Raw genomic sequence first — 109,475 nt, 5'->3', positions numbered from 1 at the left:
GTCCTCCTCGTTCCGCAACAAGGCTTCCAGTGCGGCGAGCGCGAAGGTTTCGGCGGCGGCCTGATCGGCGAATTCGAACACCGGCGAGGCGAGCGAACAGGTCTGGTACGCGCCGAGATCCGCTTCCTGGTGGCCGAGGAAGCTGTAGCGGCCGGACGGGAAGTCCCAGTCCTGGCTGTCGCCGACGCCGATCGCGCGAAAGCGCGTGCCCTCGCCCGGCAGCAGCACCAGGCTGATCGCCCACGGCGTGACCAGCGCGCCCAGCCACTCGCCCTGGAAAGGCAGCAGCGCCGGCACTGCAACGCCGAGCGCCGGGTTGCAGATCGGCAGGCCTGCCATGCGTGTGCTCGCGATGTGCTGAAAACACGCGCGCAGGCGGGCGGCGTGCGCTGCCGCCGCGTCGGCAGGCTCCGCGGTGGCAGGGAAGGTGCGCGCGACGGCGGTCATCAGTCGTCCGCGATGACCATGAACTTGTGGCGCGGCGCTTCGCAGTTGGGGCAGCACCAGTGCGCCGGCAGCGCGGCGAAGGGCGTGCCCGCCGGCACCTGGGCAAGCGCGTCGCCCTCGGCCGGGTCGTACACCCACCAGCAGATGCCGCATTCCAGCCGCGCGGCGGGGTCGAGGCGGGCGTCGTTGCCCAGGTAGCTGCCTTCGAACATGGCGTGGCGCTGCTCCGTTTATATCTTTAAGAATAGCGCGCGACTCAGGCGTCGCACAGGGTCGCGATCCATTCCTCGAGCCGCGCGATGCTGTCGCCGAAATCGTCCGCCGCGGCGGGCGCGACGTCGGGCAGTTCGGTCACTTCGAGGGTGTTGAGGATCAGCGTGTCGGCGCTGTTGAAGTACTGCACCCACCAGGTACGGGCGAGCGCGGTGGCGGTGATCCGGCAATTGCCGTAGCCGCGCGACAGGATCACCGTCGGGCCGACGCCGAGCACCTCCACCAGCCACGCCAGGTCGGCCGGGTTCATCGGCAGCAGGGTCAGGTTGACGATGTGGGCCGCCGCGCCCGGGCGGCGCGTGGCGACCGCGTGCAGCAGTTCGTTGAGCACCGCGGGCGCGTTCATCACCCCCTGCGGCGGCGTGGGGGCGGCAATCGCCGCTTGGGCGGCTTCGAGGCTGCGGGTGATGACCTCGGCCGGCATCGCGCAGGCCTCGATGCGGTCGTTGAGGCGACGGCCGCCGCGGTCGGTCTCGACCACGCGCCAGATGCCGGCGAACACGGTTTCCTGGATGCGCAGCTCGGTCTCGCCGAGCACGCGGGCGCTGACCTCGCCCTGACCGAGCGCATCGTTGATCAGCGCGAGGCTGGCGCCGTCGAGCGGCGCGAGATCGACCACCGGGTGGCCGGGCGTGCCGAAGGTCCACGCGCGCATCGCGGCGAGCAGGCCCTGCAGCGTGGCGACGGCGGTGGCGCGCGAGGCGGGGTCGATGTGGTCGGGCAGGCGGGGCGGGGCGAAGGTGTCCATGCCGCTGGGCAGCGGCAGGTAGTCGAGCGCTTCGTCTTCTTCCGGCTGCGAACCGGGGCCGGCGGCGACGACGGGAATCGGGAAGGCGTTGGCGGACCAGGCTTTCATGCGGAGGGTTCCGGGTCAGTGGCAGGAAGAGGGGCCGGCGCCGAGCACCGGAATGCCGATGCCGGGGCGGCGGCCGGCGGGTGCGGCGGCCAGCGTGGCGAGCGACTGCACCAGCACCTGCCAGTCGCGCATGCCTTCGAGGGCGCCGACGTAGTCGTGGCCGGGCTCGGTGCCTTCGCCGCGCAGCACGAGCAGCGCCGGATAGCGGGTGATGCCGAAGCCGGCAGCGATCGCGCGGCTGGCCTCGGGCGCCGCGACCGCCGGACGCAGCCCGGGCACCGCCTTCAGCGCTTCCGGCAGCACCACCACCATGTCCCAGGCTTCCGGGCAGCGCACCGGGTCGTCGGTCAAGAGCAGCACCGCGGTGCCCGGGGCGGCGGCGAAGGCGGGCAGATCGGAGGCTTCCAGGCGTTGGAATCCGTCGTGCTGGGCAAGGCGCTGAAGGGCGTTTTCGAGGGCGTCGGGGCTGGTCATGTGGTTTGCGGTTTGAGGAAATCGGGCAGTTCGGGTTCGCGGTTCACCAGGTCGGCGAAGGCCGCGTCGAGGTCGGCGTCGCCGCCGGCCAGCAGGGTGTCGAGTGCCGCGAGCGCGGCGAGCGTGCGTTGTGCGGTGTCGGCGTCGATCACCTCGCGCGCCGCGCCGAGAAAGCACATCAGCCAGGTGCCGGGTGGCTGCTCGCCCACCAGCAGCAGATCCACCCACACTTCGCTGCCGTCGCGGTCACGGCACAGCGCGCGCGTTTCCTCGCTGCGCAGCACCTGCACGGGGATGCCGACGCACATCTCAGCGCTCCGGCATGAAGCGGATGTCGCCGATGCGGCAGGCGAGGTCCTCGGGCGGGCGGCCGGCCTCGTAGCGCTGCATCTGCAGCGCGGCGTCGGCGAGCGGCGCGGCCTCGTCCTGACGCGCTTGCAGCGGGAAGCCCCACTCGCGCAGCCGGGCCGCGGCAATCGCCACCGCTTCGTCCACGCGGGCGCGCACCGCGGGCCGCAGGCTGCCGCCGAAGTCTTCCAGTTCCACCGGCTGCACGCCGATCAGCAGCATCGACTGTGGGCACTGGCCGAGCAGCGCGGCCGAGGCGATCACTTCCTGGAAGCCGGTCTGGTGCAGGCTCATCTTCTTGGCACCCATGAAGCGCGGCACCTCGTCGTCTTCCACCAGCCGCAGCGTGCCGGGTTCCAGACCGTAATCGACGGCGTCGAACACGATCAGCCGGCGCGCGGCGGTAACGTAGGGCAGCAGGTAGAGGCCCTGGGTGCCGCCGTCCATCACGGTGACGCTGTCGGGCGCCTGCCAGGCGGCGTTGAAAGCTTCCACGCAGCGCACGCCGAAACCTTCGTCGGCCCACAGCAGGTTGCCGATGCCAAGGATCAGGGCGGAGTCAGGGGAGGGCGCAGTCATGGTGGGATCAGGTGTTACGGGACGCGTAACAGCAGCAGGGAGCGTGCCAGCCTGTGCGCCCATCGCGGCGTGCCCCCGCAGGCCGCGCGCGGCACGCGATCCGGGCCTCCCGCCCCCTAGCCGAAAGCAATAGCGCTGGGTGAGGCATGGCGGATTTGGATGCGGAAGTGGAAAGCCGGTTATCAGTGGGCGGCGGCGTGTCCAGAGGCCGGCCGTTTGACGCGAATCGTCCACGCACGCTGTGCGGCTTGCGACAAGCGCATCGTCATTTTCGCGCCGCCTTGTTCCAAGGTATTGATTGAAAAGGCGCTTCAGGCCGGTTCGGTGACTGGCACCAATTCTGCTGCAGTGCCGCGGTACGCGCCGCGACGGCGCTCCCGGCGATCTGGAGGAAGCGGTGAAGCTGCAAATCGAACGCAATCACGTCGAGGCCATGGTCAAGGCCTTTCCGCGCCTGGCCTATCTGCAGGACCAACTGAAGCTGGGCAGCCGGGCCGAAGTGCCCTTTGCCCAACTCGAACACGCCGAGGTGCGCTTCCTCGGCGATCTGTACGGTGCCGGCGGACCTACCCAGCGCGCCCGAGCCGCCCAGCTGGAAACCCTGCAACAGGCTTTCAACGACGAAGGTTTCCGCTTCGAGGATGACGACCTCGAAAAGGTGGTGCCGGAAATCATCCGCTACCTCGCCGCCGGGGCCATCCGCGGCTGGCTGTTCACCGCCGCGCTGACCGGCAAGCCGCTGGCCTGGGCGGTGACGCGCATCGATTACACCCCGCCGGGCGGAGAAGAAAGCGCCAAGGTGCTGGTGGAACTCAAGTCCAACGCCAAGGCCAAGCTCGCCACCGCCAACATCCGCATCAACCCGAGCGACATCCCGGGGCGCACGATCTCCGAAGTCTTCGCCACCAAGGGCTATGTGCGCGAGACGCCGGCGCTGATTGCCGCCTACGACGAAGGCGCGACGCGCTATTTCGACTGGCGGGCGCGCAACGGCGAGCAGTTTTCCGGCACCGGCGTGGGCTATTACGCCGAAAACCCCACCGCGACGCACCGCGACACCGATTGGTCGCGCAAGGACGTGATCGTGCTGTCCTCGGGCGGTGGCAAGGCGCGCCTGGTGAACGACGAGAGCATCCTCGCCGACCGGGCGCTGACGCTGGATGCGCCCGGCGACATCCTGGAACGCTACCTGCGGCGCGCCTCCAAGAACGGCGACTTCAAGGTCGAGGCCGAGGTGCAGGCGATCCAGGAAACCCTGCCCAAGGGCGTGTTCACCCAGCTACCGGTGCATTTCTACATCCTGATGTTCCATCTGGACCTGCACCACTACGTATGGGTGCATGTGGATGACCTCGAGCCCTATGCCTACGCCCCGGCGCTGAAGGAAAAGCTGATCCTGCCGGAGGAGCAGACCGACCTGATCGACATCCTGACGGCCGAGATGGACGTGCTGATGGACGACATCGTCGCCGGCAAGTCGGGCGGCACCACGGTGCTGTGCGCCGGCCCTCCGGGGGTGGGCAAGACGCTGACCGCCGAGGTGTATTCGGAAATCATCCGCCGACCGCTGTACCGGGTGCATTCCGGCCAGCTCGGCCTCAACGTCGCGGCGATGGAAACGGCGTTGAAGGAAGTGCTGACGCGCGCGCAGCGCTGGGGCGCGGTGATGCTGATCGACGAAGCCGATGTGTACATCAAGCGCCGCGACGACAACATCTCGATGAACGCGGTGGTCGGGGTGTTCCTGCGCGTGCTGGAGTACTTCAACGGCCTGCTGTTCCTCACCACCAACCGGGTCGATGACATCGACGAGGCCATCGTCTCGCGCTGCATCGCGCTGATCCGCTACGAGCAGCCGGACGCCGAGGCGCGCGCGCGGATCTGGCAGGTGATGGCCGAGCAGTTCGGGCTCGCGCTCGACGACGCGCTCGTCGCCCGCCTGGTGGCGCGCTACCCGCAGGCCTCGGGGCGCGACATCAAGGGCCTGGCCAAGCTGGTGGCGAAGTACTGCGGGCGCAAGGCGGTGCCGCCGGATATGGCGGCCTTCGACCGCTGCGCGATGTTCCGTGCGCTGACGCCAGCCGAAGCCTGAACGGTGGCGAAGCCGGCGCTCAGCGAGCGCCGGCAATCGCGCGTTCGAGCGCGGCGACTACCTCGGGGGCGTCCGGCTTGACCGCGCTCTCGAAGCTGGCCACCACCTTGCCCTGGCGGTCGACCACGTACTTATAGAAATTCCAGCGCGGCGCCTGCGACTGGCGCGCGAGTTCGCGGAACAGCGGATGCGCGTCGCCGCCGCGCACGTGGATGGGCGCGAACATGTCGAAGGTGACGCCGAAGTTCACGAAGCAGACGTTGGCGGCCTTGGCTTCGTTGTCGGCTTCCTGGTTGAAGTCATCCGACGAGAAGCCGAGCACCTTCAGCCCCTGCGCACGGTAGCGCTGGTGGATGGCTTCCAGTTCCTTGAACTGGCCGGTGTAGCCGCAATGGCTGGCGGTGTTGACGATGAGCAGCGGCTGGCCGGCATAGCGTTCGCGCAGGTTGAGCGTTTCGGCCCCGTGCAGGCGGCGGAAGCTGTGGTCGAGCAGCGGGCTGGCAGGTGCGGCGGCTTGCGTCGCGGCCGGTACGGGCGCCTCGCTGGCGGCGTACACAACGGCCGCGGTGGCGAGGGCGAGCAAGGTCAGGGCAAGGGCGGTAGTGCGCATTGCGGTTCTCCGGCACCGCCGCAGGGGCGGCGGTATGTGACGGAGACTGGCGGGGCGTGGCGGAAGTTCGTGCGGCGCGCTTCACCCGGCGCTGCGCATCGCCTCGAAGGTATCCCACTCGGCTTGCAGCGCGGTCCAGAAGCGCGGATCGGTGCCGAAGAAGCGGCCCAGCCGTACCGCGGTGTCGGGCGATATCGCGCGCCGGCCGCGGACCAGTTCGTTCACCCGGCGGCGCGAGATGCCCAGTGCGCGTGCCAGCGCATCCTGCGAAATCGCCGCCGGAATCAGGAAGCGGGTTTCGAGGAAGTGGCCGGGGTGGATCGGATGGCGGGTGCCGGCGGGCAGGGCGTGGGCGGCAGCCCGAAGCGACGCCGGCCGCCCTTCCGCGGTGGCGGAAGGTGCGGCCGGCGGATGCGGCGCGGTCATGCGCAGGCTCAGTCCTTGAACATCCGCCAGCCGCTGATCATGGTGCTGATCAGGCTCTGGCGGCTCATGATGTCCTCGCGGATCGCGGCATACACATGGACGATCACGAAGCACAGCGTGACCCACATGCCGAGCCGGTGCAGGCTGTGCACCTGCATGCTGTTGCTGCCGAGCACGCCGATCACCCAGCCGAACATCGTGTCCGCCCAGCTGCCGACGCCCAGGCCTTCGCCGTACAGCGCGAAGCCGGTGAGGATCATGTACACCGCGCCCACCGTGAAGAACAGGAACATCATCAGCTGCGCCAGCGGGTTGTGGCCGATGTACTTGTTGGGCTCCTTCACCATGAACAGATACCAGCGCAGTTCGTAGAACACCTCGCCCCACCATTTGCCGTCGAAAATCGGCAGCAGGAAGATCTGGCGGGCGTGGTGGTTGCCGACGATGGCCCAGTAGATGCGGCCGAGGAAGCCGATCGCGAACACATAGGCGGCGGAGAAGTGCAGGAAGCGGATCCAGCCCATCAGGTACTGCGCGCTGGTGTCGCCGGACAGTGCCGGCAGCGGTTTGCCGATGAAGTAGCCGGTGATCGCAAGCACGGTGATCGCGAGCGCGTTCACCCAGTGCCACAGGCGCAGCGGCGCTTCGTACACATACACCGCCTTCACCATGCGCGCACTGCGCTCGGCTTCGAATGCGTCTTGTTGAGCAAGCATTTGTCTTACCTCCGTAGCGGCGGAAGAAAACGGCTAAAAAAGGAGGCGAGGGGGCCGGGGGCCGCAGGCGGCCCATGAGGCTTGGGGAGGGAGGGTGCTCCGCCTGTCGTGAGGGGTGCGCCCGACCGGTCCTCGCCCCGTCAATCAGCGCACTTTCACCTGGGCCATCTCCTGTCCGTCGGGGCTCATCACGTGGGTGGAGCAGGCCAGGCACGGGTCGAACGAGTGCAGCGTGCGCAGGATCTCCAGCGGTTCGTCGGCCTTGGCCACCGGGGTGTTCATCAGGCTGGCCTCGAAGGCGCCGATCTGGCCCTTGTGGTCGCGCGGGCTGCCGTTCCAGGTGGTGGGCACCACGGCCTGGTAGTTGTCGATCTTGCCGTCCTTGATCTTGATCCAGTGGCCCAGCGCGCCGCGCGGCGCCTCGGTGAAGCCCACGCCCTTGACCTCCTTCGGCCAGGTGCTCGGATCCCACTTCTCGACGTTGGCGGTGGCGGTGTCGCCGGCCTTGATGTTGGCGATCAGCTTGTCGTAGAAATAGGCCATCTTGTGCGCCGCCCACGATGCCTCAAGGCCGCGCGCCGCGGTGCGGCCCAGCGTCGAGAAGATCGCCTGCAGCGGCAGGCCGAGGTCCTTCAGCAGCTTGTCGACCGGCTCCTTGAATTCCGGATTGCCCTGCACGTAGCCGATCACGTACCGCGCCAGCGGGCCGACTTCCATCGCGTGGCCGCGCCAGCGCGGCGACTTGATCCAGGAGTACTTGCCTTCCTCGTCGAAGGACTGGACGTTGGTCTTGGTGCCCTTGGTGTTCTTGCCGAGCACGAAGTTGGGTTCGGTGACGCCGTCCCAAGGGTGCAGGCCCTTGGTTTCGTCGGCGTACTTGTACCAGGAGTGGGAGACGAACTCCTGGATCTCCTCCGGATCGCGCAGGTCCACCTCGTGGATCTTGCTGAGGTCGCCGTTGATGATGGCGCCGCGCGGCAGCAGCAGGTTGCCGGCGCCGTAGTCGTTGGCGCGGTCCGGGATGTCACCGTAGGACAGCAGCGACAGCGACGAGATGCCGCCGCCGTAGGTCCAGTCCTTGTAGAAGCTGGCGATGGCGACGAGGTCGGGGATATAGACCTGGTCGATGAACTCGATCGAGCGGTCGATGATGCTCTTGACCAGGTTCAGCCGTTCCATGTTGACCGCGCCCACGGCGCCCACGCCGTCGAGGTTGATCGCGCACGGCATGCCGCCCACCAGCCAGTTCGGGTGCGGGTTCTTGCCGCCGAAGATGGTGTGGATCTTGACGATGTCCTTCTGGAAGTCGAGCGCTTCCAGGTAGTGCGTCACCGCCATCAGGTTGGCTTCGGGCGGCAGCTTGTAGGCGGGGTTGCCCCAGTAGCCGTTCATGAAGGGGCCGAGCTGGCCGGATTCGACGAACTTCTTCAGCCGGTTCTGGATGTCGCGGAAGTAACCGGGCGAAGAGTTCGGCCAGCTCGAGATGCTCTGCGCGAGTTCGGAGGTCTTCTTGGGGTCGGCCTTCAGCGCGCTGACCACGTCCACCCAGTCGAGCGCGTGCAGGTGGTAGAAGTGCACCAGGTGGTCATGCACCTGCAGCGTGAGCTGCATCAGGTTGCGGATGGAGTTGGCGTTTTCCGGGATGTCGATGCCGAGCGCGTCTTCCACCGCGCGCACGCTGGTCAGCGCATGGGTGCCGGTGCACACGCCGCAGATGCGTTCGGTGAAGGCCCAGGCGTCGCGCGGGTCGCGGCCCTTGAGGATGACTTCGAGGCCGCGCCACATGGTGCCGGTGGACACGGCGTTGCGGATCACGTTGTTGCTGTCGAGGTTCACCTCGACGCGCATGTGGCCTTCGATACGGGTGACCGGATCGACGACGACGCGCTTGCCGGTGTTGTCGAGCTTGAAGCCCTGAGTTTCGTACACGCCCATGTTCATTCTTCCCCTTGCTTCACGTCGATGCCGGTCTTGCTGCGCGCGCGTGCCAGCGCGGTGACCGCAGCATGCGCGGCCACGCTCGCGCCGACCACGCCGGCGGCGGTGGCGCCGACCTTGTCGGCGTTGGCTTCGATGCCGAATTGTTTGATGTCGGTGACGCGGTCGTAGAAGCTGCCCTTGTCCCAGAAGCCGTCTTCCGAGCAGCCGATGCAGCCGTGGCCGGACTGCACCGGCCAGGACACGCCTTCGTTCCAGCGCACGGTGGAGCAGGCGTTATAGGTGGTGGGGCCCTTGCAGCCCATCTTGTACAGGCAGTAGCCCTTGCGCGACCCCTCGTCGTCCCAGGCTTCGGCGAACTGGCCGGCGTCGAAGTGCGGGCGGCGGTAGCATTTGTCGTGGATGCGCTGGCCGTAGAACATCTTCGGCCGGCCCATGCGGTCCAGTTCGGGCAGCTTGTCGAAGGTCAGCATGTAGGTGACCACCGCGGTCATCACCTCGGCGATCGGCGGGCAGCCGGGCACCTTGACGATGGGCTTGTCGGTGATGACCTTGTGCACCGGCGTCGCGCGGGTCGGGTTGGGCTTGGCGGCCTGCACGCAACCCCAGGACGCACAGGAACCCCAGGAGATGATCGCCTTGCAGTCGGCGGCGGTCTCGCGCAGCTTTTCCACGAACGGGCGGCCGCCCTGGATCGCGAACATGCCATCTTCGTTGAGCGGCGGGTTGCCTTCCACCGCGAGGATGTAGTTGCCTTTGTACTTCTTGCGGATCTCGTCGAGGATCGCCTCGGCCTGGTGGCCGGCGGCGGCCATCAGGGTGTCGTCGTAGTCGAGCGACAGCATCGACAGCACCACGTCCTTGGTCAGCGGATGCGCCGAGCGGATGAAGGATTCCGAGCAGCAGGTGCATTCCAGCCCGTGCAGCCACAGCACCGGGGTGCGCGGCTTGGTTTCGAGCGCGTGGGCGATCTGCGGCGCGGCGGCGGAGCCCAGCCCGAGCGAGGTGGCGGTGAGGCTGCAGAATTTCAGGAAGCTGCGCCGCGTGATGCCCTGGCGGCGCAGTACGTCGTAAAAGGTTTCGGTCATTGTTTTGTACCCCCCTGCATTCGTAGGTCCGCCGCTTCGTTGCGGCGGGCGTGGTGGCGACAACAACAAGTTCCGTGCCAGCGGGTCGGAATGACCTAAGGCGATGTTTTCTATGACCTACAGCCTAGGGTGCGGCGCGCCGCTGCAAAGTCGATTTCCGCCTGTGCTGCGGAGTGGAAACATTGAAGCCGGTGCAGGCGCCGCACGCGGGGCGGCAAAGCCAAGGCTGAGCGGACTCTCGCGAGGCGTGAACTACACTTCATATGTGCCGTCGGCAATTGCGCGGCGCGCCGTTGCGACAGCCCGCGCTGAGGCGCGGGACGGACTGCGCAGCGGCTGTTGGAGACGGGTCGAGAAGGTCGCAGGGACGGGAGGCGGCTCCGGACGGAGCCGCGGCGGCGAGGCTGGTGCGTTCCGCGCCAGCCCGGTCTGCTGTAAGACCGCGGCCCAGTGCCCGTGATGCGGCGCGACGGCGGTTCTGCGTCGGGTCGCGATACCCCTTACAGGAGAGCGATGATGAAACGTCTAATTCAGCGAAGTCTGTCCCTGGCAGCCGCCGGTTTGCTGCTTGGCCTCGGCGCGCCGGCGATCGCCGGCCAGGACGGGATGCACGGCATGGATCGCACCGAGCGTTTGAACCGGACGACCGAGTTGTCGGGCGAATTGCGCTACAGCGTCTATGACCTCAACCGCCAGCATCAGGAAGCGGCGCGGATGACCGGTCAGATGGGGCAGGCGGGGCGCGCCGGTCCGGAAGAAATTCCCGGCGGGCGGCTCCATCAGCTCTATATGGGCGACACCCGCAACAGCATCTACGACGAGCAGCACGAGCGCAAAACCTGGTAAGGCGCAGCGCCCATCCGCCGCGATCAGCGCTGGGCCAGCGACGCGGCGGATGCGGCCAGCAGCGGTGCGGGCGCGGTGTTGAACAGGGCCATGATTTCGCTGACGGTAGCGCGGTGTTGCTCGGGGCAGTTGTCGCGCCACGACGTCAGATAGGCCGCGAAGCTCCGACCCTGCACATCATCGTCCAGGTTCAGGAAGCCGATCGCGCCGATGCCGCCGGGGGCGTGCTCGAACACCCGCAGCAGGCGGTTGGCGACCACCTCGTTCATGTCGCGCTGGTAAGGGTCCGATTCAAGCGCCGCACGGTGGGCCGAAAACCAGTCCGCCAGGCCGGTTCCATCCCCCAGCCGCCGGTGCGGTTCGTTCTGGAGATAATCCGACAGCGCGCGCAGCGTGTCGCCGTAGCCGGCAAAGCGGGGCGAAGGCGGCCGTTCGGTCCACTCCGCGGCCAGCGCGTTCAGCGTGTGGAGCGCCACGGCTTCGCACACGCTTTCCTCGAACCATTGATTACGGTGGTCGACAGCACCCACGGTATGGGTCTTTCTGTCGAAGTTCGAGTACACATGACAGAGTTCGTGGGAAAACTGATAGACGAATTGATGCCAGCGGCTGTGCCGGGCACTCAACTGGATGATGTAGGCGCCGTCCTCGCCGCGGTCGTACAGGGCGAGCGGGTTGCCCTCGCCCGGCACCACCTGCACGCTGGGCGGCTCACGGTCGGGGAAGTGCTTCCCCACCGAGCGCGCGACCGCGTCCAGCACCAGTCGAAGTTCGTCCACCGTGGTGCTGCCCCATCCGGCGCTGGCCAGCCGCAGTTGCGGCATGCGGCTGGGGCCGAGGTCGGCGTGCGCCCGCACCGGTTTCACGGCAAACACCAGCGCCGCCAGCGTGAGCATGTAGCAGAAGCGCAGCAGGGCAAGGCGCAAGCGGGTGTCGAGCGTGGCCACTTGGCCGCAGGACTTGAGAGGGTGCCGCATCATGGGGCTCCGCCGATGTGTTGGTGGGGCTGCCATACACGGATTCCGGACAGGCTGGGGTCCGGGAGGTCATACGGCAATAGTGATAGTTTTTACAGCGTCGGGACGTGGCTGTAAAGAGCAGGGGGTCACACCGCGGTAATCGTTGTGGAGCGGGCGAAGGGAGTCGAACCCTCGTCATCAGCTTGGGAAGCTGAGGTAATAGCCGTTATACGACGCCCGCTCGGGGCCGCGGCGGAACCGCCGCGCAGGAAGGACGCCATTCTAGTGGCGCGGCGATGCCGATGCAACGCCGTGCTAGCCGGCCAGGCGCTCCACCGCTTCACGCACGCGCGCCTGCTCGTCCATCTTCAGGATCCGCTGCACGCGCGGCGCCAGCTCCCCCAGGTCGGCCCGCAGCACCTGTTGCTTGATCTCGAGGATGTGGCCGGGGTGCATCGAGAAGTTGCGCAGCCCCATGCCCAGCAGCAGCAAGGTGTAGGCGGGGTCGCCCGCCATCTCGCCGCACACCGACACCGGCAGGCCGTAGCGGGCGCCGGCCTGGATGGTGGCGCCGATCAGCTTGAGCACGGCCGGATGGAGCGGGTCGTAGAGATGGACGACGGCCTCGTCCGAGCGGTCGATGGCGAGCGTGTACTGGATAAGGTCGTTGGTGCCGATCGACAGGAAGGACAGCCGGCGGATGAACATGCCGAGTGCGAGTGCCGCCGCCGGCACTTCGATCATGCCGCCGATCGGAACCTGCTCGTCGAACTTGATGCGCTCGGCGCGCAGCTCGGCCTTGGCCTTGTCGATCAGCGTCAGCGTCTGGTCGATCTCGTGCGCATGGGCGAGCATCGGCACCATGATCTGCAGCCGGCCGTGCACCGAGGCGCGCAGCAGGGCGCGCAGCTGGGTGAGGAACATCTTGGGCTCGGCAAGCGAGTAGCGCACCGCGCGCAGGCCGAGCGCCGGATTGGGTTCGAAGCGGGAGTGGGCGCCGTTGAGCGCCTTGTCCGCGCCGACGTCGAAGGTGCGGATGGTCACCGGCTTGCCGGGAACCGCCTTCAGCACGGTGCGGTAGGCCTCGTACTGCTCGTCTTCGTCGGGCAGCGTGTCGCGCCCGATGAAGAGGAATTCGGTGCGGTACAGCCCCACGCCGTCGGCGTTCGAGGCCTTGACCTGGGCGACGTCCTTCGGCCCTTCGATGTTGGCGAGCAGGTGGATGGTCTCGCCATCCAGCGTGGTGGCCGGGGTGTCGCGCAGGCGCTTGAGCTTGGAGCGTTCGAGTTCCAGCTCGGCGCGCCGCAGCCGGTATTCCTCGATGATGCTGTCGTCGGGCGCGACGATGATCACCCCGCGCGTGCCGTCGACGATCAGCAGTTCGTCGTCTTCGACCAGGTCGCGGATGTGGTGCAGGCCCACCACCGCGGGGATGGCGAGGCTGCGCGCGACGATCGCGGTGTGGCTGGTGGGGCCGCCGACGTCGGTGACGAAGCCGGCGATGTTGTGGTCGCGAAAGCCGATGGTGTCGGCGGGCGACAGGTCGTGCGCGACGACGATGGTGCCCAGTCCGTCGCGCCGGCGAGGCGGCAAGTGACCCGGATGGCCGAGCAGCACCTTGACGAGGCGTTCGACCACCTGCACGACGTCGGCCTGACGTTCGCGCAGATAGGGGTCCTCGATCTGGCGGAACTGTGCCACGACCAGCTCCATCTGCTGCACCAGCGCCCACTCGGCGTTGCAGCCGCGCGATTCGATCAGCGCGCGCGCGGCGTCGATCAGCATCGGGTCGGCCAGCATCATCAGCTGCAGGTCGACGAAGGCGCCGACCTCGCTGTGCGCCTGGCCGCCGGTGGCCGCTGCCTTGAGTCCGATCAGCTCGCCCTGGACGGTCGCGACCGCGTCGTCCAGGCGTGCGGTTTCATCGGCGAGATGGCGCTGCGCGACGTGGTAGTGGTTGACCTCGAGCAGCGCATGCGAGACCAGATGCACATGTCCGATCGCGATGCCCTGCGACACCGGCAGGCCGTGCAGCGTAAACGGCATGCCTCATTCCCCTTCGCCGAACTTGTCGGCGATCAGCGCCAGCAGCGCCTCCAAGGCCGCGTCGGCGTCGGAGCCGGCGGTTTCCACGGTGACCGTGGCGCCGCGCGCCGCGGCCAGCATCATCACCCCCATGATGCTTTTCGCATTGACCCGGCGGCCGTTGCGTTCCAGCCAGACTTCGGCCGGAAAGCTGCTGGCGAGCTGGGTGAGCTTGGCCGATGCGCGCGCGTGCAGGCCCAGCTTGTTGACGATTTGCGCTTCCGCTCTTGGCATTGCCGTAACTCTTATTTGATGTGGATGACCCCGTCGCAGCCACCCGATACCGCGCGCTGGACGAGCGTGTTCATGTCCTTCTCGCGGTAGGTCAGCACCCGCAGCAACATCGGGAGATTGACCCCTGCGATGACTTCGACCCTGCCGGGCTCGATCAGCTTGGCGGCGACGTTGGACGGGGTGGCTCCGAAGATGTCCGTGAGCACGACGACGCCCTCGCCCGAATCCGTCAACGCCAGCACGCGGCGCGCCACCGGAAGCAGGTCGAGCGGATCGTCCTGCGCGGTGACGCCCAGCTGCATGATCTGCGCCGGTCTTTTATTGAGCACGTGGCACGCACACTGGATGAGGGCCTCGCCCAGTGTGCCGTGCGTGATGAGGAATATGCCGATCATGCCCTGCCCCGTGCTTTCGGCCGATTGTAGCCGATGCAGCGCCGCTGCTTCAGCGCGGGGGCGGGGTTTGCGGGGTATGGGGCCGATGAACGGCCGGCGAAGACGGACGCGCAGCACGCGCGTTCGGGGGAAGAGGGGGGCGGGGCGCTGGACGCAGCCCCGCCGGGGGTTTATTCCAGACCCTGGCTGGCGAGGTATTCCTCGTAGGTGCCGCGGTAGTCGACGATGCGGCCGTCGAGCTTGATCTCGATGATGCGGGTGGCAAGCGAGGACACGAACTCGCGGTCGTGCGACACGAAGATCAGGGTGCCGCTGAACTTGTCGAGCCCGGTGTTGAGCGACTCGATCGATTCCATGTCGAGGTGGTTGGTCGGCTCGTCCATCAGCAGCACGTTGGGGCGCGACAGCATCAGCTTGCCGAACAGCATGCGGCCCTGTTCGCCGCCGGAAATCACCTTGACCGATTTCTTGACGTCGTCGCCGGAGAACAGCAACCGGCCCAGCGTGCCGCGCAGCAGGGTTTCGTTGTCCTCGCCGGTGGCGGCTGCGGTGATGCGCGAGTAGTCGGCGATCCATTCGGTCAGGCTGACATCTTCGGCAAAGTCGGCCGAGTGGTCCTGCGCGTAGTAGCCGGTCTTGGCCTTTTCCGCCCACTTCACCGCGCCCTTCTGCGGCGTCAGCTCGCCCACCAGCAGCTTCAGCAGCGTGGTCTTGCCGACGCCGTTCTCACCGATGATCGCCACCTTCTCGCCCGCTTCGATCGCGATCGAGAACTTGTTGATCAGCGGCTTTTCCATGCCCTCGTAGGCGAAGCTGATGGTGTCGACCTCGCACGCGAGGCGGTGCAGCTTGTCCTTCTCGTCGTAGTCGAAGCGGATCCACGGATACTGGCGGCTGGAGGGCTTCACGTCCTCGGGCTTGAGCTTGTCGATCAGCTTCAGGCGGCTGGTGGCCTGCTTGGCCTTGGACTTGTTGGCCGAGAAGCGGCGCACGAACTCCTGCAGCTCGGAGATCTTTTCCTTGGCCCGGGCGTTGGCGGCGGACTGGCGTTCGCGCGCCATCGTCGACGCTTCCATGTAGTCGTCGTAGTTGCCCGGGTAGATGGTGATGGTGCCGTAGTCCAGGTCGGCCATGTGGGTGCAGACCTGGTTCAGGAAGTGGCGGTCGTGGGAGATGATCACCATCGTGCAGTCGCGGTTGTTGAGCACGTCCTCCAGCCAGCGGATGGTGTTGATGTCGAGGTTGTTGGTCGGCTCGTCGAGCAGCAGGATGTCCGGATTCGCGAACAGCGCCTGGCACAGCAGCACCCGCAGCTTCCAGCCGGGGGCGACGTTCTTCATCGGGCCGTCGTGCAACTCGCTGCCGATGCCCACGCCCAGCAGCAGTTCGCCCGCGCGCGCCTCGGCGGTGTAGCCGTCGTATTCGCCGACCTTGCCTTCGAGTTCGGCCGCGTGCATGTAGTCGTCTTCGGTGGCTTCAGGATTGGCGTAGATCGCGTCGCGTTCCTTGATCGCCGCCCACAGTTCCTCGTGGCCCATCATCACCACGTCGAGCACGCGCATCTCTTCATACGCGAACTGGTCCTGGCGCAAGTAGGCCATGCGCTCGTGCGGATCCTTGGACACGTTGCCGGCGGACGATTCGAGGATCCCGCACAGGATCTTCATGAAGGTCGATTTGCCGGCGCCGTTGGCGCCGATCAGGCCATAGCGGTTGCCGTCGCCGAACTTGACGGAGACGTTCTCGAACAGGGGCTTGGCCCCGAACTGTTGGGTAATGTTGGCTGCGACGAGCACTGGAAATCCTGTTTTTCAGACAAAACAATGGCTTGCATTATAGCGCAATGCCCGGCGGGGTGTCCCCGCGGATTGCCGCAGGGTGGGCTACAGCCACTTCTGCAGGAACAGCGCCTGACCGGCGGCGGGGTCCAGCACGTAGGGGCGAAAGCCGGCGCGGTCGTAGGCGGCCAGCGCCGTGCGGTTGTTGGACAGCACTTCCAGCGTGAGCTTGCAGCAACCGCGCTGCCGCGCCGCGTCCTCCGCCGCCGCCAGCAGGGCCTGGCCCACGCCGCGGCCGCGCCAGTCGGCGTGGACGACGATGTCGTGCACATTGAGCAGCGGCTGCGCGGCGAAGGTGGAGAAGCCTTCGAAGCAGTTGATCAGCCCGCAGGCGCGCGCGCCGTCATAAGCGAGGAAACCGACGAAGCCCGGGCGCCCGCGCAGACGGTCGACCAGTTGGGCGCGAGGCTGCGCGGCGAGCGGCTTGCCGCCGCCCATCGGGTCGCACGCGTAGTGATCGAGCAGCGCCAGGAAGGCGTCGGCGTGGCCGGGGTCGTCAAGGCGCAGTGCTTCAATGCGGATGGATGGGGTGGGCATTGTTCAGGCGTCCGTGGCGAACTCGCAGCGGTTGCGGCCGCCGGTCTTGGCGCGGTAGAGCGCGTCGTCGGCCTGGTTGATCAGGCGCTGGTAGTCCGGGTGGCCGTCGTGCAGCGCCACGCCGACGCTGGCGGTGACCTGAAGCTGCCGGCTGTCGGGCAGCAGGAAGGTTTCCTGCTGCACCCGCTGGCGGATCTTCTCGGCGACGCGGGCCGCGTGCTGGCGGTCCACCTCGACCAGCAGCACGAGGAACTCCTCGCCACCGTAGCGGAACACGAAGTCGCCCGAACGCACGGTGTTGAGCAACAGGCTGGCGATCTGCTGCAGCACGCGGTCGCCGGCGTCGTGACCGTGGACGTCGTTGATCTGCTTGAAGTGGTCGACATCGACCAGCAGCAGTGCGAAGGACTTGTGCTGGTTGCGCGCAATCTCGGTCTCGCGCGTCAGGATCGCCGGCAGGAAGCGGCGGTTGAGCAGCTGGGTGAGCGCGTCCTTGCCCGACTCCAGATCGACGAAGCGTTCGAACATCGCGCCGATCAGGAACTTGAGCTGGCCGAGTTCGGACTGCACCGCCTTGATCAGCCGCCGGCTCTCGCCGCGCTCGTCCAGGCTTTCCATCTGCTGCCGGCACAGCGGGATCAGATCGCGGTCGAGCCGGCGCATGCCTTCGCGTATCGACGGCAGCTCGGCCGAGCCCTCGAACACCGCCACCGCCTTGTGTTGCAGCCACAGGCCGAATGCGGAATCGCTGATCAGCGGCAGTTCGTCGCCGCTCTGGCCGGCCATCATCGCCTGCAGGAAGCGGTTCTCCCAGTCGAGCAGCGAGGCGCGCTGGCGTTCGCGTTCCAGCGACATGTTCTGGCCGTAGGAGAACACCCGGTAGGCCTCGTCGATGCGCGTGGCGCGTTCATGCGAGGCGACATAGGCCGAACTCATGACCTCGAAGGCGAGGTCGATCAGGTTGTCCACGTACAGCACCGCCTGCACCAGCGCGGCGCGGTCGAGCCCGCTCGCCGGCAGCCGGGCGGCGATCTCGCCCTTCAGCACGCGGGCGCCGCGCGCGACGAGGTTCACCGGCAGATCGACGCGCGAATGCACTTCGCCGACATGGCGCTGGAGCGCCATCGCGGCGGCGAAGGCGGCGTGGTCCGCGCACGAGAACAGGGTTTCCATCCAGCGCTGCATCGAGAACCGCAGGCGCTGGTGCACCGCTTCGTGGGAAAGAAACGGCCGGGCGTCGCCGTCGGCCATCATGCGGGCGTAGAAGGCGTCCGCCATCGCCGCGCGATGTTCGAGCACGACGTCGCGGACCGCTTCGCGCAGCGAGGGGGAAACGGCGTCGAACAGCTTCAACCAGTCGGATTCGATGGTTTCGTGCGAGAAATGACCGGCGGAGGACATCGCGGAAAACCGTGCGGGAAAGAGGCGCATTGTGCCACGCGTCGCGACTTGTAACAGGGCGCCGGCTTCTCGGCCGGCTCCCGCTACGCATAGAATGGAAACAAACGTCCTGCAGGATTCGCGATGCGTGGCCCGTCACTCAGGCAGTACCTGCTCGAAGCGCTCCTGCGCGCCGCCGTGCCGCTGGTGGGCGTCAGCTTGCTGGTGGCCGGGGTGCTCGGGGTCGTCAGCTTCGGCGTGCTGCCGATGGTCGATGCGATGCGCAGCCGTCAGTGGCTGCCGGTGGAGGCCAGGCTGGAATGGGTCCGGGCCGAACCCGCCGCGCCCATGCGTATCCGTCCCTTGCCGGCGATCCGGGTCAGCTACCAGTACAGCTACGGCGGCGCCGATTACGTCGGTCGGCGCACCGATCTCCATCACGGTCTGAATACCCCGGCGGCGGTCGCGCGCCGGCTGAGCGAAGTACGGGAAAGCGAGCCGCTGGTCGCGTGGGTCAACCCGGCGGCACCCGAGCAGGCGATGCTCGACCGCTCCATCCATGTTGCCGTGGTGGTGCTGGCGCTGCCGTCGGCGCTGCTGGCGCTGGTGGGCGGACTGGCCGTGTTTCTCGGCATGGTGGCGTGGAACGACTGGCGCCTGCCGCGCACGCTGGCGCGGCCCGACAGCCTGCCACCGCCGGCCACGCAGCGCCCGCTGGAGCCGCCGCGTTACTAGATGAAGCGCGCGATGTAGCAGGGCGCGTCGGCGCGGGCAGCGGCCGGCAACGGCAGCCACACGCGCCGCCCGCTGCCCGGCACCCGCTCCACCGGGGTGCTGTCGGCCTGCTCGATGCGGGTCGCGACCGCCACGTGATTGCCGCCCGGCTGGATGAATTCGAGCCGGTCGCCGACGCCGAACGCGTTCTTCACCTCCACTTCAGCCAGTCCGCGGGCCGCGTCAAAGCCGATCACTTCCCCCACCAGCAGGCTGCGGCCGGATTCCGAATGGCCGCGCAGGTAGTTCTGATGCTCGGGCGTGTGATGGCGCTGGTAAAAGCCGTCGGTATAGCCCCGGTTGGCCAGCCCTTCCAGCTCACCGAGCAGCGCGAGGTCGAACGGGCGGCCGGCCGCCGCGTCGTCGATCGCGCGGCGGTAGCCCTGGCTGGTGCGGGCGACGTAGTAGGGGCTCTTGGTGCGGCCTTCGATCTTCAGCGAATCGACGCCGATCTCGACCAACCGCTGCACATGCTCGACCGCGCGCAAGTCGCGCGAGTTGAGGATGTAGGTGCCGTGCTCGTCTTCCTCGATCGGCATCAGTTCGCCCGGCCGCGTGCCTTCCTCCAGCAGCCACACCTTGCTGCCCTCGCCGTGGCGCGCGCCGCCGCCGAGCGCGGTGCCGACGGTGCCGAAATCGGTCGGGTTGCCGATGGGCGTCTGGCCGCAGGCGTGCACGTCGCCGGCGGCGTCTTCCGCGGTGGCGTGCAGCTTGTAGTCCCAGCGGCAGGAGTTGGTGCAGGTGCCCTGGTTGGGGTCGCGGTGGTTGAAGTAGCCGGACAGCAGGCAGCGGCCCGAATAGGCGATGCACAGCGCGCCGTGCACGAAGACTTCCAGCTCCATCTCGGGGCAAGCGTCGCGGATTTCCGCGACTTCGTCGAGCGACAGCTCGCGCGACAGGATGATGCGCTTGACCCCCACCGACTGCCAGAAGCGCACCGAGGCGTAGTTGGTGGTGTTGGCCTGCACCGACAGGTGGATGTCCATCTCCGGCCAGCGTTCGCGCACCATCATCATCAGCCCGGGGTCGGCCATGATCAGCGCGTCCGGCCGCATCGCGATCACCGGCGCCATGTCCTCGGCGAAGGTGCGGACCTTGGCGTTGTGCGGGTAGATGTTGGCGACCAAGTAGAAGGCCTTGCCGGCGGCGTGTGCCTCGTCGATGCCGGCGGCGAGCGCCTCCAGCTTGCCGAAGCTGTTGTTGCGCACCCGCAGCGAGTAGCGCGGCTGGCCGGCATACACCGCGTCGGCGCCGAAGGCGAACGCGGTGCGCATCATTTCGAGCGAGCCGGCCGGGGCGAGAAGCTCGGGCGGGCGGCGGACTGCGGCAGGAGGACGGGACATCATCGGCACGGCGGACAAAACCGCATTCTACGCGGGCGCAACGGTGCTTCACGGCAGCCCGGCCGGCCGTTACGCACGGCTGTCGGCGGTCGAGGCGGAAATTCGCCACGGTGACCATGACATTCGCAGGTCTCCCGGTGGTCAAGGCAGGGCAAATCCGCTATAAGTTGCCCGCTTGTGGCGGGCGCCCGGCGGGCGCATCCGATAAAGGCAGGGGAGCGGTTCGAGCCGGGCATGAAAGAGGTCATCGGTAACTTCAAGATACTCGCCAAGGTCGGCGAAGGCGGCATGGGCAACGTGTTCCGCGGTCGCGACCTGATGCTCGAGCGCGACGTGGCGATCAAGTCGCTGCGGCCCGAGCTGGCCTGCTACCCCGAGGTCGTCGAACGCTTCCGCACCGAGGCGATCGCGCTCGCGCGCCTGCAGCATCAGAACATCGCCAACGTCTTCAGCTTCTTTGCAGAAGACGGGCAGTACTACATGGTGATGGAGTTCGTCGATGGCGAGCCGCTCAACCGCCTGGCCCGCCGCCGCGGTGCGCTGCCGTGGCGCGAGGCGGTGGCGCTGGTGGTGCAAGCCCTGTACGGGCTGGAGCACGCCCACCACGCCGGTGTCGTGCACCGCGACATCAAGCCGTCGAACATGATCGTCACCGCCGACGGCACGCTCAAGCTGATGGACTTCGGCATCGCCCGCATCCTTGAGAAGGTCGGCCTGACGCGCACCGGCTGCGTGGTTGGCACGCTGCTCTATGTGTCGCCCGAGCAGGCGCGTGGCGGCGACATCGACGCGCGTTCCGATCTCTATTCGATGGCGGTGGTGCTGTACGAACTGCTGACCGGGCGCGCGCCCTTCGACAGCCCGAGCGAGTTCGAGCTGATGCGCGCCCACATCGAACTCCCGCCGCCGCCGCCGTCCGGCCTGGTGAGCGGGCTGCCGCCGGGCCTGGAGGCGGTGATCCTGCGTGCGCTCGCCAAGGATCCGGCCGACCGCTTCCAGCACGCGGAAGCCTTCCGCAGCGAACTGGAACACCTGCTTGCCGCCGGCGCCGACAGCGACCGCACCGTGCTGCTCGACCTGCCCAACCTGCCGCCCGCCGCGAAGGCCGCCGTGGCCGCCACGCTGGGCGGCACGCGCGCGGTCAGCCCTGCGCCGACGCCACCCGCGCCCGTGACCGCGCCGAAGCGCGCTCTGGCGCCGCTGCTGGCTGGCGCCGGTCTGGTGCTGGTGTTGATCGTCGGCGCGGTCGCGTGGCTGGCCCTCCGCCCCGCGGGCGAGCCCACCGCCCCGCAGCAGACCGCGGCCCCGGTTCCGCCGGCCCCGGTGCCTGCCTCCACTCCAGCCCCGGCGGTGCCGCCCGCTACCGACACCGTGGCCATCCCGGCGCCGCTCCCCGCAGCGCAGCCCGACGCGGCGCCCGCCGAGTCCGCCCCGGTCGTGGTGGAGCGCGCGCCGCCGCCTGCGCCGGTGGCGGCCGATGCCCCGGCGCCTGCCGCAGGGCCCAGCCCCGCGGTGGCGGCCCGGCCCGCGCCGGAGCGCGCGGTGCGCAGCGAGCCGGCCAAGCCGGTCCGCGCAGAACGCAGCACACCGGCCCCGGCCCCGCAGCCGGTGGCCAAGGCCGCGGCGCCTCGCCAAGACGGGCGCTGCGCACGACTGATCCAGCAACTGAGTCTCGGCGAACGTCTGGCCGAGGCGGACCTGAGCTACCTGAGGGCGAACTGTGGTGATTGAATCCTGGCGCAACTGGCGGGCAGTGCTGCTGCTCGCATCCTTCGTCGCGGTCCTGTCGGCGTGCAAGACCGCGCCGCCGCGCGAAGTGACGGAAGACCTCGATCTCGAATCGGCGGTCACGGTCGTGGTCGATGAACTCGTGCGCCAGGCCGGACCGTCCATCCTCGACCGCCTGGTTGCGCGCCAGGTCGCGATCGACCCCTTCCTCGACGGCGAGACCGGGCAGCAGACGGTGACCGCGAAGAAGGCCGAGGAACTGCTGCTGGCCCAGCTCAGCACGCGCAAGTCGCACCTGAAGGTGCTGCCCTTCCGCGGCGAGGAGGTCAGCAAGGCCGAATACCTGATCACCGGTTCGATCAAGCGCACCGCCAATCGCGGCTACGTGCTCACCTCCTCGCTGACCGACCGCCGCGTCGGCCTGGTGATCGCGCAATCGGCCGTGCCGGTGCAGCGCGCCGCGGTGGACCAGACGCCGACGCGCTTCTTCGCCGAAAGCCCGTCGATGGTGAAGGACCGTGTCACCGAGGGCTACCTGAAGACCGCCGAAACCCCGGCGGGCGGCAATGCCGACCCGGTCTACCTCGGCTCGGTGTCCACCGCCGCGGTGCTTGCCGAGGCGCTGGAGGCCTACAACGCGGAGCAATGGGAGAAGGCGCTGACCTACTACACCGAGGCCGCCAGCCGCCCGGACGGCGCGCAGCTGCGCGTGTTCAACGGCATCTACCTCGCCAACGTCCAGCTCGGCCGGCATGAAGCGGCGGAACAGGCCTTCGGGCGCATCGTCGCGCTCGGGCTGGCGACCGACAACCTCGCGGTGCGCATCCTGTTCAACCCGGGCAGCACGGATTTCTGGCGCGACCAGCGCGTGAGCGGGGCGTATCCGATGTGGATCCGCCAGATCGCGCGCGAAACCCAGGCCGGCGGCTACTGCCTCACCATCGTTGGCCATACCAGTCGCACCGGGGCGGAAAACGTCAACGCGCGGCTGTCGCTGGCGCGCGCGCGGGTGATGCGCGACCTGCTGCTGCGCGAAGTGCCGGCGCTGTCGACCGCGCTGCGCATCGACGGCAAGGGTTCGTCGCAGAACATCGTCGGGTCCGGCACCGACGACGTGCGCGACTCGCTCGACCGCCGGGTCGAATTCCGCGCGGTCAGCTGCAACGGCTGAAGCGGATTCAGGCGGGGGGGCGACGGTCCGCCAGCCAGGCTGCCGCGGCGTGGCCGGCGCGGTAGCCGGTGGCGAAGCAGGCGGTGAGCAGGTAGCCGCCGGTCGGCGCCTCCCAGTCCAGCATTTCCCCGGCGCAGAACACGCCGGGGTGTGATTTCAGCATCAGGCCGTCGTTGAGCGCGCCGAATTCCACCCCGCCGGCGACGCTGATCGCCTCGTCCAGCGGCCGCGTCGCCACCAGGCGCAGCGGCAGCGCCTTGATCGCCGCGGCGAGCCGCGCCGGATCGGCGAAGTCCTCCGCCGTCGCCAGCTCGCGCAGCAGCCCCGCCTTCAACCCCTTGATTCCCGCCTGGCCCTGCAGATGGCTCGCCATCGAGCGGTGGCCGCGCGGCCGCGCGAGTTCGGTGCGCAGCCGCTCCAGGCTGCGGCCGGGGGCGAGATCGAGATGGACTGTGGCCTCGCCGCGCGCGGCGATGGTGTCGCGCAGCGGAGCGGACAGCGCGTAGATCAGGCTGCCTTCGACCCCCTCGGCGCTGATGACGAATTCGCCCGCGCGCTCGTGGCGGCTGCCGTCGGCCGCGGTGAAGGCCAGGTGCACCGCTTTCAGCGGTTCGCCGGCATAACGTTCGCGGAAATGCGGGCTCCAGCCTTGGCCCTCGGCGCCGCGGGCGCCGACCTCGAAGCCGCAGTTGGCGGGGCGCAGCTCGGCCACGGCGACGCCCGCGTCGCGCAGCAGGCCGACCCAGGCGCCGTCGGCGCCGAACTTCGCCCAGCTGCCGCCGCCCAGCGCCAGCACCACCGCGTCGGCCTTCACACGGTGTTCGCCTTCGGGGTTGCGAAAGCGCAGCGCGCCGTCTTCCGCCCAGCCCAGCCAGCGCTCGCGCACCGCGAAGCGCACGCCGGCCGCGCGCAGCCGCGCCAGCCACGCGCGCAGCAGCGGCGCCGCCTTCATCTCGGCCGGAAAGACGCGGCCGGAGCTGCCGACGAAGGTCTGCGCGCCGAGCGCATCGGCCCATGCCCGCAGCGCGTCGGCGCCAAACTCGGCGAGCAGCGGCGCGAGCGTGTCGCGGCGCTGGCCGTAACGGCCGAGAAAGGCCTCGGTTGGCTCGGAATGGGTGAGGTTGAGTCCGCCGCGGCCGGCGAGCAGGAACTTGCGCCCGACCGAGGGCATGGCCTCATGGACGGTGACCTCGGCGCCGGCGGCGGCCAGCACCTCGGCGGCGATCAGGCCGGCGGGGCCGCCGCCGATGACGCTGACACGCGCGGCGGTCGGGCTCGGGTGATCGGCCATGGAAAGGTCATCCTGTCGGGCAATGCGGGAGGGGGCGGCATTGTACGGCGGCGCGGCCGCCGCGCGCCCGCTTAGCTGAAGCGGGCGCGAAAGGCCGCCGGCACCTCGGCGATCGCGCGCTTGCCGTAGTCGAAGAACACGATGCCGCTCTTGCCGCGCGCCACCTCGCGGCCACTGGCCTGGTCGCACATGCGCCAGATCAGGTCGCAGCCGTAGCGGTTGAAATCCTCCGCGGCCATGTCGACCACCATGGTTTCGCCATGGAAGGCTTCCGAGCGGTACTGCACGGCGGCGTCGGCGAGCACGATGCCCAGCCCTTCGACATCCAGCTCGGTGTAGCCGAGCGACTGGAAGTAGCGCGACCGCGCCTCGCTGACCAGCGTGAGCAGCAGCGCGTTGTCGAGGTGGCCGCCATAGTTGATCTGACTGAGGTAGATCGGCAGCGCGGTGGAAAAGGCGAAGTGGTCGGGCAGCTCGATCTTGATGCGGGCCATGGCGGGTCGGGGTGGGGTCGGGATGGGGTCGGGAAGGGGGTCAAGGTTAGCGCCCGCAACCGCGGCCTACAAGCCGCGATTCCCGCCGCATATGCGCAGGGGAATCGCGGCGCCGCGCCGTCAGGCCGCGGGCGGGATGCGCAACACCTGGCCCGGGTAGATCTTGTCCGGATGGGAGAGCATCGGCCGGTTGGCCTCGAAGATCTTCTGGTACTTGTTGGCATCGCCGTAGTGCTTCTTGGAGATCGCCGACAGCGTGTCGCCGCGTGCCACGGTGTAGAAGGTGGCCGCCGGCTCGCTCTGGCTGACGGTGAGCTTGTCGTCCACCTGGTTCACCCCCTGCACGTTGCCGGCCGCCAGCACGATGCGCTCTCGGCTGGCCTGGTCGGGCGCGGTGCCGGCCACGGTGACGGTGCCGGAGGCGCCGTCGAAGCTCACCGTCAGATCGGGCGGCGCCAGTTGCAGCGTCGAGATGTAGTGCTTGATCGCGTCGGCGGCCTTGGTATTGGCCGCGGCGACCTTGTCGCCGTCCGCCGGGCTGGCGTCCTGCGCCTTGGCTTCGCCGGTCCCGAAGAGCTTTTCACCGGCTTCCTTGATGAACGAGATGAGGCTCATGCGTTTCTCCCTGTGCGATGAAGGTCGGAGTCGGGCGCGCGCCCTGTCCCCGGTTCAGGTTAGTCCAGCACCGCGCCCGCTGCGGACAACGCGGCGCTGACGGAAGCGCAGCAAACCCGGCGCCCGCCTGCCGAGCCGGCAATCAAACTGGCGGCGCCGGGGTTTCCGCCCGCTCAATCGCTGCGTGGCGGCAGCTGCCAAGTGGTCGTCGACGGCCGCCCGGGCAGGTCCAGCGTGGCCACCGCCGCCGGCGTGCGTGCGACGACGCGCCCGCCGCGCACCACCGCCAGGCGGGTGGCGCGCAGCCGGATCGCCTCGATCGGGTCGCGCGCCTGCAGCAGTACCAGGTCGGCGCGGCAGCCCGGCGTCAGGCCGTAGCCTTCCAGGCCGAGGATGGCTGCAGGGGTTTCGGTGACGGCGCGGAAGCAGGCGTGCATCGCCGCCTGTCCGGTCATCTGCGCCACATGCAGGCCCATGTGCGCCACTTCCAGCATGTCGCCGCTGCCCAGGCTGTACCAGGGGTCCATCACGCAGTCGTGACCGAACGCGACCGGAATGCCGGCGGCGAGCAGTTCGGGCACCCGCGTCATGCCGCGGCGCTTGGGGTAGCTGTCGTGGCGGCCCTGCAGCGTGATGTTGATCAGCGGGTTGGCGACGGCGGCGACGCCGGCTTCCGCCATCAGCGGCAGCAGCTTGGAGACGTAGTAGTTGTCCATCGAGTGCATGGAGGTGAGGTGCGAGCCGGTGACGCGGCCCTGCAGCCCCAGGCGCTGGGCGTGAAAGGCCAGCGTCTCGATGTGGCGCGAGTGCGGGTCGTCGGATTCGTCGCAGTGCATGTCCACCCGCAGCCCGCGGCGGGCGGCGAGTTCGCACAGGATGCGCACCGATTCGGCGCCGTCGGCCATGGTGCGCTCGAAGTGCGGGATGCCGCCGACCACCTCCACGCCCATCTCCAGCGCGCGCTCCAGGTTGGCAAGCGCGCCGGGGCTGCGCAGCACGCCGTCCTGCGGGAAGGCGACCAGCTGCAGGTCCAGCCAGGGCTTCACCGTCTCCTTCACGTGCAGCAGCGCCTCCACCGCCAACAGCCGCGGATCGCACACGTCGACATGGCTGCGGATCGCCAGCAGGCCCTTGGCCACCGCCCAGTCGCAGTAGGCGAGCGCGCGCTCCACCAGCGCCTCCTGCGTGAGCTGGGGCTTGAGTTCGCCCCACAGCGCGATGCCTTCGAGCAGGGTGCCGGAGGCATTCACCCGCGGCAGGCCGTAGGACAGGGTGGCGTCCATGTGGAAGTGGGCGTCGACGAAGGGCGGGCTGACGAGCTGGCCTGCGGCGTCCAGGGTCTGGGCCGCATTGGCGGAGAGGGCCGGCTCGACGGCGACGATGCGGCCACCGGCGATGCCGATGTCGAGACCTTGGCGGCCGTCGGACAGGGTGCAGTTGCGTAGCACGAGATCGAGCATGGGAACTCCGGACAGGATGTGCAGCGCCTGGGGGTTTTTAACCCGCCGCGCGGCGGCGCGCAAACCGCTGTGCGACAGGAACACCGGTTGCAGGAGCGCCGCTTTGCGAGGCGCGCGCCAGGGCGCGGTGGCCACCGGACGACAGGAGACGGAGATGGGCAAACCCGGGAACGATGAAGAAGCACAGGGCCGTGCGCGGCTGCACGACGAAGAAGTGGGCCGTGGCCCGGGAGGCGAGACGCACCAGGTGGCGGGCGGCGAGGTGCCGGTGCTGACCACCCAGCAAGGGGTGCCGGTGGCCGACGACCAGAACTCGCTGAAGGCCGGTGCGCGCGGGCCGACGCTGCTGGAAGATTTTCACTTCCGCGAGAAACTTTTCCACTTCGACCACGAGCGCATCCCCGAGCGCGTGGTCCATGCGCGCGGCTATGGCGCGCACGGCTATTTCGAAACCTACGAGTCGCTTTCCGACCTCACCCGCGCGGATCTCTTCCAGCGCGCCGGGGAAAAGACGCCCGCCTTCGTGCGCTTTTCCACCGTCGCCGGCAACAAGGGCTCCGCCGACATGGTGCGCGACGTGCGCGGCTTCGCGGTGAAGCTCTACACCCGCGAAGGCAACTGGGACATCGTCGGCAACAACATCCCGGTGTTCTTCATCCAGGATGCGATCAAGTTTCCCGACGTGGTCCATGCGGTCAAGCAGGAGCCGGACCGCGACTTTCCGCAGGCGGCTTCCGCGCACGACAACTTCTGGGACTTCATCTCGCTGACGCCGGAATCCATGCACATGGTGATGTGGATCATGTCCGACCGCACCATCCCGCGCTCCTTCCGCTTCATGGAGGGCTTCGGGGTGCATACCTTCCGCCTGGTCGATGCCGAGGGCGGCTGGCGCTTCGTCAAGTTCCACTGGAAGCCCAAGCTCGGTCTGCAGTCGGTGGTGTGGAACGAGGCGGTGAAGATCAACGGCGCCGATCCCGACTTTCACCGCCGCGACCTGTGGAACGCGGTGCAGAGCGGCAACTTTCCGGAATGGGAGCTGGGCCTGCAGGTGTTCGACGAGGACTTCGCCAACAGCTTCGACTTCGACCTGCTCGACCCCACCAAGATCATCCCCGAGGAAGTCCTGCCGGTGCGCAAGGTGGGGCGGCTGGTGCTGGACCGCATGGTGGACAACTTCTTCGCGGAAACCGAACAGGTGGCGTTCTGCACCCAGAACATCGTGCCCGGCATCGACTTCAGCGAAGACCCGCTGCTGCAGGGGCGCAACTTCTCCTACCTCGACACCCAGCTGAAGCGGCTCGGCGGGCCCAACTTCACCCATCTGCCGATCAACGCGCCCAAGTGCCCCTTCCACCACTTCCAGCAGGACGGCCACATGGCCTTCTTCAATCCCAAGGGCCGGGCCAACTACGAGCCGAATTCCTGGGGCGGGGCCGAGGGCGGGCCGCGCGAGGCGCCGGACATCGGCTTCAAGAGCGCCCGCACCGACATCGCCGGCCCCAAGCTGCGCATCCGTTCCGATACCTTCGCCGACCACTACAGCCAGGCGCGCCAGTTCTACATCAGCCAGACCGAAGTGGAGCAGCGCCATCTCGCCGACGCGCTGGTCTTCGAGCTGAGCAAGGTCGAAACGCCGGTGATCCGCGAACGCATGGTGTCGCACCTGCTCAACATCGACGCCGCGCTCGCCGGCAAGGTCGCGGACGGCATCGGCCTCACCCAGATGCCGCAGGCCGCGACGCCGGCGCGCCCGCCGCGCACCGACCTGCCGCCTTCGCCGGCGCTCAGCATCCTGCAGAACGGTCCGCAGTCGTTCGCCGGGCGCAAGCTCGGCGTGCTGGTCACCGACGGTTGCGATGCGGCCCTGGTGGCCGCGTTGCGCAGCGCGGTGGAGGACGCCGGCGGCATGGTCGAGGTGGTGGCGCCGCGCGTCGGCGGCGTCACCGCGGACGACGGCCGCCTGCTGCCGGCCCACCACCAGCTCGACGGCGCCCCCTCGGTGCTGTTCGATGCGGTGGCGGTGCTGCCCTCGGCCGAAGGCGTCGCCGCGCTGGCCGACAAGCCGCAGGCGCGCGATTTCGTCGCCGATGCCTATGCGCACTACAAGTTCGTCGCCTACGTGTCGGCGGCGCGCAAGCTGTTCGACAAGGCCGGGCTGCCCGCCCAGCTGGACGGCGGCTTCGTTGCGCTGGACACCGGCTCGCCGCCCAGCGCCTTCCTGGCCGCGGCGGCGCCGCTGCGCTTCTGGGCCCGGCCGGGCGCCTGAGCGCGGCTCAACGGGTACCGAACAGGCGGTCGCCGGCATCGCCGAGGCCGGGCACGATGTAGCCGTGCTCGTCCAGGTGGCTGTCGACCGCCGCCACCGTCACCGGCACGTCGGGATGGTGGGCGGCGAGCGCCGCCAGCCCTTCCGGCGCCGCCAGCAGGCACACCAGGCGCAGGCTGGCGACGCCTTCCTCCTTCAGCCGCGACAGCGCCGCGGTGGCGGAATTGCCGGTGGCGAGCATCGGGTCGACGACGATCACCTCGCGCTCCTCGATGTCCTCCGGCAGCTTGAAGTAGTACTCCACCGGCTGCAGCGTGTGCGGGTCGCGGTAAAGGCCGATGTGGCCGACGCGCGCGCCCGGCAGCAGCTCGATCATGCCGTCCAGCATGCCGTTGCCGGCGCGCAGGATGGACACCAGGCAGAGCTTCTTGCCGGCAATCATCGGCGCCTTGCATTCCGCGATCGGCGTGGTGACGCTGACCCGTTCGGTGGGCAGGTCGCGGGTGACCTCGTAGGCCAGCATCGCCGCGATCTCGCGCACCAGGCGGCGGAAGTTGTCGGTGGTGGTGTCGGCGCTGCGTGCCACAGAGAGCTTGTGCTGCAGCAGCGGGTGGTCGATCACGCGCAGGGCAGGGTGCATGGCAGGTCTCCCGGGGGTCAGAACACGGTTCCATCGCTGAGGATGGCCAGCGGCGGCGCGCCGCCGGGCCGGCGGTCGGCGGCGATGCGGCGGCCGGCCGACCAGGTGCCGCCCTGCAGCACGCAGGGCAGCGGAAACGCGGCGGCCGACAGGCCCAGCTCGGCACGTACCGCGTCGGCCAGGCGATCCAGGCCGATCACCGTCAGCGCGCGCCATTCGATGATCGCCGGCGCATCGACGGTGAGGGGTTCTGCCAGCAGCGCCGGATCGCGCGGCGCGATCACGCCGAAATCGAGCAGCAGGCCGCCGTTGCGGTACTCCGGCAGGCCGCTCAGGCGGTCCACGCCGCTGATCGTGAAACCCGCCTGCTGCAACGGTTCCAGCAGCGAATAGGTGAGCCATTGGGTAAGCTTGTGGAAGGGCACGAGGCCGTCGCCGGGCAGTGCCGGGTGCGGCCAGCAGTCGCCCAGCGGCACGCCGTCCATCACCGTGCGGCCGGGCCACACCGGGCCGAGTGCGCGCAGCAGCACCGCCAGCACTTCGCCCGCATCCAGCGGCCGTCCGGCGGCGCGCGCGGCGAGGTAATCGACCAGATGGCCGAGCCGCGCCGGGCGGCCGAACACGGCCGGCGTGGCCTCCATCACCTCGCCCAGCCGGCGCAGTAGCGCGGCGCGGCCCTCCAGCCCCACCAGCGGATTGGCCGCGCTCGCCTGAAAGGCTTCTGCCAGCCGGGCGGGCGCCAGCCGCGCCAGCGCCGCGGCATCGCTGCGCAGCGGGCGCGTGGGGTCGGCCGAGAAGCCGCCGCCGGCAAACAGCGCGAAGCTCGCCACTCCCAGCCCTTCGGAGCGCCCCAGGCTCAGGCCGTTGGCGCCGTCGCGGTAGCGCCACGCAGTGCCGGCCCCAGCGTCGAGCAGCACGCTGGGGATGACCAGGTCGAACGCGACGCGCGCGCGCTCCAGCGGGGTGTCGTCCAGCCCGGCGCGCGCGGCGAGCGCCGCCCAGCGGTCCACGCCGCCGGCCTCGAAGTGGCGCCAGCGGCTGTGGTAGGGCACGGCCAGATCCGGGTAGTCGTGGCGGATGGTGTCGGCGACGTAGGCGGCGGTGGCGGGAAGATGCTGCGGCTGCCAGGTAAATAGTGCCGAGTTGCCCGCCTCGACATGGCGCATGACCGCGGCGCAGCGGCTGCGCACCGCTTCGGCGCACAGCAGCGCCGCGGCCGGGTGGTCGTCCGCCACCGGGGTATGCCAGCCGGCGCGGCTGATCGAGGTGGCGGCGGTGGCCGCGGCGATGGCGTCGATGAAGCTCATGGGCGGGCCTCCGTCAATGCGGGCGTGCCGGGCGGCGCGGCCGTCGGTTCATTCGTGCAGCCCGCGGCCCTTGGCGAGCGCGAGTTCGGCTTCGGCTGGCGGTGCCTCGACGCTGAAATAGCCGGCGGCGACCTTGGCGTCCATCTCGACGCGGGCGTCGGGTGGAATCAGCGCATCCGGAATCGCCACCCGTTCCACCACTTCGATGCCCGCCGCGGCGAGCGCGCCGTGCTTCATGTTGCTCATCGACGCCCAGCGGTCGATGCGGCGGATGCCGAGCCAGTGGAAGACATCGGGCATCAGCTGCTGGAAGCGCATGTCCTGCACGCCGGCGACGCATTCGGTGCGCTCGAAATAGGTTTCGGCGCGGTCGCCGCCGCGCTGGCGCTTGCGCGCGTTGTAGACCAGGAACTTGGTGACCTCGCCGAGGGCACGGCCTTCCTTGCGGTTATAGACCACCAAGCCGACCCCGCCCTGCTGCGCCATCTCGACGCAGACCTCGATGCCGTGGGCGAGGTAGGGCCGGCAGGTGCAGATGTCGGAGCCGAACACGTCGGAGCCGTTGCATTCGTCATGCACGCGGCAGGCGACCTTCGTTTCCGGGCGGCCGAGCTTGGCGACGTCGCCGAAGAAGTAGAGCGTCATGCCGCCGATCGGCGGCAGGAAGACCTTCAGGTCGGGCCGCGTGACCAGTTCGGGGAACATCCCCGCGGTCTGTTCGAAGAGCGCGCGGCGCAGCGCGGTCTCGCGGATGCCGAAGCGCTCGGCGATGCCGGGCAGGTACCACACGGGGTCGATCGCCGCCTTGGTCACGCGCACGTCGCCATTGGCGGCCAGCACCGTGCCGTCGGCGCGCAGCCGCCCGGCCGCGATTGCCGCCTGCAGCTCGGGCATGTTGATGTGGGCGGTGGTCACCGCGATCGTCGGCCGGATATCCATGCCGGCGGCGATCAGGTGGGCGAACTCCTCCGCGACGCGGTGGCCCCAGGGGTCGAGCGAGACGATTGCGCCCGGATCGCTCCACTGCGGGTGGGGGCCGATCGCGACCGCCGGGGCGGTGTCGGTGAGATCGGGGCGGTGGTCGCGCTGGAGCTGGCCGGAAGCTACCGCCAGCGCGCGGTATACCGAGTACGCCCCCGCATGCGTGCCGATGACGTTGCGCAGCCCGGGTTCGCCGAGGCTGGCGATCAGCGGCCCGCGGGCGCGGGCGCTGGTGGCGCCCCATTCCACCGCCGGCGCACGCCCGCTTCGGCCGCGGTTGTGGGAGGTGAGCATGATGTGCGATGCCATGACGAACTCCTCGAGAGGCCGCTGCGAACCCGCGTTCCACGCCACAGCTTGCCGTCGTGGAACCCACCTTGCACGATTGAGGCGAGCGAGATCCGTGCCACGCCCAAGGCCGCCGTAGCCGGGTTGCGGGCCTGCCGTGCGCACCGCGATGGGGCGCCGCGCCGCTTTGCGGCAGGCTGCATGGGCGCGGGTGGTGCGCTGCAATGTCGAGCGGGTAGGATGGGGGCGTGCGCCGGTCCTGGTCAGGATGGTCGCGGGTCGGGGCAGGAGGGCGTGCGTTGCTTCACGGCGGCCGTGCTTTTGGCGGCTGCCGATGCAGCGCCGGGCGGGCGCCGCTGTCCAAGCTCACGTGATCGCGGGGCCTGGGCATCACCCTTGCAGAGCGAAAGCCCGGGCGCATTTTTTTCAGCTCGGGACACACTTCAATCACAGAGAGCGAGCGAGACGATGGATACCAACAAGCTCAAGGTCCGCAATTTCCCTTCTGCCCATGAGGAAGCGGTGGCACCCAAGCCGGCCACGCCCTACGACGGCCCCGGCAGCGCATTCCGCATGGCCTTTACCGACAACGAGTTCCTGCTGCGCGACGAGCTGCGTCCGGTGCGGCTGCAGCTGGAGTTGATGAAGCCCGAGTTGATCCAGCAGGACCAGGGCGTGGCCTCCACCATCGTCGTGTTCGGCAGCGCGCGCTTCAAGTCGCGCGAGGTGGCCGAGCAGATGATGGCCGAGGCGCAGGCGAGCGGGGACGAGGGCCTGCTGGCGCGCGCCACGCAGATGCTGCGCATGTCGCATTACTACGAGGAGGCGCGCCGCTTCGGCGAGCTGGTGACGCGCGAGTCCGACGCGCTGGGCGAGCCGGTGATCATCTCCACCGGCGGCGGCCCCGGCATCATGGAAGCGGGCAACCGCGGCGCCTTTGAAGCGGGCGGGCGCAGCATGGGGATGAACATCTACCTGCCCTTCGAGGAAGCGCCCAATCCCTACATCACGCCGGAACTCTGCTTTCAGTTCCACTACTTCGCGATCCGCAAGATGCACTTCCTGATGCGGGCGGTGGCGCTGGTGAGCTTTCCGGGCGGCTTCGGCACGCTGGACGAGCTGTTCGAGGCGCTGACGCTGACGCAGACGCGCAAGATCCGGCGCCGGCCGATCATCCTGTTCGGGCGTGCGTTCTGGGAGCGGCTGATCGACTTCAACGTGCTGATCGAGGATGGCCTGATCAGCCCGGGCGATGTCGAGCTGTTCCAGTACGTGGAAACCGCGGAGGAGGCGTGGGAGGCGATCAAGCTCGCCTACCGCATCGACGACCCGCAATTCACCGCGCGGCAGATCCGCCAGCTCTAGCTGCGGCGTTCAGCGGGCGGCGCGCGCGGCGGCGACTTCCGCCTGCAGCCGGCACAGCGCGTCGCCCTGCTCCAGCCGCGTCGCCTGCATCCACTGCGGTACCGCGAGGGCGCGCGCTTCGGCATCCAGGCGCGCGGCGGTGGCTGCGTCGCCGAGGCCGAGCGCCGCTTCCCAGCGGATCGCCAGGCGCCAGTAGCGCGACGCGAGATCGCCGTCGCCGCGCTGGCGCTGGGCGTCGGTCAGACTTACCGCGTCGGCCGCCTCGGTGATGCGCAGCACTTCCTGCCGCATCCGGCGCGCCTGCACGCTGTCGGCCACCGCCTCGTCGGGGCGGTCGCCGTAGCGCAGGGCTTCGCGCGCACGCAGGTCGAGCAGGTAAGCGAGGTTGATGCCGTTGTAGCCGTCCTGGCGCAGGTGGAAGCCGCGTTCGTAGGCGTTGATCGCCCGGTCCAGGTCTTCGCGGCGGCGGTGCGCGTCCCATAGCCGCTTGTGGATCGCGCCCCACAGGCCGAGCGTTTCGGGGTCGTTGGTGGTGGCGGGGTCGAGCTGCAGCAGCACGTCGCGCGCGTCCTGCAGGGCCGCTTCGGCGCTCGGCAGGCGCGATTTGTAGATCGAGAACGCGAGCTGCTGCAGCACGAAGGGGTCGTTGGGGCGCAGCGCGCGCACCTGTTCCAGCAATACGCGCGCGCCGGCAAAGTCGCTCGGCTGGCCCGCGGGCGGGTTGATGCAGGCGCGTGCGGCTTCGAGCAGTTCCTTCGCGCTCGGGGTCGCCACGCTGTCGGCGGGCGGGCTCGGTGCCGGCGGGGGGGCAGGCGATGCGGCGGGTGGGGGCAGCGGCGCAGGCGCACCGGCTGGCGAAGCGCCGACGGCGGGGTCCGGCGGGCCGAAGGCGTCCACATCGAGCGCCGGTGGATGGGCGGCGTAGTGGACCACCGCGCCGTCCAGCCACAGGCCTGGCCGCCGCGGTGGGTGCAGCCCCGGCAGGAAGGTGTAGACCGGGCTGTCGGTGCTGTCGGCCGCGAGCAGCGCCTCGATCGCCTGCTGCAGCTCGGTGCGGAAGCGGCGCGCTTCCTTGTAGCCGATCTCCTCGCCCAGGTGGCGGTAGCGCCGGATGCTGATGTGGCTGACGTCGAAGGGGTTGCGGAACTGCTCCTCGGCCACGATCAGCGTCGCGCGCGGGCGCAGGCCGTAGCGCACGCCGAGTTCGAACGCGGCGTTGACGTTGTAGGTGGAGAGATCGGCGATGACCAGGTCGGCGTCGAGCAGCATTTCGTACATCGGCTTGTCGATGGTGCCGCTGTGCACGATCTCGTCGGCGCGGATGCACTCCAGCCCGGCTCCGACCACCGCCTCGCGGATGATCTCGTAGGACGCGTCGAGGTCGAGGATGCGGCCGTCCGTGTAGTCGGTCTTCTTGCCGAATCCCTGGATCACGAAGCAGGTGCCCTTCGCCATGCGCGCCGCCCCCTCAGACGAAGCCGTGCAGGTGCGCCAGCCGCACATTGGCTTCGGCGTAGCGGCGGCCCAGACGCTGGATCGCCGGCAGGCGGTCGATCGCGTCCAGCCGCTGCACGTCGGCCTCGGCGACATCGCTCAGGCCAAGCGCGTCCAGGCCGGCGCGGCTCACGTCCGGGTCGTAGCGCACGTAGCTGAAGAGCTTGGGCCCGCTCCAGTTCGGCGGCTCGCCGGGCGCCGACACCATGGTGCCGATCTCGCGGTCGAGGAGGCCGCCATGGCGGCATTCGCCCAGCATCCGGCAGGCCATGTCCCAGCCGGCCGAGGCGGCATTCATCAGCGCGCCCGGAATGTTCTTGGCGTGATCGAGCAGCCACAGGTCGTCGGCCTGCAGATCGGGGCGCAGGCGGGGCGCGGTGCCGGTGCCCACCGAGACGACAAGCAGCTGCCCGGTGCCGGTCGGCCAGTTGATCGCGTAGGGCCGCGCGGTGGCCATCTGGAAGGCGAGGAAGGCAGGGTTGTTGTAGGTGGTGACGCCGCCGTCGACGAACACGAAGCGGTAGGCCTGCGGCGTGCCCTCGGCAAAGCTCACGACCTCCGGCGGGAAGAAGGTGGGCGCCGCGGTGCTCGCGCGCACCAGCTGCCATAGCGGCAGGCGCAGATTGCAGTCGCGGCGCCCGCTGTCGTTGTAGCGCGCGTCCGGGTTGTTGCACACCGGCCAGGGCGAATCGGTGCTGTGGTTGCGCATCACCATCATCAGCAGCGTGCGCAGCGCCGGCGAGCCGAGCGTCGCATGGGGTTCCGCCGTGCTCGGCTGGTGCCCGAGCGCGGCGTCAAACTCGCTGCGCAGCTTCGCCGCCAGCGGTTCGTCGTCATAGCTGTAGCGCAGACGCTTGAACAGCGCGGCGCGGTCGAACATCTGGCCGCCGCTCTCGGTGTAGAAGCGGCCGATGCGCGCCATGCTCATGCCGGCGGCAATGCACGCGGCGATGATCGCGCCGGTGCTGGTGCCGCAGGTGAAGTCGAACCAGTCGCCCAGCACCAGCTCGGGCTGGTCCAGTTCGCGGCGCAGGTCGGTTTCGAGGCGGGTGAGGATTTCGACGCTGACCAGACCGAGGATGCCGCCGCCGTCGCAGGCGAGGATCTTCTTCGGACCGGGGCGCCGGATGCGTTCGGTCAGCTTGGGGTTCATGTCTGCCTCCACGTGGCCCGTTGCGCGGGCCTTATCGATCCGGATCGCGCTCAGGGCGGGATCACGATGACTTCGCCTGCGCGCTCGCGAACGGCTGCCACCATGTCGGCGGTTCCGCCGCCGCCGTCCCCGGCCTCGCCGTTCCACACGCACAGCAGCACCAGCCGGCGCGCCCCGCTCGCCGCCGCGCTGTCGAGCAGCCAGCGGTTGCAGCGCTCGAAGGGGCCGGTCGCGGCATCCTCCGGCGCGGGCGCCAGCACCTGCGGTGCCTGATCCAGCCGGGCGAGCACGGCGGCAAAACGCGCGCGCCACTGCACGCCGTGGGTGGCGGGCAGGATGGAGCGGCGGACGAATTCGTGCGGGGGAAAGGGCAAGCGCAGCTGGAGCCGCACACCGCGCTCGAGCGCGGCTTCGGCCAGCATCAGGTCGGCGCCGGCGGCACCCTGGGTGTAGGCCACGTCGGCCGGGCCGGCCTCCAGCGTGTCCAGCGCGGCGGCGATGCGGGCGCGCACCGCGGCTTCATGCTCGGCGGGAAAGCGCGGCGTGGTCCGTTCCGGCGCGTCCATGATGTGGCCGCTGAGGACCAGCGCGCAGCGCGGCGGGGTGGCCGCGCTCCGGGTGGCACTGGGCTGAGGGGTGACGGACATCGGCGCGGGCTCCGCTGGCCGGCCGGTCCGCGGGGGCCGCGGAAGGCGCCGGGTCTCGTCTGAGTGTAGAAGATGGCGGGCGATTATTGCAGGGCGGCCCGCCGCGCCCTCGTACGGCGGTTTACTCTTCGTCCGCCTCGAGTTCCTCGAGCATGGCCTCGTCGTCATGGTCCATGCCGCCGAGCGCGCCCATCGCCATCGGGTTGAACGGCTTGCCGTTGACGCTGAGCTGGCCCTGGCGGAACGCGACCGAGGACTTCAGCAGCCCGCCTTCCTGGCTGACGTAGCCCTGCGCGGCGACGGCGGCGAGCTGGCGGTTGAAGCGTTCGGCTTCGCTCGGCGTGTCCTGCCACTGCAGCAGCAGCGCGACCGGCACCACGGCCTCGCCGGACGCGTCGATCTTGCCGATCAGCGCCATCACGTTGGAGAACTCCTCGGGCTGGATGCCGGCCAGCTTGATCCGCGCCGCGACGCGCGCTTCGCCGTGCGGGCTGCTGAAGCTGATGCGGTCGAGACTGATTTCCGGCGCGTGCGACAGCAGCTCCAGCGCGGGCGTGCTCAGTGTGGCGAACGCAGCGGTGGGGTTGCCGCCGGCGGCAGCGGCCAGCGTCGGATCGCCATAGACCTTCATCATTTCCTTGTAGAGCTTGGAAAGCGTGCGCGCGTGCAGGTGCTTGAGCGAGAGGTCGTAGTGGGCCGGGCCGTAGTCCTGCTCGCCGACCTTGATCACTTCGGCGCCGATGCGCGCGGCGATGTCGATGAAGTCGCCGTTGGCCGGCGCGTCGATGTCGTAGGTGATGCGCTGCGCCAGCACCACCGGCTTGGGGTCGGACGGGTTCTTGCCCGGGGTGACGCGCAGCTCGGCGACCGCGAACTTCTGCGTGCCGGTGTAGAGCAGGGTGTCATCGTCGAACAGGCGCTGCTGGTCGCCTTCGAGCGTGAGGCCGCTCAGCACCAGGTGCACGTCGGCGTCCTCCACCTCGAGCTTGGGTGCGCCGCCGCGCATCGTGTAGTGCTTCATGCCGGCGGCGAAGTCCACGACCAGCTCCAGGCCATCCCACGCGAGGCGGGCCGTTTCGCCGGTTTCCGCATTGGGTACGGTGGTGGCGAAGGCCGGGCTGCTCAGCGTGGAGCGGCCGCTGCCGTTGAAGTTGTAGACGTTGTGCAGCGTGACCGGCGGCTTGTCGCCGAGCACCTTGGCGATTTCCTGGCGGGTCGATTCGTCGAGCACCAGCTGGCTGTCGGCCACGCCGGCGGCGACCGTGGTGAAGCCGGGCAGCGGGCCGTGCTTGATGTCGGTGCGCACCGTGAAGCGCAGCGGCTGTTGCGGTTCGTCGGCATCGGCCTGCAGCGGGGCGCCGATCTCGAAGGTGACGGTTTCGGTGGCGCTGAAGATGCCGCGCTCGTAGTTGCGTTCGGCCACGCGCAGGTAGGGCGTGGCGGCGAGCTGGGCGTACTGCTCGGCGTGGGCGCTTTCGATGCGTCCGCCCAGATACCAGGCGGTGGCGGGATAGGCGAGCGCGACGGCGGCGACCAGCGCGCCGAAGGTAAGCGGCTTGTTCATGCGGGTTTCCTGGCTGATGGCGCGAAATGCGCCGGCTGAGACGACATGCGAGTATGCCCAACGTAGGCGCCGGCGTCGATGGTCGGCAGGCCGCTGGCATGGTCCGACGCAAGCGGCATTGAACTTGCTACGCCGGGCTGGGGCCGGACCTCCCCTGCCGACCCCGCGATTGCACATTCAAACCCGGTCGCGGCGCCCGCCGGCGCCCTCGAACCGGCAGGACGCGAGGCTATCCGACATGCAGAAAAACACGACCCTGGTGACCTGGCAGGACAACTACGCCCTGGGCCTGGACGAAATCGACGACCAGCACAAAATGCTGTTCGACATCATGAACCGGCTGTGGGCGGCGATCCTGCGCAACGCCGAAGGTCAGGAGCTGGGCCGCATCCTCGAAGACCTGGAGCGCTACACGGTACTGCACTTCACCGAGGAAGAGACCTTCATGCGCTCGATTGCGTATCCCGACTTCGACGGCCACATCGCCTACCACCGCAAGTTCGTCAAGCAGATCAGCGACGAAAAGGCGGCGGCCCGCAGCGGGCGGCAGGTGAGCCTGGAACTGATCCATTTCCTGCGCGACTGGCTGGTCAACCACATCCTCGTCGAGGACAAGCGCTACGCGGCGCAATTCCGCACCGAAAAGCGCAGCTCGTCGCTGCTCGGGCGCTTCTTCGCCCGCCTCGGGTGAAGTCCGCGTCGGCCGTTTGTCGTACATCGCACACGGCCGGCGCCCGCCTGTTCAGCGGAAGAAGCGGCCCAGCGAGCGTGCCAGCCAGCCTTCCTTGCGCTGGTCGCTGACCAGCGCAACCATGCGCGGCCGCACCGCGCCCACGTAGTCGGCGTCGTCGCGCTTGATGTGGTTGATCAGCCAGGCGCTGAGCAGCGTGTGGATTTCCTCGGCGATCTCCTCGCCCCTGGAAAAACGCTCGCGGTATTCGTTGACCCGGCGCACGAAGAGTTCGTGCACCTTGCGGTGCGGCTTCAGGTAGGGGTAGCCGGCTTCTTCCTGCAGGCTTTCCTCGAAGGCGAAATGCGACAGGGTGTAATCGACCAGCTCGTCCAGCACGCGGCCGACCAGGCCGCGGTCCTGCTTCTGTTGCGCGTGTTCCATCTGGTTGATGTAGTCGACGATGCGCATGTGCTGCTGGTCGATCACGGCGATCCCGGTGTCGAGGTCGCTCGTCCAAGTGATGGGCACGGTGTTCTCCAGGGGTAGGCTGGTGGGCTGACGGAAGCCCATGATTATAGCGCGGTCATGTTTCACGATGCTTTTCAAATATTCATGCGCGCATAGAGACAGAATGCGGGCGAGGGGCCGTGCGCCCTTGCCTTGACCCCGGCAGGCACCCTCACGAGAATGCGCCCTTGCCTTACGCCGCGGTCCGTTTCCGATGTCCTTCCTGCTTGAACCCGCCTCCGCCCAGCTCCCGCTCGGCCTGCGCGACGTCGCCTCGCTCGGCCAGGTGTTCACACCGCCGGCCGCGGTGGCGGCGATGCTCGCGCTGCGGCGCAACGCCGGGCGCGTGCTGGAGCCTTCCTGCGGGGACGGTGCCTTCCTGCGCCATCTGCCGGGTGCGGTGGGCATCGAACTCGACCGCGAACACTGCCCGCCGGGCGCGCTCAACCTCGATTTCTTCGCCTATCCGGCGCACGAGCGTTTCGACACCATCATCGGCAACCCGCCCTATGTCCGCTTCCAGGACATTCCCGCCGCCACCCGGCGCCTGCTCGGGCCGGGCGCGCAATGCCTGGACGGGCGCTCCAACCTGTACCTGTTCTTCATCGAGAAGTGCGTGCGCCACCTCGCCCCCGGTGGCGAGCTGATCTTCATCACCCCGCGCGACTTCCTGAAGGCGACCTCGGCGGTGAAGCTCAACCGGCTGCTGTACGAAGCGGGCTCGATCACCGACGCGATCGAGCTGGGCGACGCCCGCGTGTTCGACGACGCGCTGCCCAACTGCCTGATCTGGCGCTTCGAACTCGGCCGCCGCGAGCGCAGCCTGCGCTATGCCGAAATCCGCAGCGGCGAGGACGCCGCGCTGGCGCTTGCCGAGCCGCGCTGGCAGCCGCGCCACCTGCTCGAATGCGGCGGCCACCTGATGTTTGCGCGTGGCGACTATCCGCTGCGGCTGGCCGACGTGGCCTACGTGAAGGTAGGCGCGGTGTCGGGCGCCGACCCGCTCTACGCCGAGCCGGCGCAGGGCGGGCGCGAGTTCGTCTGCTCGGCCACGGTGCGCAGCGGCGCCACCCGCCGCATGCTGTGGGTGGAGCCGGGCGACCCGCCGCCGCCCGCGCTGCTGGCGCACAAGACGCGCCTGCTCGGGCGCAAGGTCGCGCGGTTCGACGAATCCAACTGGTGGCACTGGGGGCGCGTGCATCACCGCAGCGCGCGGCCGCGGGTCTACGTCAATGGCAAGACGCGTGCGCCCCGGCCCTTCTTCATGCACGACTGCCGGGACTACGACGGCTCGGTGCTGGCGGTCTTTCCGCGCCGCGACGATGTCGACCTGCAGGCCTTCCGCGATGCGCTCAACGCGGTGGATTGGGCCGACCTCGGCTTCGTCTGCGACGGCCGTTTCCTGTTCACCCAGCGCAGCCTGGAACAGGCGCCGCTGCCGGCCGCGTTCGCGCGCTTCCTGCCGGACTGAGCGCGCCCGGGGCCCCGTCCGGACCCCCGCGGCCTTTGGTGTAACATTCGCCGCAAACCATTTCCTGCCGCGGCTAGTTCGGGCGGCTCCCCAACCGGGTTTCCTGCGAGACACGCTTCCATGGTTCCTCACCTCACCACCGCGCTGACCGGCCCGCTGCTGGAGCTGGAAAAGCAGTTCCTCGACCGCGCCAGCGAGATCGAGAAGTGGTTCCGCATCCAGTGGCAGGACCACCTGCCGCCGTTCTACGGCTCGACCGACCTGCGCAATTCGGGCTTCAAGCTGGCGCCGGTCGATCTCAACCTGTTCCCCGGCGGCTTCAACAACCTCAACGACGCCTTCATGCCGCTGTGCGTGCAGGCCGCCCAGGCGGCGATCGAGCGCATCTGCCCCGACGCCAGCAAGCTGCTGCTGGTGCCCGAGAACCACACCCGCAACCAGTTCTACCTGCAGAACGTCGCCAAGCTGGTCAGCATCCTGCGGCTCACCGGGCTGGACGTGCGCATCGGCAGCCTGCTGCCCGATGTCACCGCGCCCACCGTGCTGGAGCTGGACAACGGCGCCCGCCTGACGCTGGAGCCGCTGCGCCGCGAAGGCGGGCGGCTGGGGCTGGAGGGCTTCGACCCCTGCGCGGTGCTGCTCAACAACGACCTTTCCGGCGGCGTGCCGGCGGCCCTGCAGGGGCTGGACGAGCAGTGGGTGATCCCGCCGCTGCACGCGGGCTGGCATTTCCGCCGCAAGTCGCGCCACGCCGAGGCCTACGACCGCGTCGCACGCGAGTTTGCCGCCACCATCGGCATCGACCCCTGGCACATCAACCCGGAATTCGGCGTCTGCGGCCAGATCAACTTCCAGGAACGCACCGGCGAGGAATGCCTCGCCCACCAGGTCGATACGCTGCTCACCCGCATCCGCGCCAAGTACAAGGAATACGGCATCGCCGACGAGCCCTTCGTGGTGGTCAAGGCCGACGCCGGCACCTATGGCATGGGCGTGATGACGGTGAAGGACGCCTCCGAGGTGGTCGGCCTCAACCGCCGCCAGCGCAACAAGATGGCGGTGGTGAAGGAAGGCCTGGAGGTGCACGAGGTCATCATCCAGGAAGGCGTGCACACCTTCGAAACCGTGGATGGCGCGGTCGCCGAGCCGGTGGTCTACATGATGGACCACTACGTCGTGGGCGGTTTCTACCGCGTCCACACCGAGCGCGGCCGCGACGAGAACCTCAACGCGCCGGGCATGCTGTTCAAGCCGCTGGCGTTCGAAACCTGCTGCACGCTGCCGGATTCCGCGCAGGGGCCGGATGCGCCGCCCAACCGTTTCTACGCCTATGGCGTGGTTGCCCGCCTCGCACTGCTCGCCGCCTCGGTCGAAATCGAGGAGACCGAGCCCGCCGCCGACGCGCTCGCGGTCTGAGCCGGAGCCGCCATGACCCAGTCGCTCAAGCTTGCCTTCATCGTCGATCCGCTCGACGCGCTCAAGGCCTACAAGGATTCCAGCATCGCGATGATGCGTGCCGCCGCGGCCCGCGGCCACCAGGTGTGGGCACTGCAGCGCGAGGCGCTGGCGTGGCGCGACGGCGCGGTGTTCGCGCGCAGCGTGCCGCTCACGCTGCTGCCGGGCGACCACCCGTGGCACGAGGCGGGCGAGGCGCAGAGCCTGCCGCTGTCCGCGTTCGACGCGGTGGTGATGCGCCAGGACCCGCCCTTCGACTTCGAGTACGTCACCGCCACCTGGCTGCTGGAACGCGCGGTGCAGGCCGGGGTGCGCGTGTTCAACGACCCGCGCGCGATCCGCGACCATTCCGAAAAGATCGCAATCACCGAATTCCCGCAGTTCACCGCCACCACGCTGGTGGCGCGCGATCCGGCGGAAATCCACGCCTTCATCGACGAACTCGGCGACGTCATCCTGAAGCCGCTCGACGGCATGGGCGGCAGCCAGATCTTCCGCGTCACTGCCTCCGATCCCAACCGCAACGTCATCGTCGAGACGCTGACCCACGAAGGCGCGCGCACCATCATGGCGCAGCGCTACCTGCCGGCCATCGTGCACGGCGACAAGCGCGTGCTGATCGTGGGCGGCGAGGTCGTGCCCTATGCGCTCGCACGCATTCCCAAGGCGGGCGAGACGCGCGGCAACCTTGCCGCCGGCGGCCGCGGCGTGGCGATGCCGATCACCGCGCGCGAACGCGAGATCGCCGAGTACCTCGCGCCCATCCTGTGGGCGCGCGGCCTCCTGATCGTCGGCCTCGACGTGATCGGCGGCCATCTCACCGAGATCAACGTCACCAGCCCGACCTGCATGGTCGAGATCGCCACCCAGAGCGGCTTCGACGTCGCCGCACTGGTGGTCGATCGCCTCGAGGCGGCGTGCGCCGAGTGAGTCCGGCTCTGTCAGGCGGGTGGGCGCGTGCGCTGCTGCTCGCCTGCGCCGCGCTGGTGCTCGCGGCCTGTTCGCGCGCGCAGGTCTTCCATCAGGAATCCTATGTGTTCGGCACCCGCGTGGATGTCGCGGTGTACGGCACCGACGCGGGCCAGGCCGAGGCCGCGATGGCCGACGTGCTGCGCGAGTTCGACCGCCTGCATCGCGCCTACCACGCCTGGGAGCCGTCCGAGCTGACCACGCTGAACGCGGCGCTCGCGCGCGGCGAAACGGCCACGGTGTCCGACGAACTCGCGGCGATGCTGGCCGATGCCCAGCGCCTGGCCGCGCTCGGCGACGATCTGTTCGATCCCGCGCTCGGGCGCCTGATCGAGCTGTGGGGCTTTCACACCGACACCTTCGTGCCGCGCCGGCCCGACCCCGCGCAGGTGGCGGCGCTGCTCGCGGCCGCCCCGCGCATGGCCGACCTCGTCCTCGACGGCAACCGCGTCAGCAGCCGCAACCCGGCGGTGCAACTGGATCTCGGCGGCTATGCGAAGGGCTACGCGCTCGACCGCGCCGCGGCCATCCTGCACCAGCGCGGCGTTGCCAACGCGCTGATCAACATCGGCGGCAACGTCATGGCGCTCGGCAGGAAGGGCGACCAGCCCTGGCGCGTCGGCATCCAGAACCCGCGCGAGGCGGGCCCGCTCGCCACCCTGCCGCTGTACGACGGCGAGGCGATCGGCACCTCCGGCGACTACCAGCGCTATTTCGAACTCGACGGCGAACGCTACGCCCACCTGCTCGACCCGCGCACCGGCCAGCCCGCGCACGGCACCCGCTCGCTGACGGTGCTGATCACCCCCCGCACCGCCGCCGGCACGCTGTCCGACGCGGCCAGCAAGCCCGCCTACATCGCCGGCGACGGCTGGCGCGAGCAGACCCGCCGCTTCGGCATCGAGCACGCGCTGCGTGTCGCCGCCGACGGCCGCATCCAGGTCACGCGCGAGCTGCGGGCCCGCCTGCAACTGCCTTCCGGCACCACGGTCGAGGTCGTCGACTGAGCCGCGTACCGGCAGCCGGCGGGCTGTCGGCGGGCGCCGCGTAGCGCCTCGTCCGCGCGCTTTTCTCCTCCCTTCGCCAGGCTCCCGCTGCGGGTTTTCCCCAGCCGCCACGCGCTGCCGCGCGCCCTGCGCCGGTCTATGCTTGAAAAGACCGATTGCATGCCGGGTGCGGCGCGCGGGGAGGGCGGGTATGAGGTTTGACGCGGATGTTCCGGAAGCGCCTGGCGCGCTGCGCGCAGCGATCACCGCGGCGACGCGGCGTGACGAGGCGGACTGCGTGCACGCCCTGGTTGCCGAACTGCAGCAGCGGCGCGCCCGGCTGGGGCTGGACGACGCGGTGGTGGAGGCGCGCGCGGCGGCGCTGGTCGTCGACGTGCGCCGCCGCCGCCGCGGGGCCGGCGGCGTCGACCAGCTGATGCACGAGTTCTCGCTCTCCACCCAGGAGGGGGTGGCGCTGATGTGTCTCGCGGAGGCGCTGCTGCGCATTCCCGATCACGCCACCGCGGACCGCCTGATCCGCGACAAGATCGGCCAGGGCGACTGGCGCACCCACCTCGGCCACAGCGAATCCCTGTTCGTCAATGCCGCGACCTGGGGCCTGCTGATCAGCGGGCGGCTGGTCGCCACCCGCAGCGAACGCGCGCTCGGCAGCGCGCTGTCGCGGCTGCTGGCGCGCGGCGGCGAGCCGGTGGTGCGGCGCGGGGTCGATTTCGCGATGCGCCTGCTGGGCCAGCAGTTCGTGCTTGGTGAAACCATCGGCGCGGCGCTGCGCCGCAGCCGCGACAGCGAGTCGCGCGGCTACAGCCATTCCTTCGACATGCTGGGCGAGGCGGCGCTGACCGCGGCCGACGCCGAGCGCTACACCCGCGCCTACGAGGAGGCCATCCACGCTATCGGCGCCGCCGCCGCGGGGCACGGGCCGCGCGCCGGCCCCGGCATCTCGATCAAGCTGTCGGCGCTGCATCCGCGTTACTGCCGCGCGCAGCGCAGCCGCGTGCGCGCCGAACTGCTGCCGCGGCTCGCCGCGCTGATGCGGCTCGCGCGCGGCTACGACATCGGCGTCAACATCGACGCCGAGGAGGCCGACCGCCTCGAACTCTCGCTCGACCTGTTCGAGGCTCTGGTCGCCGATCCGCTGCTGGCGGGCTGGGACGGCCTCGGCTTCGTCGTGCAGGCCTACCAGAAGCGCGCGCCCTTCGTGATCGACTATCTGGTAGACCTCGCCCACCGCAGCGGCCGCCGCCTGATGATCCGGCTGGTCAAGGGCGCCTACTGGGACAGCGAGATCAAGCGCGCCCAGGTCGAGGGCCAGGCCGGCTACCCGGTCTACACCCGCAAGGCCCACACCGACCTTGCCTACCTTGTGTGCGCGGCGCGCCTGCTCGCCGAGGCCGGCGCGGTCTATCCGCAGTTCGCCACCCACAATGCGCGCACCGTCGCCGAGGTGCACGAGATGGCGCAGTGCGTCGGTGCCGGGGGCACGCTGCCCGCGTATGAATTCCAGTGCCTGCACGGCATGGGCGAAAGTCTGTACGACAGCGTGGTGGGCGGCGCGCGGCTGGGGGTGCCGTGCCGCATCTACGCGCCGGTGGGCAGCCACCGCACGCTGCTGCCCTACCTGGTGCGCCGCCTGCTGGAGAACGGCGCCAACAGCTCCTTCGTCAATCGCATCGTCGACGACAGCGTGCCGGTCGCCGCGCTGGCGGCCGACCCGCTGCAGGCGGTGCTCGCCGGTGACGTGACGCCGCATCCCGCGATCCCCTTGCCGGCCGGGCTTTACGGCCCCGAGCGGCGCAACTCGGCCGGGCTGGATCTCGCCAGCGACGCCGTGCTGGCGGCGCTGGAAGAGGCACTCGTGGCGCGTGCCGGCGAGCCGCGGCAGGCGCAACCGCTGCTCGGCAGCGGCGAGTTGGACGAGGCCGCCGCGCGCCAGCGCGCCCGGCCGGTGTGCAACCCGGCGGACCACGCCGACATCGTCGGCAGCGTGGTGGAGGCGCTGCCCGACGAGGTGGAAGCGGCACTCGCCGCGGCTACCGCCGCCGCGGCAGGCTGGGCCGCGGTGCCGCCCGCAGCACGGGCCGACGCGCTGCGCGCCGCCGCCGACCGCTTCGAAGCGCAGCAGGCCGCGCTGGTCAGCGTGCTGGTGCGCGAAGCCGGCAAGACCTGGGGCAACGCGGTGGCGGAGGTGCGCGAGGCGGTCGATTTCTGCCGCTACTACGCGCAACAGGTGGTGACGCTGCCGGCGCCCACGCAGGCGGCGCCGCTGGTCTGCATCAGCCCGTGGAATTTTCCGCTCGCGATCTTCGTCGGCCAGCTCAGCGCCGCCCTTGCCGCCGGGCGCTGCGTGCTGGCCAAACCGGCGCTGGCCACGCCGCTGACCGCGGCGCTGGCGGTGGAACTGATGCATGCGGCCGGTATTCCGCGTGCCGCCCTGCAACTGCTGCCAGGGCGCGGCGGCAGCGTGGGCCAGACGCTGGCGCGCGACCCGCGGATCGGCGGCGTGCTGTTCACCGGCTCCACCGACGTAGCACGCGGTCTGGCGCGCTGGCTGGCCGAGCGCGGCGCCGGGCCCGAGCCCTGCCTGATCGCGGAAACCGGCGGGCAGAACGCGATGATCGTGGATTCTTCCGCGCTGCTGGAGCAGGTGGTGCAGGACGTGCTGGTGTCGGCTTTCGACAGCGCCGGCCAGCGCTGCTCGGCGTTGCGGGTGCTGTGCGTGCAGCGCGACATCGCCGAACCGCTGCTGACGATGCTGAAGGATGCGATGAGCGAACTGCGCATCGGCGACCCGGCCGCGCTGGCGACCGATATCGGCCCGGTGATCGACAACGCGGCGCGCGACGCGCTCGAGGCGCATGTCGCGCGCATGCAGGCGGCGGGCCGCGGCGTGTTCCGCGTGCCGCTGCCCCCGGCCTGCGACAACGGCAGCTTCGTCGCGCCGACGCTGATCGAGATCGACGGCATCGGCGACGTCGGGCGCGAGGTGTTCGGCCCCATCCTGCACGTGCTGCGCTTCGATGCCGAGGGCCTCGACCGCCTGATCGCGTCGATCAATGCCACCGGCTACGGGCTGACCGGCGGCCTGCACAGCCGCATCGACGAGACCGTGGAGCGCGTGGTGGCCGGCTTGCGGGTGGGCAATCTCTACGTCAATCGCAACATGGTCGGCGCGGTGGTGGGGGTGCAGCCTTTCGGCGGCGAAGGCCTGTCCGGGACCGGGCCGAAGGCAGGCGGGCCGCTCTACCTGCACCGGCTGCTGGGCACTGCCCAGCTCGACCCGGCGGCGCTCGGTCTGGTGGCCCCGGCCGAACCCGCTGCGGCGCTCGGCGTGCTGGCGGCCTGGGCGCGCCAGCGCGGCGACAGCGCGCTCGCCGCCCGCTGTGCCGAGGACGGTGCCCGCAGCCTCGCGGGCTGCCACTGCGCGCTGCCGGGGCCGACCGGCGAAGCGAACACGCTGCGCTTCGTCGGGCGCGGCGTGGTGCTGTGCGTGGCGGATTGCGCGCCGGCGCTGCTCGCCCAGCTGGCCGCCGCGCTCGCCACCGGCAACAGCGCCTTGTTCGAGGCCGGCGCCGCGGCCTACCGGGTGGCGGCGGAGTTGCCGAGCGCACTCGGCGGCTGGCTGGGCGTGCGCGGCCACGGCCCCGACCCGGTTTTCGCAGTGGCGCTGTTCGATGGCGACACCGAGGCCGAGTGGCTGTTGCGGCGCCGGCTGGCCGAGCGGCCCGGGCCGCTGGTGGCGGTGTTGCGGGCGGACGGCGCGGGCCGCTACCCGTTGCACCGGCTGGTGGCCGAGCGCGTCGTAAGCATCAACACCGCGGCGGCGGGCGGCAATGCGGCGCTGATGACCCTGGGCTGAGCGGCGGACAGGCTGCCGGCCCACCGCCTATACTGGGCAGCCAACAATAACGACATCACCGCCCCATGCCGCCCAAGTCCCACCTCGACCGTTCAGCAATCGCGCTGATGGTATTGCTGTGCCTCGTCTGGGGTGTCCAGCAGGTCACGATCAAGCTCGCCAGCGCGGGTATCTCGCCGGTGCTGCAGGCCGGCCTGCGCTCGATCGGCGCCAGTGTGCTGGTGTGGGCATGGGCGATGTCGCGCGGGGTGCGGCTGGGCGAGGCCGACGGCACGCTGCGGCCGGGGCTGCTGGCGGGCGTGCTGTTCGCATTCGAGTTCGCACTGATCTTCTGGGCGCTGGATTTCACCACCGCGTCGCGCGGGGTGATCTTCCTGTACACCGCGCCCTTCTTCGTCGCGCTCGGCGCGCTGTGGCTGCTGCCCAACGAACCCATGCGGCGGGCGCAGTGGGCCGGCATGGGGCTGGCATTCGCCGGCATCGTCGTGCTGTTCGGCGAGAACCTGCTGCTGCCCTCGGGCCAGGCCTGGATCGGCGATCTGATGATGCTTGCCGCGGCGGTGCTGTGGGGCGCGACCACGCTGACGGTCAAGTCGTCGGCGCTGGCGCGCGCCGCGCCCGAGAAGATGCTGCTCTACCAGCTCGGCGTGTCCGCGCTGGTGCTGCCGCTGCTTGCGCTGGGGTTCGGCGAGCGCGGCATCCATGCACCCACCGCGCTGGTGTGGGCCAGCCTCGCGTTCCAGACCGTGGTCGTGGCCTCGGCGAGCTATCTCGCCTGGTTCTGGCTCATCCGCCACTATCCCGCCACCCGGCTGTCGTCGTTCTCCTTCCTGACCCCGGTGTTCGGCGTACTCGCCGGTGCGCTGCTGCTGGGCGAACCGCTGACGCCGGCGGTGTTCATAGCGCTGGCGCTGGTGGGGGCGGGCATCTGGATCGCCAACCGGCCGCCGGCGGGGAACTGAAGCGGGTTCAGGCGGTGCGACCCACCGTCTGCAAGGGCTGCTGCTCGTAGCGCGCCCAGACCCGGCGCAGATCGCGCGCGGAGCCGAAACCGGCGAGTTCGGCGACCTGTTCCAGCGGCATCCGCCGCGCTTCCAGCAGCCGGCGCACGTGGGCGACACGTAGCCGCTGCTGGTATTCGCCGGCGCTGATGCCGGTGTGGGTGGCGAACAGGCGGGCGAGGTGACGGGGGCTGACGTGGGCCCGTTCCGCCAGCGCCGGCAGCGTCCACCGGCGCGCGGGATCGGCGGCGATCGCATCCTGCGCGCGATGCACCGCCGGATGCAGGTGGTTGCGCCAGGCCAGCCACGGCGACAGCTGGGGGTCCTGTCCACTGCGCCGCATCCACACCACCATCTCGCGCGCCACCGCGGCGGCCAGCGCCGGGCCGAAGCGGCGTTCGAGCAGGTGCAGGGCGAGGTCGATGCCGGTGGTGATGCCGGCGCTGGTGGTCACCGGCCCGTCGCTGACGAACAGCCGGTTGTCCTCGACGATGGCCGCGGGGGCGGCGGCGCGCAGGCGCTCCAGCACGTGGTGATGCGTGGTGCAGCGGCGCCCGTCGAGCAGCCCGGCGCGCGCCAGCAGCAGGGCGCCGGCGCAGACGCTGGCGAGTTCCGGATGGTCGTCGCGGCGTTCGCGCAGCCAGGTCTGCACCGCCAGCGCCTGCGGGTGGTCGTAATCGACGCGCGAATCGGCCACGCCGCACACCACCACCAGCGCATCCGGCGGCAGCGTGGGCGGCAGCGGGTCCAGCCCGGCCACCTCGATGCCGAGCGAGCACGCCAGCCGCGCCGTCGCCGCGCAGCTTCGCACTTCCACCGGCGCGCCGTGGCGGGCCGCGATGCGGAAGGCTTCCGCCGGCCCGGCGTAGTCCAGCAGCAGGAAGTTGGGCGTCAGCGCGAAATGGACGACGAGCGGGGCGGCGGTGTGCATGGCGTCGGGATCAGGCGGCCTGCCGGCGCGGCGCGTCGAGGTCGGCCAGCACCTCCTCGACGCCGGCGATGCGGGCGAAACGGCCGGCCAGCACCAGCTCGGTACGGGTCTTGATGTCCTCCGCGCTGAAGGTACGGCCGCTGCCGGCGTGGGTCATCGGGAAGGTGAGCGTGGCCGCGGTGACGAAATCGACACGGTAGCCGATGTCGCTGCCGACGCGCGCGGTGGTTTCGCAGCACTGTTCGGTGCGGATGCCGCTGATGATCAGGTGGTCGATGCCGCGCCGGCGCAGCCAGAGGTCGAGCCCGGTGTCGGTGAAGGCGTTGTGGGTGTGCTTGTGGAACACCGCGTCGGCCGGTTCCGGCAGCCACGGCAGCGCGTGGATCAGGCCGCTGTCGGCGGCGAAGGGGCCCTGGGCGATGTGGAAGATGTGTACCACCGGCACGCCGCGCGCCCGGCAGCCGGCTTCCAGTTCGAGCAGCGCGTTGCGGAACGCAGGCAGATCGTCTTCGCGCCAGTAGGGGGCATGGGGGAAGGACTGCTGGACGTCGATGATGATGAGCGCGCTACGGGTGGTCGGGGCGGACATTGCGGGACTCCGTCTGGTTGAAGGTGGCGCCATCATCGGCCTTGCCAGCGGAGGCCGGCAGGGGTGATCCGGACAGGATGCGGACCATTGCGGACATCATCGCGCGGTGGCCGCCGCGGTTTCGCGCACCCATTCCGCAAAGCGTGCCACCTCGGGCCGCATCGGCCGCGGGGCCGGCACCAGCCAGAAGCCGCGACCGGCGATCGGGAGCCGTTCGTCCCCCACCATCACCAGCCGGCCGTCCTCCAGCATCGGATCGACCAGCACCGCGCGGCCGAGCGCGATGCCCTGGCCCGCGGCGGCGGCGTGGATCAGCTGGTCGTAGTGGCTGTAGCCGATGCGCTGGCGCGGCCGCACATGCGCCAGGCCGTGGCTGCCCAGCCAGTGTTCCCAGCGTATCCACGGAAACCCCGGTTCGTCGTAGTCGAGCAGGGTCTGCAGCGGCAGCGTGGCGGCGTCGAGCGCCTCGATGGCGGCGGCGATCGACGGGTGGGCGACCGGAAACAGGGTTTCGCCGAACAGGCGGGTCGCGCCCGCGGGGGCGTCGTGGTCGCCGCAGTAGCGCAGCGCGAGGTCGATGTCCTCGCGCGCCAGGTCGACCACGCGGTTGCCCGCGGCGATGCGCACTTCGGTATCCGGATGGCGGGCCTGGAACTCGCGCAGCCGCGGCACCAGCCACAGCGAGGAGATGCCGATCGAGGCGGTGACGGTGACCGGGCGGGGGCCGGGCGCCCGCAGTTCGGCCGCAAGCGTCGCGTAGTCGGCCAGCCAGGCCTCGGCCGCCGCCGCGAGGCGGGCCCCGGCGGGCGTCAGTGTCAGGCTGCGGACGCCGCGGACGAACAGCGGCGTGCCGAGCGCCGCTTCCAGCGTCTGGACCTGACGGCTGATCGCGGACTGCGTGAGGCACAGCTCCGCCGCCGCGCGCGTGAAGGAGCGCAGCCGCGCGGCCACGACAAAGCCGCGCAGCGGATCCAGCGGGGGCAGGTGGAGAAGCGGGTTATTCATGCGGTTTGCGCATGGATGAAATGCAAATTGACCGTTTGTGGCGAGCTTAGGCGATGACGATACTGCCTTCAAGGTCAATGCTCAGATGCACTTGATGGCAGGTGCGGCGGTTGGCCGGGGTGAGTGAAGGAGCGAGCCATGGATGCGAAAACCGGGATCATCGAGTACTGCCTGGCGCCGCGCTCGGCGATGGTGCTGGAGCAGGCGGCCGGGTTCAGCGTGCGGTGCGACAGCGGCCGGGTGTGGATCACCCAGTACGGCGACAGCCGCGACATCGTGCTGCAGGACGGTGCCAGCTTCGACCTCTCGCTGCCCAATGTGGTGGTGATGGCTTCCAGCGAGGGCGCCCGGCTGGTGTTCCGGCGCACGGCGGCGGCGCCAGCGCCGCGCGGCTGGTTGCAGCGGCTTGCCGCCTGCCTCGATCCGCGCAATGCGGGCCGGGTGACGCGTCAGTTGCAGGGGCGGTTGCCGGTGCTGAGACTTCCGGCGGGCGCCGCGGGCGGCGGTCTATAGTTCGAGGAATGGGTCGTCAGGAAGCCGTCATGCAGCGTCCGTCCATGGAGTTCTGGTTCGAGTTCGCCAGCACCTATTCCTATCTCTCGGTGATGCGGGTCGAGCAGGCCGCGGCGGCCGCGGGTGTGGAGGTGCGGTGGCGGCCTTTCCTGCTCGGCCCGGTGTTTCTCGCGCTCGGGTGGAACGATTCGCCGTTCAACATCTACCCGCCCAAGGGGCGTTACATGTGGCGCGACCTCGCGCGGCTGGCGGATAAATACGGGCTGCCGTTCCGCATGCCCAGCCAGTTCCCGCGCAGCGGCGTGCTCGCCGCACGGGTGGCGCTGATCGGTGTCGAACAGGGCTGGGTGGCGCCTTTCGCGCGCGCGGTGATGACGGCCAACTTCGCCGAAGACCGGCCGATCGGCGAACGGCCCGTGATCGAGGACATCCTGAGCGGGCTCGGGCTGCCGGCGGAGGCGGTGCTGGCGGCTGCGCTCACCGACGACAACAAGCTCGCCTTGCGCCAGCAGACCGAACGCGCGGCCGAACTGGGCCTGTTCGGCGCGCCCAACTTCCGTGTCGGCGAGGAGCTGTTCTGGGGTAACGACCGGCTCGAGGACGCGCTGGCGTGGGCGTGCAACGCTGCTAACTGACGCGGCCGGGCCGGCCACGCAGGGTCAACGCCCGCCGGCGTCGCGGGCCTTCTTCTCTTCGTACTCGCGGATGCGCTCTTCGTAGCGCGCGCGGTCGCGCGCCGACTGCTCGGCACGCCGGGCCGCCTCGGCCTCGGTCGCGCTGCGCTCGCGGGCGCGCTCGGCGTCGCGCGCGGTGCGTCCGGCGCGGGCTTCGGCCTCGGCACGTTCCAGCGCGCTGGCGCGTTCGGCCCGGGTGGCCTCGGCTTCGGGCGCAGGGCGGACGGTCGCATCGCCTGCGGCCGAGGGCGCCGACGGCTGCATCGGCGCGTCGGTTCGGCTGCGGCCGGTTTCGGCGGCGGCGCGCTGGCGTTCGGCGAGGTCGAGCTTGCGGGCTTCGGCTTCGAGCGCGCGCGCCTCGCGGATGGTTTCGAGTCGCGCCTGCTTGGCCTGGTCGATGCAGCGGTTGACCAGCACGCGCCGGTAGCACTGCGGCTCCTCGCTGGCGAAGGTCGATTCCGCCTTGTCGCGCAACGCTTTCGCTTCGTCCTTCAGGCGGGCGCTGCGCGCGCTGTCCGATTCGCCGCCGGCAGCATCGGCGGCCTGCGCCAGCGGCGCGGCAAGGGTGAGCAGCAGGCAGAGCAGCGTGACGGCGGGACGAGCAGACATGCGGGTCGGAGGGCGCGTAAGGGGATGCGTAGAATAACGCCTTTGCTCCCCAGCGCGGTTTCCGTTCGTGATCAGTTTTCGCAACCTCCGTCTGGCGCGCGGCGCCAGAACGCTCATCGAAGGCGCCAGCCTGCAGATCCACCCCGGCTGGAAGGTCGGCCTGACCGGCGCCAACGGCAGCGGCAAGTCCAGCCTGTTCGCGATGCTGCGCGACCAGCTCCATCCCGACCAGGGCGACCTCGACATGCCGCCGGGCTGGGTGATCGCGCACGTCGCCCAGGAAACCCCGGGCCTGCCGCAGCCGGCGATCGACTACGTGCTCGACGGCGACGCCGAGCTGCGCGAGGTCGAGAGCGCACTGGCGAAGGCGGAGGCGGAGCACGACGGCAGCCACATCGGCGAACTCCATGCCCGCCTGCACGAGATCGGCGGTTACGCCGCGCGCGCCCGCGCCGCCGCGCTGCTCGACGGTCTCGGCTTCCTGCCTGCGGACATCGAGCGTCCGGTGGCGGATTTCTCCGGGGGCTGGCGGATGCGCCTGAACCTGGCGCAGGCGCTGATGTGCCGCTCCGACCTGCTGCTGCTCGACGAACCGACCAACCACCTCGACCTCGACGCGGTGATCTGGCTCGAGGCCTGGCTGCGCGACTACCGCGGCACGCTGCTGCTGATCTCGCACGACCGCGAGTTCCTCGATGCCTGCGTCACCCACGTCGCCCACATCGAGCAGCAGAAGCTCACGCTCTACACCGGCGGCTATTCGGATTTCGAGCGCCAGCGCGGCGAGCGCCTGATCCAGCAGCAATCGATGTTCGAGCGCCAGCAGCGCGAGATCGCGCACATGGAGGACTACATCCGCCGCTTCCGCGCCAAGGCCACCAAGGCGCGCCAGGCGCAGAGCCGCATCAAGGCGCTGGAACGGATGGAGCGCATCGCCGCGGCCCACGTCGATACGCCGTTTTCCTTCAGCTTCCGCGACTGCCCGGCGGCGCCCGATCCGCTGCTGCAGATCGAGGACGGCGCGGTGGGCTACGGCGGGCGCACGGTGCTCGATCGCATCGTGCTCACGCTGCGCCCGGGTGAGCGCGTCGGCCTGCTCGGCCGCAACGGCGCGGGCAAATCGACGCTGATCAAGCTGCTGTCCGGGCAACTGGCCCTGAGCGCCGGCCGCCGGCTGGAAGGCAAGGGGCTGGCGACCGGCTATTTCGCCCAGCACCAGCTCGAAACCCTGCGCCCGGAAGAATCGGCGCTGCAGCACATGACCCGGCTCGACCCGGCGGCGCGCGAGCAGGACCTGCGCGACTACCTCGGCGGCTTCGATTTCCGCGGCGACGGCGTCGGCGGCACCTCGACCCCGGCGACCACGCCGTGCGCGCCGTTTTCCGGCGGCGAGAAGTCGCGCCTGGCGCTGGCGCTGCTGATCTGGCAGCGGCCCAACCTGCTGCTGCTCGACGAACCGACCAACCACCTCGACCTCGAAATGCGCCATGCGCTGACCCTGGCGCTGCAGGACTACGAGGGCGCGATGGTGCTGGTGTCGCACGACCGCGCGCTGCTGCGCGCCACCTGCGACCGCTTCCTGCTGGTCGATGACGGCCGCATCCAGCCCTTCGACGGCGATCTCGACGACTATCGCGACTGGCTGGCAGCGCGCCGCGCCGAAGCGGCCGCAGCGGCGCAGTGCCCTGACCAGGCCGCCGACAAGGCGGCGCGCAAGGCCGACCGCGCCCAGGCCGCGGCAGACCGCCAGGCGCGGCTGGCGGCGCGCCGGCCGCTGGTGAAGGAACTGGACCAGCTCGAGAAAAAGCTTGCCGGCTGGAATGGCGAGAAGAAGCTGCTCGACGCGCGCCTTGCCGACCCCACGCTCTACAGCGGCGGCGACAGCGCGCAATTGCAGACCCTGCTCAAGCGCCAGGCCGAACTCGCCGGCTGGATCGACGAGGCGGAACTGCGCTGGCTGGAGATCTCCGAGGCGCTGGAGGCGCTGCCGGCCGACTGAACGCCGGCCGCGCCTTACTCCGGCAGCCAGTGCCGGGGATCGATGCCCCAGTTCTCGAAGGCTTCGTAGCCGGTGATGCGGTCGGGTGCGTGGCGCAGGTCCACCACCTCGGGCGTCAGATAGTGGCCCTTGACGTGGTGGATGACCTTCACTACCGGTTGCAGCAGGCGGTCGCTGTGCTGTTGCTGCACCACCGCGAGGCGGCCGCTTTCCAGCCGCACCAGCGAGCCGGTCGGGTAGATACCGATCGCACGGATGAAGGCCTGCACCAGCTCCGGCTTGAAGTGGAACTTGCTCCACTCCAGCAGCTTGCGCAGCGCCTCCGTCGGCGGCATGCCCTTGTGATAGACGCGGTTGGAGGTGATCGCGTCGTACACGTCCACGATCGCGCCCATCTGGCCGTAGAGGCTGATTTCCTCACCCTTCAGCTTGTTCGGATAACCGGTGCCGTCGTAGCGTTCGTGGTGCTGGGCCGCGACGTCGAGCGCGATGTCGCTGACGCCCGGGGTGTCGAGCAGGATCAGCTTGCTCTGCACCACGTGGTTTTTCATCTTGTCGAACTCGGCGTCGGTGAGCTTGGCCGGCTTGTTGAGGATGTCGTCCGGCACCTTGGCCTTGCCGACGTCGTGCAGCAGCGCGCCGATCGCGATCTCGCGGATGATCTCGCGCGGCAGTTCGAGCGCGCGCGCGAACGCGGTCATCAGCGCGCACACCGACACCGAATGCAGGAAGGTGTAGTCGTCGTGCTGCTTCAGGCGGGCCAGCGGCAGCAGCGAATCCGGCTGGCGGAAGATCGACTCGACGATGTTCTCGACCAGCGGTTCGATCTGCTCCATCTCGATCTGCTTGCCGAGGCGGACGTCGCCCATCATGTCGCGCACGATGCGGTGCGCCTCGGTGTGGAGCGCGCGGGCGGGCGGCAGGCGGCCCGGCGCCACAAGGGGCAGGGCGGGTGCGGCGCCGGTCGCGATCGCTTCCAGCTTTTCGTCGACGACGTGCGCCGCTTCTTCCCGCGTCGGCGCATCGGCCACATCGAGACCGCGTGAGGTGTCGATGTACAGCTCGTGCACGCCGGTCGCGCGGATGCGCGCGACGACGGCCGCGTCCTTCACCGCAAAGCGGTTGCGCACGAAGTTGTGCTCGATCCAGCCGCAGTTGAGGTCGTGGATGTACATGCCCGGCTGCAGTTGTTCGATCGGGATGAGTTTGATCGCGGACACGTCGGGAGCGAGAGGGAGAAGGACGGAAGCGCAGTATGGTGGCCGGCGCCAGCCGCGGCAGCGGCCGCCGCGCGGCGGCCGAGAACTCTGCCACGGCGCGGCTCAAATCGGAGCCCGGCTGATAGAATCCCGCCCTTCCGTTTCCATCTTGTTCCCAGGAGCGCGCGGTGCGTATCGTCTGTCTCGACCTCGAAGGTGTGCTGGTTCCCGAAATCTGGATCGAATTCGCCGAGCGCACCGGCATCCCCGAACTGCGCCGCACCACGCGCGACGAGCCGAACTACGACACCCTGATGAAGTACCGGCTCGACATCCTGGCCAGCAAGAAGCTCGGCCTGCCGGACATCCAGGAAGTGATCGCCAGCATGGGGCCGATGGCCGGCGCGCGTGAATTCCTCGACGACCTGCGCAACACCTACCAGGTGGTGATCCTGTCCGACACCTTCTATGAGTTCGCCAAGCCGCTGATGGTGCAGCTCGGCCTGCCGACGCTGTTCTGCCACAGCCTCGAAGCCAACGCCGAGGGCATTCTGGTGAACTACCACCTGCGCATGCCGGACCAGAAGCGCGAGGCGGTGAAGCGCTTCAAGGAACTCAACTTCAAGGTCGTCGCCGCCGGCGATTCCTACAACGACACCGCGATGCTCGGCGAAGCCCACGGCGGCATCCTGTTCCATCCGCCGGAAAACGTGATCCGCGAATTTCCGCAGTATCCGGTGGTGCGCGACTACGCCGCGCTGCGCGCCGAAATCGACAAGGCATTCGCCAAAGTCGCCTGACTTTGCTGAATGTCGTCGGCGAGTGCCGGGCCCAGGCTCGCTGCGCTCGCCGTCCCCCGAGTGGGCTCAGCCTCTCCAACGAACTCCGGCAGTATTCAGCCATGCACCGCGAACGCTTCTACACGCTCTCCGCCTCCTGTCCCGACCGGGTCGGCATCGTCGCCCGCGTGTCCGGCTTCATCGCCGAGCATCGCGGCTGGATCCTCGAAACCTCGCTGCATGCGGAGCCGCCGCGCGAGGGCGAAGCGATCGGGCGTTATTTCATGCGGATCGAGATCCGCGCCGATTCGCTGCCTTTCCACCTGGCGGAGTTCCGCGAGCGCTTCCGCGTGATCGCCGACGAGCTGGAAATGGACTGGCAGATCAACGACTCGGCGGTCAAGCGCCGCGTCGTGCTGCTGGTGAGCAAGCAGGAGCACTGCCTGTACGACCTGCTGGCGCGCTGGCAGTCGAAGGAGCTGGATATCGAGATCCCGTGCGTGATCTCCAACCACGACACCTTCCGCGGCTTCGTGGAGTGGCACGGCATCCCCTTCCATCATGTGCCGGTGACGTCCGACAACAAGGCCGCCGCCTACGCCGAAGTGCGGCGCATCTTCGAGGAAGTGCGCGGCGACACGATGGTGCTGGCGCGCTACATGCAGATCCTGTCGCCGGAGCTGTGCGCCGCCTATCCCGGCAAGATCATCAACATCCACCACAGCTTCCTGCCCAGCTTCGTCGGCGCCAAGCCCTATCACCAGGCTTACGCGAAGGGCGTGAAGCTGATCGGCGCCACCTGCCACTACGTCACCGCCGACCTCGACCAGGGGCCGATCATCGAGCAGGACGTGATCCGCATCGACCACTCGGATTCGGTCGAGGACATGGTGCGCTACGGCAAGGACATCGAGAAGACGGTGCTGGCGCGCGGCTTGCGCTACCACCTGGAAGACCGCGTGCTGGTCCACGGCAACAAGACCATCGTTTTCCGCTGATCCAGAGCGGGTGTTTCGCCGCCGCCAGCCGCGGCGGCGAAGATGCTGCGGGCCGGGCGAGGTCCGCCCGCAGCGGGGGCAAGGCTCAGAACTTGTAGCCCACGCCCACCATGTACACCCACGGGTCGACATCCACATCGACCTTCACCTTGCCGAGCGCGCTGTGGCGCACGGTGGCGGTGGTGTCGATGTCCATGCGCCACACCGCCACGTTGAACAGCAGCTTGTCGGTGATCTGCACGTCCATGCCGAGCTGGAGCGCGAGGCCGAAGGAGTTGCCCAGCTTCAGGTCGCTGAAGCCGTTGGCCTTCTGCCGGCTGCTGAGCTTTTCATCGAAGAACCACGTGTAGTTCAGGCCCGCGCCCACATACGGCTGGATGCGCGATTTGCCGTCCAGCGGGTAGTACTGCAGGCTGATCGTCGGCGGCAGGTGCTTGGTGTCGCCGAACTTGCCGTCGATGGTGCCGGCGGGCACGCCGAGCGCGGCATCGACGCCCTTGACGCCGATCCGGTGGGTGAACGGGGTGGCCGCCAGCAGTTCGATACCGATGTGGTCGGTGATCATGTAGCCGGCGGTCAGGCCCAGCTGGGTGTTGTCGTTCAGCGTGGCTTGCGTGCCCGGGACCCCGGCACCGCCCACCTTCAGGCGCGAACTGTCCTCGACCGGCGAAACATTGGCGGCGCCGGCGCGGACGATGATCTCCCCTGCCTCATGGGCATGTACGGCGGGTGCGGTAAGGGCGAGAGCGGCCAGGGATGCGGTGATGAGTTGTTTGAGCATGGACTGACTCCAGTCATTGGACGGCCGATGTTGGCCGCCCGCCATGCTAGGCATCCCCGCGATACCCATCTTGATTTGACTCAACTAACACTAAATTCGTAAGGGTAAACCTGCGTTCGGTGGCGCAGGAGCGGGCGCGGTAAACGAAAAAGGGCGCCCCGCAGGGCGCCCGATGAGGCAGGACCGGAGGAGAGGCGGTCCTGACCCGGTAGAGCGTGCTTAGTAGTGGTACGCGGTTTCGCCGTGGGCGGTCACGTCCAGGCCTTCGCGTTCCTCTTCTTCCGGCACCCGCAGACCGACGAACATGTCGGCGATCTTGTAGCCGATGAAGGCGACCACGGCGGACCAGACGATGGTGATCAGCACCGAGTAGGTCTGCACCCACACCTGGTGACCCATCGCGAAGTCTTCGGCACCGGTGCCGCCGAGCGACGGCGCGGTGAACACGCCGGTCAGGATGGCGCCGAGGATGCCGCCGAGGCCATGCACGCCGAACACGTCGAGCGAGTCATCCGCGCCGAGCATGCGCTTGAGGCCATTGACGCCCCACAGGCAGACGAAGCCGGCGAGCAGGCCGATGATGATCGCGCCCATCGGGCCGACCGAGCCGCAAGCCGGGGTGATCGCCACCAGGCCGGCAACCGCGCCGGAGGCCGCACCCAGCATCGAGGGCTTGCCCTTGAACATCGCTTCGCCCAGCGACCAGGCCAGCACGGCGGCGGCGGTGGCGAGCAAGGTGTTGATGAAGGCGAGCGCGGCACCCGCGGTGGCTTCCAGGTTGGAGCCGGCGTTGAAGCCGAACCAGCCCACCCACAGCATCGAGGCACCGACCATGGTCAGCGTCAGCGAGTGCGGAGCCATGGATTCGCGACCGAAGCCGATGCGCTTGCCGACCATGTAGGCACCCACCAGACCGGCGACACCGGCGTTGATGTGCACCACGGTACCGCCGGCGAAGTCGAGCGCGCCGTCACCCAGCAGGAAGCCGCCCGGGCCCCACACCATGTGGCAGATCGGCAGGTAGCAGAAGGTGAACCAGATCACCGAGAACAGCAGCACCGCGGAGAACTTGATGCGTTCGGCGAAGGAGCCGACGATCAGCGCGCAGGTGATGCCCGCGAAGGTGGCCTGGAAGGCGATGAAGGCGTACTCCGGCAGCTTCGCATCGGCGCTGAAGGTGTCGGCGAGGGTGCTGTTGCTCACCCCGGACAGGAACAGCTTGTCGAGCGAGCCGATGAAGGGGCTGGCCTCGGTGAAGGCCAGGCTGTAGCCGTAGAAGGCCCACAGCACGGCGATCAGCGAGAACACCACCATCACCTGCATCAGCACCGACAGCATGTTCTTGGTGCGGACGAGGCCGCCGTAGAACAGCGCGAGGCCGGGCAGGGCCATGAACAGCACCAGCAGGGTGGCGGTCATGATCCAGGCGACGTCGCCCTTGTTGACCGTAGCCACGACTTCTTCGGCGGCGGCCGGGGCTTCAGCTGCAGCCGGGGCGGCGTCGGTGGCGGCCGGCGCCTCGACGGCGGCCGGAGCAGTCGGCGCCGCCGTGTTTTCCTGGGCGATAACGCCGCCCGCAAAGCCGACGGTTAAGGCCGTCAGCAGGATCGCGAATAGTTTTTTCATTGTTTGGTTCTCCGTTACAGGGCGTCGGCCCCGGTTTCTCCGGTGCGGATGCGGATCGCCTGCTCCAGGTCGAAGACAAAGATCTTGCCGTCACCGATCTTGCCGGTGGAGGCGGACTTCTCGATCGCCTCGATGGCCTGATCGAGCAGTTCGTCGCGGATCGCCGCCTCGATCTTCACCTTGGGCAGGAAGTCGACGACGTACTCGGCGCCGCGGTACAGCTCGGTGTGGCCCTTCTGGCGGCCGAAGCCCTTGACCTCGGTGACGGTGATGCCCTGCACGCCGATCGCGGAAAGGGCTTCCCGCACTTCGTCGAGCTTGAACGGCTTGATGATCGCTGTGATGAACTTCATCGGGTTCTCCTGTTACCCGGCCAGGGTGTCGCCACCCGCGGCCGGAAGCCTATGACAATTAAAACGATTTGGTGACGGACAGGATATAGCGTGCGTCAGCGTCATAATCGCTCTTATCCTTCATATTCGTGTTGACGTAGTGCAGACCAAACGCGAATCCCTTGTAGGCGTAAGTGGCGCCGACCTTCCAGTCGCTGTAGGACTTGGCCGGGCCCGTGATCGCCTGGTGGCCGTAGTGGCCGGTCAGGGTCAGGTCTTCGGTAACCGGATATGCCGCGGTGAGGTCGAAGTACTGGCTGCCCTTCGAGTCCGGCGCGCCGAACAGGTTGGTGAAGGCGTGCGAGTACTTGAACGACAGGAACTGCCACGAGAAGCCCAGGTAGCCTTCGAAGGTGTTCGGGGTCTTCAGGCCGGTGGCGCTGCGCCAGGCCGAGTTGTAGTTGCCGGGATAGACGTACTGCAGCACGCCGACGTCGATGCCGAAGTCGCCGAAGGTCTGCTTGTAGCCCGCGTACACGTCGAGTTCGAGGCTGTTGCCGGAGTTCTCGCTGGTGCCGCGCTCCAGATCGCTGATCCAGGAGACGTTGGAGCCCCACAGGCCGATGTAGAGGCCGCTCTCGTGCGCGTAATCCAGGCCGCCCTGCAGGGCCGGCTTCTCGTCCGTCTGGCTGATGCCGCGGTAGGCGTAGTCGGAGACGATGCCGACGTTGGCGACGATCGGGCTGGCGTCGTCGGCGTGGGCGGTACCGACCAGCGGCAGCGCGGCGAGGATGGCGGTGGCGAGAATGTTCTTGCGCATGTCTTTCTCCAGCGTTGATGTGTTTATCGCAGGGCAGCTAATGCAGGGTCCGTGCCAGCTTGTCGCAAACCCCGCAACGACTGGGGTTTTGACGAAAGCGAGGGGCATGTCGCAGGCCTTTTCGGGCAGCGCCCCCTGCGGTGCGGGCGCGTCTGCACCGGATTGGTGCGCCCCTTTTGTCGCAAAGCACCAAACGAAAGCCGCACCGCCCGTGTTGGGGAAAGGGGGCTTCACGCGCGTGCTAGACTTGCCCCATTCCCTTGTAGCCATTGGCAGACGCGACCATGACGACTCCGCGCATCCTCGACGAGATCGGGGCCAAACTCTCCGAGCTCGCGGCAAACAGCCCGGCCCGTGACATCGAAAAGAACGTACGTGCGCTGCTCGGCAGCGCGTTCACCCGGCTCGACCTCGTCACCCGCGAGGAATTCGAGGTCCAGCGCGAGATCATCGTCCAGCTCCGCACCCGCCTGGGCGAACTCGAAGCACGCGTCGCCGCGCTCGAAGCCGCCCGCAACACGCGCGACGAGGCCTGAGCCCGGCCGTCGCACACGGCTATCTATTTGGAATATTCCTGAACTCCGCTAGACTCGCCCGCTTTTGCGGTCCGGAGTTCCGATGTCGCTCGCCATCGTGCGCGCCCGTGCGCTGGACGGTCTTGCCGCGCCCGAGGTGACGGTCGAAGTTCATCTGGCCAACGGCCTGCCGGCCTTCAACCTGGTCGGCCTGCCCGACACCGAGGTGCGCGAGGCGCGCGACCGGGTGCGCGCGGCGCTCGTCACCTCGCAGTTCGAATTTCCCCAGCGCCGCATCACCGTCAACCTGGCGCCCGCCGACCTGCCGAAGGAGGGCGGCCGTTTCGATCTTGCGATCGCACTCGGCATCCTCGCCGCCTCCGGACAGGTGGAAGCGGCGGCGCTGGACCACTACGAATTCTGCGGCGAACTCTCGCTCAACGGCGGCTTGCGCGCGGTGCGCGGCGTGCTCGCGGCGGCGCTTGCCGCGGCAGGTGCGGGGCGCGCGCTGGTGCTGCCGCGCGCCAATGCGGCCGAAGCCGCGCTGGCGCCGGCGGCCACCGTGCTGCCTGCCGATGACCTGCTCGCGGTCTGCGCCCATCTCAACCGCCATACCCTGCTCGAAGCACAGCCCGCCGCGCAGCCCGGCCCGCAGGACGCGGCACTGCCGGACCTCGCCGATGTGCGCGGCCAGGCCCAGGCCCGGCGGGCGCTGGAAGTCGCGGCGGCCGGCGGTCATTCGCTGCTGCTGTTCGGTCCGCCCGGCACCGGCAAGTCGATGCTCGCGCAGCGGCTGCCCGGCCTGCTGCCGCCGATGGATGAGGCCGAGGCGCTCGCCAGTGCCGCGCTGCAGTCGCTGGAGGGCGTGTTCGACGCCGCGCGCTGGGGCCTGCGTCCGTTCCGTGCGCCCCATCATTCGGCCTCGGCCGCGGCGCTGGTGGGCGGCGGCGCCAATCCGCGCCCCGGCGAAATCTCGCTTGCCCATCACGGCGTGCTGTTTCTCGACGAACTGCCGGAATTCGACCGCCGCGTGCTCGAAGCGCTGCGCGAACCGCTCGAAACCGGCGCGGTCACGGTCGCGCGGGCGCGGCGGCGGGTGGAGTTTCCCGCCCGTTTCCAGCTTGTCGCGGCGATGAATCCCTGCCCCTGCGGCTACGCCGGCCATCCGCGCCGGGCCTGCCGCTGCACCCCTGAACAAGTCGCGCGCTATCGGGCGCGGCTGTCCGGCCCTTTGCTCGACCGCATGGACCTCACGGTGGAAGTGCCGGCGCTTGGCCACGCGGAACTTGCGGATTCCGCGCCCGGCGAGGCGAGCGCCGCGGTACGCGCGCGGGTGCTCGCCGCGCGCGAGCTGCAGCGCGCCCGCCAAGGAAGGCCCAACGCCCGCCTCGAACCGTCCGCGGTGGGCGCGTTGTGCACGCCCGACGATGCCGGCGCGCGCCTGCTGGCGCAGGCGATGGAGCGGCTGAACCTGTCGGCGCGGGCGTATCATCGCGTGCTTAGAGTGGCGCGCACCCTGGCCGATCTCGCCGGCATCGAGGTGCCCGGCGCCGCCCAGGTCGCGGAAGCCATCCAGTACCGCCGCAGTCTCGACGCCCGCTGAGCGGGGCGGGGCGGCGGATGAAGCCGACCCGACGACCCTGACCGACCCCGACATGGCATCCACCTCCCCTTGGCTGGCGCTGATCCTCGCCGCGCTTGCCGCGATCGGCCCGTTCGCGATCGATGCTTACCTGCCGGCGTTTCCGGCGATGGCCGCGGCGCTCGGCGCCACCCAGCTCGAAGTCCAGCAGACGCTGACCGCCTACATGGCGACCTTTGCCTTCATGGTGCTGTGGCACGGCGCGCTGGCCGACCGCTATGGCCGCCGCGCCGTGCTGATCGCCTCGACCGCGCTGTTCGCCTTCGCCTCGGCGGTATGCGCGTTCGCGCAGTCGATCGAGTGGCTGTGGCTGGGGCGGGCGCTGCAGGGGCTGTGCGGCGGCGCCGGCATGGTGGTGGGACGGGCGGTGGTGCGCGACCTCTACGACGGCGCGCACGCGCAGCGCCTGATGTCGCGGGTGATGACCATCTTCGGCATCGCCCCGGCGCTGGCGCCGGTGGTGGGCGGCGGGCTGCTTGCGCTCGCCGGCTGGCGCTCGATCTTCGTGTTTCTCGCGCTGTTCGGTGCCGCGCTCACCTATTCGTGCTGGCGCTACCTGCCCGAGACGCTGGCGCACGACAAGCGCCAGCCGCTGCACCCGGGGTCGCTCGCGCGCGGCTACCGCAGCATCCTCACCCATCCGGGTTTCCTGTTGATTGCCGGCGCCGGCGCGTTCAACTTCAACGCCTTCTTCATCTACGTGCTATCGGCGCCGGTGTTCGTGATGACCCACCTCGGACGCGGGCCGGGCGAGTTCGCGTGGCTGTTCGTGCCCTCGGTGGTGGGGATGATGCTGGGCTCGACGCTGTCCGGCCGCATGGCCGGGCGCTGGTCGCCGCGGCGCTGCATCGGGGTCGGCTTCGTGATCATGCTGGCGGCAGCGGTGGCGAACGTGCTCGTCGCGCTCGCGCTGCCCGCCGGCCTGCCTTGGTCGGTGGTGCCGATTCCGCTGTTTACCTTCGGCATGGCGCTGGCGATGCCGGCGTTCGCGCTGCTCGCGCTCGACCACTTTCCGGCGCGGCGCGGCATGGTGTCGAGCTGCCAGAGCTTCCTGCAGGTGGGGCTCAACGCGCTCACAGCCGGCGTGATCGCGCCCGCGCTATGGGGCAGCGTGCTTGGCCTGGCTACCGGCATGAGCGCCTTCCTGGCGCTGTCGCTGCTGGTGTTCGTGGTCAGCGTCAGGCGGGATCAGGCGGCTTCGCCGAGGTAGGCGGCGCGCACCTTGGGATTGGCCAGCAATTCGCTGCCGCTGCCGGTCAGCGTGACCTTGCCGGACTCCATCACATAGCCGCGCTGGGCGAATTCCAGCGCGAGGTTGGCGTTCTGCTCCACCAGCAGGATCGTGACGCCTTCCTTGGCGACCGACTGCACCACCTCGAAGATCTTCTCCACCACCAGCGGCGCCAGCCCCATCGAGGGCTCGTCGAGCAGCAGCAGCCTGGGGCGCGACAGCAGCGCGCGGCCGATCGCCACCATCTGCTGCTCGCCGCCGGACAGCGTGCCGGCGACCTGCGGCAGGCGTTCCTTCACGCGCGGCAGCATCGCGTAGACCTTTTCCAGGTCGGCTTCGATGCCGTCGCGGTCGCGGCGGGTGTAGGCGCCCATGCGCAGGTTTTCTTCCACCGTCAGCCGGGTGAAGATGCCGCGCCCTTCCGGGACCAGCGCGATGCCGCGGCGCAGGCGCTTGTGCGCCGGTACCGGGTTGATGCGCTCGCCGGCGTAGAGGATGTCGCCCCCGGTGGTGGGCAGCACGCCGGCGATCGCGTTCAGCGTGGTGGTCTTGCCGGCGCCGTTGGCGCCGATCAGGCACACGAGTTCGCCGGCATAGAGTTCGAAATCGATGCCCTTGACCGCCTGGATGCCGCCATAGGCGATCTGCATGCCCTGCACCTGCAGCAGTGGCGCGGCCGGATTAGTGTGCATGCTTGCCTCCGCCGAGGTAGGCGTTGATGACCGCGTCGTTGCGCTGCACTTCGGCCGGCACGTCCTCGGCGATCTTGCGGCCGAAGTCGAGTACCGCGACGCGGTCGCACAGCCCCATCACCAGCTTCACGTCGTGCTCGATCAGCAGCACGGTGACGCCGTCGGCGCGGATCTGCTCGATCAGGCGCTTCAGGTGGCCGGTCTCGGTGGCGTTCATGCCGGCGGCCGGTTCGTCCAGCGCCAGCAGCTGGGGTTCGGTGGCGAGCGCGCGCGCGATCTCCAGCCGGCGCTGGTCGCCGTAGGAAAGATTGCGGGAGACCACCTCGGCGAAGCGTTCGATGCCTACGTAGCGCAGCATTTCGTAAGCGCGTTCGGTCGTCAGGCGTTCTTCCTCGCGGGTGAAGCGGTTCTGCGCGAGGATGCCCCACACCCCGGCCTTGGTGCGGATGTGGTGTCCGGCCATGACGTTCTCCAGCGCCGTCAGTTCGCGGAACAGGCGGATGTTCTGGAAGGTGCGGGCGATGCCGCGGCCAACGATCTTGTGCGGCTTGCCGGTGGGCAGCTCGCTGCCGTTGAACACGAACTCGCCGCCGTCGGGCACGTAGGCGCCGGTCAGCACGTTGAAGAAGGTGGTCTTGCCGGCGCCGTTGGGGCCGATCAGGCCATACACCTCGCCCTTGCGGATGGTCAGCGAGACGTCGGTGAGCGCCTGCAGGCCGCCGAAGCGCTTGCCGATGTTGCGGGCTTCGAGCAGCGTGATCATTCGGCGGCGCTCCGGTGCAGGTTTTCCGGATGCGCGTAGCGCGCCCGCGCCGGGATCAGGCCCGCCGGACGCAGCAGCATCATCAGGATCATCGCCAGCGACAGCAGCAGCATGCGCAGCACCTCGGGGTCGAGCAGCACGTGGCCGAACACCGCCTGCTGGAGCGGCACCGCGACGTGGCGCAGGATTTCGGGCAGCAGCGCAAGCACGAAGGCGCCGACCAGCGCCCCGGCGATGTTGCCCATGCCGCCGAACACCACCATCGTCAGCACCGCGATCGACTCCATCAGCGAGAACGACTCCGGCGACACGAAGCCCTGGAAGGCGCCGAACAGGCAGCCCGAGACGCCGCCGAAGGTGGCGCCGAGCGCGAACGCGAGCAGTTTCATGTTGCGGGTGTTGATGCCGATCGCCTTGGCGGCGAGTTCGTCGTCGCGCATCGCCGCCCACGCGCGGCCGATGCGCGAGATCTGCAGGCGGCGGATGAAGATGATGGAGCCGGCGACGAAGGCGAGGAAGAAGTAGTAGTAGAGGAACAGCGAGTTGATCGAGAGTTCTTCGGTGACGCGGATGTTGCGTGAGAGGTCCCAGCCGAACAGCACGATCGGGTCGATCATGTTGATGCCCTGCGGCCCGTTGGTGATGTTGATCGGGTAGTTCAGGTTGAGCATGAAGATGCGCACGATCTCGCCGAAGCCGAGGGTGACGATGGCGAGGTAGTCGCCGCGTAACCTCAGCACCGGAAAGCCGAGCGCGATGCCGGCGAGCGCGGCGAAACCGGCGCCCAGCGGCAGGATCAGCCAGAACGGCAGATGCACGTCGAAGTGCGGCGAGGCGAGGAAGGCGAAGCTGTAGGCGCCGACCGCGTAGAAGGCGATGTAGCCGAGGTCGAGCAGGCCGGCGAAGCCCACCACCAGGTTGAGGCCCAGCGCCAGCATCATGTAGAGCAGCGCGAAGTCCAGGATGCGTACCCAGCTGCGGCCGAACTGCCATGCGATCAGCGGCGCGGCGATGGCGAGGATCAGGATCAGCCAGCGCGCGGCGAGCGGGTTGCGTTTGCCCAGCCAGGGAACGGCGGCGGCGAGTTCGTTCATGGTTCTTTCCCCTTACGCGCGGTCGGACACGCGTTCGCCGAGCAGCCCGGTGGGCCGGAAGATCAGCACCAGGCCGAGGATCAGGAAGGCGAAGATGTCCTGGTAGGACGAGTTGAGGAAACCGAAGGTGAGGTGCTCGATGTAGCCGGCGCCGAAGGATTCCACCAGGCCGAGCACCACGCCGCCCACCATCGCGCCGCCGAGGTTGCCGATGCCGCCGAGCACCGCGGCGGTGAAGGCCTTGAGCCCCGGCATGAAGCCCATGCCGTAGTGGGCGATGCCGTAGTTGCTGGCATACATCACGCCCGCCACCGCGGCCAGCCCGGCGCCGATGACGAAGGTGAAGGCGATGACCGCGTTGGTATCCACGCCCATCAGGCTGGCGGTGCGGTGGTTTTCGGCGGTGGCGCGCATCGCGCGGCCGATGCGGGTGCGGCTGACCAGCAGCGTCAGGCCGATCATCAGCAGCGCCGACACGATCACGATGACGATCTGCACCGGGGTGACGAACACGCCTTCGACCGGCTGCAGCGGCGTGGTCGAGATGAGTTGCGGAAAGGTGTGGTAGTTGCGGCCCCAGATGATCATCGCGATCGTCTGCAGCAGGAAGGACATGCCGATCGCGGTGATCAGCGGCGCCAGCCGCGGCGCGTTGCGCAAGCGTCGGTAGGCCAGCCGCTCCATCGTGAAGCCGATCAGCATCGACACCGGAATCGCCACCAGCAGCGCGATCGTCAGCATGACCAGCGGCGACATGCCGGGCGCCACCCCCATCAGGAACAGCATGGTCTGCAGCGCGGTCATCGCGCCCACCATCAGCACGTCGCCGTGGGCGAAGTTGATCAGGCCGAGAATGCCGTAAACCATGGTGTAGCCGAGTGCGATCAGCGCGTAGACGCTGCCGATCACCAGGCCGTTGATCGTCTGCTGGATGAGGGTTTCCATCGGGCCCTTGCGCGCGGCGGATAGCTTGAAGTGCGGGTGGAGCAGGCGGCGCCGGCATCGGTGCCGGCGCCGCGAGGGGCGCGGCGGGTGGCCTCGCGCCCTGCGCTGGCGCTTACAGCGGCGCCCAGTCGCCGTTCTTGAACTGGTACACCGTGATCGAGCCTTCCTTCAGGTCGCCCTTGTCGTCGAAGGAGATGTTGCCGATGACGCCCGGGAAGTTCACCTTCTTCAGTTCCGGAATGTACTTGGCCGGCTCAGCCGAGCCCGCCTTCTGCATCGCGGTGATGATCGCGGTGGCGGCGTCGTAGGCATACGGCGAGTAGATCTGCACGTCGGCGTTGTAGCGCTTCTTGTAGCGCTCGCGGAAGTCCGCCCCGCCCGGCATCTTCTCGATCGGCAGGCCGGCCATCGAGCAGTAGGCGTTGGCGCTGATCGCGTCGCCGGCCAGCTTGATCATCTCGGGGCTGCAGCCGCCGTCGCCGGTGAGGAACTTGGCCGAAATGCCGAGCTGCTTCATCTGGCGCAGCATCGGGCCGGCCTGGGCGTCCATGCCGCCGAAGAAGATCACGTCCGGGTTGGTGGCGCGGATCTTGGTGAGGATGGCGTTGAAGTCGGTGGCCTTGTCGGTGGTGAACTCACGCGCCACGATCTGCGCGCCCGAGGCCTTCGCGCCCTTTTCGGTTTCGTCCGCCAGGCCCTGGCCGTAGGCGGTGCGGTCGTCGATGATCGCGATCTTCTTCGCGCCCAGGTTGGTGGCGGCGAACTTGCCGAGCACCGAGCCCTGCTGCACGTCGTTGGCGATGGTGCGGAACACACCCTTGTAGCCCTGCTGGGTGAGCTTGGGGTTGGTGGAGGCGGGCGTCACCTGGGCGATGCCGGCCTGGTCGTAGATGCGCGACGCCGGAATCGAGGTGCCGGAGTTCAGGTGGCCGACGACAGCCTTCACGCCCGCGTCGACCAGACGCTGGGCCACCGTGGTACCGGTGCGCGGGTCGGCCTGGTCGTCCTCGCCGACGAATTCCAGCTTGACCTTCTTGCCGCCGATCGTGACGCCCTTGGCGTTGGCCTCTTCCACCGCGAGGCGGGTGCCGTTTTCGAGATCCTTGCCGAGGTGGGCGATGGTGCCGGTGAGCGGGGCGACGCCACCGATCTTGACGACCTGTTCCTGGGCCTGGGCGCTACCGATGCCGAGCGCCATCACGGCAAGTGCTACGACGGATTTCTTCATACCTGATCCTCCAGCGAAACTGACATAAGGATGTTTCGTGTTGTTGTTCCCACTCCGGCGCCACCTCCAGCGCGGCGGGGTGGGTGGTACGACTCGCAAGTCCGCTTTCCGCAGCGCCCGCCGTTGTGCCCGGGAGGCTGCGCGAAAGTGGCGGTATTGTGCCCAAAAAACGGTGCGCGGCGGGGCCCGGGCGAGGCGCCGGGGCGCGCGGCGCAAGCGATCTGCGATCGAAACGAGGCGCAGGATTCATGCCAGTGGCGATGAGGCAGGTGCGCCCCGCATCCGCCGAGGGGGCGCGCGTGCCGGGCGCACGCACAGCGGGCGCGGCGCACCGGGGTGGTGCAGCCGCGTCACCCGCTTGCGCGCGGGCGGCGGAAGCGCTCAGTCGGCCGATACCCACTTGCCGTCGCGGAAGCGGTGCATGCTGACCCCGCCGTTGCGGATGTCGCCCTGGGGGTCGAAGGCGATTTCGCCGGTCACGCCCTTGAAGGCGACCCGCTGCAGGGCCGGCAGGTACTTGGCCGGCTCGCTGGAGTCGGCCGCCTTCATCGCTTCGATCAGGGCGGTGGTGGCGTCGTAGCTGTAGGGCGCATAGAGCAGCACGTCGGTCTTGTAGCGCTGCTTGAAGCGGCTGAGGAAATCGGCGCCGCCGGGCATCTTCGCCGGCGGCAGGCTGGCCTGCGAGCAATACACCTTGTCGCTCATCGCGTCGCCGGCGAGCTTGATCATCTCGCCGGTGCATACGCCGTCGCCGCCCAGGTAGATGGCGCTGCTGCCCAGTTGGCGCAACTGGCGCAGCATCGGCGCCGCTTGCGCGTCCATGCCGCCATAGAACACCGCGTCCGGCGCCTTGGCTTTGATCTTGGTGAGGATGGCGAGGAAGTCGGTGGATTTGTCGGTGGTGAATTCGCGCCCGACCACCTGCAGTCCACGCTGCCTGGCCGCATCGGCAAAGGCATCGGCCAGGCCCTGACCGTAGGCGGTGCGGTCGTCGATGATCGCAACCTTGGCGGCTTTCAGCGTGTCGGCGGCGTACTTCGCCGTCGCCTCGCCCTGCTGCAGGTCGTTGGCGATCACCCGGAAAGTCACCTTGTAGCCCTGGCGGGTGAGCTTGGGGCTGGTGGAGGAGGGCGTCACCACCGGCACGCCGGCCTGCTCGTACACCCGCGACGCCGGGATGGACGCGCCCGAGGTCACATGGCCGACCACGCCTTTCACGCCGAGATCGGTGAGCCGCTGCGCCACGGTGGTGGCAGTGCGCGGATCGCCCTGGTCGTCCTCGCTGACCAGCTCGAACTTCACCTTCTGCCCGCCCAGGGTGATGCCCCTGGCGTTGGCGTCCTCGACCGCCAGCCGCGCGCCCATCTCGCCATCCTTGCCGAAATGGGCGATGGGCCCGGTGAGCGGGCCGGCGTGGCCAATCTTGACCACGGTCTGGGCGAGGGCGGCGGAATTGCCCACCAGGGCGAGGGTAGCGGCCAGCAGGCAGGCTACGGGCGTCTTCATGGCGGTTCTCCGGTGCGTTGCAGATTGTCACCCGGCGCGATTGCGTTTCCGGCCGGCAACGGAGATTCTAGCCCGCGCCCGGCGGCCCGTTGCCGGTAGGGAGATGCCCCGATGAGACGCCTGCTGACCGTGCTCTGTTCCGTACTTGCCGCCCTCGGCCTGCCCGCCTGCGACGGCTTCAACGCGCGCGAACTGCGGCCCGGGATATCGACCGCGCTCGAAGTGCGCGACCGCTACGGCCCGCCGCAGATGGAGTGGCACAACGACGACGGCTCGGTGACCTGGGAGTATTCGCGCCAGCCGCAGGGCGCCGAGTGCTACATGATCACCATCGGCCCGGACAACGTATTGCGCAGCCTCGACCAGGTGTTGAACGAAGCCACTTTCGCCCGCGTCCAACCCGGCATGAGTAACGAGGACGTGCGCCGCCTGCTTGGCAAGCCGGCGTCCAGCCAGTTCTTCCAGCTCAAGCAGGAGACCGTGTGGGAATGGCTGATCGAGCGCGGTTCCACCGTGGTCGATCCGGTCTATTTCACCGTGTCCTTCAACACCGAGGGCCGTGTCGTCAGCACCGGCCGCTATACCCGCATGCGAGGTTGAAATGTTCCGTGGTTCCGTCGTCAAGGCCCTGCTGCTTGTCGCCGCGCTGCTGATGGGCGGCTGCGCCGTCTTTCAACCGCCCCGCCCCTACACCACCGAGGCCGAAGCGCTGGCCGACCGCGGCGAGCCCACCCGGCGCTGGGACAACGGCGACGGCACCACCACGCTGGAGTACGCCACCCAGCCCTACGGCGACACCTGCGTGATGGTGCAGGTGGACGCGGGCGGCATCGTGCTGCGCCAGTGGGATGCGCTGGACTACGACAACCTCGCCCGGGTGCAGAAGGGCATGAGCAAGCAGGATGTGGCGCGGATGCTGGGCGAACACCGCTCCGAGCAGACCTTCCGCCTGTCGGGCGAGGAGGTGTGGGACTGGAACATCCGCAACGACGGGCCCGGCATCGCCACGCTGTTCAACGTGCATTTCAAGGACGGCACGGTGGTGCGCACCAGCCAGAGCTACATCCACTACCCCGACAGCACCATGTGGGGACCGTGGGGGATGTACCCGTGGTATCCCTACGGCTACCCCTATGCCTATCCCTACTACCCGCCGCGCGTGCGTGCCGTGCCCTGGCGGCCGTGGCCCTATCGCCCGCCGCCGTGGCATTGAGCCCATCGCCGTAGGCGCCCGAGGCTCGACACCCCTGCCCGTGCCGCCGTAAAATCCGCAGCCTGCCGAGGAGCGCTGCGACCCGAAATCACGCCGGGCCAGGCTCGGCAACCGAACAACGGCGCTCGCAAACCACCAGCCGGGTTTGCCGCGCCGTTTGCTTTTGCGTCGCCTACCCGCTGTGCTTAGCCCGCCACGCCGGACACACGAGGTAGAACCATGCAAGCCGACCGCTCCGAAGAACTCCGCCAGCAACTCGCCCAGCGCATCCTCATCCTGGACGGCGCGATGGGCACGATGATCCAGCAGTACAAGCTGGGCGAGGCGGACTACCGCGGCACGCGCTTCCTCGAACATCCGAAGGACCTCAAGGGCAACAACGACCTGCTGGTGCTGACGCGCCCGGACGTGGTCGGCGAGATCCATCGTGCATATCTCGATGCCGGCGCCGACATCATCGAGACCTGTTCCTTCAACGCCACCCGGGTGTCGCAGGCCGAATACGGCATGGCCGACATCGCCTACGAACTCAACGTCGCCAGCGCCCGGCTGGTGCGAGAGCTGTGCGACGAGTTCACCGCCCGGAACCCGGCCAAGCCGCGCTACTGCGCCGGCGTGCTGGGCCCGACTTCGCGCACGCTGTCGATCAGCCCGGATGTGAACGACCCCGGCTACCGCAACATCGAATTCGATGCGCTGGTGGAGGACTACTACGAATCCGCCAAGGGTCTGATGGAAGGCGGCGCCGACCTGCTGCTGATCGAAACCATCTTCGACACGCTCAACGCCAAGGCCGCGGTGTTCGCGGTGGAGAAGCTGTTCGACGACCTTGATCGCCGCCTGCCGGTGATGATCTCCGGCACCATCACCGACGCTTCCGGCCGCACGCTCTCGGGGCAGACCGCCGAAGCCTTCTGGAACTCGCTGGCGCACGCGCGGCCGATCTCCTTCGGCCTCAACTGCGCGCTCGGCGCCAAGGAGCTGCGCGCCTACGTCGACGAACTCTCCAACGTCTGCGACACCTTCGTTTCCGCCCACCCCAATGCCGGCCTGCCCAATCCGCTGGCGCCCACCGGCTACGACGAAACGCCGGAGCAACTGGCGGACGCCGTCGTGGAATGGGCGCAGTCCGGCCTGGTGAACATCCTTGGCGGCTGTTGCGGCACCACCCCGGCCCACATCGCCGCGATCGCGCAGGCGGTGGCGAGCGTGCCGCCGCGCCGGGTGCCGGAAATCGAGAAGAAGCTGCGCCTGTCCGGGCTGGAACCCTTCAACGTGGGCGCCGACAGCCTGTTCGTGAACGTCGGCGAGCGCACCAACGTCACCGGCTCCAAGGCCTTCGCCCGCATGATCCTCGAAGGCCGCTTCGACGACGCGCTGGCGGTGGCCCGCCAGCAGGTGGAGAACGGCGCCCAGGTCATCGACATCAACATGGACGAGGCCATGCTGGATTCGGTGGCGGCGATGGAGCGCTTCCTCAAGCTCATCGCCTCCGAGCCGGACATCTCGCGCGTGCCCATCATGATCGACTCTTCCAAGTGGGAGGTGATCGAGGCCGGCCTGAAATGCATCCAGGGCAAGGGCATCGTCAATTCGATTTCGATGAAGGAAGGCGAAGAGAGCTTCCTGCGTCAGGCGCGGCTGGCCCGCCGTTACGGCGCCGCGGTGATCGTGATGGCCTTCGACGAGAAGGGCCAGGCCGACACCTATGCGCGCAAGATCGAGATCTGCGCCCGCGCCTACGAGCTGCTGGTCGGCATCGGCTTCCCGCCCGAAGACATCATCTTCGACCCCAACATCTTCGCCATCGCCACCGGCATTGAAGAGCACGACAACTACGCGGTCGATTTCATCCAGAGCGTGGCCTGGATCAAGGCCAACCTGCCCCATGCCAAGACCTCGGGCGGGGTTTCCAACGTCAGCTTCAGCTTCCGCGGCAACGAGCCGGTGCGCGAAGCCATCCACACCGTCTTCCTGTACCACGCTATCAAGGCCGGGCTGACCATGGGCATCGTCAACGCCGGCATGCTGGGGGTGTATGACGACCTCGACCCGGTGCTGCGGGAGAAGGTGGAAGACGTTGTCCTTAACCGCAAGGCGGCATCTGGCCAAAATCCGGGCGAAGCGCTGGTGGAACTGGCCCAGACGGTGAAGGAAGGCAAGTCCAAGGACACCGGCCCCGACCTCGCCTGGCGCGAATGGAGCGTGGAAGAGCGCCTGAAGCACGCGCTGGTGAAGGGCATCACCGAATTCGTCGTTGCCGACACCGAGGAAGTGCGCGCGCGCCTGGAGTCCGAAGGCAAGCCGCCGCTGGCGGTCATCGAAGGCCCGCTGATGGCGGGCATGGACGTGGTCGGCGACCTCTTCGGCGCGGGCAAGATGTTCCTGCCCCAGGTGGTGAAGTCCGCCCGCGTGATGAAGCAGGCGGTGGCCCACCTCATCCCCTACATCGAGGCGGAAAAGGCGCGCACCGGCGCCACCAGCAAGGGCCGCATCGTCATCGCCACCGTAAAGGGCGACGTGCACGATATCGGCAAGAACATCGTCGGCGTGGTGCTGGGCTGTAATGGCTACGAGGTGATCGACCTCGGCGTGATGGTGCCCACCGACAAGATCCTCAACGCCGCGCGCGAGCACGGCGCCCAGGCCATCGGCCTGTCGGGCCTCATCACCCCCTCGCTGGAAGAGATGAGCCACGTCGCTGCCGAGATGCAGCGCCAGGGCTTCGACGTGCCGCTGCTCATCGGCGGCGCCACCACCAGCCGCGCTCATACCGCGATCAAGATCGCCCCGCACTACCAGCAGCCGGTGGTGTATGTGCCGGACGCTTCGCGCGCGGTCGGCGTGGTGACCGCGCTGCTGTCCGAAGGCGGCGCCGGGGACTTCAAGGCCCAACTCGCCGCCGACTACGACAAGATCCGCGCCCAGCACGCCAACAAGAAGGGCGTGCAACTCGTCAGCCTGGAAGCCGCGCGCGCCAATGCCTACAACCCGCTGTCGGTGGAAGGCTACGAACCGGTCGAGCCCAACACCCTGGGCGTGATGGCGCTCGACGTCGATCTGGACGAGCTGCGCGACTACATCGACTGGGGCCCCTTCTTCCAGACCTGGGATCTGGCCGGCAGCTTCCCGAAGATTCTCGATGACGAAGTCGTCGGCGAAACCGCGCGCAACGTGTTCAACGACGCGCAGGCCATGCTGGAAGACCTGATTGCCGGCGAGTGGGTGCAGGCCAAGGCGGTGTTCGGCCTCTTCCCCGCCAACAGCGTGGGCGACGACATCGCGTTTTACGCCGACGAGTCCCGCGACGAACCGATGATGACCTGGCATGGCCTGCGCCAGCAGCACGAGCGCCCGGCCGGCAAGCCGCACTGGTGCCTGGCCGACTTCGTCGCCCCCAAGGCCAGCGGTGTGCGCGACTGGTGCGGCGCCTTCGCCGTCACCGCCGGCCTCGGCATCGAACACAAGCTCGCCGAGTTCGAAGCCGCCCACGACGACTACCGCGCCATCATGCTCAAGAGCCTGGCCGACCGCCTCGCCGAAGCCACCGCCGAATGGCTGCACGAGCGCGTGCGCAAGGAATACTGGGGCTATGCCGCCGATGAGCAACTGGATAATGCCGCGCTGATCAAGGAGCAGTACAAGGGCATCCGCCCCGCGCCCGGCTACCCGGCCTGCCCGGACCACACCGTGAAGGCGGCGCTGTTCCAACTGCTGGACGCGCCCACCAATGCCGGCATGGGGCTCACCGAATCGATGGCGATGACCCCGGCTGCATCGGTGAGCGGTTTCTACTTCGCCCACCCGGAAAGCCACTACTTCGCCATCAGCAAGATCGGCCGGGACCAGCTCACCGACTGGGCGCAGCGCACCGGCCTCACCGAAGAAGCAGCGGCGCGCTGGCTGGCGCCGCTGCTGTAAGGCGGCTCAAAGGCGGTCGATGGGCGACACCACCCCGCGGCCGCCCTTGTTGAGCACGTGGGTGTAAATCATCGTGGTCGACACGTCCGCGTGGCCGAGCAGTTCCTGCACGGTGCGGATGTCGTAGCCGCCTTCGAGCAGGTGGGTGGCGAACGAATGGCGCAGCGTGTGGACGCTCACGGGCTTGTGCAGCCCGGTCGTTTCGACCGCGCGCTTGATGGCACGCTGCAGGCGCCGCTCATAAAGGTGGTGCCGCCGCCGCATGCCAGATACCGGGTCCACTGCCAGATGGTCGGCCGGCCATAGCCAGAACCACGGCCACGACAGCGCCGCGCGCGGATACTTGCGGGCAAGTGCGTCCGGCATCCAAACCCCAGGCACCTCCGCCTCCCGGTCGGCCTCCCACACCTTGCGCGCCGCTTGCAGGTGGCGACGCAGTACAGCGCGCAGCGCCGAGGGCAGCATCACGCGGCGGTCCTTGCCGCCCTTGCCTTCGTGCACCGTGATCTCGTTACGGTCGAAATCGACATCCTTGACCCGCAACCGGAGCCCCTCCATCAAGCGCATCCCGGTGCCGTAGAGCAAGCGCGCCACATCGCCCTCGCCGCCCGCCATCGCCTCCAGCAGACGCGCGACCTCGGCGCGTGACAACACCACCGGCACCCGTTCGCGCTTTTTCGGTCAGCCGATCTCCTGCATCCACGGCAAATCGATGTCGAGAACCTCCGTGTAGAGAAAGAGCAGGGCAGACAAGGCCTGATTGTGTGTGGACGGCGCGACCGAGCGCTCGCTGGCCAGCCAGTTCAGGAAGGCCTCGACCTCCACCGCCCCCATGTCGCGCGGATGGCGTAAGCCCTGCTGACGGATGAAGAGCCGAACCCAATAGACATAAGCCTGCTCCGTTCTTATGCTGTAGTGCTTGTAACGAACGGCCGCGCGAACCTGGTCCAGCAGTCGCGGCGGTTGCGCCGGCGTGTTCTCCGTGGGCATGACGTGTTTGACCGCCTATGGCTACTGATAATGCATATAGCATAAGCGGTGAATCCAATGATTTCAAACAGGAAAATTAGAAAGCGGCCACCGGTTTATGCGACAGCCTTCTGGAATACACGTCAGATGTTGACGTCTACAACACGTTAGGGTGCATATGCGACGCTACCAACGCGGTACGTATTTTCGGGGGTGCATAAACATACGCCCGACACTGGCATTTGAAGCTACTGTCGCAGCCTTGGAAGAGGCTCTCGGTGTCAGTTTCTCCCCGGACGACGAGGGGAAATACGAAGAATTTCCAGCGTACCGTGCATTTGCGCTCGGCTTAGAACTTGCCCTACTTGCGCCACCTCGTCCGGAGGACGATGTTCGCGAAGTAAAAGACGACAGTTTTCAATTGCTCATCCAAACACGCGCCAATGTCACAGAAGATGGTGCTGACATTGACTTGAGTGCACTAATTGAGGCTCAACTAAACGCCTGCACCGGGTTAACCGTGGAGCGTATGGAGCACATAGATGCACCCTAACTCTCCAGTCAACCGGACCGCCGAACACCCGCCTTTAGGCTGCCTCAAGCCGCCTCGCGCGGCGTCCGGTTACTTTCACCGTTAGCTGTCATACAGCGCCCGCCCCCACGAGTGGTTATCGCACGAGCTTCAACAGATGACGAATTCCAATGAATCCGTAGTGAATTCTCTGCCGCCAGAGATGGAAGCAATCCGCGATTCTGCGCTAGAAGCACTCGGGGAACTCGAACCAGCCGGTTCGCCCAGGTCCGAAGCCGAGAAACGAGGCTTCATCCTGTCTTCGCGAACGAATGCAGGTCGTAACCTTCCGCCCTATTACTTGGTCTACTTTCTCTTCGTCGACCTTCTTGGCTTCCCACACTTGGGGCAATGGGAAAAGGTCGCATGGTCAATACCGGTGAGGTATCGCGGAAGGCTATATTTGATCGAACACCGAAAGTTCGGACTAGGAATATTCGCGCCAACGTTAGAACCAAGCGCCCGAATTAGCTCTACACCAAGCTCCGAGGCAGAGGCCGATGCAAGCGAAGTCGCGCACCTTATTAAGAAGGGGGTAACCGCGGCAGAAGCGTACTTCCAGTGGCGTGCTGAGCAAGCGGCCGCTGGATCTATGCTCAATGTTGTGAACAACAGTGATGCTCTATTTGACCGGTACCTGTTCTTCCGTGACCGATTTCGAGCCCTAAGTGCAGAAGGGGAGCTTCGACAGAATGAACGCACTGTCAAGACAACGACGCTGGAAGACGGTACGGTCGTCAGGGAAACTAGCTTTCCATCTTCTCAACTAATGCGAGAAGCGACGTGGATCGCTCAGTCAGCGATTGAGGCGTTCTTCAGTTGGACAGAACATGCATTTATTCACCTTGCCATACTTCAAGGCCGGTTAAACACTGGCGACGAAGTTGCAAGGATGGCAGAGGCTGACTGGAAGACAAAGTTCAAAGCTGCCCTTGATGTAACCGATCCGAAAACAAAATCACATTACGACTGCCTTCTCGATCTTCGCGCTCAGATAAGAAACTTCATGGCACACGGAGCCTTTGGCAAGCGTGGTCAAGCATTCCGATTTCACTCTGGTGCGGGAGCAGTCCCAGTACTTCTAACGCATCGTCAGGCGCATCGATATTCCTTGACGGGACAACCGGATTTCGATGAAAGCCGCGCTATGCTTGAGATTGATGAATTTATTGCGCACCTATGGTCCGGCAGCCGAGAGCCCGCTCGTCTATACGTACACAGCTCTCTGCCATCGATCCTGACATTTGTGGGCGACGGCACATATGCTAATGCCATGACGTCAGTCGAAGAAATGGAGGGGCTCGTAGAGCATCTAACAATGGAGTCAGATCGTGCGGCAAACATGGACTGGTGACCTTGAAAGCCTCAAACCGCTCGTCTGTGAAAATCATGCCAGCTAACTTTCCAGTCAACCGGACCGCCGAACAGCCGCTTTTGGGTTTCCTCTGTCCGCCTCGCGCGGCGTCCGGTTACTTTCATCGTTGGGCCTCAGGTCGGGCGTGTACCAGGTGGTAGCCGGTTTGGTTTGGCTCCGTCGCGCCGGTTGCGTGGGGCACAGTTCGGCTCAATGCCGAAAGCCGGGTCATCGCCAGCGTTCCACCGCTCTAAAGTTGGCTCCCAGCTTTCGGCGTGTGCCCCTGCTACGGTCCTCCGGTGTGGCGGGGGTACTTTCACGGTTCGCGTGGGCTGTCCGTCCTTCGGCGGCCAGCGCACGGTCGGCTTGCCGCGAAGCTCACTGCTTCCACCGTTCAAGATGTGAGAGCTATGCTCGCTTGAGCGGTCGCTGAAAGCCCGTGCAGCCCACCATGCAGCCCGCCCCAGTCCCCGTAGTCGTCAAGCCGCTGGCCCTGCTGGCTTCGGGCATCGTGCTGCTCGCGGCCACCCCATTCTCGGCAGGCCAGCGCCGAGGCCCAACCATTCACTCCAGCGGACCGCCTTCGGCGGCCGCTGAGTTCAAACGTTGGGCGTCATGACATGACCACTACTGAACGTGATGTGCTCCTCTTAACTGTGGCGGAGCGCTTTCAGCTTGAACACGGCGGCGTTGTGCTTGCGCCAGATTTCCCGCTGCCCACGGGGAACGGCTGGAAGGAATACACATTCTTCGTCGAAGTCGTGCATGAGTCTGGGGAAATATCAAAGTTCAGGGCCGTGGCAAGCGCAGTCCATCATCTGGTGCGAGATCCTGCTATTTCAGGTGGTGGCTGGCGCCTGATCATTGTTCTACCCGGGGCAAAGAAGGAAAACATCCCAATCGGCAGCAGGATCCTGTGTTCCGCCGTCACTCATCAACGGTTGTTCGGCGCGAGCACAAACACCGTATGACGCCCAACCCTTCCGTCAACCGGACCGCCTGCAAGCTGCGCTTGCAGGTTCGCTCTGGCCTTCGGCCTCCGCCGGCCGGTTACGTCGAACGTTGGGCGTCAAGAAGAGGAGTCTGCTTTGAGTGATATAGACAGAGTTGGCGAAGAAATGTGTCGCCATATATTCGAGCTTTTGCTCCCGCTTCAAACCACCAAGGAGCTAAATGAAGAGCGGTTTGAACTGGCAGATCAGTCGTCCCGGCTTTTTGCCAAGCTACTGAAAGGCTCTGCCTTCATTCCGCGTAAGCATTTCAAGGAACTGTACAGCGCGGCGCGAGCCCTTGAAGCAGAGGCGCCTTACTCAAAAAACCCGGCGGTAGTCAACGAAATGGCAAACAAGCTGCACATGACTGCAGACCTAATAGTCTGGGGAGAATGTCATGACGACAGGGTTCCCGGGAAACCAAGGGTTAAGTAATGCATCAAGTCTTGGCTCTATTGCGGTGCAATTGACGCCCAACCCTGCGGTCAACCGGATTTGTGGTCGCTACCAAGAGACAACATCAAATTTTGAGCAACCGGAAATGACGCCCAACAATCCAGTCAGCCGGACCGCCGAACACCCGCCTTTAGGCTTCCTCCAGCCGCCCCGCGCGGCATCCGGTTACTTTCATCGTTGGGCCGTTAATGCATAAGCTCGATTGGCAGCCTGCGGGAGAATGGGTGCCGCATTCCTATGCGCCGCTCTTCACCACCGAAACCACGTCGGCCGGGACATCACGTCTTGTCGCTGGTGTGCCCGGCGGGGATTCTTCAGTATTGCTCAAGCTCGTCGAATGCCTTACGCCGCCATTCTTCGTTCTCTACGTTCTGCACACTCCACGGGGTGAAGGTGATCCCGGCCGTTATCAAAGCCCAGAACTCGAACTTGAGGCAATTCAGTCGTTTGTGTCCCGGTTCGCGCAGTTCTTCGCTGGCGATGCGCGCTTCGATCTCTGGGTTCATTCACCAAACTCCAACGGAACAATCGTTTGGGACCGTCACAACCTAATCTATGGCTACGGTCCGGTCGAGTGCTTCAGCCGCGCCCTTGGCTCCCTTGGGTTCTCCGGGGGCCGGCCTATCGTTCCCGGTCCGCACATGCACCACTACCGTAAAGAGTTTGATGGAGATGCCGAGGCGCTGCTGACCACATTCGCTTGGCAGCGTTCTCCGCTTCATCCGGAGGATGAACAATGACCGCGAGGCCCAACCGGGCAGTCGAGCGGACCTGCGCGAAAAGCCGCGCCGGCCGGTGATCGTGAACGTTAGGGCTTTCATCAGCGATCCAACTATTCCGTTTCCGGGTCAAGACCGGAGCATGGCATTCGCTATTGACCAAGCTCGTCAATATCGGCGAGGTTCTTTGAGGCATTTTGTTCTCTGAAGAGCAATCAGAGTGCTTTCCTACTAAAGGTCCGATTCAAATCTTCCGAGAAGGTGCCACACATTTTGCTCGCGGATATCGACGCAATCCGTATTGCCTTTTCACGGGACGGTTGCAAACGGGTCCGATTTTCCTGGTCTTGAGTTCATGCAGCGCGTCGAATCCCATCCACCACAAATCACGGACTGGATGTTCATTAAGTATGACTTCGTGGTGGGTAGGTTAACAATTCAGGTCATTCGTTCCGGTATGACGGCAGAAGATGGAGCGACCTACAATGCAAATGCACCTTGCCGTTTCCGCAATTGAAAGCCCTGGCCGGCCGGACAGGGCGCGGCCGTCGGCCGCCGGGACGGACGCACCGCCTGTTGGCGGGCCCTTCACTTCTACGTTATGCCTCTTGAAGGAGCGTAGCCATGAAACCACGTATAACCGTCCTCACCCTGGGCGTTGACGATCTGGAACGAGCCCTTCACTTCTATCGCGATGGCCTCGGCTTGACCACCGATGGAATTGTCGGAGACGAGTTTGAGCACGGAGCAGTCGTCTTCATCGACCTACAGGCTGGCCTGCGTCTGGCTCTATGGCCTCGTCAGAGCATTGCCCATGACTCCGGATTGCCTGTTAGTGCGCCAAGCGCAACGGACTTTACGCTGGGACACAATGTCTCCTCACGCGCCGAGGTTGACGAGGTCTTGGCGCAGGCTTCAGCGGCGGGAGCGACGATTGTCAAGCCGGGCGAGGAGACGTTCTGGGGTGGGTATGCAGGCTACTTTCAGGATCCAGACGGCCATATGTGGGAGGTGGTATGGAATCCGGCGTTGGTGCTGGAGGAGTGAGGCATGACACAGCGTATATCGACTCGTCCGTGAATCAAGACATCCGTGTTTCTGAGTTTCCTGGATAAATCACCTGCAGTCGGATATCCGGCATCTGTGGTGGGTTCTGGATGATTCGTGCCGAGATGGAGTCGGCACGCGAAGCGCCAGCCGTTACACACGGCTGCGGTGAGCCGGTGGTGTTATCGGCGTCCTGTCGCGTCGGTGTTGCCTGGTTTGCCACGTTGAGTGATCAGTCTTGGCGCAAGGGGGAGGAGTAAGGGTGCATCGATCAGGCGGCGATGGCGAAGGCGATGCGTTCGAGTTTCTTCTCGTTCGCGCGCGGCTGCGGGCTGCCAGAGGCTGCCTGGTCGCACAGGAGCAGGTCCCATCAGGCAAGCCGAAGCCGCTTTGCGGCTCGGCTTGGTTCAGGCGCTACGCCTGCCTGGGCCAATAGACATTGCCATTTGGAGCAATATTATGAGTGCCAAAGAGATATATCTTCATCATTTCGCGGTGATGGCCCCCGAGAACGTCATCGAGAAGGTTGTGGAGTTCTACGGTGAGATATTGGGATTGAGGCCCGGTTTCAGGCCTGACTTCGCAGTTCCGGGGTATTGGTTATATTCCGGCAGCCACCCTCTCATCCACCTTACGGTAAACAATGACCGCAGCGAGGGGACGCAAGGCTATTTCCACCATATAGCGCTACATTGCAGCAACTTCGATGAAGTGGTTGATCGGCTAGATAAAGCCAATGTGGGTTACCGTAGAAATGACCTGGATAGTGTCCGTTTGGTGCAGTTAATTGTCCGGGATCCTGCCGGCACGCCGGTAGAGCTAACCTTCGACAAGTAGCGCTGGTGTATAGCGGGCTGGTCCGGCGGGCCTGCCCGGCATCCGCCTCGGCTTATGCTTTCCACTTCCCGCCGCCGCCTGCCGGGCTACCTTTTTAGATCGCACCACGTATGCTTACAGAAATCCTGGGGGTTGTTGAAAAGGCGAACACACGCCCGTTGCTGATCGCGATGACGACATTATCGTTGCTGGTCAGGGCCACCGGAGGAGCGATACTGGGTGATCCTTTCACATGGGCACTGGTTGTTATCCTACCCCTTGGAGTCATGGCCTACGTTCTCGTCATCGGCTGGATCTATATGATCCAGAGCATGAACGCCAGGCTTCCGGAAAACGACATGGCGAGCTGGGGGCCAATTATCGGTAGCAGCCTGCTGGCATTCTGCTTGCTGCTTACCTTTTCGTATGTGTCGTCTCATCCGGAGGGTCTGAGTCTTTCGTTGTTGGGTGAACCGGATTTTGTTTATGTGTGTACCGTGTTCCTGCTCGCCACGGAGACGGCAAAAATTCGCAGATAGCGATGCATGCCAAAGTAGTTGTCGAATTTGATCGCGAGGGCGATCTGTCTGCAATGACGCGACTCGTGAAAGAGTTGCGCGTGCATGCTGAAAGAATTTTATGGCTGAGATAATCGAGTTCGAGAGCAAACGTCTTCATCTACGGCAATGGCGCCGAACCGATCGGGAACCCTTTGCCGCGCTCAATGCCGACCCGAGAGTCATGGAGTTTTTTCCCTCTCCCCTTACGCGCACACAAAGTGATGCGCTGGCCGATCGCTGCGAGTTGCTCATCCAGGAACGGGGCTGGGGGTTCTGGGTGGCGGAAACAAAGGCCGATCGACAGTTCATCGGTTTTGTCGGGCTGCACGTTCCAGCGCCCGAGCTCCCCTTCTCGCCCTGTGTCGAGATCGGTTGGCGCCTGGCTTTTCCGTTTTGGGGACAGGGGTTTGCGCTGGAAGGCGCCAGAGCAGTGCTGGACGTTGGCTTTAACCACATCAAACTGCCCGAGATCGTCTCTTTTACCGCAACGCTCAACCACAGGTCGCGGGCCCTCATGGAGCGTCTCGGCATGGTTGCTTCGGGCACTTTTGAGCATCCTCAGGTGCCGGAGGGTAGCGTCTTGCGGCCGCATTACCTGTATCGCCTTCCGCGTAGCCGCTATGTCGCGTAACACCTACTGCGCCGCCCCTATCCAGCATGCGTGAAACGACCGTCGAGCGGGCCGGCCGCACGCGGTGCCCGTGTGCTTCCCTTCGATCTGGCTGCCTTCCACTTTCACATCGGGCGCCATGACCCAAGGCCCTGCACATCTTGTTCGCGTAGCGCGCTATCTGGGCTGCGCATCGGTCTCGCTCTATGTGGGCGTGCTGATGTCCCGCTCGCTTGTTCCGCTATTGGGCGGGCATACTGGCTTCGCGTTCGGTACCCTGATCTTCAGTGCGCTCGCGGTGCTGTTCGTCGGCAGCATCTTGGAGGAAAGGGCGCTTTGGAGGGGAAGCTTGAGCCGAAGCGAAGACATGCCCGACCGGGTGGGTAAGCCAGACAGCGTGCTCCTCCGAGGCGCAGCACCCCCGCCGTTGTCGCTGGGATTGGCGCTTGGGCTGCTTTCCCGGTTACTTGCGTAGTTTGCCTTGAGCACACGGAGGAAAGTTCGTGAGCGAATCCATTCAGTTTGTCGCCGCCACGCCGGTCCTGGCATCGCTCGACATCGAGCGCAGTGTCGATTTTTTCGTGTCGCAGCTCGGCTTCACCAAGTTGTATGCCGCGCAAGGCGAGTACGGCATCGTGTCCAACGGTGCGGTCAATATCCACTTTTGGGCGTGCCCGGATGCGGGCATTCCGAAGGCAACCAGTTGCCGGGTGCAGGTGTGCGGCATCGAGCCCTTGTATCGGCGCTGCCAGGCGCTCGGAATTGTTCATCCCAACGCGCCGTTGGAGCGCAAGCCGTGGGGCAACCACGAGTTCGGCATCCTCGATCCCGACGGGAACCTTGTCACCTTTCATGAGTGCGTCGACGCCTGATAGGCGATGCCGGCTCATCAAGCGAATATGCGTGAATCTCCGATGAAATTCTGTCCGCAATGCACGGCACATCTCGAATGGCGCGTCGTCGATGACGTCGAGCGCTTGGCCTGTTCTTCCCGCTGTGGCTATGTTCATTGGAATAACCCGATACCCGTTGTCGCCGGGCTTGTTCGCGTCGGCGACGAGTTCATTCTTGCGCGTAACGCCCGATGGCCTGCCAATCTGTTTTCGGTGATTACCGGATTCCTCGAGAAGGGGGAGTCACCGGAGGAGGCGATTTCGCGCGAAATGCACGAAGAACTCGGCCTGAAAGCCGAGGCGCTTGAGTTCGTCGGCCACTACGCGTTTGCCGGTATGAACCAGCTCATCATTGCATTCGCGGTGCGTGCTGGCGGCGAACTTCGTTTGGGCGCAGAAATCGCGGAAGTGAAGCGCTGCTCGCGCGCAGAACTGGCGTGTTTCGACTTCGGAGGCCTTGATGTCACCGCTCGAATCGTCCAGGCGGCGCTGGCGATGTCGCACAGTCGGGGCGAAGTCGAACGCGTTGCAACGTCCGACGGCGGTTGACGATCGCTGGCTCGCCGGCGGAACGATTTTCACGGTAAGGATGCTGTCGATGGATATCCCGCGGATCTTCAACATCAGCGAAAGCGCTCACCGTATCCACAACCCGATCACGGCCGAAAAGCTCGCCACACTCGGGGCCGCGCTGCGCCTGGAAGCCGGCGCGCGGGTGCTCGACCTCGGCAGTGGTTCCGGGGAGATGCTATGCACCTGGGCGCGCGACCACGGGGTCGTTGGCACCGGGGTCGATCTGAGCCAGCTGTTCTCACAGCAGGCCAAGCGCCGCGCCGAAGCGCTGGGCGTTGCCGATCGTGTCGACTTCATCCACGGCGATGCCGCCGGCTATGTTGCCGACGAGAAGGTGGACGTGGCGGCATGCCTGGGAGCCACCTGGATCGGCGGCGGTTTCGCCGGCACGATTGCGCTGCTGGCCCGAAGCGTGCGCCCCGGCGGGATCATCCTCATCGGCGAACCCTATTGGCGGCAACTGCCGCCTGCCGAAGAGACTGCCAGGGGTTGCCTGGCCAGTGCGATCGCCGACTTCATGACGCTGCCGGCACTGCTCGCGTCCTTCCGCCGCCTCGGGTACGACGTGGTTGAGATGGTTCTGGCCGATCAGGACGGGTGGGATAGATACGAGGCCGCCAAGTGGCTGACGATGCGGCGGTGGCTGGAAGCGAATCCCGACGACGAACTGGCGGACACCGTGCGGGCCCAGTTGAGTACCGAACCCGAGCGCTATGCCACGTTCACGCGCGAATATCTGGGGTGGGGCGTGTTTGCGCTGATGTTGCGGTGAACGCCGGGGGCTCAGGTTTTCGTCCCGCTGCATTCACCTGGTGCGTGTCGTTGTGCAAGTGCTGTCCATCATCCGATTCCGCCGGGCGTGCGAAGCCCGGCAGGTCGGTCCAACCGGAGGTTTGTCGTCGAATCATGCATATCACCCGGGAAACAGCGATCGACGATGTCATCGCCTTGTTGTCGGAGTGCGGCTTGCCGGTGCAGGACATATCGGCTTCGTCGCACCATCTGTTCTTCGGGCTGCGGGATCACGGAGCCTTGGTCGGGGCGGTCGGCCTCGAACCCTACGCCAAGGTGGGCTTGCTGCGTTCGCTGGCGGTGGCGCCCGCCTACCGGGGGCGGGGCCTCGGCGAAGCGCTCGTCCGTCACGTCGAAGCCTTCTCCGCTTCTCACGGTGTCGAGGACCTGTTCCTGCTGACGAGCACGGCGGAACACTTCTTCGCAACGCTCGGCTACCGACGGACGCCCCGCAGCGATGCACCGGAAGCCATCCGCGCCACGGCGCAGTTCGCCGGCCTTTGTCCGTGCTCGGCGGCCTTCATGTCAAAGCCGCTCATTCATGGGGATGCGGTATCAGGCGACGCTCTGCGTAAGACGACCGCATGACAGGCGCTGTCGCACCCCGCCCGCGATATGATGGACAGGAAGTCCCGCACCCTGATTCCCATCCCGATCCCCGCGCCGCTACGTGACCCACATCCTTCCCGCCTGCTTTCCGGCCGACCTCCAGGACGTCGTCGCGATCTTTCGCGAGTACGTCGCAAGCCCGTCGGTCAGCCTGGCGTTCCAGGACTACGAGCGCGAGTTCGCAGGCCTCCCGGGCAAGTACGCGGAACCCGACGGATGCGTGCTGCTCGCGCGCCGGGATGCAGCCGTGGTGGGCTGTGCGGCGCTTCGCCGGGTCAGCCGCAGCGCGTGCGAACTCAAGCGGGTCTATGTGCGGCCCGGCGCCCGGGGAAACAGTATCGGCCGCCGCCTTGTGGAACAGATGATCCGCACCGCGCGCACCGCGGGTTACGCCTCGATGTGCCTGGACGTGTTGCCGGAGTTCGTCGCCGCACAAAGGCTGTACGAGTCGCTCGGCTTCGTTCCCGCCCCGGCCGTCAGCCACAACCCGGTTCCCGGCACCCGCTTTCTGGGCCTGGCCTTGTAGGCAACCAGCCGGGCGCAGGACCACCCGGGGCGCAAGCATGGCGGGCGCGACAGCGCGCCTGGTGCCCCCGCCATTTCCCTCCCCGCAAGACACCGATCCACCCTTCAACCAAAAGGCGGCTTAGCCATGATTCATACCCGACTTGCCACGCTCGCGGACCTCGACGTCGTTGCGCCGCTGTTCGATGCCTACCGCCAGTTCTATCAGCAGGATGCGGATCCGGCGCTGGCGGCGCGCTTCATTCGTGCGCGCCTGGAAAACGGCGAATCCGTGATCCTCCTCGCCTCGACCGAAAGCCGGGGCATCGTCGGCTTCTGCCAGCTGTACCCCACCTTCTGCTCGGTCGAAGCCAAACCCATCTATTCGCTCTACGACCTGTTCGTTCGCCCGGAGGCCCGGCGCTGCGGGGCGGGCAGGGCGCTGCTGCAGGCGGCGGAAAAGCTGGCGGCTGCGAACGGCAAGGCACGAATGGACCTGACGACGGCGAGAACCAACACCGCGGCGCAGGCCGCGTACGAATCGCTCGGGTGGGTGCGGGACGAGGTCTTCTATGCTTACAGCAAGGCCATCGATGCGTGACCCGGCACCCGGCCGCCGCAGCGCCTGCCTTCGCCCCGGCCGGGGCCGGCCGATGCCACGCGTGCCCTCCACTCACCTACCGCTATCGAGCTGATCGTGTTCTCACATGTCTTTGTCGGCGTCAGCGACTTCGATCGCGCGCTCGCCTTCTACAACCCGCTGATGGCCGCGCTGGGCCAGCCGGCGCGCTTCTGCGACAGCGCGCGACCGTGGGCCGGGTGGCAATCCGCGCCGGGGCCACGGCCGCTGTTCCTGATCGGCAAGCCCTACAACGGGCTGCCGCCCGCGCCTGGCAATGGCCAGATGGTCGCGTTTCTGGCCGACAGCCGGGCGGTGGTGGATCTGGCATTCGCCACGGCGCTTGACCACGGCGGCACGTCCGAAGGCGCACCGGGGCTGCGGCCCGAGTATCACGAGCATTATTACGGCGCGTATTTCCGCGACCCGGACGGCAACAAGCTCTGTGTGGCGTGCCATGCGCCGCCGGAGGGCGGCGGCTCACCCTGAGCGGCCGCCGCACCGCCGCGTCCGGCGTTTCGTGCAGCGGCCGGATGTCCTCTGGCCTCACGGTCTTCTGCCCGCTCAACCCACGTTCTTTCTTTCTGCCATGTACTCATCCACCTTCACCTTCGCCAAAAAACAGTACGACGAAACCTTCTACCGCCTGGATCAGGCGATTGCCGACGCGGCGAAGGACATTCCGGGCTATCTCGGCGAAGAGGCCTGGGAAAATCCGGCGACCGGCTTGATCTCCAACGTCTATTACTGGGACAGCATGGAGGCGCTGCAGGCGCTCATCAACCATCCGCGCCACCTCGAGGCAAAGGTGAGCCAGCAGAACTGGCTGGACGGCTATCAGGTGGTCATCGCCCAGGTCATCAAGGTCTATGGCGACGGCAAGCTCACCGCGCTTCCGGTGGCTCAGGCCGGCTGAGCCACCGGAGCAGGTTCAACGGCGCGCTTCCAGCACCAGGTTGAACGGCGTCTCGGTCGCGCGGCGGAAATGGCCGAAACCCGCCCTGCGAAAGACGTCCGCCAACCGGGCTTCGCCGGCCTGCGCACCCAGCACCAGCGTGCCGCCTTCGGAGATGGCGTGGGCGCAGCAGATGGTGGTGGAGGCCGCGTAGTAGAGCCGCGCCACCGCGGACTGGTTGTGTTCGACGCGGTCGTTGGCGAAAGGCTCGACCAGCATCACCGTGCCGTCGGCGGCAAGCGTTGCGGCGGCATGGCGCGCCGCGGCCACCGGATCGCCCATGTCGTGCAGGCAATCGAAGAAGCAGATCAGGCCGTAGTCGTGCGCCGGGTAGTCGGTGGCGCGCGCCACGTCGAACTGCACCCGGTCCGCCACGCCCGCCGCCGCGGCGTTGCGGCGCGCTTCCTCCACCGAGGCCGGATGCACGTCGAAGCCGTGGAAACGCGAGTTCGGGAAGGCCTGCGCCATCAACACCGTGGAGTGACCGTGGCCGCAGCCGACGTCCGCCACCGTGATGCCGGCCTGCAGCCGCTCGACCACACCCTCCAGCGCAGGCAGCCACTGCGACACCAGGCTGGCGCGGTAGCCGTTGCGGTAGAAGGCGGCCACGCCGCATTGCAGGCGGCCGTCGTGATCGCCCCAGGCAATGCCGGTGCCGCTGCGGAAGGCTTCCAGCGCACGGTCTTCGTCGAACCACATCGACGCGACCACCTGCCAGGCGTGGGGGATGAACACCGGGCTGTCTTCCTCGGCCAGCACCATCGCGTGCTCGGGCGCAAGCTCGTAGGTGTCGCTCGCGGGGTGGTAGTCGGCGTAGCCGCCGGCCACCTGGGCGTTCAGCCATTCGCGCACGTAGCGCTCGGCGCACTGGCTGCGCGCCGCGAGTTCACCGGCGCTGAGCGGACCGGCGCCGGCCATCGCCTTGTACAGGCCGAGCTTGCTGCCAAGGCTGACCATCACGCCGCCATAGGCAGCGGAGAGATCGCCGATGGCGCGGCCGACAAAGGATTCCAGGCGGGATTGATCCAGCGTGCTTGCATTCATCATGGGGCTCCTCGTGTGTAGTCGCGGGTTCGCGGTGGAGCCATGATCGTGGGCGCGGCGACGCGGCTGAAGAGCCGGGATGACCTAGAATCGGTCCGTTCGTGCCACCCGTAACCATCGTGCCGGCGATGCCGGCAGCAGGGTTCTCCGATGCCACCCTCCTCGCCCCCTGCCGGGCCGCGCCCTGTCCGCGTCAGCCTGGTCGCGCTGCCCGACGCAGTGGTGTCCACGCTCGCCGGCCTCTTCGACGTGATGAACGGCGCCGCGATGATGGGTGTGGTGCCGCCGGGCACGCCGCCGCCGTTCGCGGTGGAGGTGGTCGGCGAGGCAGCGGGGCCGCTGCTGCTGGCCAGTGGGGTGCCGTTCGAGGTGGGGCGCGCGATCGGCGCGATCGACGCCACCGACATCGTCATCGTGCCGTCGCTGCTGTTGCCGGCGCAGGGCTGGCAGCAGGGGCGCTATCCGCAACTGGTCGCCTGGTTGCGCGCGATGCACGAACGCGGCGCGCTGCTGTGTTCGGCCTGTTCCGGCATCTTCCTGATCGCCGAGACCGGACTCTTCGATGGCCGCGACGCGACGGTGCATTTCGGCTATGCCCGCAGCTTTGCCGCGGCCTATCCGGCCGTGCCCATTCATCCCGAACGGGTGCTGGTGATCGCGGGGGAACGCGAGGAACTGATCAGCTCCGGGGCCTCGATGAGCTGGCACGACCTCGCGCTCTATCTCGTTGCCCGCTACGCCGGGGCCACCGTGGCGCAGTCTCTGGCGCGGATGTTTGCGCTGCAGTGGCATCAGGACGGGCTGGCGCCCTACATCGTGTTCGAAGGCCGGGCGGACCACGGCGATGGCGAGATCGAGGGCGCGCAGCAGTGGCTCAAGGCCAACTTCGCGGTGGCGAATCCGGTGGAGGCGGTCATCCGCCAGTCGCGCCTGGCCGAGCGCACCTTCAAGCGCCGCTTCGCGAGCGCGACCGGACTGACGCCGATCGCCTACGTGCAGCGACTGCGCATCGAGGACGCCAAGCGCCGGCTGGAGCGCACCGAGGCCTCGGTCGACGAGATCAGCTGGCGGGTCGGCTACGAGGATCCGGCCTTCTTCCGCCGCCTGTTCCGTCGCGTCACCGGGCTGGCTCCGAGCGCCTACCGCCGCCGCTTCCGCATTCCCGATTACGCCCGCGGAGAGGCGGTGGGCGGCGCGCGCCGGTTGAGCAGATAGGCGCGGGTCGTCAGGTACAGCACCGCGCCGTTGAGCAGATGCCACAGGAAGTGGGTGCCGAGCGCGCCGTCCGCGCACAGCGCCAGGTCCAGCGAGCGGAAGCTGACTGATACCAGGAACAGCGCGAAGGCCAGCAGCACGGTGGCGGGCTCGCGCGCAGCGCGGCGATGGTGCCAGACGCCGATGGCGGCGAGCGACACGAAGGCCGCCCCGTAGGCCAAGGAACCGTTGAGCCACGCGCCCGGCAGGCGCGCGAAGCCGAGCGCGAGCAGGACGAACAGCCCGACCAGCGCGGCCGTGACCGCCGCGCCCAGGCCGACCACGCGGCGCGCATAGCAGGCGAGGAAGACGAGCTGATAGACGAAGATCGGCAGCACGTCGGCCAGCATGGTCCAGCGGTCGGCGTAGGTGTGGAACAGGAAGCTGCCGAGGCCGATCGCGGCGACGTTGGCGATCAGGAAGGTGCTGTCGGCGCCGGGCCGCCGCGGCTGGTGGCGCGCCAGATGCCACAGCGCGATGGCGGCGAGGATGAAGGACAGGTTGGTCAGCGCATTCACCGGCTCTGCCCAGAAGGCAGGCGAGGTGCGTTCGCAGTACAGGTCGAGCGGGGCGTTGGTCATCGGCCGGTGGTGGAGAGCAGGGCGGGACGGGTAGCGGCATTCTATAAACCCGGCAACCCGACTAGAGCTGCCGTTTGTCCCTGGGCTGGGCGAAGGGCGGCGCGGCGAGTGGCCGTTGGCAAGCCTGCCATTGATCGGCCGCAGGGCCCGACCCGGACGGCTGTCGGCATGCCGGCCGGGTTGATGGACCGCGGCACGCGCGTTGCCCGAAACGGGCTGCACGGTCCGCCGGTAGGCGGTGTCCATCCCGCCCGGTGCTTGGCCTGCGATGCCATCTGGTTCATGATTCGGCCTGCACCAACCGCGTGCGCCGTTCCCCGACGTCAATACACAACAACATCGTGGCGTATCTCGAAACCAAGCTTCCTGCTCCGCTGCTCGCGCTCGCCATTGCGGCCGGCATGTGGCTGGTCTGGCGCGATGCGCCGGTGTTCGGCCCCGATGCCGAGTTGCGCGTCGCGGTCTCGGTGGCCATCGCGCAGGTCAGCGCCGCGCTGGTGCTGGCGGCCGGCTTTGCCTTCTGGCGCGCGCGCACCACGATCGACCCGCGCCGTCCCGAGCGGGCCGCAACGCTGGTCACCTACGGCATCTACCGCTTCAGCCGCAATCCGATGTACCTCAGCCTGCTGCTGTTGCTGCTGGCCTATGCAATCCGCCTGGGCGCGCCGGTGGCGCTGGCGGGCCCGGTGGTGTTCGCCGCCTATGTCACCCGCTTTCAGGTGCTGCCCGAGGAGCGCGCGCTGGAAGCCAAGTTCGGCCTGCAGTACGCCGATTATTGCCGCCGCGTACGGCGCTGGCTGTAGCGGCGGACGGCATCAGGCGGGCTTGCGCAGCAGGTCGACCCGGTTGGGAACGCGGAAGCGCGCGCCGTCCGCGCCCAGATGTGCCTCGAAACGCGACCGTACCTGCCGGTAAGTGTCCTCCGACAGGCGGTGCGTGGTATGGGTCACGCGGATGATGCGCGCGTCGAACTCGTCGAAATCGCGAAAGTCGCTGCGGGTGTCGAAGAACAGCTGGCGCTCCAGTTTCAGCGCGCCGCGCTCCACCGCCCGGCAGACCGCGCCGAACGCGGCTTCCCGCACCAAGCGCTCGTCGTGGAACAGGCGCAGCACCTCGTTGAAGTCGCCCGCGTAGACAGGCTCGGAAATCCACGCCCAGCCCCCGGGCTTGAGCACGCGGGCGATTTCGGCCAGTGCGTCGTCCATCTTGTCGACCGGAACGTGATGGAGCGACCTGAACATCACCACCAGGTCGAAGCGGGCGTCCTCCGCCGGTACCGCCTCGGCGCCGCCGGCGCGGAATTCCACCTTGGGCGCATCGGCGATGCACAGGTTGCTGGCGTGCTGGATCGCGTCGACCTCCAGTGCCAGGACGCGCGCGATGCGCGGGCTGGCGGCGAGGCGGCGGGTCTTCTCGGCCTTGCCGCAGCCGAGTTCAAGGACCTCGGCGCCGTCCAGCGGGACGGTGTCGAGCAGGAGTTCGAGTTCGTTGCACAGCGCCGCCGGCGCAGTATCGGCGATCTTCACGCCACGCTCCTGACTGGAATATTAGAGAGCGCGCATATTAAGACCGCCGGCGCGAGGCGGACAAGCCGGCCGGCGTTGCCTACAGCACCGCGTTGAACAGTTCCAGCTGCGGCGGTCCCAGGTAGATTTCGCGCGGGCTCTTGCCGGCGTTGGCGTGTGCCTTCATGAACGCGTCGGATCGCGTCCAGTTTTCGAAGGCTTGTTCGGATTCCCACTCGGTGTGCGAGGCGAACAGCGTGTATTCCTCGGTCTGCGGGCCCTGCAGCAGATGGAAGCGGACGAAGCCGGGCACCTCGTCGAGATAGCTCTCGCGCTGGCGCCAATGTGCGATGAAGGTTTCTTCGTGGCCGCGCGCGATGCGGAACCGGTTCATGGCAAGGAACATGCTTTCATCTCCGGATGTCGATAGGGGAGGATTCTAGTCCGCGAACGGCCCGCTTCGGGCCCGCCGTGATGACGGCGCGCTGTGCGCGCCGCCCGCCCAAGCGGGCTGCCATCCCTTCGCCCCACCCCCAACCCCACGGAGTGCGTCATGCCGACGATAGAAATCACCGAAGACAACTTCAACGACGTCCTTGAGCAGAACCCGATCGTGTTTCTCGACTTCTGGGCCACCTGGTGCGGCCCCTGCCGCAGCTTCGGGCCCGTGTTCGAGGCCGCCGCCGAGGCCCATCCGGACATCGTGTTCGGCAAGATCGACACCGACGCGCAGCAGGGCCTGGCCAACAGCTTCAACATCCGTTCGGTGCCGACGCTGGCTGCGGTGCGCGACAACATCATGGTGTTCCGCGAATCGGGCGCGCTGCCGGCGAGCGCGCTGCAGCAGGTGATCGACGGCGTGCGCTCGCTCGACATGGACGAGATTCGCGCCGACATCGCTGCCCAACAGGCCGAAGGCAAGACCGCGGGCTGATCCCGCCTTTCGCGCGGCGGGGGCTTCAGCGGTAAAGCAGGAAGTCCTCGCGCGCGGCGGCCCACGCCGCCTCGTCGGGCACGGCGAACACGTCCAGCGCGTCCGGCCCGGCGGCGGGGTCGTCCACCCAGCGGCGCAGCATTTCGCCGCCGTTGATCAGGTCGATCGCGAGGCGGTCGTGCTCGTACTCGTAGGCGAAGTCGCGCCACAGCGGGTACTCCGGCTGCAAGCGGCGCACGGCCTTGAACGCGAGCGCCTGCACGCGCCACGGGCGGAACGCCGCATGGTCGTAGTGCGCCGGATCTTCCACATGGATCTGCACGCCGCTGCATAGCTTGCCCGCGTGCTTGTGGAAGGTGGGCTCGAACCAGCATTCGCGCAGCACGCAGCCGGCCAGCCAGCGCGGCGCGAAAGCGCGCATTTCCGCAATGACGGCGCGGGCGTCGATGTCGGGCGCGCCGAACAATTCCAGCGGCCGGGTGGTGCCGCGCCCTTCGGACAGCGTGGTGCCTTCCAGCATCACGGTGCCGGCGTAGGCGCGCGCCATCGACAGGTTGGGCGCGTTGGGGCTGGGGTTGATCCAGCTGCGTTCGCCCAGCGGCCAGCCGTACCCCGGCGCGGCGTCCGGCTGCCAGCCCTGCATCGTGACGACTTCGCATTCGACGTCGAGCTTGAGCGTGGCGATGAACCAGCGCGCGAGTTCGCCCATCGTCAGGCCGTGCCGCATCGGGAGCGGCCCGGCGCCGACGAAGCTCTCCCAGCCGGGCTGCAGCAGGTTGCCTTCCACCGGGCGGCCGGCGGGATTGGGGCGGTCCAGCACCCACACCGCCTTGCCGTGCGCGGCGGCGGCTTCCAGCACGTAGCGCAGCGTGGTGATGAAGGTGTAGATGCGGCAGCCGAGATCCTGCAGATCGACCAGCAGCACGTCGAAGCTGTCCATCATTGCGGCGGTGGGCCGTCGCACTTCGCCGTACAGGCTGAACACCGGGATACGGTGCAGCGGGTCGATGAAGTCGGGCGACTCCACCATGTTGTCCTGCTTGTCGCCGCGCAGGCCGTGCTGGGGGCCGAAGGCGGCCGACAGCGTGATGTCGGGCAGCGCGGCGAGCGCGTCGAGCGAGTGGGTGAGGTCGCGCGTGACCGAGGCGGGATGGGCGAGCAGGGCGACGCGGCGGCCGCCAAGCGGGCGGCGCAGCGTGGCATCCTGGAGCAGGCGGTCGAGGCCGAACTGGATCATGGCGGGGTCAGAAATAGGGGTCGGGTTCCGGCGCCTGCCAGCAGAAGGCGCGGGCGTCGTGGAAATCGGGGCGCTCGGCAGGATGCGCGAGCGCCCAGTACGAGAGCCGGCCGTCGGCGGCTTCGACCACCGCGCTGATGCCCAGCCGCAGTTCGTCCAGCGTCTGTGCCGTCATGCCGGCCGGCAGCGCGTCGGCGTCCAGGGTTGCGCTCAGGCTCAACAGATCGCCGCTGCGCAGCACCTCCAGCCGCGGCGGGGCGGGCGGTAGGGCGTCGATGCGCGCGCGATAGTCATCGAACAGATAGCTTGCCCACTGCCCGCTGGGCGAAAAGTTGAACTCGCGGTAGGCCGGGCTGCCGCTGCGGGCGATGAAGACCTCGAAGCAGGTATGCGCCCACAGCCGGTCGGCCGGCAGGGCGTGGTCCGGCGTTGGTACCCGCAGCGCGTCCAGCCGGCCGCGCAGGTGGTAATGCAGCGTCAGGCGCAGATCGGCTTCGACGACGACCGCGGCGTGGATGCGCAGCACGGCCCGCGCCGGATGATCGGGGTGCCGCACGAGCGGCACCGCGCCGACCGCGAGCGGCGGTGGCGGCGGTGCCCGGTGAGGCGGCAGGTCGGTGGGGGCGAGCGGGCGGGGCACCGGCGGCGGGTGGAGAAAACGGGGCGCCAAGCTTACCGCAGCGCGCGCCGCCCCGGGGGGCGCGGCGGCCGGGTGGTTACGCCTTTTTACCGCCGCGGTGCCGGTGCCGCGCTAGGCTCGCAACACCGGCACCGCAAGGGTGCCGCACGATGGGAGACAGTCATGAACACGATCGGAATCCGTCCCGCGCTCTGGGCGGGACGCGGCGTCGCCTTCGCGCTGGTCGTCATCGCGCTGGCGCTGCAGGGCGGAAGCGTGCAGGCGTCCACCAGCGAAGAGGTGGGTTATGAGGCGGGTTCGACGATGCGCAAGATCGGCCACAGCGCGCGCGACGCCGGGCGCGAGATCGGCAAGGGCGCGGCGGAGTTCGGCCGCAACGTGGGCGGCGTGGCGCGCGGCGCGGTGCATGCGGTGGGCGACGCCGGCCGCACCGTCGGCCGTGCGGCGCGCGACGGCAGCCGCGGACTGGTGCGCGGCATCAAGGGCGAAGGCGAGACCGCCAACAACTGAACGCAATCCACTGGAGGAAGGACGATGAGGAAGACATCCGGAGTGCTGATGGGCGCCCTGGCCTGCCTGGTGCTGGCGGGGCCCGCTCAGGCGGACGAAGCGTTGCGGCTCAACTGCGGCGGCGTCGGGCTCGACGAGTCCGAGGGCATGCGGGCCGAAGCGGGCAAGCATGCGCTGACGCTGCTGCTCACCACGCCGGATGGCGATTACCTCGGCGATGTGCACTTGCGCGTCGAGGACCCGCTGAAGAACCGCCAGGCCGAAGCCAACTGCGGCCCGATCGGGCAGGTGGACGTGTCCGAGGCCGGCCGTTACCGCGTGGTCGCCAGCTACAAGGGCAAGAGCCAGTCGCAGTGGTTCAACCTCAAGCCGGGCGGCGGCGCGCGCGCCACCTTGCGCTGGAGCGAGTAGGCGGGGCCGGCGGCTGGCGGTACACTCCGGGGCTTTTGAACCGCCGGACCGTCCCATGCCCGCCCAACCGCCGTCCGCTCGCCCCGTGCAGCGCATCCTCACCGGGATCAAGCCTTCGGGCACGCCCCATCTCGGCAACTATGCGGGCGCGATCCGCCCCGCGGTGGAAGCGAGCCGCAGCGTCGACGCCGAAAGCTTCTACTTCCTCGCCGACTACCATGCGCTGATCAGCACCACCGACCCCGTGCGGGTGCAGCGCTCGACGCTGGAGATCGCCGCCACCTGGCTGGCGGCGGGGCTGGATACCGAGCGGGTGTGGTTCTACCGCCAGTCGGACATCCCCGAAATCCCCGAACTCACCTGGCTGCTCACCTGCGTCGCCGGCAAGGGCCTGCTCAACCGCGCGCATGCCTACAAGGCCTCGGTGGACAAGAACCTGGCCGACGGCGAGGACCCGGATGCCGGCGTCAACATGGGCCTCTTCATGTACCCGGTGCTGATGGCCGCGGACATCCTGATGTTCAAGGCGCACTCGGTGCCGGTCGGGCGCGACCAGATCCAGCACATCGAGATGGCGCGCGACATCGCCGCGCGCTTCAATCACCTGTACGGCGAGCATTTCGTGCTGCCGGAAGCGGCGATCGATGAGTCGGTGGCGACGCTGCCGGGCCTCGACGGCCGCAAGATGAGCAAGAGCTACGACAACGTGATCCCGTGCTTCGCGCCGCCGGCGGAGCTGAAGAAGCTGATCTTCTCGATCGTCACCGATTCGCGCCTGCCGGGCGAGCCCAAGGAGACCGAGGGTTCGGCCCTGTTCCAGCTCTACCAGGCTTTCGCCAGCGCCGAAGAAACCGAGGCGATGCGGGCTGCCTTCGCCGGTGGCATCGCGTGGGGCGAGGCCAAGCAGCTGCTGTTCGAGCGCATCGATCGCGCGGTGGCGCCGATGCGCGAGAAGTACGAGGCCTTGATCGCCCAGCCGGCGCTGATCGAGGCCCGCCTGCGCGAAGGCGCCGAGAAGGCGCGCGCGATTGCCACCCCCTTCCTCGCCGAACTGCGTCACGCGGTGGGCCTGCGCCGGCTCGACACCGCCGCCGAAGCGCGCGTCGCAGCCAAGCCCAAGGCGGGCGCGCTGCCGCAGTTCAAGCAGTACCGCGAAGCGGACGGCCGCTTCTACTTCAAGCTGGTCGATGGCCATGGTCATCCGATCGTGCAGAGCGCGGGCTTCGAATCGCCCAAGCTCGCCGGTCAGAGCATTGCGCGCCTGAAGCAGGGTGAGGGCGAGCTGCTGGCGTCGGGCGAACTGCAGCTGGACGGCGCCACCGTGGGCACGCTCGCCGAAGGGCGCGACGGCGACAGCTATCGCGCGGCGATCGCCGAACTGGCGGCGGCATGAACCCCGCCGCGGGCAGCGAGCCGACGCCGGATGCGCGCCAGCACGCCCCGGCGACGCTGCGCAACCGCGACTTCATCCTGCCGATCCTGCAACGCCTGCTGCCAGCCCAGGGTCTGGTGCTGGAGATCGCCGCCGGCAGCGGCGAGCACGCCTGCTACTTTGCCGCGCAGCTTCCCGGGTGCCGCTGGCAGCCCACCGACATGGACGAGGCCGCGCTGGCATCGATCGAGGCGTGGCGCAGCGCGGCAGCGCTGCCCAACCTGCTGCCGGCGCGCGCGCTCGACGTGGCGGCGGCCGACTGGCCGGTGGCGCTGGCCGACGCGCTGGTGTGCATCAACATGATCCATTACTCGCCGTGGGACAGTACCCCGGCGCTGTTCGCCGGCGCTGCGCGCGTGCTGGCGCCCGGCGGTGTGGTGTATTGCTACGGCCCCTACATGCGCGACGGCCGCCATACCGCGCCGAGCAACGAAAGCTTCGACGACTGGCTGAAGGCGCGCGATCCGCGCTTCGGCGTGCGCGACCTGGCCGAGGTGGAAGCCGCGGCGGCGGCGCACGGACTGCGGCTCGACGAAGTCATCGAAATGCCCGCCAACAACTTCAGCCTCGTCTTCCGCCGCGCCTGAGCGCCGCCGCCGCGGCGGTGATCAGCAGCGCCAGCAGCATGCACAGCGCCAGCGCGGCGCCTTCGCCCCAGCGCTCGATCAGCAGCGCGAACAGCAAGGGCGCCGCGGCCGAGATCACGAAGCCGGGGGCCAGCAGCCGGCCCACCAGCGAGCCGTAGGTTGCCGGATCGAACAGCACCAGCGGCAGCGTGCCGCGCGTGATCGTCAGCAAGCCGTTGCCGGCGCCGTACAGAAAGGCGAATGCCACCCCGGCTGCAAGCCATTGTCCGCTGACAAAGGCGGCAGCGAAGCTGGCCGGCAGCAGCGCGCAGGCGAACAGGTTGAGCGCCGGCGGCGACAACCGCCCGCCGGACAGGATTTCGCCCAGCCGCGCAATCGACTGCCCCACGCCGCGCAGCGCGCCGATGGCGACCGCGACCGGCGCCGCCACGCCGAGGCCGGTGAGCAGTGTGATCATGTGGGCCGACATTGCCGCCGCAAGAAAGCCGGTGATCGTGATGATCAACGCGTACAGCAGGGCGGCGCGGCGGGCGTCGGCCGCGCTGGCGGCAAAGCCCGCGCCGCTGCCGGCGGCCGGCGCTGCCGGCGCCCGTCCGCGTGGCAGCGCGAAATGCAGCGGAATGGAGGCGAGCGCGATCGCGGCGTAGGCGTACATCGCCCCGCGCCAGCCGAACTGCGCCGCGAGGGCGTCGCCGACCGGCCAGAACACCGTCGACGCCAGCCCGCCGAGCAGCGTGATCTGCGCCATCGGCCCGCGCGCCGCGGCGCCCCCGATGCGGGCCAGCGCGGCGAAGGCGGCGTCGTACAGCGTGCACCGCATCGCCACCCCGAGCAGCAGCCAGGCCGCGTAGTAGACGAACGCGTCGTGCGCGACACCCAGCAGCGCGCAGCCGAGCGCGCCCGCCAGCGAACCTGCGACCAGCACCGGGCGCCCGCCGTGCGCCTGGATGCGGCGCCCCACCAGCGGCGAGATCAGCCCCATCACCACCAGCGCGGCCGAGAAGCCGGCATGCACGCGCGCGAGCGACCACCCGAGGTCGGCGGCGATGCGTTCGCCGAAGCAGCCGATCAGGTAATAGAACAGGCCCCAGCTCACCAGCTGGCCGAGGCCGACGCAGAGCAGCGGCAGGCGGCCGATCACGGCGGCGTCTGCGCGCCGGCGCCGAGCGCGCGCTGCATCAGCACGGTATCGACCCAGTGGCCGAGCTTGTAACCCACCGCGGTGAGCGTGCCGGCCGGGCGAAAGCCGTGCGCGGCGTGGAGCGCGATCGAGGCCGCGTTGTCGCTGCCGCCGATCACCGCCACCATCTGCCGCCACGGGCCTTGCTCGCAACGCTGGATCAGTGCGCCCAGCAGCGTGCCGCCGAGGCCGGCGCCGCGCGCGCCGGGCGCGACGTAGATCGAGTTCTCCACCGTGTAGCGGTAAGCGGGGCGCGGCCGGTGCGGTGCAGCGTAGCAATAGCCCACCACCGCGCCATCGAGGACCGCCACCAGCCACGGCAGGCCGGCGTCGCGCACCTGCTGCAGGCGCGCGCGCAGCGCATCGGCGCTGGGTGGCGTTTCCTCGAAGGTGGCGGTGCTGCCGAGCACGTAGTGGGCATAGATGGCGGCGACGGCCTCCATGTCGGCCGCGGTGGCGTCGCGCAGTTGCGCGGCGGGGCGAACGTCGGTCATCGGGAGCAGCGGATGAGATGAAACCGCCATGTTGCCTGCCGCCCCGGCGCCGCGGAAGGGGGCGCCCCCGTCCGGGCTAAAGATTTCCATCGGCATTGACGATATGGACAACGACTGTCCGGCGGAGCGCATCGCCGGCCCTATCCGAGGAGAATTTCCGTGCGTTACCAACACCTGTCGCTCAGCAAACAGATCCTGCTGCCGGCGCTGGCGCTGCTGCTGGTTGTCTTCGTGTCGATGATCGGTTTCAACTCGGTGCTGTCCGAACGCGCCGACCTCGATCAGGCGGGACTCGAACTGCAGAACGAGGCCCGCCTGATCGCCGGCGCGCTCGACAGCCAGTTCGAGAGTGCGAAGGCGCGCGGCGAGCGCCAGTTGCGCTTCCTCGAGCAGTTCATCGGCGGCGAGGTGGGGCCAGGCAGTGGCACGGTGACCACCGGCGCGCTCGAGCTGCCGGAAATCGTCGCCAAGGGCACGCGGCTCAACGGCAACGTCGCCCTGCTGGAGCGCTTCAAGGCGCTGACCAACGAGGATGCGGCGGTGCTGGTAGTGGCGGACGGCAAGGTCTATCGCGCGGCCACGCTGCTGAAGAAGGACGGCGCGCTGCTCAACGGTACCGCCTTGCCCGACGACGACCCCGCCGCCCGGGCGGTGCTGCGCGGCGAGGCCTGGCAGGGTCTGGTGATCCGCAACGGCGAGTACAACCTCTCCAGTCTCAGGCCGGTGCTCGGGCCGGACGGCAAGCCCTACGGCGCGTTGTCGCTGCGCGTCAGCCTGGCGGGCGACATCGACCGCATCCGCGCGCTGTACGGCACCACCGTGATCGCCAAGACGGGCTACGTGGTGATCGCGCGCCCCAGCGGCAATGACGAGACCATCGGCGAATTCGTCGTTCATCCGAAGTTCGCCGGCAAGGTCATCGGCGAGGTCGCGCAAGGCGAGGCACGCGCGTCGGCGCTGGATAACATCCGCTTCGAGGGCGGCATGCGCCGCTACGTGTGGATGGACGGCGAGCGTCCGCGCGAGCGCTTGGCGGCAGTGAGCTGGGCGAAAACGTGGAACTTCCAGGTGACCGTGGGCAGCTGGACCGACGAGTTTCTGGCCGAGAGCGTGCGCCTGCGCTGGATCCTGGCGGCGATCAGCATGGCCGGACTGGCGGTGATCGCGCTGGCACTCGGCCTGCTGGTGCGCAGCCGGCTCGCCCCGCTCGGCGGTGTGGTCGAGGCGGTGGTGCAGCTGGGGCGCGGCGACCTGCATGTGTCGGTGGCCGCCGCGGACGGCCGCAGCGACAACGAGCTGATGCGGCTCGGCCACGCGCTCAACACCACCGTCACCCAGGTGCGCGAGCTGGTGGAAGACATCGCGCGTGCCGCGGACGAGGTGAATGGTTCGGCGCAGCGGCTGGACGCCGGCTCGCGCGGCCTGCTCGACAGCGCCGGCGCACAGGCGCAGGCCGCCTCGGGGATGGCGGCGTCGGTGGAGGAGCTGTCGGTCAGCATCACCCATGTGGCGGACAACGCGCGCGAGGCGGCGCAGATGGGCGAGGCCGCGCTCGCCGGCAGCCACGAGGGCCACGAGGTGGTGGCCCGCACCACGCAGGAGATGGAGGCGATCGCCGACGACATCCGCCAGAGCGCCGACACGGTGCTGGCGCTGGGCGAGCAGTCGAAGCAGATTTCCTCCGTGGTGGGGGTGATCCGCGAGATTGCCGAGCAGACCAACCTGCTGGCGCTCAATGCCGCGATCGAGGCGGCACGGGCCGGCGAGCAGGGCCGCGGGTTCGCCGTGGTCGCGGACGAGGTGCGCAAGCTCGCCGAACGCACGGCGACCTCCACCCGCGAGATCGCCGGCACGATCGCCGCCATCGTCACCGACACCCAGGCGGCCGCGGAGCGCATGGAGAGCGTGCGGGGCCGGGTCGGCCTCGGCGTCGATCTGGCGCGCCAGGCGGGCGCCTCGCTGGAGGCGATCGACCAGCGCACCGGGCGCGCGGTGAGCGTGGTGCAGGATATCGCCGACAGCACCCAGGAACAGAGCACCGCGAGCCAGGAGATCGCGCGCGCGGTCGAGCGCATCGCCCAGATGGCCGAGGAGACCACCGCGATCGCGTCGCGCAACAGCGGCGACGTGGGCCAGCTGCGCTCGGTCGCGGACACGCTCAAGAGTTCGCTCGGCCGCTTCCGCCGGTGATGCCTGCCGGCGCCGGCAGGCTTGCCCGGCGCCGGCACATTTGCTAGAAATCGACGGTCCGCCAGGCTGCGGACCGCGCTCCGACGCGGGGACGACCCCGCACACCACGTCGGTTTTTTGTCCGGGACGACCCGAGCCACACCGCGGAGTCCAAATGTCCCGGAACGATCATTTCCCCAGCAGCACCGTGTCGCTTCCTGCATCGCCGTCGTCAGCTTCAGCGCCGCCGCCCTCTGCCGTGGCGGCCCCTCCTCAGCGTGGCTGGCGTGACCGCTTGTGCCAGATCGCGCTGTTCGAGATCGGCGGCCTGGTGCTGGTGTCGCCGCCGTTCGCGTGGGCGAGCGGGGTCGGTCTTGCCCACTCCGCCGGCCTGCTCGCCGTGCTCGCGCTGGTCGCCGCGGTGTGGAACGGTGCCTTCAACACCCTGTTCGACCGGTTCGAGGCGCGCCTCACCGGCCGCCGTGCCGACCGCCGGCCATTCGCGCAGCGCTGCCTGCATGCGCTGTTGTTCGAAGGCGGCCTGCTGCTGCTGACCTTGCCGTTGATCGTGTGGGCGACCGGCTTGGGCTGGCTGGAGGCGCTGGTGGCCGACCTTGGGCTGGCGCTCGCCTACACCGCCTACGCGCTGGTCTTCAACCTCGCCTACGACCGCCTGTTCCCGATCGCGCCTGGCGCACGCTGAGCGACGCTGCCCAGCCCGGGTCGTCCTGCGGCTGGCGCGGATTGCATTCCGTGCAAGCGCGACCTATCTTGCACCGCTTCGCGTTGCCGTCTCCGCCCTGTGAACATTGCCCCGCCGCTCGCCATCACCACCGACGCCGACCTCGGCCCGCTCAACACCTTCGGCCTGCCGGCGCGCGCGGCGCGCCTGCTGCGGGTGCGCGGCGAAGAGGATGTCCGCGCGCTGCTGGCCGAGCCGGGCTGGCGGGGCGAGCCGCGCCTGGTGCTCGGCGGCGGCAGCAACCTGGTGCTGCGCGGCGATTTCGCCGGCACCGTGCTGAAGGTCGAGATCGCCGGCCGGCGCCTTGTGGGCGTGCGCGAAGACGCTGATGGCGCCGCCTGGATCGTCGAGGCCGGCGCCGGCGAGTGCTGGCACGACTTCGTGCGGTGGACGCTGGCGCAGGGCTGGCCCGGGCTGGAGAACCTGTCGCTGATTCCGGGCACGGTCGGTGCCGCGCCGATCCAGAACATCGGCGCCTATGGTGTGGAGCTGACCGAGCGTTTCGACGCGCTCGACGCAATCGACCTCGACAGCGGCGAAACCCGCAGCTTCGACCGCGCCACCTGTGCGTTCGGCTATCGCGACAGCGTGTTCAAGCGCGCCGCGGGGCGCTGGCTGGTGCTGCGGGTGCGCTTTCGCCTGCCGCAGGCGTGGGCGCCGGTGGGGCGCTATGCCGATGTCGCCGCCGAACTCGCCGCGCGCGGCATCGCCGCGCCGGGGGCGGCGGACATTTCCGACGCGGTCATCGCGATCCGCCGCCGCAAGCTGCCGGACCCGGCCGAGATCGGCAACGCCGGCAGCTTCTTCAAGAACCCGGTGGTCGACGCCGCCGCCTGGGCGCGCCTGGCCGCCGCTCATCCGGAGGCGCCGCATTACCCGCAGCGCGATGGCAGCATCAAACTCGCCGCCGGCTGGTTGATCGAGCAGGCCGGCTGGAAGGGGCGCAATCTCGGCCCGGTGGGCTGCTACGAGCGCCAGGCGCTGGTGCTGGTCAATCGGGGCGGGGCGTGCGGTGAAGACGTCGCCCGCCTTGCCGCCGCCATCCAGGCCGATGTCGAGGCCCGCTTCGGCATCCGCCTCGAACCCGAACCGGTTTTCGTCTGAACAGGAACACCATGCCCGCATTGATCACCTTCGCCGACCCCGCGCCTGCCGCGGTCGAGGACCGCCCTGCGCCGGAGCGCGCGGTCGGCCCCGCGCCGCTGCGCCACACGGCCGAGCGCTATGCCGCGGAGGGCGGTGCGCTGTCGATCGGCGACTGGGCGTGCGAGCCGGGCGCGTGGCGGATCCGCTTCCATCCGGGCCGCCACGAGTTCTTCCAGGTGCTCGAAGGCCGCATCCGCATCACCGACGAGGCGGGCTGCGCGCGCGAGTTCGGCCCGGGCGACGCGTGCGTGATTCCGGCGGGCTTTGCCGGCGTGTTCGAGGTGCTAGAAGCGGTGAAGAAGCGCTACGTGATGGTGGACCGGCCGTGAGGCGCCGCCTGTCGGGTTACGGCGGCCGCGTGCTTCGCGCCGGCGTCATCAGGAGATGGACATGAAATTCCCTTTTCTGCGGACCGCGCTGGCGGTCGCATCCCTGGCCCTGGCGCTGCCTGGCGCCGCGCTGGCGGCCGACAGCGCGGCCCAGCTGCTGCAGCAAGGCGGCAATACCCAGGCCCTCGCCGAGGAAGGCCGCAAGGCGTCCTTCTTCTGCGCCAACTGCCACGGCGAAACCGGCAACAGCAAGCACGGACAGGTGCCCAATCTGGCCGGCCAGCATCCCGCCTACGTGCTCAAGCAGATCGAGGCCTTCCTGAGCGGCAAGCGCAAGGACGAGTTCATGCAGGGGCTGATGAAGGTCTTGAGCGAGCGCGACAAGGCGGCGATCGCGCTGTACTACGCTGGTTCGGCGGTCAAGCCCGCGCTCGCCAGTGCGCCGGCCGCGGCGGCCGAAGGTGCGGAGCTGTACGGCAAACACTGCGCGCGCTGCCACCAGGCGGACGCGCGCGGTGCCGAGACCTTTCCGCGCCTGGCGGGCCAGCAGCCGGAATACCTGCGCGTCAGCCTGAAGCGCTACCTCACCCAGTCCGGCGAGCGCTTCTACGCGCCGATGACCGCCGCGGTGATCCAGCTCGGCGAAAAGAACATCGACGCGGTGGTCGCCTACCTCGCTTCGCGCGAGTAAAGCCGGCGGCCGGCGCCGGCCTCAGTTTCCACCCAGCAACAGCGCGAGCCGATCGCGGGCGCTTTCGGGGGCGTCCTGGAAGCGCTCGCGGATCACCTGCACCTCGTCCCAGGCACGCAGGAAGGCGGCGACGCAGGCCGGGTCGAAGTGGCTACCGCAACCGTCCTCGAGCAGCGTGCGCGCGTCTGCCAGCGACCACGCCGGCTTGTACGGGCGCGCGGACGTCAGCGCGTCGAACACGTCGGCCACCGCGACGATGCGGCCGAACAGCGGAATCGCTTCGCCGGCCAGCCCTTGCGGATAGCCGCTGCCGTCGAACTTCTCGTGGTGGCTGTGGGCGATTTCGGCGCCGGCCTGCAGCACCGGCGCATCGCTCGCGAGCAGCAGCTCGTAGCCGTAGCGCGCGTGCTGCTTCATCACCGCGAATTCCTCCTCGCTCAGCCGGCCCGGCTTGAGCAGGATGGCATCGGGGATCGCGATCTTGCCGACGTCGTGCATGGGCGCCGCGGCCAGGATCATGTGCTGGTCGTCCTCGCTCAAGCCGAGTTCGCGCGCGATCAGGCGCGAGTAATGCGCCATGCGCTGGATGTGGGCGCCGGTTTCCGGGTCGCGGAACTCGGCGGCGCGCGACAGCCGGCACACCAGCTCGTGCTCGCGCGCCAGGATGGCGGCGGTGGCCTTGCGGATTTCGCCGCTCAGCCACTCCGCGCGGTCCGCTTCGCGCCGCGCCGCGCGCCGCAGCTTGAGCATGTTGCGGGTGCGCGAGGACAGTTCCTTGTTGTCGATCGGCTTGGTCAGGAAGTCGGTCGCGCCGGCGTCGAGCGCGGCGTGCCGCACCTCGCGCTCGTTGTTGGCGGTCACCATCAGCACCGGCACCTCGCTGGTGGGCGGGTGGGCGCGCAGGTGGCCGATCAGTTCGATGCCGCTCATCTCCGGCATCATGTAATCGACGATCACGAGGTCCGGAGTGTGCTCCAGGCAGTGCGCCAGCCCCTCGCGCGGATCGTCGAAAACGATCGGGTCGCAGGCCGCTTCGCGCGCCAGCAGGTAGCGCAGCAGGGTCAGGTTGACGCTGTGGTCGTCGATGATGACGATCCGCGCCCGCTCTTCGGTGAATGCGTGTTCAGCCTGCACGAGCGTGCTCTCCTGTGAGATGCCGGCCCGGGGACGCGGCGACGATCCCGGCCGGGCCGGGACGCGGGTTGGGGGCGAAGCTGCCGCTCATGCGGGCTGCCCCGGCGGATGTGCGGCAAGGCGTTCGGCAAGGCCGGCAACCACGGCATCGACGGCGGTCGCGAGGCGATCGAGTTCGTCGGCGGGGGCCTGCGCCGGGTCCGACTCGATACGCTGCACGCGCTCGGCGAGCGGCGCGAGCCCCAGCAGCCCGAAGGTGCTTTTCATGTTGTGGGCGGCGCGCCGCAGCGATTCCCAGTCCTGCGTGGCGTGGGCGCCGCAGGCGAGTTCCAGGTCGTCCGGCAGCTGCGCGACGATGACCTGGCCGACCATCTCCACCAGGTCCGGCGGAAGGGCCGCCAGCGCCGCCGCGATCGCGTCGCCATCGTCGGCGGCCGCAGCGGCCGGCGAGGGTGGTGGTGGCGTCTGTGGCGCGGCTGCGGGGGCGCTGTAGCGCGCGAGCAGGCGATGCACCGCCTGCGCGTTGATCGGCTTGGCGAGGTGGTCGTCCATGCCGGCGTCCAGGCAGTGCTGGCGGTCTTCCGGCATCGCGCTCGCGGTCATCGCGATGATCGGGGTGTGCTGGCCGGGCGGCTCCAGCGCGCGGATCAGCCGCGTCGCATCCTCGCCGCCCATCACCGGCATGTGCATGTCCATCAGCACGATGTCCCAGCGCGTTTCGGGGAAGCGTTCCACCGCGATCTGGCCGTTCTCCGCCAGCGTCACCGTGTGGCCCCATTTTTCGAGCAGCTGGCGGGCCAGCAGCTGGTTCACCGGGTGGTCTTCCACCAGCAGGATGGACAGCGGGCGGGCGTGTTCCTGCAGCAGCGGACGGGTTCGCGCCGCGGCGGGCGGCGGCGCAGGCACAGCCGCCGCGCTCGGCGCAGGGGCGATCAGGCGGCCAAGCGTCTCGCGCAGTTCGACCGGCGTTGCCGGCTTGGTGAGATAGCCGCCGATGCCCAGCTCGCGGCAGCGCTGGCTGTCGCCGCTGCCGCCGCCGGAGGACAGCATCACGATCGCCGCGTTCTCAGCCAGACCCTCGTCGCGCAGCGCGGCGGCGAAGCCGAAACCGTCCAGTTCCGGCATCTGGGCGTCGAGCAGCACGACGCGGAACGGCGTGCAGGCGCC

General features: G+C 68.3%; 112 protein-coding genes, 1 tRNA gene, 1 pseudogene and 1 riboswitch (2 of these 115 only partly in view). Of the genes and pseudogenes, 55 read left to right on the top strand and 59 right to left on the bottom strand.

The annotated features are described in order from the left end of the window. The 6 genes in view from hybE to dqs_RS19405 are tightly spaced (at most 44 nt apart) and all read right to left on the bottom strand, a layout consistent with a single transcriptional unit that may run on beyond the window. Window positions 1-447, bottom strand: the 5' portion of a protein-coding gene (gene hybE, locus dqs_RS19430) for a [NiFe]-hydrogenase assembly chaperone HybE (RefSeq protein ID WP_065341472.1). 120 nt of this gene lie to the left of the window's left edge; 447 of the gene's 567 nt are visible here — the first part of the coding sequence; its start codon is at window positions 445-447; its stop codon lies off the left edge, out of view. After that, window positions 447-659, bottom strand: coding sequence for a rubredoxin (locus dqs_RS19425; protein WP_011767518.1), 213 nt, complete (start codon window positions 657-659; stop codon window positions 447-449). Before dqs_RS19425 ends, hybE begins: the two co-directional genes overlap by 1 nt. Window positions 660-703: 44 nt before the next feature. Next, window positions 704-1,576, bottom strand: coding sequence for a hydrogenase expression/formation protein (locus dqs_RS19420; protein ID WP_065341471.1), 873 nt, complete (start codon window positions 1,574-1,576; stop codon window positions 704-706). Window positions 1,577-1,591: 15 nt separating this feature from the next. Then, window positions 1,592-2,050 carry a thioredoxin domain-containing protein gene (locus dqs_RS19415; RefSeq protein WP_065341470.1) on the bottom strand — a complete coding sequence of 153 codons (459 nt, stop codon included), beginning with the start codon at window positions 2,048-2,050 and terminating at the stop codon, window positions 1,592-1,594. Then, complete coding sequence (locus dqs_RS19410; RefSeq protein ID WP_065341469.1) at window positions 2,047-2,358, bottom strand: HypC/HybG/HupF family hydrogenase formation chaperone; 312 nt, start codon at window positions 2,356-2,358, stop codon at window positions 2,047-2,049. The genes dqs_RS19415 and dqs_RS19410 overlap by 4 nt, the downstream gene beginning before the upstream one ends. 1 nt (window position 2,359) lies before the next feature. Then, window positions 2,360-2,977: a HyaD/HybD family hydrogenase maturation endopeptidase gene (locus dqs_RS19405; protein WP_065341468.1), complete on the bottom strand. Its 618-nt coding sequence runs from the start codon at window positions 2,975-2,977 to the stop codon at window positions 2,360-2,362. Between the two features lie 397 nt (window positions 2,978-3,374). On the opposite strand from dqs_RS19405, the gene dqs_RS19400 reads away from it, so the two are divergent. Beyond that, a complete protein-coding gene (locus tag dqs_RS19400) occupies window positions 3,375-5,069 on the top strand; it encodes an ATP-binding protein (RefSeq protein WP_065341467.1) in 1,695 nt (564 codons plus the stop codon). 19 nt (window positions 5,070-5,088) lie between these two features. Here dqs_RS19400 and dqs_RS19395 read toward each other — a convergent pair whose 3' ends face one another. From dqs_RS19395 to dqs_RS19375, 5 genes are all read right to left on the bottom strand, one after another. Beyond that, window positions 5,089-5,679 carry a glutathione peroxidase gene (locus dqs_RS19395; RefSeq protein WP_065341466.1) on the bottom strand — a complete coding sequence of 197 codons (591 nt, stop codon included), beginning with the start codon at window positions 5,677-5,679 and terminating at the stop codon, window positions 5,089-5,091. A gap of 81 nt (window positions 5,680-5,760) precedes the next feature. After that, window positions 5,761-6,105 (bottom strand): HigA family addiction module antitoxin, encoded by a 345-nt coding sequence (locus tag dqs_RS19390; RefSeq protein ID WP_084018713.1) that lies wholly within the window; start codon window positions 6,103-6,105, stop codon window positions 5,761-5,763. An 8-nt stretch (window positions 6,106-6,113) separates the two neighbouring features. Beyond that, entirely contained in the window at window positions 6,114-6,821 is a 708-nt protein-coding gene (gene cybH, locus dqs_RS19385; RefSeq protein WP_065341465.1) for a Ni/Fe-hydrogenase, b-type cytochrome subunit, read from the bottom strand. Window positions 6,822-6,965: 144 nt separating this feature from the next. Next, entirely contained in the window at window positions 6,966-8,756 is a 1,791-nt protein-coding gene (locus dqs_RS19380) for a nickel-dependent hydrogenase large subunit (protein ID WP_041644081.1), read from the bottom strand. Between the two features lie 2 nt (window positions 8,757-8,758). Beyond that, the gene (locus tag dqs_RS19375; protein ID WP_011767508.1) at window positions 8,759-9,847 is read right to left on the bottom strand and encodes a hydrogenase small subunit; all 1,089 of its coding nucleotides are present in this window, start codon (window positions 9,845-9,847) and stop codon (window positions 8,759-8,761) included. Window positions 9,848-10,363: 516 nt separating this feature from the next. Here dqs_RS19375 and dqs_RS19370 point away from each other — a divergent pair. Continuing rightward, on the top strand, window positions 10,364-10,693 hold the full coding sequence (locus dqs_RS19370) for a hypothetical protein (RefSeq protein ID WP_041642890.1): 330 nt from the start codon (window positions 10,364-10,366) through the stop codon (window positions 10,691-10,693). A gap of 23 nt (window positions 10,694-10,716) precedes the next feature. Here the strand turns inward: dqs_RS19370 and dqs_RS19365 are convergent, their stop codons facing one another. From dqs_RS19365 to dqs_RS19330, 8 genes are all read right to left on the bottom strand, one after another. Further along, window positions 10,717-11,673 (bottom strand): hypothetical protein, encoded by a 957-nt coding sequence (locus dqs_RS19365; protein ID WP_065341463.1) that lies wholly within the window; start codon window positions 11,671-11,673, stop codon window positions 10,717-10,719. Between the two features lie 145 nt (window positions 11,674-11,818). Beyond that, window positions 11,819-11,893: transfer RNA gene (locus dqs_RS19360), tRNA-Gly, on the bottom strand. A gap of 74 nt (window positions 11,894-11,967) precedes the next feature. Next, window positions 11,968-13,698 carry a phosphoenolpyruvate--protein phosphotransferase gene (gene ptsP, locus dqs_RS19355; protein WP_011767504.1) on the bottom strand — a complete coding sequence of 577 codons (1,731 nt, stop codon included), beginning with the start codon at window positions 13,696-13,698 and terminating at the stop codon, window positions 11,968-11,970. 3 nt (window positions 13,699-13,701) lie between these two features. Further along, complete coding sequence (locus tag dqs_RS19350) at window positions 13,702-13,971, bottom strand: HPr family phosphocarrier protein (protein ID WP_011767503.1); 270 nt, start codon at window positions 13,969-13,971, stop codon at window positions 13,702-13,704. 11 nt (window positions 13,972-13,982) lie between these two features. Continuing rightward, window positions 13,983-14,366 carry a PTS sugar transporter subunit IIA gene (locus dqs_RS19345; RefSeq protein ID WP_011767502.1) on the bottom strand — a complete coding sequence of 128 codons (384 nt, stop codon included), beginning with the start codon at window positions 14,364-14,366 and terminating at the stop codon, window positions 13,983-13,985. 170 nt (window positions 14,367-14,536) lie between these two features. Continuing rightward, on the bottom strand, window positions 14,537-16,162 hold the full coding sequence (locus tag dqs_RS19340) for an ABC-F family ATPase (protein WP_011767501.1): 1,626 nt from the start codon (window positions 16,160-16,162) through the stop codon (window positions 14,537-14,539). 87 nt (window positions 16,163-16,249) lie between these two features. Beyond that, the gene (locus dqs_RS19335) at window positions 16,250-16,741 is read right to left on the bottom strand and encodes a GNAT family N-acetyltransferase (protein WP_065341462.1); all 492 of its coding nucleotides are present in this window, start codon (window positions 16,739-16,741) and stop codon (window positions 16,250-16,252) included. Between the two features lie 3 nt (window positions 16,742-16,744). Next, window positions 16,745-18,142 carry a diguanylate cyclase gene (locus dqs_RS19330; RefSeq protein WP_041644077.1) on the bottom strand — a complete coding sequence of 466 codons (1,398 nt, stop codon included), beginning with the start codon at window positions 18,140-18,142 and terminating at the stop codon, window positions 16,745-16,747. A 123-nt stretch (window positions 18,143-18,265) separates the two neighbouring features. On the opposite strand from dqs_RS19330, the gene dqs_RS19325 reads away from it, so the two are divergent. Further along, entirely contained in the window at window positions 18,266-18,856 is a 591-nt protein-coding gene (locus tag dqs_RS19325; protein ID WP_011767498.1) for a DUF3592 domain-containing protein, read from the top strand. Here the strand turns inward: dqs_RS19325 and trhP are convergent. Next, on the bottom strand, window positions 18,853-20,241 hold the full coding sequence (gene trhP, locus dqs_RS19320; RefSeq protein ID WP_179948001.1) for a prephenate-dependent tRNA uridine(34) hydroxylase TrhP: 1,389 nt from the start codon (window positions 20,239-20,241) through the stop codon (window positions 18,853-18,855). The two genes, dqs_RS19325 and trhP, sit on opposite strands and share 4 nt — an antisense overlap. A 231-nt stretch (window positions 20,242-20,472) precedes the next feature. Here trhP and dqs_RS19315 point away from each other — a divergent pair, with 231 nt between their 5' ends. Both dqs_RS19315 and dqs_RS19310 read left to right on the top strand, forming a co-directional pair. Further along, complete coding sequence (locus dqs_RS19315) at window positions 20,473-21,969, top strand: protein kinase domain-containing protein (RefSeq protein ID WP_065341461.1); 1,497 nt, start codon at window positions 20,473-20,475, stop codon at window positions 21,967-21,969. Next, complete coding sequence (locus dqs_RS19310) at window positions 21,962-23,137, top strand: OmpA family protein (RefSeq protein WP_041644073.1); 1,176 nt, start codon at window positions 21,962-21,964, stop codon at window positions 23,135-23,137. The genes dqs_RS19315 and dqs_RS19310 overlap by 8 nt, the downstream gene beginning before the upstream one ends. 7 nt (window positions 23,138-23,144) lie before the next feature. On the opposite strand, the gene dqs_RS19305 is transcribed toward dqs_RS19310, so the two are convergent. From dqs_RS19305 to dqs_RS19290, 4 genes are all read right to left on the bottom strand, one after another. Then, window positions 23,145-24,428 (bottom strand): TIGR03862 family flavoprotein, encoded by a 1,284-nt coding sequence (locus dqs_RS19305; protein WP_065341460.1) that lies wholly within the window; start codon window positions 24,426-24,428, stop codon window positions 23,145-23,147. Window positions 24,429-24,499: 71 nt separating this feature from the next. Further along, window positions 24,500-24,922, bottom strand: coding sequence for an acyl-CoA thioesterase (locus dqs_RS19300; RefSeq protein WP_011767493.1), 423 nt, complete (start codon window positions 24,920-24,922; stop codon window positions 24,500-24,502). A 120-nt stretch (window positions 24,923-25,042) separates the two neighbouring features. Then, a complete protein-coding gene (gene lysM / locus dqs_RS19295) occupies window positions 25,043-25,537 on the bottom strand; it encodes a peptidoglycan-binding protein LysM (protein WP_011767492.1) in 495 nt (164 codons plus the stop codon). Window positions 25,538-25,710: 173 nt separating this feature from the next. Further along, the gene (locus dqs_RS19290) at window positions 25,711-26,997 is read right to left on the bottom strand and encodes an amidohydrolase family protein (protein ID WP_065341459.1); all 1,287 of its coding nucleotides are present in this window, start codon (window positions 26,995-26,997) and stop codon (window positions 25,711-25,713) included. A 154-nt stretch (window positions 26,998-27,151) separates the two neighbouring features. Between dqs_RS19290 and katE the strand changes: the two genes are divergently transcribed. Further along, window positions 27,152-29,266: a catalase gene (gene katE / locus dqs_RS19285; protein WP_065341458.1), complete on the top strand. Its 2,115-nt coding sequence runs from the start codon at window positions 27,152-27,154 to the stop codon at window positions 29,264-29,266. Window positions 29,267-29,273: 7 nt separating this feature from the next. Here katE and upp read toward each other — a convergent pair whose 3' ends face one another. From upp to dqs_RS19270, 3 genes are read right to left on the bottom strand one after another with little or no spacing between them, the layout of a single operon-like run. After that, a complete protein-coding gene (gene upp / locus dqs_RS19280) occupies window positions 29,274-29,906 on the bottom strand; it encodes a uracil phosphoribosyltransferase (protein WP_065341457.1) in 633 nt (210 codons plus the stop codon). Between the two features lie 17 nt (window positions 29,907-29,923). Then, window positions 29,924-31,213, bottom strand: a complete 1,290-nt coding sequence (locus tag dqs_RS19275) for a URC4/urg3 family protein (RefSeq protein ID WP_065341456.1) — start codon at window positions 31,211-31,213, stop codon at window positions 29,924-29,926. 48 nt (window positions 31,214-31,261) lie between these two features. After that, the gene (locus tag dqs_RS19270) at window positions 31,262-32,503 is read right to left on the bottom strand and encodes a GTP cyclohydrolase II (protein WP_011767487.1); all 1,242 of its coding nucleotides are present in this window, start codon (window positions 32,501-32,503) and stop codon (window positions 31,262-31,264) included. Between the two features lie 447 nt (window positions 32,504-32,950). Between dqs_RS19270 and dqs_RS19265 the strand changes: the two genes are divergently transcribed. After that, complete coding sequence (locus tag dqs_RS19265; protein ID WP_011767486.1) at window positions 32,951-33,847, top strand: LOG family protein; 897 nt, start codon at window positions 32,951-32,953, stop codon at window positions 33,845-33,847. Window positions 33,848-33,856: 9 nt separating this feature from the next. Here dqs_RS19265 and dqs_RS19260 read toward each other — a convergent pair whose 3' ends face one another. The 4 genes from dqs_RS19260 to dqs_RS19245 all read right to left on the bottom strand — a co-directional run bounded on the left by dqs_RS19260 (window position 33,857) and on the right by dqs_RS19245 (window position 38,705). Further along, entirely contained in the window at window positions 33,857-35,302 is a 1,446-nt protein-coding gene (locus dqs_RS19260) for a TRAFs-binding domain-containing protein (RefSeq protein ID WP_065341455.1), read from the bottom strand. Window positions 35,303-35,315: 13 nt separating this feature from the next. After that, the gene (locus dqs_RS19255) at window positions 35,316-36,494 is read right to left on the bottom strand and encodes a patatin-like phospholipase family protein (RefSeq protein ID WP_011767484.1); all 1,179 of its coding nucleotides are present in this window, start codon (window positions 36,492-36,494) and stop codon (window positions 35,316-35,318) included. Window positions 36,495-36,544: 50 nt separating this feature from the next. After that, window positions 36,545-37,141 (bottom strand): hypothetical protein, encoded by a 597-nt coding sequence (locus tag dqs_RS19250; RefSeq protein ID WP_011767483.1) that lies wholly within the window; start codon window positions 37,139-37,141, stop codon window positions 36,545-36,547. A gap of 121 nt (window positions 37,142-37,262) precedes the next feature. Continuing rightward, complete coding sequence (locus dqs_RS19245; RefSeq protein WP_065341454.1) at window positions 37,263-38,705, bottom strand: YdgA family protein; 1,443 nt, start codon at window positions 38,703-38,705, stop codon at window positions 37,263-37,265. Window positions 38,706-38,943: 238 nt separating this feature from the next. On the opposite strand from dqs_RS19245, the gene dqs_RS19240 reads away from it, so the two are divergent. After that, on the top strand, window positions 38,944-39,396 hold the full coding sequence (locus dqs_RS19240) for a bacteriohemerythrin (RefSeq protein ID WP_011767481.1): 453 nt from the start codon (window positions 38,944-38,946) through the stop codon (window positions 39,394-39,396). 51 nt (window positions 39,397-39,447) lie between these two features. Here the strand turns inward: dqs_RS19240 and dqs_RS19235 are convergent, their stop codons facing one another. Beyond that, window positions 39,448-39,906: a bacteriohemerythrin gene (locus dqs_RS19235; RefSeq protein ID WP_041642885.1), complete on the bottom strand. Its 459-nt coding sequence runs from the start codon at window positions 39,904-39,906 to the stop codon at window positions 39,448-39,450. 193 nt (window positions 39,907-40,099) lie between these two features. On the opposite strand from dqs_RS19235, the gene dqs_RS19230 reads away from it, so the two are divergent. The 6 genes from dqs_RS19230 to dqs_RS19205 all read left to right on the top strand — a co-directional run bounded on the left by dqs_RS19230 (window position 40,100) and on the right by dqs_RS19205 (window position 49,605). Next, complete coding sequence (locus dqs_RS19230) at window positions 40,100-41,356, top strand: Eco57I restriction-modification methylase domain-containing protein (RefSeq protein WP_065341453.1); 1,257 nt, start codon at window positions 40,100-40,102, stop codon at window positions 41,354-41,356. 120 nt (window positions 41,357-41,476) lie between these two features. Further along, entirely contained in the window at window positions 41,477-42,772 is a 1,296-nt protein-coding gene (gene gshA, locus dqs_RS19225) for a glutamate--cysteine ligase (protein ID WP_011767478.1), read from the top strand. 12 nt (window positions 42,773-42,784) lie between these two features. Then, window positions 42,785-43,741, top strand: a complete 957-nt coding sequence (gene gshB, locus dqs_RS19220; RefSeq protein WP_065341452.1) for a glutathione synthase — start codon at window positions 42,785-42,787, stop codon at window positions 43,739-43,741. Continuing rightward, window positions 43,738-44,787 carry an FAD:protein FMN transferase gene (locus dqs_RS19215; RefSeq protein WP_179948000.1) on the top strand — a complete coding sequence of 350 codons (1,050 nt, stop codon included), beginning with the start codon at window positions 43,738-43,740 and terminating at the stop codon, window positions 44,785-44,787. Before gshB ends, dqs_RS19215 begins: the two co-directional genes overlap by 4 nt. 190 nt (window positions 44,788-44,977) lie before the next feature. Continuing rightward, a complete protein-coding gene (putA, locus tag dqs_RS19210) occupies window positions 44,978-48,643 on the top strand; it encodes a bifunctional proline dehydrogenase/L-glutamate gamma-semialdehyde dehydrogenase PutA (RefSeq protein ID WP_065341451.1) in 3,666 nt (1,221 codons plus the stop codon). A gap of 65 nt (window positions 48,644-48,708) precedes the next feature. After that, window positions 48,709-49,605 carry a DMT family transporter gene (locus dqs_RS19205; protein ID WP_065341450.1) on the top strand — a complete coding sequence of 299 codons (897 nt, stop codon included), beginning with the start codon at window positions 48,709-48,711 and terminating at the stop codon, window positions 49,603-49,605. A gap of 7 nt (window positions 49,606-49,612) precedes the next feature. Here the strand turns inward: dqs_RS19205 and dqs_RS19200 are convergent, their stop codons facing one another. The 3 genes from dqs_RS19200 to dqs_RS19190 all read right to left on the bottom strand — a co-directional run bounded on the left by dqs_RS19200 (window position 49,613) and on the right by dqs_RS19190 (window position 52,169). Continuing rightward, window positions 49,613-50,575, bottom strand: coding sequence for a GlxA family transcriptional regulator (locus tag dqs_RS19200; protein WP_065341449.1), 963 nt, complete (start codon window positions 50,573-50,575; stop codon window positions 49,613-49,615). A gap of 10 nt (window positions 50,576-50,585) precedes the next feature. Next, the gene (locus dqs_RS19195; protein ID WP_065341448.1) at window positions 50,586-51,164 is read right to left on the bottom strand and encodes an isochorismatase family protein; all 579 of its coding nucleotides are present in this window, start codon (window positions 51,162-51,164) and stop codon (window positions 50,586-50,588) included. Window positions 51,165-51,260: 96 nt separating this feature from the next. Further along, complete coding sequence (locus dqs_RS19190) at window positions 51,261-52,169, bottom strand: LysR substrate-binding domain-containing protein (protein ID WP_065341447.1); 909 nt, start codon at window positions 52,167-52,169, stop codon at window positions 51,261-51,263. A 138-nt stretch (window positions 52,170-52,307) separates the two neighbouring features. Here dqs_RS19190 and dqs_RS19185 point away from each other — a divergent pair, with 138 nt between their 5' ends. Then, window positions 52,308-52,682, top strand: coding sequence for a DUF2917 domain-containing protein (locus dqs_RS19185; RefSeq protein ID WP_011767470.1), 375 nt, complete (start codon window positions 52,308-52,310; stop codon window positions 52,680-52,682). 29 nt (window positions 52,683-52,711) lie between these two features. Continuing rightward, entirely contained in the window at window positions 52,712-53,317 is a 606-nt protein-coding gene (locus tag dqs_RS19180; RefSeq protein ID WP_065341446.1) for a 2-hydroxychromene-2-carboxylate isomerase, read from the top strand. A 24-nt stretch (window positions 53,318-53,341) separates the two neighbouring features. Here dqs_RS19180 and dqs_RS19175 read toward each other — a convergent pair whose 3' ends face one another. Continuing rightward, on the bottom strand, window positions 53,342-53,965 hold the full coding sequence (locus tag dqs_RS19175; protein WP_011767468.1) for a hypothetical protein: 624 nt from the start codon (window positions 53,963-53,965) through the stop codon (window positions 53,342-53,344). Between the two features lie 67 nt (window positions 53,966-54,032). On the opposite strand from dqs_RS19175, the gene dqs_RS19170 reads away from it, so the two are divergent. Continuing rightward, window positions 54,033-55,964, top strand: coding sequence for an ATP-binding cassette domain-containing protein (locus tag dqs_RS19170; protein ID WP_065341445.1), 1,932 nt, complete (start codon window positions 54,033-54,035; stop codon window positions 55,962-55,964). A 14-nt stretch (window positions 55,965-55,978) separates the two neighbouring features. Here the strand turns inward: dqs_RS19170 and dqs_RS19165 are convergent, their stop codons facing one another. Beyond that, window positions 55,979-57,139 (bottom strand): HD-GYP domain-containing protein, encoded by a 1,161-nt coding sequence (locus dqs_RS19165; RefSeq protein WP_050976228.1) that lies wholly within the window; start codon window positions 57,137-57,139, stop codon window positions 55,979-55,981. Window positions 57,140-57,351: 212 nt separating this feature from the next. Here dqs_RS19165 and thrH point away from each other — a divergent pair, with 212 nt between their 5' ends. Next, complete coding sequence (gene thrH / locus dqs_RS19160) at window positions 57,352-57,963, top strand: bifunctional phosphoserine phosphatase/homoserine phosphotransferase ThrH (RefSeq protein WP_011767465.1); 612 nt, start codon at window positions 57,352-57,354, stop codon at window positions 57,961-57,963. Window positions 57,964-58,064: 101 nt separating this feature from the next. After that, window positions 58,065-58,940 carry a formyltetrahydrofolate deformylase gene (gene purU / locus dqs_RS19155; RefSeq protein WP_011767464.1) on the top strand — a complete coding sequence of 292 codons (876 nt, stop codon included), beginning with the start codon at window positions 58,065-58,067 and terminating at the stop codon, window positions 58,938-58,940. Window positions 58,941-59,025: 85 nt separating this feature from the next. On the opposite strand, the gene dqs_RS19150 is transcribed toward purU, so the two are convergent. From dqs_RS19150 to dqs_RS19135, 4 genes are all read right to left on the bottom strand, one after another. Further along, complete coding sequence (locus dqs_RS19150) at window positions 59,026-59,721, bottom strand: OmpW/AlkL family protein (RefSeq protein ID WP_065341444.1); 696 nt, start codon at window positions 59,719-59,721, stop codon at window positions 59,026-59,028. A gap of 219 nt (window positions 59,722-59,940) precedes the next feature. Further along, window positions 59,941-61,347 (bottom strand): ammonium transporter, encoded by a 1,407-nt coding sequence (locus tag dqs_RS19145; protein ID WP_011767462.1) that lies wholly within the window; start codon window positions 61,345-61,347, stop codon window positions 59,941-59,943. Between the two features lie 14 nt (window positions 61,348-61,361). Continuing rightward, on the bottom strand, window positions 61,362-61,700 hold the full coding sequence (gene glnK / locus dqs_RS19140) for a P-II family nitrogen regulator (protein WP_011767461.1): 339 nt from the start codon (window positions 61,698-61,700) through the stop codon (window positions 61,362-61,364). Window positions 61,701-61,758: 58 nt separating this feature from the next. Beyond that, a complete protein-coding gene (locus tag dqs_RS19135; RefSeq protein ID WP_065341443.1) occupies window positions 61,759-62,499 on the bottom strand; it encodes a TorF family putative porin in 741 nt (246 codons plus the stop codon). Window positions 62,500-62,783: 284 nt separating this feature from the next. Here dqs_RS19135 and dqs_RS19130 point away from each other — a divergent pair, with 284 nt between their 5' ends. The 3 genes from dqs_RS19130 (at window position 62,784) to dqs_RS19120 (ending at window position 65,866) form a co-directional block, all read left to right on the top strand. Then, complete coding sequence (locus tag dqs_RS19130) at window positions 62,784-63,035, top strand: accessory factor UbiK family protein (RefSeq protein ID WP_011767459.1); 252 nt, start codon at window positions 62,784-62,786, stop codon at window positions 63,033-63,035. 82 nt (window positions 63,036-63,117) lie between these two features. Beyond that, entirely contained in the window at window positions 63,118-64,617 is a 1,500-nt protein-coding gene (locus dqs_RS19125) for a YifB family Mg chelatase-like AAA ATPase (protein ID WP_011767458.1), read from the top strand. A 52-nt stretch (window positions 64,618-64,669) separates the two neighbouring features. Continuing rightward, the gene (locus tag dqs_RS19120) at window positions 64,670-65,866 is read left to right on the top strand and encodes a multidrug effflux MFS transporter (protein WP_011767457.1); all 1,197 of its coding nucleotides are present in this window, start codon (window positions 64,670-64,672) and stop codon (window positions 65,864-65,866) included. Here the strand turns inward: dqs_RS19120 and dqs_RS19115 are convergent. The 6 genes from dqs_RS19115 to dqs_RS19090 all read right to left on the bottom strand — a co-directional run bounded on the left by dqs_RS19115 (window position 65,845) and on the right by dqs_RS19090 (window position 72,115). Beyond that, window positions 65,845-66,579, bottom strand: coding sequence for an ABC transporter ATP-binding protein (locus dqs_RS19115; RefSeq protein ID WP_065341442.1), 735 nt, complete (start codon window positions 66,577-66,579; stop codon window positions 65,845-65,847). The genes dqs_RS19120 and dqs_RS19115 overlap by 22 nt on opposite strands. Further along, entirely contained in the window at window positions 66,569-67,342 is a 774-nt protein-coding gene (locus dqs_RS19110; protein WP_011767455.1) for an ABC transporter ATP-binding protein, read from the bottom strand. The genes dqs_RS19115 and dqs_RS19110 overlap by 11 nt, the downstream gene beginning before the upstream one ends. After that, on the bottom strand, window positions 67,339-68,436 hold the full coding sequence (locus tag dqs_RS19105) for an ABC transporter permease subunit (RefSeq protein WP_065341441.1): 1,098 nt from the start codon (window positions 68,434-68,436) through the stop codon (window positions 67,339-67,341). The genes dqs_RS19110 and dqs_RS19105 overlap by 4 nt, the downstream gene beginning before the upstream one ends. Window positions 68,437-68,448: 12 nt before the next feature. After that, the gene (locus tag dqs_RS19100) at window positions 68,449-69,381 is read right to left on the bottom strand and encodes a branched-chain amino acid ABC transporter permease (RefSeq protein WP_011767453.1); all 933 of its coding nucleotides are present in this window, start codon (window positions 69,379-69,381) and stop codon (window positions 68,449-68,451) included. A 112-nt stretch (window positions 69,382-69,493) separates the two neighbouring features. Then, window positions 69,494-70,609 (bottom strand): branched-chain amino acid ABC transporter substrate-binding protein, encoded by a 1,116-nt coding sequence (locus dqs_RS19095; protein ID WP_011767452.1) that lies wholly within the window; start codon window positions 70,607-70,609, stop codon window positions 69,494-69,496. A gap of 381 nt (window positions 70,610-70,990) precedes the next feature. Further along, window positions 70,991-72,115, bottom strand: a complete 1,125-nt coding sequence (locus dqs_RS19090; RefSeq protein WP_065341440.1) for a branched-chain amino acid ABC transporter substrate-binding protein — start codon at window positions 72,113-72,115, stop codon at window positions 70,991-70,993. 111 nt (window positions 72,116-72,226) lie between these two features. Between dqs_RS19090 and bamE the strand changes: the two genes are divergently transcribed. The 3 genes from bamE (at window position 72,227) to metH (ending at window position 77,249) form a co-directional block, all read left to right on the top strand. Continuing rightward, entirely contained in the window at window positions 72,227-72,715 is a 489-nt protein-coding gene (gene bamE / locus dqs_RS19085) for an outer membrane protein assembly factor BamE domain-containing protein (RefSeq protein WP_011767450.1), read from the top strand. A 1-nt stretch (window position 72,716) separates the two neighbouring features. After that, window positions 72,717-73,328: a hypothetical protein gene (locus dqs_RS19080; protein ID WP_065341439.1), complete on the top strand. Its 612-nt coding sequence runs from the start codon at window positions 72,717-72,719 to the stop codon at window positions 73,326-73,328. A gap of 61 nt (window positions 73,329-73,389) precedes the next feature. Continuing rightward, window positions 73,390-73,462, top strand: a riboswitch (S-adenosyl-L-homocysteine riboswitch). 85 nt (window positions 73,463-73,547) lie between these two features. After that, window positions 73,548-77,249: a methionine synthase gene (gene metH / locus dqs_RS19075; protein WP_065341438.1), complete on the top strand. Its 3,702-nt coding sequence runs from the start codon at window positions 73,548-73,550 to the stop codon at window positions 77,247-77,249. A 6-nt stretch (window positions 77,250-77,255) separates the two neighbouring features. Here the strand turns inward: metH and dqs_RS21175 are convergent. Both dqs_RS21175 and dqs_RS21345 read right to left on the bottom strand, forming a co-directional pair. Beyond that, window positions 77,256-77,915: pseudogene (locus tag dqs_RS21175) on the bottom strand (integron integrase); the annotation flags it as partial. Between the two features lie 15 nt (window positions 77,916-77,930). Then, window positions 77,931-78,239: a phage integrase N-terminal SAM-like domain-containing protein gene (locus dqs_RS21345; RefSeq protein WP_157108225.1), complete on the bottom strand. Its 309-nt coding sequence runs from the start codon at window positions 78,237-78,239 to the stop codon at window positions 77,931-77,933. 157 nt (window positions 78,240-78,396) lie between these two features. Between dqs_RS21345 and dqs_RS20890 the strand changes: the two genes are divergently transcribed. The 18 genes from dqs_RS20890 (at window position 78,397) to dqs_RS19000 (ending at window position 90,249) form a co-directional block, all read left to right on the top strand. Beyond that, window positions 78,397-78,771: a hypothetical protein gene (locus dqs_RS20890; RefSeq protein ID WP_157108224.1), complete on the top strand. Its 375-nt coding sequence runs from the start codon at window positions 78,397-78,399 to the stop codon at window positions 78,769-78,771. A gap of 136 nt (window positions 78,772-78,907) precedes the next feature. Next, window positions 78,908-80,143 (top strand): hypothetical protein, encoded by a 1,236-nt coding sequence (locus dqs_RS20595; protein WP_084018707.1) that lies wholly within the window; start codon window positions 78,908-78,910, stop codon window positions 80,141-80,143. 620 nt (window positions 80,144-80,763) lie between these two features. Beyond that, entirely contained in the window at window positions 80,764-81,114 is a 351-nt protein-coding gene (locus tag dqs_RS20885; RefSeq protein ID WP_157108223.1) for a hypothetical protein, read from the top strand. Between the two features lie 117 nt (window positions 81,115-81,231). After that, a complete protein-coding gene (locus tag dqs_RS20880) occupies window positions 81,232-81,570 on the top strand; it encodes a hypothetical protein (RefSeq protein ID WP_157108222.1) in 339 nt (112 codons plus the stop codon). 209 nt (window positions 81,571-81,779) lie between these two features. Continuing rightward, window positions 81,780-82,331: a hypothetical protein gene (locus dqs_RS20590; RefSeq protein ID WP_084018704.1), complete on the top strand. Its 552-nt coding sequence runs from the start codon at window positions 81,780-81,782 to the stop codon at window positions 82,329-82,331. 334 nt (window positions 82,332-82,665) lie between these two features. Beyond that, window positions 82,666-82,827, top strand: coding sequence for a DUF2314 domain-containing protein (locus tag dqs_RS21325; protein ID WP_418202057.1), 162 nt, complete (start codon window positions 82,666-82,668; stop codon window positions 82,825-82,827). Between the two features lie 107 nt (window positions 82,828-82,934). Then, a complete protein-coding gene (locus dqs_RS19060) occupies window positions 82,935-83,357 on the top strand; it encodes a VOC family protein (RefSeq protein ID WP_011767440.1) in 423 nt (140 codons plus the stop codon). 459 nt (window positions 83,358-83,816) lie between these two features. Continuing rightward, window positions 83,817-84,194, top strand: a complete 378-nt coding sequence (locus dqs_RS19055) for a VOC family protein (RefSeq protein ID WP_065341436.1) — start codon at window positions 83,817-83,819, stop codon at window positions 84,192-84,194. Window positions 84,195-84,304: 110 nt separating this feature from the next. After that, on the top strand, window positions 84,305-84,712 hold the full coding sequence (locus dqs_RS20875; protein ID WP_157108221.1) for a hypothetical protein: 408 nt from the start codon (window positions 84,305-84,307) through the stop codon (window positions 84,710-84,712). 100 nt (window positions 84,713-84,812) lie between these two features. Next, window positions 84,813-85,364, top strand: a complete 552-nt coding sequence (locus dqs_RS19045; RefSeq protein WP_065341434.1) for a GNAT family N-acetyltransferase — start codon at window positions 84,813-84,815, stop codon at window positions 85,362-85,364. Between the two features lie 482 nt (window positions 85,365-85,846). Further along, window positions 85,847-86,215, top strand: coding sequence for a bleomycin resistance protein (locus dqs_RS19035; RefSeq protein ID WP_065341433.1), 369 nt, complete (start codon window positions 85,847-85,849; stop codon window positions 86,213-86,215). Window positions 86,216-86,257: 42 nt separating this feature from the next. Further along, a complete protein-coding gene (locus dqs_RS19030; RefSeq protein WP_065341432.1) occupies window positions 86,258-86,785 on the top strand; it encodes an NUDIX domain-containing protein in 528 nt (175 codons plus the stop codon). 49 nt (window positions 86,786-86,834) lie between these two features. Next, window positions 86,835-87,581: an SAM-dependent methyltransferase gene (locus dqs_RS19025; protein ID WP_065341793.1), complete on the top strand. Its 747-nt coding sequence runs from the start codon at window positions 86,835-86,837 to the stop codon at window positions 87,579-87,581. A gap of 134 nt (window positions 87,582-87,715) precedes the next feature. Then, on the top strand, window positions 87,716-88,189 hold the full coding sequence (gene arsN2, locus dqs_RS19020) for an arsenic resistance N-acetyltransferase ArsN2 (RefSeq protein ID WP_065341431.1): 474 nt from the start codon (window positions 87,716-87,718) through the stop codon (window positions 88,187-88,189). Between the two features lie 82 nt (window positions 88,190-88,271). Then, the gene (locus dqs_RS19015) at window positions 88,272-88,736 is read left to right on the top strand and encodes a GNAT family N-acetyltransferase (protein ID WP_065341430.1); all 465 of its coding nucleotides are present in this window, start codon (window positions 88,272-88,274) and stop codon (window positions 88,734-88,736) included. 126 nt (window positions 88,737-88,862) lie between these two features. Then, a complete protein-coding gene (locus tag dqs_RS19010) occupies window positions 88,863-89,315 on the top strand; it encodes a GNAT family N-acetyltransferase (RefSeq protein WP_065341429.1) in 453 nt (150 codons plus the stop codon). Window positions 89,316-89,411: 96 nt separating this feature from the next. Further along, a complete protein-coding gene (locus dqs_RS19005) occupies window positions 89,412-89,822 on the top strand; it encodes a VOC family protein (protein ID WP_065341428.1) in 411 nt (136 codons plus the stop codon). Window positions 89,823-89,922: 100 nt separating this feature from the next. Then, a complete protein-coding gene (locus dqs_RS19000) occupies window positions 89,923-90,249 on the top strand; it encodes an antibiotic biosynthesis monooxygenase family protein (RefSeq protein WP_065341427.1) in 327 nt (108 codons plus the stop codon). Window positions 90,250-90,264: 15 nt separating this feature from the next. Here dqs_RS19000 and dqs_RS18995 read toward each other — a convergent pair whose 3' ends face one another. Beyond that, window positions 90,265-91,335, bottom strand: coding sequence for a class I SAM-dependent methyltransferase (locus tag dqs_RS18995; RefSeq protein ID WP_065341426.1), 1,071 nt, complete (start codon window positions 91,333-91,335; stop codon window positions 90,265-90,267). Window positions 91,336-91,482: 147 nt separating this feature from the next. On the opposite strand from dqs_RS18995, the gene dqs_RS18990 reads away from it, so the two are divergent. After that, window positions 91,483-92,547, top strand: coding sequence for a GlxA family transcriptional regulator (locus dqs_RS18990; protein ID WP_065341425.1), 1,065 nt, complete (start codon window positions 91,483-91,485; stop codon window positions 92,545-92,547). Here the strand turns inward: dqs_RS18990 and dqs_RS18985 are convergent. Next, the gene (locus dqs_RS18985) at window positions 92,499-93,167 is read right to left on the bottom strand and encodes a ceramidase domain-containing protein (protein ID WP_065341424.1); all 669 of its coding nucleotides are present in this window, start codon (window positions 93,165-93,167) and stop codon (window positions 92,499-92,501) included. The two genes, dqs_RS18990 and dqs_RS18985, sit on opposite strands and share 49 nt — an antisense overlap. A gap of 305 nt (window positions 93,168-93,472) precedes the next feature. Here dqs_RS18985 and dqs_RS18980 point away from each other — a divergent pair, with 305 nt between their 5' ends. Next, entirely contained in the window at window positions 93,473-93,970 is a 498-nt protein-coding gene (locus dqs_RS18980; protein WP_148268779.1) for a methyltransferase family protein, read from the top strand. 12 nt (window positions 93,971-93,982) lie between these two features. Here dqs_RS18980 and dqs_RS18975 read toward each other — a convergent pair whose 3' ends face one another. Beyond that, a complete protein-coding gene (locus tag dqs_RS18975) occupies window positions 93,983-94,693 on the bottom strand; it encodes a class I SAM-dependent methyltransferase (RefSeq protein WP_065341423.1) in 711 nt (236 codons plus the stop codon). Between the two features lie 79 nt (window positions 94,694-94,772). Then, on the bottom strand, window positions 94,773-95,078 hold the full coding sequence (gene hmuQ / locus dqs_RS18970; protein ID WP_011767423.1) for a heme-degrading protein HmuQ: 306 nt from the start codon (window positions 95,076-95,078) through the stop codon (window positions 94,773-94,775). Window positions 95,079-95,225: 147 nt separating this feature from the next. On the opposite strand from hmuQ, the gene dqs_RS18965 reads away from it, so the two are divergent. Then, window positions 95,226-95,606, top strand: a complete 381-nt coding sequence (locus dqs_RS18965; protein WP_011767422.1) for a thioredoxin family protein — start codon at window positions 95,226-95,228, stop codon at window positions 95,604-95,606. 25 nt (window positions 95,607-95,631) lie between these two features. On the opposite strand, the gene dqs_RS18960 is transcribed toward dqs_RS18965, so the two are convergent. Both dqs_RS18960 and dqs_RS18955 read right to left on the bottom strand, forming a co-directional pair. Then, on the bottom strand, window positions 95,632-96,843 hold the full coding sequence (locus tag dqs_RS18960) for an exo-beta-N-acetylmuramidase NamZ family protein (protein ID WP_065341422.1): 1,212 nt from the start codon (window positions 96,841-96,843) through the stop codon (window positions 95,632-95,634). Window positions 96,844-96,850: 7 nt separating this feature from the next. Further along, entirely contained in the window at window positions 96,851-97,483 is a 633-nt protein-coding gene (locus tag dqs_RS18955) for a DOMON-like domain-containing protein (protein ID WP_050976158.1), read from the bottom strand. A gap of 162 nt (window positions 97,484-97,645) precedes the next feature. On the opposite strand from dqs_RS18955, the gene dqs_RS18950 reads away from it, so the two are divergent. The 4 genes from dqs_RS18950 to dqs_RS18935 are packed head-to-tail and all read left to right on the top strand — an operon-like array spanning window position 97,646 to window position 100,423. Further along, window positions 97,646-97,993: a hypothetical protein gene (locus tag dqs_RS18950; RefSeq protein ID WP_011767419.1), complete on the top strand. Its 348-nt coding sequence runs from the start codon at window positions 97,646-97,648 to the stop codon at window positions 97,991-97,993. Between the two features lie 24 nt (window positions 97,994-98,017). Beyond that, window positions 98,018-98,404, top strand: a complete 387-nt coding sequence (locus tag dqs_RS18945) for a hypothetical protein (protein ID WP_011767418.1) — start codon at window positions 98,018-98,020, stop codon at window positions 98,402-98,404. 55 nt (window positions 98,405-98,459) lie between these two features. After that, window positions 98,460-99,797 (top strand): tryptophan--tRNA ligase, encoded by a 1,338-nt coding sequence (locus dqs_RS18940; protein ID WP_065341421.1) that lies wholly within the window; start codon window positions 98,460-98,462, stop codon window positions 99,795-99,797. Further along, the gene (locus dqs_RS18935; RefSeq protein ID WP_065341420.1) at window positions 99,794-100,423 is read left to right on the top strand and encodes a DUF938 domain-containing protein; all 630 of its coding nucleotides are present in this window, start codon (window positions 99,794-99,796) and stop codon (window positions 100,421-100,423) included. Before dqs_RS18940 ends, dqs_RS18935 begins: the two co-directional genes overlap by 4 nt. On the opposite strand, the gene dqs_RS18930 is transcribed toward dqs_RS18935, so the two are convergent. Together dqs_RS18930 and dqs_RS18925 are read right to left on the bottom strand one after the other, a co-directional pair. Continuing rightward, window positions 100,398-101,564: an MFS transporter gene (locus tag dqs_RS18930; RefSeq protein ID WP_065341419.1), complete on the bottom strand. Its 1,167-nt coding sequence runs from the start codon at window positions 101,562-101,564 to the stop codon at window positions 100,398-100,400. The genes dqs_RS18935 and dqs_RS18930 overlap by 26 nt on opposite strands. Further along, window positions 101,561-102,097, bottom strand: coding sequence for a GNAT family N-acetyltransferase (locus tag dqs_RS18925; RefSeq protein WP_148268861.1), 537 nt, complete (start codon window positions 102,095-102,097; stop codon window positions 101,561-101,563). Before dqs_RS18925 ends, dqs_RS18930 begins: the two co-directional genes overlap by 4 nt. A 159-nt stretch (window positions 102,098-102,256) precedes the next feature. On the opposite strand from dqs_RS18925, the gene dqs_RS18920 reads away from it, so the two are divergent. The 5 genes from dqs_RS18920 (at window position 102,257) to dqs_RS18900 (ending at window position 107,174) form a co-directional block, all read left to right on the top strand. After that, window positions 102,257-104,287, top strand: a complete 2,031-nt coding sequence (locus tag dqs_RS18920; protein WP_065341418.1) for a methyl-accepting chemotaxis protein — start codon at window positions 102,257-102,259, stop codon at window positions 104,285-104,287. A 274-nt stretch (window positions 104,288-104,561) separates the two neighbouring features. After that, on the top strand, window positions 104,562-104,969 hold the full coding sequence (locus tag dqs_RS18915) for a PACE efflux transporter (protein ID WP_236778708.1): 408 nt from the start codon (window positions 104,562-104,564) through the stop codon (window positions 104,967-104,969). A 99-nt stretch (window positions 104,970-105,068) separates the two neighbouring features. Beyond that, window positions 105,069-106,112 (top strand): UDP-N-acetylmuramate dehydrogenase, encoded by a 1,044-nt coding sequence (gene murB, locus dqs_RS18910; protein WP_065341416.1) that lies wholly within the window; start codon window positions 105,069-105,071, stop codon window positions 106,110-106,112. Window positions 106,113-106,123: 11 nt separating this feature from the next. After that, on the top strand, window positions 106,124-106,483 hold the full coding sequence (locus tag dqs_RS18905; RefSeq protein WP_065341415.1) for a cupin domain-containing protein: 360 nt from the start codon (window positions 106,124-106,126) through the stop codon (window positions 106,481-106,483). Window positions 106,484-106,544: 61 nt separating this feature from the next. Further along, window positions 106,545-107,174 carry a c-type cytochrome gene (locus tag dqs_RS18900; RefSeq protein WP_236778707.1) on the top strand — a complete coding sequence of 210 codons (630 nt, stop codon included), beginning with the start codon at window positions 106,545-106,547 and terminating at the stop codon, window positions 107,172-107,174. A gap of 21 nt (window positions 107,175-107,195) precedes the next feature. Here dqs_RS18900 and dqs_RS18895 read toward each other — a convergent pair whose 3' ends face one another. Together dqs_RS18895 and dqs_RS18890 are read right to left on the bottom strand one after the other, a co-directional pair. After that, window positions 107,196-108,308: an HD domain-containing phosphohydrolase gene (locus tag dqs_RS18895; RefSeq protein ID WP_011767408.1), complete on the bottom strand. Its 1,113-nt coding sequence runs from the start codon at window positions 108,306-108,308 to the stop codon at window positions 107,196-107,198. 87 nt (window positions 108,309-108,395) lie between these two features. After that, window positions 108,396-109,475 carry the end of a response regulator gene (locus dqs_RS18890; protein ID WP_236778706.1) on the bottom strand. 2,511 nt of this gene lie beyond the right edge of the window, so 1,080 of the gene's 3,591 nt are visible here — the last part of the coding sequence; the start codon falls outside the window, past its right edge — the gene reads right to left on this strand; it ends in the stop codon at window positions 108,396-108,398.

Source organism: Azoarcus olearius, assembly GCF_001682385.1.
Lineage (GTDB): Bacteria > Pseudomonadota > Gammaproteobacteria > Burkholderiales > Rhodocyclaceae > Azoarcus > Azoarcus olearius.
Note: the sequence above shows the minus strand (reverse complement) of the source record. Positions and strands in the feature narration are given on the sequence as shown.

What these genes read in the sequence shown, in the direction of transcription:
- dqs_RS19425 (WP_011767518.1), bottom strand. Translation starts at nt 659, where the DNA reads ATGTTCGAAGGCAGCTACCTGGGCAACGACGCCCGCCTCGACCCCGCC.
- dqs_RS19420 (WP_065341471.1), bottom strand. Translation starts at nt 1,576, where the DNA reads ATGAAAGCCTGGTCCGCCAACGCCTTCCCGATTCCCGTCGTCGCCGCC.
- dqs_RS19415 (WP_065341470.1), bottom strand. Translation starts at nt 2,050, where the DNA reads ATGACCAGCCCCGACGCCCTCGAAAACGCCCTTCAGCGCCTTGCCCAG.
- dqs_RS19410 (WP_065341469.1), bottom strand. Translation starts at nt 2,358, where the DNA reads ATGTGCGTCGGCATCCCCGTGCAGGTGCTGCGCAGCGAGGAAACGCGC.
- dqs_RS19405 (WP_065341468.1), bottom strand. Translation starts at nt 2,977, where the DNA reads ATGACTGCGCCCTCCCCTGACTCCGCCCTGATCCTTGGCATCGGCAAC.
- dqs_RS19395 (WP_065341466.1), bottom strand. Translation starts at nt 5,679, where the DNA reads ATGCGCACTACCGCCCTTGCCCTGACCTTGCTCGCCCTCGCCACCGCG.
- dqs_RS19390 (WP_084018713.1), bottom strand. Translation starts at nt 6,105, where the DNA reads ATGACCGCGCCGCATCCGCCGGCCGCACCTTCCGCCACCGCGGAAGGG.
- cybH (WP_065341465.1), bottom strand. Translation starts at nt 6,821, where the DNA reads ATGCTTGCTCAACAAGACGCATTCGAAGCCGAGCGCAGTGCGCGCATG.
- dqs_RS19380 (WP_041644081.1), bottom strand. Translation starts at nt 8,756, where the DNA reads ATGGGCGTGTACGAAACTCAGGGCTTCAAGCTCGACAACACCGGCAAG.
- dqs_RS19375 (WP_011767508.1), bottom strand. Translation starts at nt 9,847, where the DNA reads ATGACCGAAACCTTTTACGACGTACTGCGCCGCCAGGGCATCACGCGG.
- dqs_RS19370 (WP_041642890.1), top strand. Translation starts at nt 10,364, where the DNA reads ATGAAACGTCTAATTCAGCGAAGTCTGTCCCTGGCAGCCGCCGGTTTG.
- dqs_RS19365 (WP_065341463.1), bottom strand. Translation starts at nt 11,673, where the DNA reads ATGATGCGGCACCCTCTCAAGTCCTGCGGCCAAGTGGCCACGCTCGAC.
- ptsP (WP_011767504.1), bottom strand. Translation starts at nt 13,698, where the DNA reads ATGCCGTTTACGCTGCACGGCCTGCCGGTGTCGCAGGGCATCGCGATC.
- dqs_RS19350 (WP_011767503.1), bottom strand. Translation starts at nt 13,971, where the DNA reads ATGCCAAGAGCGGAAGCGCAAATCGTCAACAAGCTGGGCCTGCACGCG.
- dqs_RS19345 (WP_011767502.1), bottom strand. Translation starts at nt 14,366, where the DNA reads ATGATCGGCATATTCCTCATCACGCACGGCACACTGGGCGAGGCCCTC.
- dqs_RS19335 (WP_065341462.1), bottom strand. Translation starts at nt 16,741, where the DNA reads ATGCCCACCCCATCCATCCGCATTGAAGCACTGCGCCTTGACGACCCC.
- dqs_RS19330 (WP_041644077.1), bottom strand. Translation starts at nt 18,142, where the DNA reads ATGTCCTCCGCCGGTCATTTCTCGCACGAAACCATCGAATCCGACTGG.
- dqs_RS19325 (WP_011767498.1), top strand. Translation starts at nt 18,266, where the DNA reads ATGCGTGGCCCGTCACTCAGGCAGTACCTGCTCGAAGCGCTCCTGCGC.
- trhP (WP_179948001.1), bottom strand. Translation starts at nt 20,241, where the DNA reads ATGATGTCCCGTCCTCCTGCCGCAGTCCGCCGCCCGCCCGAGCTTCTC.
- dqs_RS19315 (WP_065341461.1), top strand. Translation starts at nt 20,473, where the DNA reads ATGAAAGAGGTCATCGGTAACTTCAAGATACTCGCCAAGGTCGGCGAA.
- dqs_RS19305 (WP_065341460.1), bottom strand. Translation starts at nt 24,428, where the DNA reads ATGGCCGATCACCCGAGCCCGACCGCCGCGCGTGTCAGCGTCATCGGC.
- dqs_RS19300 (WP_011767493.1), bottom strand. Translation starts at nt 24,922, where the DNA reads ATGGCCCGCATCAAGATCGAGCTGCCCGACCACTTCGCCTTTTCCACC.
- lysM (WP_011767492.1), bottom strand. Translation starts at nt 25,537, where the DNA reads ATGAGCCTCATCTCGTTCATCAAGGAAGCCGGTGAAAAGCTCTTCGGG.
- dqs_RS19290 (WP_065341459.1), bottom strand. Translation starts at nt 26,997, where the DNA reads ATGCTCGATCTCGTGCTACGCAACTGCACCCTGTCCGACGGCCGCCAA.
- katE (WP_065341458.1), top strand. Translation starts at nt 27,152, where the DNA reads ATGGGCAAACCCGGGAACGATGAAGAAGCACAGGGCCGTGCGCGGCTG.
- upp (WP_065341457.1), bottom strand. Translation starts at nt 29,906, where the DNA reads ATGCACCCTGCCCTGCGCGTGATCGACCACCCGCTGCTGCAGCACAAG.
- dqs_RS19275 (WP_065341456.1), bottom strand. Translation starts at nt 31,213, where the DNA reads ATGAGCTTCATCGACGCCATCGCCGCGGCCACCGCCGCCACCTCGATC.
- dqs_RS19270 (WP_011767487.1), bottom strand. Translation starts at nt 32,503, where the DNA reads ATGGCATCGCACATCATGCTCACCTCCCACAACCGCGGCCGAAGCGGG.
- dqs_RS19265 (WP_011767486.1), top strand. Translation starts at nt 32,951, where the DNA reads ATGGATACCAACAAGCTCAAGGTCCGCAATTTCCCTTCTGCCCATGAG.
- dqs_RS19260 (WP_065341455.1), bottom strand. Translation starts at nt 35,302, where the DNA reads ATGGCGAAGGGCACCTGCTTCGTGATCCAGGGATTCGGCAAGAAGACC.
- dqs_RS19255 (WP_011767484.1), bottom strand. Translation starts at nt 36,494, where the DNA reads ATGAACCCCAAGCTGACCGAACGCATCCGGCGCCCCGGTCCGAAGAAG.
- dqs_RS19250 (WP_011767483.1), bottom strand. Translation starts at nt 37,141, where the DNA reads ATGTCCGTCACCCCTCAGCCCAGTGCCACCCGGAGCGCGGCCACCCCG.
- dqs_RS19245 (WP_065341454.1), bottom strand. Translation starts at nt 38,705, where the DNA reads ATGAACAAGCCGCTTACCTTCGGCGCGCTGGTCGCCGCCGTCGCGCTC.
- dqs_RS19240 (WP_011767481.1), top strand. Translation starts at nt 38,944, where the DNA reads ATGCAGAAAAACACGACCCTGGTGACCTGGCAGGACAACTACGCCCTG.
- dqs_RS19230 (WP_065341453.1), top strand. Translation starts at nt 40,100, where the DNA reads ATGTCCTTCCTGCTTGAACCCGCCTCCGCCCAGCTCCCGCTCGGCCTG.
- gshA (WP_011767478.1), top strand. Translation starts at nt 41,477, where the DNA reads ATGGTTCCTCACCTCACCACCGCGCTGACCGGCCCGCTGCTGGAGCTG.
- gshB (WP_065341452.1), top strand. Translation starts at nt 42,785, where the DNA reads ATGACCCAGTCGCTCAAGCTTGCCTTCATCGTCGATCCGCTCGACGCG.
- putA (WP_065341451.1), top strand. Translation starts at nt 44,978, where the DNA reads ATGAGGTTTGACGCGGATGTTCCGGAAGCGCCTGGCGCGCTGCGCGCA.
- dqs_RS19205 (WP_065341450.1), top strand. Translation starts at nt 48,709, where the DNA reads ATGCCGCCCAAGTCCCACCTCGACCGTTCAGCAATCGCGCTGATGGTA.
- dqs_RS19200 (WP_065341449.1), bottom strand. Translation starts at nt 50,575, where the DNA reads ATGCACACCGCCGCCCCGCTCGTCGTCCATTTCGCGCTGACGCCCAAC.
- dqs_RS19195 (WP_065341448.1), bottom strand. Translation starts at nt 51,164, where the DNA reads ATGTCCGCCCCGACCACCCGTAGCGCGCTCATCATCATCGACGTCCAG.
- dqs_RS19190 (WP_065341447.1), bottom strand. Translation starts at nt 52,169, where the DNA reads ATGAATAACCCGCTTCTCCACCTGCCCCCGCTGGATCCGCTGCGCGGC.
- dqs_RS19185 (WP_011767470.1), top strand. Translation starts at nt 52,308, where the DNA reads ATGGATGCGAAAACCGGGATCATCGAGTACTGCCTGGCGCCGCGCTCG.
- dqs_RS19180 (WP_065341446.1), top strand. Translation starts at nt 52,712, where the DNA reads ATGCAGCGTCCGTCCATGGAGTTCTGGTTCGAGTTCGCCAGCACCTAT.
- dqs_RS19175 (WP_011767468.1), bottom strand. Translation starts at nt 53,965, where the DNA reads ATGTCTGCTCGTCCCGCCGTCACGCTGCTCTGCCTGCTGCTCACCCTT.
- dqs_RS19165 (WP_050976228.1), bottom strand. Translation starts at nt 57,139, where the DNA reads ATGTACATCCACGACCTCAACTGCGGCTGGATCGAGCACAACTTCGTG.
- purU (WP_011767464.1), top strand. Translation starts at nt 58,065, where the DNA reads ATGCACCGCGAACGCTTCTACACGCTCTCCGCCTCCTGTCCCGACCGG.
- dqs_RS19150 (WP_065341444.1), bottom strand. Translation starts at nt 59,721, where the DNA reads ATGCTCAAACAACTCATCACCGCATCCCTGGCCGCTCTCGCCCTTACC.
- dqs_RS19145 (WP_011767462.1), bottom strand. Translation starts at nt 61,347, where the DNA reads ATGAAAAAACTATTCGCGATCCTGCTGACGGCCTTAACCGTCGGCTTT.
- glnK (WP_011767461.1), bottom strand. Translation starts at nt 61,700, where the DNA reads ATGAAGTTCATCACAGCGATCATCAAGCCGTTCAAGCTCGACGAAGTG.
- dqs_RS19135 (WP_065341443.1), bottom strand. Translation starts at nt 62,499, where the DNA reads ATGCGCAAGAACATTCTCGCCACCGCCATCCTCGCCGCGCTGCCGCTG.
- dqs_RS19130 (WP_011767459.1), top strand. Translation starts at nt 62,784, where the DNA reads ATGACGACTCCGCGCATCCTCGACGAGATCGGGGCCAAACTCTCCGAG.
- dqs_RS19125 (WP_011767458.1), top strand. Translation starts at nt 63,118, where the DNA reads ATGTCGCTCGCCATCGTGCGCGCCCGTGCGCTGGACGGTCTTGCCGCG.
- dqs_RS19120 (WP_011767457.1), top strand. Translation starts at nt 64,670, where the DNA reads ATGGCATCCACCTCCCCTTGGCTGGCGCTGATCCTCGCCGCGCTTGCC.
- dqs_RS19115 (WP_065341442.1), bottom strand. Translation starts at nt 66,579, where the DNA reads ATGCACACTAATCCGGCCGCGCCACTGCTGCAGGTGCAGGGCATGCAG.
- dqs_RS19110 (WP_011767455.1), bottom strand. Translation starts at nt 67,342, where the DNA reads ATGATCACGCTGCTCGAAGCCCGCAACATCGGCAAGCGCTTCGGCGGC.
- dqs_RS19105 (WP_065341441.1), bottom strand. Translation starts at nt 68,436, where the DNA reads ATGAACGAACTCGCCGCCGCCGTTCCCTGGCTGGGCAAACGCAACCCG.
- dqs_RS19100 (WP_011767453.1), bottom strand. Translation starts at nt 69,381, where the DNA reads ATGGAAACCCTCATCCAGCAGACGATCAACGGCCTGGTGATCGGCAGC.
- dqs_RS19095 (WP_011767452.1), bottom strand. Translation starts at nt 70,609, where the DNA reads ATGAAGAAATCCGTCGTAGCACTTGCCGTGATGGCGCTCGGCATCGGT.
- dqs_RS19090 (WP_065341440.1), bottom strand. Translation starts at nt 72,115, where the DNA reads ATGAAGACGCCCGTAGCCTGCCTGCTGGCCGCTACCCTCGCCCTGGTG.
- bamE (WP_011767450.1), top strand. Translation starts at nt 72,227, where the DNA reads ATGAGACGCCTGCTGACCGTGCTCTGTTCCGTACTTGCCGCCCTCGGC.
- dqs_RS19080 (WP_065341439.1), top strand. Translation starts at nt 72,717, where the DNA reads ATGTTCCGTGGTTCCGTCGTCAAGGCCCTGCTGCTTGTCGCCGCGCTG.
- metH (WP_065341438.1), top strand. Translation starts at nt 73,548, where the DNA reads ATGCAAGCCGACCGCTCCGAAGAACTCCGCCAGCAACTCGCCCAGCGC.
- dqs_RS21345 (WP_157108225.1), bottom strand. Translation starts at nt 78,239, where the DNA reads ATGCCCACGGAGAACACGCCGGCGCAACCGCCGCGACTGCTGGACCAG.
- dqs_RS20890 (WP_157108224.1), top strand. Translation starts at nt 78,397, where the DNA reads ATGCGACGCTACCAACGCGGTACGTATTTTCGGGGGTGCATAAACATA.
- dqs_RS20595 (WP_084018707.1), top strand. Translation starts at nt 78,908, where the DNA reads ATGACGAATTCCAATGAATCCGTAGTGAATTCTCTGCCGCCAGAGATG.
- dqs_RS20885 (WP_157108223.1), top strand. Translation starts at nt 80,764, where the DNA reads ATGACCACTACTGAACGTGATGTGCTCCTCTTAACTGTGGCGGAGCGC.
- dqs_RS20590 (WP_084018704.1), top strand. Translation starts at nt 81,780, where the DNA reads ATGCATAAGCTCGATTGGCAGCCTGCGGGAGAATGGGTGCCGCATTCC.
- dqs_RS21325 (WP_418202057.1), top strand. Translation starts at nt 82,666, where the DNA reads ATGCAGCGCGTCGAATCCCATCCACCACAAATCACGGACTGGATGTTC.
- dqs_RS19060 (WP_011767440.1), top strand. Translation starts at nt 82,935, where the DNA reads ATGAAACCACGTATAACCGTCCTCACCCTGGGCGTTGACGATCTGGAA.
- dqs_RS19055 (WP_065341436.1), top strand. Translation starts at nt 83,817, where the DNA reads ATGAGTGCCAAAGAGATATATCTTCATCATTTCGCGGTGATGGCCCCC.
- dqs_RS20875 (WP_157108221.1), top strand. Translation starts at nt 84,305, where the DNA reads ATGCTTACAGAAATCCTGGGGGTTGTTGAAAAGGCGAACACACGCCCG.
- dqs_RS19045 (WP_065341434.1), top strand. Translation starts at nt 84,813, where the DNA reads ATGGCTGAGATAATCGAGTTCGAGAGCAAACGTCTTCATCTACGGCAA.
- dqs_RS19030 (WP_065341432.1), top strand. Translation starts at nt 86,258, where the DNA reads ATGAAATTCTGTCCGCAATGCACGGCACATCTCGAATGGCGCGTCGTC.
- dqs_RS19025 (WP_065341793.1), top strand. Translation starts at nt 86,835, where the DNA reads ATGGATATCCCGCGGATCTTCAACATCAGCGAAAGCGCTCACCGTATC.
- arsN2 (WP_065341431.1), top strand. Translation starts at nt 87,716, where the DNA reads ATGCATATCACCCGGGAAACAGCGATCGACGATGTCATCGCCTTGTTG.
- dqs_RS19010 (WP_065341429.1), top strand. Translation starts at nt 88,863, where the DNA reads ATGATTCATACCCGACTTGCCACGCTCGCGGACCTCGACGTCGTTGCG.
- dqs_RS19000 (WP_065341427.1), top strand. Translation starts at nt 89,923, where the DNA reads ATGTACTCATCCACCTTCACCTTCGCCAAAAAACAGTACGACGAAACC.
- dqs_RS18995 (WP_065341426.1), bottom strand. Translation starts at nt 91,335, where the DNA reads ATGATGAATGCAAGCACGCTGGATCAATCCCGCCTGGAATCCTTTGTC.
- dqs_RS18990 (WP_065341425.1), top strand. Translation starts at nt 91,483, where the DNA reads ATGCCACCCTCCTCGCCCCCTGCCGGGCCGCGCCCTGTCCGCGTCAGC.
- dqs_RS18985 (WP_065341424.1), bottom strand. Translation starts at nt 93,167, where the DNA reads ATGACCAACGCCCCGCTCGACCTGTACTGCGAACGCACCTCGCCTGCC.
- hmuQ (WP_011767423.1), bottom strand. Translation starts at nt 95,078, where the DNA reads ATGTTCCTTGCCATGAACCGGTTCCGCATCGCGCGCGGCCACGAAGAA.
- dqs_RS18965 (WP_011767422.1), top strand. Translation starts at nt 95,226, where the DNA reads ATGCCGACGATAGAAATCACCGAAGACAACTTCAACGACGTCCTTGAG.
- dqs_RS18960 (WP_065341422.1), bottom strand. Translation starts at nt 96,843, where the DNA reads ATGATCCAGTTCGGCCTCGACCGCCTGCTCCAGGATGCCACGCTGCGC.
- dqs_RS18950 (WP_011767419.1), top strand. Translation starts at nt 97,646, where the DNA reads ATGAACACGATCGGAATCCGTCCCGCGCTCTGGGCGGGACGCGGCGTC.
- dqs_RS18945 (WP_011767418.1), top strand. Translation starts at nt 98,018, where the DNA reads ATGAGGAAGACATCCGGAGTGCTGATGGGCGCCCTGGCCTGCCTGGTG.
- dqs_RS18940 (WP_065341421.1), top strand. Translation starts at nt 98,460, where the DNA reads ATGCCCGCCCAACCGCCGTCCGCTCGCCCCGTGCAGCGCATCCTCACC.
- dqs_RS18935 (WP_065341420.1), top strand. Translation starts at nt 99,794, where the DNA reads ATGAACCCCGCCGCGGGCAGCGAGCCGACGCCGGATGCGCGCCAGCAC.
- dqs_RS18925 (WP_148268861.1), bottom strand. Translation starts at nt 102,097, where the DNA reads ATGACCGACGTTCGCCCCGCCGCGCAACTGCGCGACGCCACCGCGGCC.
- dqs_RS18905 (WP_065341415.1), top strand. Translation starts at nt 106,124, where the DNA reads ATGCCCGCATTGATCACCTTCGCCGACCCCGCGCCTGCCGCGGTCGAG.
- dqs_RS18900 (WP_236778707.1), top strand. Translation starts at nt 106,545, where the DNA reads ATGAAATTCCCTTTTCTGCGGACCGCGCTGGCGGTCGCATCCCTGGCC.